At 52.7% G+C, this 114,429-nt stretch carries 94 protein-coding genes and 1 pseudogene; 45 read left to right on the top strand and 50 right to left on the bottom strand.

All coding sequences use genetic code 11. The annotated features are described in order from the left end of the window. A partial coding sequence (gene kup, locus AC1DUO_RS09870; RefSeq protein WP_477987175.1) for a low affinity potassium transporter Kup occupies positions 1-1,824 on the top strand: 1,824 nt, incomplete at its 5' end. Between the two features lie 51 nt (positions 1,825-1,875). On the opposite strand, the gene AC1DUO_RS09865 is transcribed toward kup, so the two are convergent. Next, entirely contained in the window at positions 1,876-2,634 is a 759-nt protein-coding gene (locus AC1DUO_RS09865; RefSeq protein WP_013578191.1) for a hypothetical protein, read from the bottom strand. Between the two features lie 154 nt (positions 2,635-2,788). On the opposite strand from AC1DUO_RS09865, the gene AC1DUO_RS09860 reads away from it, so the two are divergent. Beyond that, positions 2,789-3,676: a serine hydrolase domain-containing protein gene (locus AC1DUO_RS09860; protein ID WP_013578192.1), complete on the top strand. Its 888-nt coding sequence runs from the start codon at positions 2,789-2,791 to the stop codon at positions 3,674-3,676. 13 nt (positions 3,677-3,689) lie between these two features. Here the strand turns inward: AC1DUO_RS09860 and AC1DUO_RS09855 are convergent, their stop codons facing one another. Further along, positions 3,690-4,085, bottom strand: a complete 396-nt coding sequence (locus tag AC1DUO_RS09855) for a VOC family protein (protein ID WP_013578193.1) — start codon at positions 4,083-4,085, stop codon at positions 3,690-3,692. Between the two features lie 138 nt (positions 4,086-4,223). Between AC1DUO_RS09855 and AC1DUO_RS09850 the strand changes: the two genes are divergently transcribed. The 3 genes from AC1DUO_RS09850 to AC1DUO_RS09840 all read left to right on the top strand — a co-directional run bounded on the left by AC1DUO_RS09850 (position 4,224) and on the right by AC1DUO_RS09840 (position 7,411). Further along, positions 4,224-5,222, top strand: a complete 999-nt coding sequence (locus AC1DUO_RS09850; protein ID WP_119262299.1) for an ROK family protein — start codon at positions 4,224-4,226, stop codon at positions 5,220-5,222. Positions 5,223-5,309: 87 nt separating this feature from the next. Continuing rightward, entirely contained in the window at positions 5,310-6,482 is a 1,173-nt protein-coding gene (locus AC1DUO_RS09845; protein ID WP_119262298.1) for an MFS transporter, read from the top strand. Positions 6,483-6,598: 116 nt separating this feature from the next. Then, entirely contained in the window at positions 6,599-7,411 is an 813-nt protein-coding gene (locus AC1DUO_RS09840) for a Cof-type HAD-IIB family hydrolase (protein WP_037032902.1), read from the top strand. A gap of 78 nt (positions 7,412-7,489) precedes the next feature. Here AC1DUO_RS09840 and AC1DUO_RS09835 read toward each other — a convergent pair whose 3' ends face one another. The 3 genes from AC1DUO_RS09835 to mntR form a co-directional block, all read right to left on the bottom strand. Next, entirely contained in the window at positions 7,490-8,029 is a 540-nt protein-coding gene (locus AC1DUO_RS09835) for a glycine zipper family protein (protein WP_119262297.1), read from the bottom strand. Between the two features lie 14 nt (positions 8,030-8,043). Next, positions 8,044-8,391: a hypothetical protein gene (locus AC1DUO_RS09830; protein WP_013578198.1), complete on the bottom strand. Its 348-nt coding sequence runs from the start codon at positions 8,389-8,391 to the stop codon at positions 8,044-8,046. A 259-nt stretch (positions 8,392-8,650) separates the two neighbouring features. Then, on the bottom strand, positions 8,651-9,094 hold the full coding sequence (gene mntR / locus AC1DUO_RS09825) for a manganese-binding transcriptional regulator MntR (RefSeq protein WP_013578199.1): 444 nt from the start codon (positions 9,092-9,094) through the stop codon (positions 8,651-8,653). 187 nt (positions 9,095-9,281) lie between these two features. Here mntR and AC1DUO_RS09820 point away from each other — a divergent pair, with 187 nt between their 5' ends. The 5 genes from AC1DUO_RS09820 (at position 9,282) to AC1DUO_RS09800 (ending at position 13,020) form a co-directional block, all read left to right on the top strand. Then, positions 9,282-10,223: a metal ABC transporter substrate-binding protein gene (locus AC1DUO_RS09820; RefSeq protein WP_112151390.1), complete on the top strand. Its 942-nt coding sequence runs from the start codon at positions 9,282-9,284 to the stop codon at positions 10,221-10,223. After that, a complete protein-coding gene (locus tag AC1DUO_RS09815; protein ID WP_037032910.1) occupies positions 10,220-10,999 on the top strand; it encodes an ATP-binding cassette domain-containing protein in 780 nt (259 codons plus the stop codon). Before AC1DUO_RS09820 ends, AC1DUO_RS09815 begins: the two co-directional genes overlap by 4 nt. Continuing rightward, positions 10,996-11,850, top strand: a complete 855-nt coding sequence (locus AC1DUO_RS09810; protein WP_013578202.1) for a metal ABC transporter permease — start codon at positions 10,996-10,998, stop codon at positions 11,848-11,850. The genes AC1DUO_RS09815 and AC1DUO_RS09810 overlap by 4 nt, the downstream gene beginning before the upstream one ends. Continuing rightward, complete coding sequence (locus AC1DUO_RS09805) at positions 11,847-12,701, top strand: metal ABC transporter permease (protein WP_119262296.1); 855 nt, start codon at positions 11,847-11,849, stop codon at positions 12,699-12,701. The genes AC1DUO_RS09810 and AC1DUO_RS09805 overlap by 4 nt, the downstream gene beginning before the upstream one ends. Before the next feature lie 139 nt (positions 12,702-12,840). Next, positions 12,841-13,020, top strand: coding sequence for a hypothetical protein (locus AC1DUO_RS09800; RefSeq protein WP_013578204.1), 180 nt, complete (start codon positions 12,841-12,843; stop codon positions 13,018-13,020). A gap of 166 nt (positions 13,021-13,186) precedes the next feature. Here the strand turns inward: AC1DUO_RS09800 and mtr are convergent, their stop codons facing one another. From mtr to AC1DUO_RS09765, 7 genes are all read right to left on the bottom strand, one after another. Further along, entirely contained in the window at positions 13,187-14,431 is a 1,245-nt protein-coding gene (gene mtr / locus AC1DUO_RS09795; RefSeq protein WP_013578205.1) for a tryptophan permease, read from the bottom strand. A 943-nt stretch (positions 14,432-15,374) separates the two neighbouring features. Then, complete coding sequence (locus AC1DUO_RS09790; protein WP_014416696.1) at positions 15,375-16,109, bottom strand: pirin family protein; 735 nt, start codon at positions 16,107-16,109, stop codon at positions 15,375-15,377. A 70-nt stretch (positions 16,110-16,179) separates the two neighbouring features. Beyond that, positions 16,180-17,913 (bottom strand): ABC-F family ATP-binding cassette domain-containing protein, encoded by a 1,734-nt coding sequence (locus AC1DUO_RS09785; RefSeq protein ID WP_014416697.1) that lies wholly within the window; start codon positions 17,911-17,913, stop codon positions 16,180-16,182. A 351-nt stretch (positions 17,914-18,264) separates the two neighbouring features. Next, positions 18,265-19,503 (bottom strand): MFS transporter, encoded by a 1,239-nt coding sequence (locus AC1DUO_RS09780; RefSeq protein WP_013578276.1) that lies wholly within the window; start codon positions 19,501-19,503, stop codon positions 18,265-18,267. A 138-nt stretch (positions 19,504-19,641) separates the two neighbouring features. After that, complete coding sequence (locus AC1DUO_RS09775) at positions 19,642-20,565, bottom strand: alpha/beta fold hydrolase (protein ID WP_013578277.1); 924 nt, start codon at positions 20,563-20,565, stop codon at positions 19,642-19,644. 60 nt (positions 20,566-20,625) lie between these two features. Continuing rightward, positions 20,626-21,228, bottom strand: a complete 603-nt coding sequence (locus AC1DUO_RS09770; protein WP_223509562.1) for a TetR/AcrR family transcriptional regulator — start codon at positions 21,226-21,228, stop codon at positions 20,626-20,628. Between the two features lie 88 nt (positions 21,229-21,316). After that, positions 21,317-21,994: an SDR family oxidoreductase gene (locus tag AC1DUO_RS09765; protein ID WP_013578279.1), complete on the bottom strand. Its 678-nt coding sequence runs from the start codon at positions 21,992-21,994 to the stop codon at positions 21,317-21,319. 1,555 nt (positions 21,995-23,549) lie between these two features. Between AC1DUO_RS09765 and AC1DUO_RS09760 the strand changes: the two genes are divergently transcribed. Beyond that, positions 23,550-24,323: a DUF3750 domain-containing protein gene (locus tag AC1DUO_RS09760; RefSeq protein ID WP_013578282.1), complete on the top strand. Its 774-nt coding sequence runs from the start codon at positions 23,550-23,552 to the stop codon at positions 24,321-24,323. 46 nt (positions 24,324-24,369) lie between these two features. On the opposite strand, the gene AC1DUO_RS09755 is transcribed toward AC1DUO_RS09760, so the two are convergent. Beyond that, positions 24,370-26,055, bottom strand: a complete 1,686-nt coding sequence (locus AC1DUO_RS09755; protein WP_014416698.1) for an NAD-dependent malic enzyme — start codon at positions 26,053-26,055, stop codon at positions 24,370-24,372. A 495-nt stretch (positions 26,056-26,550) separates the two neighbouring features. Between AC1DUO_RS09755 and AC1DUO_RS09750 the strand changes: the two genes are divergently transcribed. Beyond that, positions 26,551-27,495, top strand: a complete 945-nt coding sequence (locus tag AC1DUO_RS09750; protein WP_013578284.1) for an AEC family transporter — start codon at positions 26,551-26,553, stop codon at positions 27,493-27,495. A 76-nt stretch (positions 27,496-27,571) separates the two neighbouring features. Here the strand turns inward: AC1DUO_RS09750 and fumA are convergent, their stop codons facing one another. After that, positions 27,572-29,218 carry a class I fumarate hydratase FumA gene (fumA, locus tag AC1DUO_RS09745; RefSeq protein ID WP_013578285.1) on the bottom strand — a complete coding sequence of 549 codons (1,647 nt, stop codon included), beginning with the start codon at positions 29,216-29,218 and terminating at the stop codon, positions 27,572-27,574. A gap of 190 nt (positions 29,219-29,408) precedes the next feature. Continuing rightward, on the bottom strand, positions 29,409-30,920 hold the full coding sequence (locus AC1DUO_RS09740) for an anion permease (RefSeq protein WP_013578286.1): 1,512 nt from the start codon (positions 30,918-30,920) through the stop codon (positions 29,409-29,411). Between the two features lie 748 nt (positions 30,921-31,668). Here AC1DUO_RS09740 and AC1DUO_RS09735 point away from each other — a divergent pair. Together AC1DUO_RS09735 and AC1DUO_RS09730 are read left to right on the top strand one after the other, a co-directional pair. Continuing rightward, complete coding sequence (locus tag AC1DUO_RS09735) at positions 31,669-34,446, top strand: flavocytochrome c (protein WP_013578287.1); 2,778 nt, start codon at positions 31,669-31,671, stop codon at positions 34,444-34,446. Between the two features lie 24 nt (positions 34,447-34,470). After that, positions 34,471-35,433: an FAD:protein FMN transferase gene (locus AC1DUO_RS09730; RefSeq protein WP_119262295.1), complete on the top strand. Its 963-nt coding sequence runs from the start codon at positions 34,471-34,473 to the stop codon at positions 35,431-35,433. Here the strand turns inward: AC1DUO_RS09730 and dcuR are convergent. From dcuR to AC1DUO_RS09715, 3 genes are all read right to left on the bottom strand, one after another. Next, a complete protein-coding gene (gene dcuR, locus AC1DUO_RS09725) occupies positions 35,427-36,146 on the bottom strand; it encodes a two-component system response regulator DcuR (protein WP_014416701.1) in 720 nt (239 codons plus the stop codon). The two genes, AC1DUO_RS09730 and dcuR, sit on opposite strands and share 7 nt — an antisense overlap. Further along, a complete protein-coding gene (locus AC1DUO_RS09720; protein ID WP_037032932.1) occupies positions 36,143-37,762 on the bottom strand; it encodes a sensor histidine kinase in 1,620 nt (539 codons plus the stop codon). Before AC1DUO_RS09720 ends, dcuR begins: the two co-directional genes overlap by 4 nt. 239 nt (positions 37,763-38,001) lie before the next feature. Continuing rightward, entirely contained in the window at positions 38,002-38,319 is a 318-nt protein-coding gene (locus AC1DUO_RS09715; RefSeq protein WP_013578291.1) for an RcnB family protein, read from the bottom strand. Positions 38,320-38,648: 329 nt separating this feature from the next. Here AC1DUO_RS09715 and AC1DUO_RS09710 point away from each other — a divergent pair, with 329 nt between their 5' ends. Beyond that, on the top strand, positions 38,649-39,554 hold the full coding sequence (locus AC1DUO_RS09710) for an SDR family oxidoreductase (protein ID WP_119262294.1): 906 nt from the start codon (positions 38,649-38,651) through the stop codon (positions 39,552-39,554). A gap of 314 nt (positions 39,555-39,868) precedes the next feature. Beyond that, a complete protein-coding gene (locus tag AC1DUO_RS09705; protein WP_013578293.1) occupies positions 39,869-40,090 on the top strand; it encodes a hypothetical protein in 222 nt (73 codons plus the stop codon). 205 nt (positions 40,091-40,295) lie between these two features. Here the strand turns inward: AC1DUO_RS09705 and AC1DUO_RS09700 are convergent, their stop codons facing one another. Further along, positions 40,296-41,204 (bottom strand): MurR/RpiR family transcriptional regulator, encoded by a 909-nt coding sequence (locus AC1DUO_RS09700; protein ID WP_013578295.1) that lies wholly within the window; start codon positions 41,202-41,204, stop codon positions 40,296-40,298. Between the two features lie 343 nt (positions 41,205-41,547). Here AC1DUO_RS09700 and AC1DUO_RS09695 point away from each other — a divergent pair, with 343 nt between their 5' ends. The 3 genes from AC1DUO_RS09695 (at position 41,548) to AC1DUO_RS09685 (ending at position 46,623) form a co-directional block, all read left to right on the top strand. Then, a complete protein-coding gene (locus AC1DUO_RS09695; RefSeq protein WP_119262293.1) occupies positions 41,548-43,677 on the top strand; it encodes a TonB-dependent siderophore receptor in 2,130 nt (709 codons plus the stop codon). A gap of 37 nt (positions 43,678-43,714) precedes the next feature. After that, a complete protein-coding gene (locus AC1DUO_RS09690; RefSeq protein WP_119262292.1) occupies positions 43,715-44,806 on the top strand; it encodes an ABC transporter substrate-binding protein in 1,092 nt (363 codons plus the stop codon). Between the two features lie 263 nt (positions 44,807-45,069). Further along, positions 45,070-46,623, top strand: coding sequence for a peptide MFS transporter (locus AC1DUO_RS09685; RefSeq protein ID WP_013578298.1), 1,554 nt, complete (start codon positions 45,070-45,072; stop codon positions 46,621-46,623). Between the two features lie 71 nt (positions 46,624-46,694). On the opposite strand, the gene arsC is transcribed toward AC1DUO_RS09685, so the two are convergent. Genes arsC through AC1DUO_RS09670 form a run of 3 tightly spaced genes read right to left on the bottom strand, consistent with a single transcriptional unit; the run spans position 46,695 to position 48,832 of the window. Then, positions 46,695-47,126 (bottom strand): glutaredoxin-dependent arsenate reductase, encoded by a 432-nt coding sequence (gene arsC, locus AC1DUO_RS09680; protein ID WP_037032937.1) that lies wholly within the window; start codon positions 47,124-47,126, stop codon positions 46,695-46,697. A 51-nt stretch (positions 47,127-47,177) separates the two neighbouring features. Then, complete coding sequence (locus AC1DUO_RS09675; protein ID WP_119262291.1) at positions 47,178-48,467, bottom strand: arsenic transporter; 1,290 nt, start codon at positions 48,465-48,467, stop codon at positions 47,178-47,180. Positions 48,468-48,511: 44 nt separating this feature from the next. Continuing rightward, the gene (locus AC1DUO_RS09670; protein WP_013578301.1) at positions 48,512-48,832 is read right to left on the bottom strand and encodes a metalloregulator ArsR/SmtB family transcription factor; all 321 of its coding nucleotides are present in this window, start codon (positions 48,830-48,832) and stop codon (positions 48,512-48,514) included. A 279-nt stretch (positions 48,833-49,111) separates the two neighbouring features. On the opposite strand from AC1DUO_RS09670, the gene AC1DUO_RS09665 reads away from it, so the two are divergent. Next, complete coding sequence (locus AC1DUO_RS09665; protein WP_477987176.1) at positions 49,112-50,446, top strand: glycoside hydrolase family 10-like protein; 1,335 nt, start codon at positions 49,112-49,114, stop codon at positions 50,444-50,446. Positions 50,447-50,514: 68 nt separating this feature from the next. Here AC1DUO_RS09665 and fhuE read toward each other — a convergent pair whose 3' ends face one another. Together fhuE and AC1DUO_RS09655 are read right to left on the bottom strand one after the other, a co-directional pair. Continuing rightward, positions 50,515-52,725, bottom strand: coding sequence for a ferric-rhodotorulic acid/ferric-coprogen receptor FhuE (gene fhuE, locus AC1DUO_RS09660; protein ID WP_477987158.1), 2,211 nt, complete (start codon positions 52,723-52,725; stop codon positions 50,515-50,517). 221 nt (positions 52,726-52,946) lie between these two features. Next, complete coding sequence (locus tag AC1DUO_RS09655; RefSeq protein WP_119262290.1) at positions 52,947-54,341, bottom strand: M24 family metallopeptidase; 1,395 nt, start codon at positions 54,339-54,341, stop codon at positions 52,947-52,949. Between the two features lie 134 nt (positions 54,342-54,475). Between AC1DUO_RS09655 and AC1DUO_RS09650 the strand changes: the two genes are divergently transcribed. Beyond that, positions 54,476-55,108 carry a helix-turn-helix domain-containing protein gene (locus tag AC1DUO_RS09650; RefSeq protein ID WP_013577710.1) on the top strand — a complete coding sequence of 211 codons (633 nt, stop codon included), beginning with the start codon at positions 54,476-54,478 and terminating at the stop codon, positions 55,106-55,108. Positions 55,109-55,160: 52 nt separating this feature from the next. On the opposite strand, the gene AC1DUO_RS09645 is transcribed toward AC1DUO_RS09650, so the two are convergent. After that, positions 55,161-55,556, bottom strand: a complete 396-nt coding sequence (locus AC1DUO_RS09645) for a YebG family protein (protein WP_013577711.1) — start codon at positions 55,554-55,556, stop codon at positions 55,161-55,163. Positions 55,557-55,749: 193 nt separating this feature from the next. On the opposite strand from AC1DUO_RS09645, the gene AC1DUO_RS09640 reads away from it, so the two are divergent. Continuing rightward, the gene (locus tag AC1DUO_RS09640) at positions 55,750-56,214 is read left to right on the top strand and encodes a GNAT family N-acetyltransferase (protein ID WP_013577712.1); all 465 of its coding nucleotides are present in this window, start codon (positions 55,750-55,752) and stop codon (positions 56,212-56,214) included. A gap of 115 nt (positions 56,215-56,329) precedes the next feature. On the opposite strand, the gene AC1DUO_RS09635 is transcribed toward AC1DUO_RS09640, so the two are convergent. Beyond that, positions 56,330-57,205, bottom strand: a complete 876-nt coding sequence (locus AC1DUO_RS09635) for a LysR family transcriptional regulator (RefSeq protein WP_119262289.1) — start codon at positions 57,203-57,205, stop codon at positions 56,330-56,332. Between the two features lie 114 nt (positions 57,206-57,319). Here AC1DUO_RS09635 and AC1DUO_RS09630 point away from each other — a divergent pair, with 114 nt between their 5' ends. Continuing rightward, complete coding sequence (locus tag AC1DUO_RS09630; RefSeq protein WP_014416479.1) at positions 57,320-58,309, top strand: nitrilase family protein; 990 nt, start codon at positions 57,320-57,322, stop codon at positions 58,307-58,309. A 43-nt stretch (positions 58,310-58,352) separates the two neighbouring features. On the opposite strand, the gene AC1DUO_RS09625 is transcribed toward AC1DUO_RS09630, so the two are convergent. Then, positions 58,353-58,751, bottom strand: coding sequence for a YybH family protein (locus tag AC1DUO_RS09625; protein ID WP_013577715.1), 399 nt, complete (start codon positions 58,749-58,751; stop codon positions 58,353-58,355). Positions 58,752-58,754: 3 nt separating this feature from the next. Further along, positions 58,755-59,480 (bottom strand): sulfite exporter TauE/SafE family protein, encoded by a 726-nt coding sequence (locus AC1DUO_RS09620; RefSeq protein WP_013577716.1) that lies wholly within the window; start codon positions 59,478-59,480, stop codon positions 58,755-58,757. A gap of 107 nt (positions 59,481-59,587) precedes the next feature. Between AC1DUO_RS09620 and AC1DUO_RS09615 the strand changes: the two genes are divergently transcribed. Next, entirely contained in the window at positions 59,588-60,478 is an 891-nt protein-coding gene (locus AC1DUO_RS09615) for a LysR substrate-binding domain-containing protein (protein ID WP_013577717.1), read from the top strand. On the opposite strand, the gene AC1DUO_RS09610 is transcribed toward AC1DUO_RS09615, so the two are convergent. The 11 genes from AC1DUO_RS09610 to AC1DUO_RS09560 all read right to left on the bottom strand — a co-directional run bounded on the left by AC1DUO_RS09610 (position 60,469) and on the right by AC1DUO_RS09560 (position 76,288). After that, on the bottom strand, positions 60,469-62,139 hold the full coding sequence (locus AC1DUO_RS09610; protein ID WP_013577718.1) for an alpha,alpha-trehalase: 1,671 nt from the start codon (positions 62,137-62,139) through the stop codon (positions 60,469-60,471). The genes AC1DUO_RS09615 and AC1DUO_RS09610 overlap by 10 nt on opposite strands. Before the next feature lie 27 nt (positions 62,140-62,166). Continuing rightward, a complete protein-coding gene (gene otsA / locus AC1DUO_RS09605; RefSeq protein WP_112197996.1) occupies positions 62,167-63,573 on the bottom strand; it encodes an alpha,alpha-trehalose-phosphate synthase in 1,407 nt (468 codons plus the stop codon). After that, a complete protein-coding gene (otsB, locus tag AC1DUO_RS09600) occupies positions 63,570-64,364 on the bottom strand; it encodes a trehalose-phosphatase (protein WP_013577720.1) in 795 nt (264 codons plus the stop codon). The genes otsA and otsB overlap by 4 nt, the downstream gene beginning before the upstream one ends. 181 nt (positions 64,365-64,545) lie before the next feature. After that, positions 64,546-64,911, bottom strand: coding sequence for a DUF2493 domain-containing protein (locus tag AC1DUO_RS09595; RefSeq protein ID WP_013577721.1), 366 nt, complete (start codon positions 64,909-64,911; stop codon positions 64,546-64,548). A 31-nt stretch (positions 64,912-64,942) separates the two neighbouring features. Beyond that, complete coding sequence (locus AC1DUO_RS09590) at positions 64,943-66,616, bottom strand: Na/Pi cotransporter family protein (protein WP_121019916.1); 1,674 nt, start codon at positions 66,614-66,616, stop codon at positions 64,943-64,945. 121 nt (positions 66,617-66,737) lie between these two features. Next, positions 66,738-69,452, bottom strand: a complete 2,715-nt coding sequence (gene mgtA, locus AC1DUO_RS09585) for a magnesium-translocating P-type ATPase (RefSeq protein ID WP_119262287.1) — start codon at positions 69,450-69,452, stop codon at positions 66,738-66,740. A 308-nt stretch (positions 69,453-69,760) separates the two neighbouring features. Continuing rightward, positions 69,761-70,006 (bottom strand): hypothetical protein, encoded by a 246-nt coding sequence (locus AC1DUO_RS09580; RefSeq protein WP_014416483.1) that lies wholly within the window; start codon positions 70,004-70,006, stop codon positions 69,761-69,763. A 345-nt stretch (positions 70,007-70,351) separates the two neighbouring features. Next, positions 70,352-71,032 (bottom strand): oligogalacturonate-specific porin KdgM family protein, encoded by a 681-nt coding sequence (locus AC1DUO_RS09575; RefSeq protein WP_013577725.1) that lies wholly within the window; start codon positions 71,030-71,032, stop codon positions 70,352-70,354. A 68-nt stretch (positions 71,033-71,100) separates the two neighbouring features. Next, on the bottom strand, positions 71,101-73,269 hold the full coding sequence (locus AC1DUO_RS09570; RefSeq protein WP_477987149.1) for a right-handed parallel beta-helix repeat-containing protein: 2,169 nt from the start codon (positions 73,267-73,269) through the stop codon (positions 71,101-71,103). Between the two features lie 86 nt (positions 73,270-73,355). Beyond that, on the bottom strand, positions 73,356-74,921 hold the full coding sequence (locus AC1DUO_RS09565; protein ID WP_014416485.1) for an MFS transporter: 1,566 nt from the start codon (positions 74,919-74,921) through the stop codon (positions 73,356-73,358). Positions 74,922-75,307: 386 nt separating this feature from the next. Beyond that, complete coding sequence (locus AC1DUO_RS09560; protein WP_477987147.1) at positions 75,308-76,288, bottom strand: VirK/YbjX family protein; 981 nt, start codon at positions 76,286-76,288, stop codon at positions 75,308-75,310. Between the two features lie 296 nt (positions 76,289-76,584). Between AC1DUO_RS09560 and phoC the strand changes: the two genes are divergently transcribed. The 4 genes from phoC to AC1DUO_RS09540 all read left to right on the top strand — a co-directional run bounded on the left by phoC (position 76,585) and on the right by AC1DUO_RS09540 (position 78,808). Continuing rightward, complete coding sequence (gene phoC / locus AC1DUO_RS09555) at positions 76,585-77,322, top strand: acid phosphatase PhoC (RefSeq protein ID WP_013577729.1); 738 nt, start codon at positions 76,585-76,587, stop codon at positions 77,320-77,322. A 168-nt stretch (positions 77,323-77,490) separates the two neighbouring features. Continuing rightward, positions 77,491-77,982 (top strand): Hcp family type VI secretion system effector, encoded by a 492-nt coding sequence (locus AC1DUO_RS09550; RefSeq protein ID WP_112197991.1) that lies wholly within the window; start codon positions 77,491-77,493, stop codon positions 77,980-77,982. A gap of 12 nt (positions 77,983-77,994) precedes the next feature. Further along, on the top strand, positions 77,995-78,519 hold the full coding sequence (locus AC1DUO_RS09545; protein ID WP_013577731.1) for a DUF2778 domain-containing protein: 525 nt from the start codon (positions 77,995-77,997) through the stop codon (positions 78,517-78,519). Beyond that, positions 78,497-78,808, top strand: a complete 312-nt coding sequence (locus AC1DUO_RS09540) for a hypothetical protein (RefSeq protein WP_013577732.1) — start codon at positions 78,497-78,499, stop codon at positions 78,806-78,808. Before AC1DUO_RS09545 ends, AC1DUO_RS09540 begins: the two co-directional genes overlap by 23 nt. 51 nt (positions 78,809-78,859) lie before the next feature. On the opposite strand, the gene AC1DUO_RS09535 is transcribed toward AC1DUO_RS09540, so the two are convergent. After that, positions 78,860-79,942 (bottom strand): oxidoreductase, encoded by a 1,083-nt coding sequence (locus AC1DUO_RS09535; protein WP_013577733.1) that lies wholly within the window; start codon positions 79,940-79,942, stop codon positions 78,860-78,862. A gap of 221 nt (positions 79,943-80,163) precedes the next feature. Here AC1DUO_RS09535 and AC1DUO_RS09530 point away from each other — a divergent pair, with 221 nt between their 5' ends. Together AC1DUO_RS09530 and AC1DUO_RS09525 are read left to right on the top strand one after the other, a co-directional pair. Next, the gene (locus AC1DUO_RS09530) at positions 80,164-81,231 is read left to right on the top strand and encodes a sugar ABC transporter substrate-binding protein (protein ID WP_112151368.1); all 1,068 of its coding nucleotides are present in this window, start codon (positions 80,164-80,166) and stop codon (positions 81,229-81,231) included. Between the two features lie 9 nt (positions 81,232-81,240). Then, complete coding sequence (locus AC1DUO_RS09525) at positions 81,241-82,488, top strand: LVIVD repeat-containing protein (RefSeq protein WP_477987143.1); 1,248 nt, start codon at positions 81,241-81,243, stop codon at positions 82,486-82,488. 20 nt (positions 82,489-82,508) lie between these two features. Here the strand turns inward: AC1DUO_RS09525 and AC1DUO_RS09520 are convergent, their stop codons facing one another. Continuing rightward, positions 82,509-83,432: a DMT family transporter gene (locus AC1DUO_RS09520; RefSeq protein WP_013577736.1), complete on the bottom strand. Its 924-nt coding sequence runs from the start codon at positions 83,430-83,432 to the stop codon at positions 82,509-82,511. A 140-nt stretch (positions 83,433-83,572) separates the two neighbouring features. Between AC1DUO_RS09520 and AC1DUO_RS09515 the strand changes: the two genes are divergently transcribed. The 8 genes from AC1DUO_RS09515 to fbaB all read left to right on the top strand — a co-directional run bounded on the left by AC1DUO_RS09515 (position 83,573) and on the right by fbaB (position 95,614). After that, on the top strand, positions 83,573-84,295 hold the full coding sequence (locus tag AC1DUO_RS09515; RefSeq protein ID WP_013577737.1) for a 2-phosphosulfolactate phosphatase: 723 nt from the start codon (positions 83,573-83,575) through the stop codon (positions 84,293-84,295). A 129-nt stretch (positions 84,296-84,424) separates the two neighbouring features. Then, the gene (locus tag AC1DUO_RS09510) at positions 84,425-85,870 is read left to right on the top strand and encodes a DHA2 family efflux MFS transporter permease subunit (protein ID WP_013577738.1); all 1,446 of its coding nucleotides are present in this window, start codon (positions 84,425-84,427) and stop codon (positions 85,868-85,870) included. A 50-nt stretch (positions 85,871-85,920) separates the two neighbouring features. Then, positions 85,921-86,811 carry a dihydrodipicolinate synthase family protein gene (locus AC1DUO_RS09505; RefSeq protein WP_014416491.1) on the top strand — a complete coding sequence of 297 codons (891 nt, stop codon included), beginning with the start codon at positions 85,921-85,923 and terminating at the stop codon, positions 86,809-86,811. A 243-nt stretch (positions 86,812-87,054) separates the two neighbouring features. After that, the gene (locus AC1DUO_RS09500) at positions 87,055-87,462 is read left to right on the top strand and encodes a hypothetical protein (RefSeq protein ID WP_013577740.1); all 408 of its coding nucleotides are present in this window, start codon (positions 87,055-87,057) and stop codon (positions 87,460-87,462) included. Positions 87,463-87,672: 210 nt separating this feature from the next. Continuing rightward, a complete protein-coding gene (locus AC1DUO_RS09495; protein ID WP_119262283.1) occupies positions 87,673-89,022 on the top strand; it encodes an SrfA family protein in 1,350 nt (449 codons plus the stop codon). Positions 89,023-89,026: 4 nt separating this feature from the next. Further along, positions 89,027-91,999 (top strand): virulence factor SrfB, encoded by a 2,973-nt coding sequence (locus AC1DUO_RS09490; protein ID WP_477987139.1) that lies wholly within the window; start codon positions 89,027-89,029, stop codon positions 91,997-91,999. Further along, positions 91,996-94,371 (top strand): virulence factor SrfC family protein, encoded by a 2,376-nt coding sequence (locus tag AC1DUO_RS09485; RefSeq protein WP_121019920.1) that lies wholly within the window; start codon positions 91,996-91,998, stop codon positions 94,369-94,371. Before AC1DUO_RS09490 ends, AC1DUO_RS09485 begins: the two co-directional genes overlap by 4 nt. Before the next feature lie 193 nt (positions 94,372-94,564). Beyond that, positions 94,565-95,614 (top strand): class I fructose-bisphosphate aldolase, encoded by a 1,050-nt coding sequence (fbaB, locus tag AC1DUO_RS09480; RefSeq protein ID WP_119262281.1) that lies wholly within the window; start codon positions 94,565-94,567, stop codon positions 95,612-95,614. A 64-nt stretch (positions 95,615-95,678) separates the two neighbouring features. Here fbaB and AC1DUO_RS09475 read toward each other — a convergent pair whose 3' ends face one another. After that, positions 95,679-96,359, bottom strand: a complete 681-nt coding sequence (locus AC1DUO_RS09475; protein WP_119262280.1) for a type 1 glutamine amidotransferase domain-containing protein — start codon at positions 96,357-96,359, stop codon at positions 95,679-95,681. Between the two features lie 113 nt (positions 96,360-96,472). Next, a complete protein-coding gene (locus AC1DUO_RS09470; protein ID WP_014416492.1) occupies positions 96,473-97,084 on the bottom strand; it encodes a TetR/AcrR family transcriptional regulator in 612 nt (203 codons plus the stop codon). 201 nt (positions 97,085-97,285) lie between these two features. Between AC1DUO_RS09470 and AC1DUO_RS09465 the strand changes: the two genes are divergently transcribed. The 3 genes from AC1DUO_RS09465 to AC1DUO_RS09455 are packed head-to-tail and all read left to right on the top strand — an operon-like array spanning position 97,286 to position 100,920. Next, positions 97,286-98,971, top strand: a complete 1,686-nt coding sequence (locus tag AC1DUO_RS09465; protein ID WP_013577747.1) for an Hsp70 family protein — start codon at positions 97,286-97,288, stop codon at positions 98,969-98,971. Between the two features lie 4 nt (positions 98,972-98,975). Beyond that, entirely contained in the window at positions 98,976-99,548 is a 573-nt protein-coding gene (locus tag AC1DUO_RS09460; RefSeq protein ID WP_119262279.1) for a J domain-containing protein, read from the top strand. A gap of 28 nt (positions 99,549-99,576) precedes the next feature. Beyond that, a complete protein-coding gene (locus AC1DUO_RS09455; protein ID WP_240433058.1) occupies positions 99,577-100,920 on the top strand; it encodes a hypothetical protein in 1,344 nt (447 codons plus the stop codon). Between the two features lie 32 nt (positions 100,921-100,952). Here the strand turns inward: AC1DUO_RS09455 and amyA are convergent, their stop codons facing one another. Both amyA and proP read right to left on the bottom strand, forming a co-directional pair. After that, on the bottom strand, positions 100,953-102,434 hold the full coding sequence (amyA, locus tag AC1DUO_RS09450) for an alpha-amylase (RefSeq protein ID WP_112151358.1): 1,482 nt from the start codon (positions 102,432-102,434) through the stop codon (positions 100,953-100,955). Positions 102,435-102,556: 122 nt separating this feature from the next. Continuing rightward, positions 102,557-104,059, bottom strand: a complete 1,503-nt coding sequence (gene proP / locus AC1DUO_RS09445; RefSeq protein ID WP_013577751.1) for a glycine betaine/L-proline transporter ProP — start codon at positions 104,057-104,059, stop codon at positions 102,557-102,559. 292 nt (positions 104,060-104,351) lie between these two features. On the opposite strand from proP, the gene AC1DUO_RS09440 reads away from it, so the two are divergent. Continuing rightward, the gene (locus AC1DUO_RS09440; RefSeq protein ID WP_013577752.1) at positions 104,352-105,533 is read left to right on the top strand and encodes an oligogalacturonate lyase family protein; all 1,182 of its coding nucleotides are present in this window, start codon (positions 104,352-104,354) and stop codon (positions 105,531-105,533) included. Between the two features lie 3 nt (positions 105,534-105,536). After that, complete coding sequence (locus tag AC1DUO_RS09435; protein WP_013577753.1) at positions 105,537-105,857, top strand: cupin domain-containing protein; 321 nt, start codon at positions 105,537-105,539, stop codon at positions 105,855-105,857. A gap of 68 nt (positions 105,858-105,925) precedes the next feature. Here AC1DUO_RS09435 and AC1DUO_RS09430 read toward each other — a convergent pair whose 3' ends face one another. From AC1DUO_RS09430 to AC1DUO_RS09420, 3 genes are all read right to left on the bottom strand, one after another. After that, entirely contained in the window at positions 105,926-106,564 is a 639-nt protein-coding gene (locus AC1DUO_RS09430) for an RpiB/LacA/LacB family sugar-phosphate isomerase (RefSeq protein WP_013577754.1), read from the bottom strand. 68 nt (positions 106,565-106,632) lie between these two features. Next, on the bottom strand, positions 106,633-107,394 hold the full coding sequence (gene kduD, locus AC1DUO_RS09425; RefSeq protein ID WP_013577755.1) for a 2-dehydro-3-deoxy-D-gluconate 5-dehydrogenase KduD: 762 nt from the start codon (positions 107,392-107,394) through the stop codon (positions 106,633-106,635). Positions 107,395-107,790: 396 nt separating this feature from the next. Beyond that, positions 107,791-108,147 carry a helix-turn-helix domain-containing protein gene (locus AC1DUO_RS09420; RefSeq protein WP_013577757.1) on the bottom strand — a complete coding sequence of 119 codons (357 nt, stop codon included), beginning with the start codon at positions 108,145-108,147 and terminating at the stop codon, positions 107,791-107,793. Between the two features lie 443 nt (positions 108,148-108,590). Here AC1DUO_RS09420 and AC1DUO_RS09415 point away from each other — a divergent pair, with 443 nt between their 5' ends. Then, positions 108,591-109,727, top strand: a complete 1,137-nt coding sequence (locus AC1DUO_RS09415; RefSeq protein ID WP_238321260.1) for an efflux RND transporter periplasmic adaptor subunit — start codon at positions 108,591-108,593, stop codon at positions 109,725-109,727. 16 nt (positions 109,728-109,743) lie between these two features. After that, positions 109,744-112,896 carry an efflux RND transporter permease subunit gene (locus AC1DUO_RS09410; protein ID WP_013577759.1) on the top strand — a complete coding sequence of 1,051 codons (3,153 nt, stop codon included), beginning with the start codon at positions 109,744-109,746 and terminating at the stop codon, positions 112,894-112,896. A gap of 103 nt (positions 112,897-112,999) precedes the next feature. Here AC1DUO_RS09410 and AC1DUO_RS09405 read toward each other — a convergent pair whose 3' ends face one another. Both AC1DUO_RS09405 and AC1DUO_RS09400 read right to left on the bottom strand, forming a co-directional pair. Continuing rightward, positions 113,000-113,485 (bottom strand): RrF2 family transcriptional regulator, encoded by a 486-nt coding sequence (locus AC1DUO_RS09405; protein ID WP_013577760.1) that lies wholly within the window; start codon positions 113,483-113,485, stop codon positions 113,000-113,002. 211 nt (positions 113,486-113,696) lie between these two features. After that, positions 113,697-114,221: pseudogene (locus tag AC1DUO_RS09400) on the bottom strand (porin); the annotation flags it as partial. Between the last annotated feature and the right edge of the window lie 208 nt (positions 114,222-114,429).

The raw sequence follows: 114,429 nt of genomic DNA, 5'->3' as shown, positions 1-114,429 counted from the left end.
ATCGGTGTTGTCTATGGCGACATCGGTACCAGCCCGTTGTATACCCTGCGTGAATGCCTGACCGGACAGGCGGGCATCGCCGTGACGCAAAGCGCGCTGTTCGGCTTTCTGTCATTGATTTTCTGGCTTCTCATGCTGGTCGTTTCCGTTAAATACATCAGTTTCGTCATGCGGGCTGATAACGACGGGGAGGGCGGCATTCTCACTCTGATGGCGCTGGCTATCCGCAATCTGAATCCGCGCTGGATCCCGTTCATTATGTTTATCGGCCTGGTCGGCGGCAGCTTCTTCTATGGTGACGGCGTTATCACGCCTGCCATCTCGGTGCTTTCGGCGATTGAAGGGCTGGAAATTATCGAGCCATCGCTCGACCGCTTTATCATTCCGTTTTCTATTGCTGTTCTGACGCTGCTGTTTTTTATTCAGAAGAACGGCACCGGTAGCGTGGGGAAAATTTTCGCCCCGGTGATGGTGGTATGGTTTATCACGATTGGCGCGCTGGGCATCGGCGGCATCGTGCGTAATCCTGACGTATTACAGGCGCTCAACCCTTACTGGGCGGTGCATTTCTTTGTGGAATTCAAAACCGTGTCGTTTTTCGCACTCGGTATGGTGGTACTTTCAGTCACCGGTGGCGAAGCGCTATATGCAGATATGGGGCATTTTGGTAAGAAACCCATCCGCATCGCCTGGTTTGTGCTGGTCGGGCCTTCGCTGGTGATGAATTATTTCGGGCAGGGCGCGTTGTTACTCAGCCAGCCTGCGGCCATTAAGAATCCGTTTTTCCTGCTGGCACCTGACTGGGCGCTGGTTCCGCTGCTGGTGCTGGCCACGCTGGCGACCGTCATTGCTTCGCAGGCGGTAATTTCCGGCGTGTTCTCTCTGACGCGTCAGGCCGTGCGTATGGGCTATTTGCCGCCGATGCGCATTATTTACACCTCCGATGTGGAGTCGGGGCAAATCTACATTCCGGTCGTCAACTGGCTGCTGTATTTTGCCGTGCTGATTGCGATCGTCAGCTTCAAACATTCCAGTAATCTGGCCTCGGCGTACGGTATTGTGGTCACCGGTACGATGGTGATCACGTCTGTACTGATCGGCATTGTGATGATTAAAAACTGGGGATGGAAAAGCTGGGCTGGCGGCCTGGTGATCACGGCCATGTTGCTGATTGATGTACCGTTGTTTGCGGCCAACCTGAGCAAAATTTTCTCGGGCGGCTGGTTGCCAGTGGCAATCGGGCTGACCATTCTGGTGATCATGCTGACCTGGAAAACGGAACGTTCGCGGTTGCTGCGCCGCTTGCGTCAGGATCCGGAAGCGCTGGAGGCTCTGATTACCTCGCTTGAAAAAGCGCCGCCACAACGGGTGCCGGGAACGGCCGTGGTGATGTCGCGCGGGCAATATGAAGTGCCGCTGGTGTTGTTGCATAACCTTAAGCACAACAAGATCTTGCATGAGCGCGTGGTGTTACTGACTATCGTCACCGAGGATGTGCCGTATGTGCATAACGTACAGCGGGTGATTATCGAACAGCTTTCACCGGCATTCTGGCGGGTTATCGCCCGTTATGGCTGGCGGGAAAAGCCGAATGTGACGGATATCCTTTATCGTTGCGGGCTGGAAGGGCTGCAAAGCAACATGAATGAAACCTCATTTTTTATGTCGCGCGACACCTTTATTCTCGGCGAGCCGCGCCCGTGGTACCTGAAGGCACGCGGAAAACTATTCCAGGTGTTGCAGCGAAATTCTCTGCGTGCGCCGGAACATTATCATATTCCACCAAACCGGGTGATTGAGCTGGGTGCGGTGGTGAAATTCTGAGGAAGGCCACAGGTCACCGCCGGTGCATCAGGCACCGGCGGTAAAGGCGGATTAAGTTTGCGGAGCGGAGGAGGTTAAATCTGTGATAACAGACGCTGCTGAATCCTGCGTTGCTTGTGATGCTGGCGACTGAGTGGCGGGTGTCAGTTCGGTGATGTTCGGCGTCTGCGTCCCCTGCGTGGTTACCGGTGTTGCAGTTTGCGTTTGCGGAGTCGTTACCGGCGCGGCAGGTGTTACAGTCTGCGTTTGCTGGGTCGTTACCGGCGCGGCAGGTGTGGCAGTCTGCGTTTGCTGGGTCGTTACCGGCGCGGCAGGCGCTACAGTTTGCGTCTGTTCAGCTGCGGCAGGATCTTCAATTTGTGCTGGCATGCTCGGAATGCTCGGAACGGGTTCTGCCGGAATTGATTCTGACTTCGGTTTCGGAACCGGCGTTGATGCGCGAACAAGGAATGTCGGTTTGAGGTTCGCAACCGAATAGGTTACATGACTGATCACATCGCGCGAAGTGGCCACTTCGACAGGGGATATGGTCACGCGGCCAACAAGTGAACGGGCATAGCCGCCGACTTTATGTTTGCCCTCCGGAAGTTGTAATTCCATACTCTCGCCAATCCCCAGCGCACCGGCATCTTTACCATCAATGGTCACATACAGCCTGGTGCCGTCGTCGGTTTTGGTCGGGACGTGCGTTACGGTCACCCGCGTGGAGCCAAAATCGAAAGCCGGTGCCTGGTCGGCGGTTTTCGATTTTGCGCATCCTGTCAGGGCTAAAACGGCTGCTACGGCAGCCAGGGTGAAACGATAACTCATAGTGCGACGTCTTCCTTTAAGGGATTTTTGTGATCTGCGTACCAATATACCCGATCTCCGGTGAGAGATGAATGCGCATTCCGGGAACTCAGAGCAGTCTGTTATCAGCTATTCTTCGGCCTTGCCCGTTTTCTTTCATGCGATGAGGTTAGTCATGCATCAATTCCATTCTTATTGTATTTCAGCCTCAGGGGAAGAAAGGGGGCAAGGGGATTTCGAGGCTCGTTTTCCTTACTGGAGTTTCACCAAAACCACGATAGCGATTTGCGCGCTGAAGCTCAGTGAACGTGGCGTTTTGCAGCCCGACAGCCGCATTGACGGCGCGGCTTATACACTGCGGCAACTGCTCAACCACACCGCCGGATTGCCGGATTACGGCTCGCTGAAAATCTATCACGACGCTGTCGCTGCCGGTGAGCAACCCTGGGAGCGCCAAAAATTACTCAATGCCGCCTTAGCCAAAGGCATGCTGTTTGCACCCGGTGAAGGCTGGTCCTATTCCAATGTCGGCTACATGCTGGCACGCGAGCAGATTGAAGCCGCGTCTGGACAGAGTTTTGCGCAACTGGTGGCAGACATCATCACCACACCGCTCGGGCTCACCAGCATTTCTCTTGCCACCACGCGCGAAGAGTTCGCGCAACTTCACTGTGAAGCCGCCGGAAAGTACGATCCGGGCTGGGTGTATCACGGTTGTCTGGCAGGCAATGTGCGGGACGCCGCCAGACTGTTGCACGGTTTATTCACCGGCAAACTCCTCAGCCCGGCGTCGCTGGCTGACATGCGGGTGACATACCCGCTCGGCGGTGCCCTTGAAGGGCGACCGTGGACCGAATGCGGTTACGCGCTCGGGCTGATGAGCGGCGCAATGGGAAAAGCCGGCTGCTCGGCAGGTCACTCAGGCGGCGGTCCGTCGTGCGTGAATGCGGTCTATCACTTCCCTGATCTCAGCGAACCCGTGACCGGAGCCTGCTTTACTAACGGATATCACGAAGGGGAAGCCGAGACTGAACTCGGCAGACTTGTGCAAAACGTCGAATAATGCGGAAAGGGGTTCAGACCTGCGGTTCATGACAACAAATACACAGTTTATTGCCATCGGCGTCGCGGAAATACGCGCCGTAATAATCCGCATGATAATGCGGACGTAATCCCGGCTGGCCTTCGTCCCTTGCGCCATTGGCGATAGCGTATTCATAGATCCGATCAACCGTGTGACGTGTTTTTGCCAGCAATGCCACCATCTGGCCGTTACCGGCGCTGGCGGTATCGCCATCAAGAGGTTTACCTATCAAAAATAACGGGCGCGGTGCATCAGGTGCCATCCACGCCGCCCAGGGTTTTTCATCGTCACAAAACTTCAGGATATGCCCCAGTTCAGCCATCACCGTGGCATAAAATTTGTAAGCGCGCTCAAAGTCGTTAACGCCGATACAGATGTGTGAAATCATGGGTGCCTCCATTGAAACTGAACACTTTTTATAGCCGGTCATGGCATTGCGTGCAGACTTTTGTCGTCAGACAACCGGAGCATTATTCCACTTTGTGCTAAATTAGCCCTCATTCTTACCCGTATTCCCCGAGGCAACATGTTCACTCCGCTCAACCGTACCACCCGTGAAATGAAGATCAACAATGTTGTGCTGGTCACTAATGCATTGAAATCACTGGGGTCGGCAACAAAAGCAGATTTAGCGGTTGCTACCGGGCTGAGCATTGCGACGTGTGGTGCGGTGCTTAATGAACTGAGTTTGCGCCATGAGGTACTGGCGCTGGAACTGGAAGTTTCTCGTGGCGGGCGTCCGGCGCAGCGCTATGCATATAACCCGGACTTCTTCTCCGTACTGAGTTTGTATGCACAAGGCAGTGACGCGGCGGCGCAGATTATCTGGTCGGTGAATTCAGCCACGGGTGAAAGCCTGGCTCAGGGCGAAGTTCGTTTTTTGCCGCTGATGCTGGCAACGTTTTATCAGCAGATTGAATCGCTGCTGGCAAATTACCCGAATATTAAAGCGCTGGGCGTTGGATTGCCGGGTGTGGTGGTGAAAGGCACCGTCGCGACCTGCGATATCACGGTGTTTGCCGGTGTTGCCATCGAACAACAACTGCGTGACCGTTTTGGCCTGTACGTGCAAGTCGATAACGACATGAACTATACCGCCTGGGGTTTTTACCGCAGCAGTTGTGCCGGCGTCACTGCGCCGGTTGCCTATGTATTTAAGCCGGATGTCCCTTGTCTCGGATGCGGGATGGTGATTAACGGACAGGTATTACAGGGCGCAAGCCAGTTTGCCGGTGAAGTTTCCAACCTGCCGTTTGAGCATCTGAACACGCTGCCGGTGGCGGAGGAGATGGCAAAAGTGATTGTCTCGCTGACGGCGATTATCAACCCGGTCACCATTGCACTCTCCGGCCCTAAAATCAGCGAAGCGCTGATCCCGCAACTGACGGCACTCTGCCAGCAGTATATTCCCGCGCAACATATGCCTGAACTGACTTACCGCCCCTCCATGCGTAAGGATTATCTGCAAGGCATCACCGAACTGACCCTGCATAATTACAATCTGCACGTCGCTTTCGGCGAGTAATCCGTATTGACTTTTTTTTGTCCTCACCTCTATACTCGCCACTTATTAAAAGTCTTTTAATAATTGATTTTCTGCCGGGGGAACCTGATGTCACTGTCATCTGAAATGGTAAGTGTAAACGCGCATGCCGGAAGTCCTGCCCGACGTGTCGCCACGCGGGCTATATTTTTTGTTACCGGCATGGCGATGGGGTTGTGGGCGGCGCTGGTGCCTTACGCGCAGTTGCGTACGCATTCCGAAGCGGGTGATCTCGGATTACTGTTGCTGTGCCTGGGCGCGGGGTCACTGTTGTCGATGCTGGGTTCCGGTCGGATTATTGGCCGGTTCGGTTGCCGGGCGGTGATTGTGGCCGCCGTGGTGTTGTATTGCCTGATGTTGCCGTTGCTGGCGGTGTTCAGTGATATCGGGTTGCTGGCGCTGAGTCTGTTTATTTTCGGCATGGGAATTGGTCTGGCTGATGTTGCGGTCAATGTGCAGGGAACGCTGGTCGAACAGGCAGCGGATAAACCGCTGATGTCTGGCTTTCATTGCCTGTGGAGCGTCGGCGGTATTGCCGGGGCCGGTGGCGGCGCGTTACTGCTCAGTGCCGGTATTTCCCCGCTCGGCAGCACGTTTTTTGCCGTGGCGCTGGTTGTCATCGTGACTGCCTGGTCTTTCCGCGGCATGTTACCGTTTGGCGCGCATGAGGAAGACGGGGCTGAGGGCAAACCTAAAGCGAGGCCGAATTTTCGCCTCGCGCTGATGGCCGTGATGGCGATGATCTGTTTTATGGCTGAAGGTGCGGTGCTCGACTGGGGTGGCGTATTTCTGACTCGTGAGCGCGGGCTGGCGCTGGAACATGCAGGCTGGGGCTTTGCGGTGTTTGCTGTCGCAATGTCGCTGATGCGCCTGACCGGCGATGCCATTGTCAGCGCGCTGGGACGCAAAAGAATTCTGGTGGTGGGCGGTGTGCTGGGGATCGCCGGTTACCTGATGGTGGTGCTGTTACCGGGCTGGATCCTGCCGTTATGCGGGTTTGCGCTGGTCGGTATCGGTGCGGCCAATATCGTACCAGTACTGATTACCCTCGCAGGCCAGGAGAAAGTGATGCCGGTGAATATGTCTGTGGCGATGGTTGCCACACTTGGGTATCTCGGTGTGCTCGGTGGCCCGGCAGTCATTGGCTTTATCGCCCATTTATCCAGTTTATATGTGGCATTTTCGGCGGTAGCTGCCGCGTTTCTTATCATCACGTTTGGCGCATACAAACTGAAGTATTGATTGTTTTCAAAGATCAAGGTTTTATAACTGAGTAGCAAATTTGCCCGCTGGCACCTCAACCCCGTCAGCCTTCTTTTACTGTTAATGATAAAAATCCGACCCTGCAAGGAGCTGTGATGGCCGTAAAACTTATTGCCGTAGACATGGATGGAACCTTTCTGAACCCGCAACATGAATACAATAAAATCCGTTTTCGCGAGCAATATCAGCAACTGCTGGCGCGCGATATCAAATTTGTGGTGGCCAGCGGTAATCAGTATTACCAGCTTAAATCTTTCTTCGATGACATCGATGAACAGATTGCCTATGTGGCGGAAGGTGGGGGTTATGTCGTCGACAAAAAAGAAGAAGTTTATTGCGGCAAACTCGAACCTGAACAGGTCGCTGACGTACTGCACTGGATCAGCCGGACACCGGGCATTAACACCATCGTTTGCGGCAGAAAGGGCGCGTATGTACTGAACGGCACCGATGAAGCCTTTATCAGCCGGATGCGTCGTTACTATCACCGCCTGAGCAAAGTGAGCGATTATGCCGAAATCAACGACACGATTTTCAAATTCGCGCTTAGCTATAGGGAGGATGACGTCTATCCGCTTATGGGCGAAATTACCCGCCATCTGGGCAATATTGTTGCGCCGGTTACCAGCGGGCACGGTTCGGTTGATCTGATCATCAGCGGAAATCACAAAGCCTGCGGCCTGCAAAAAATCCAGAAAATCTACGGTATCCGGGATGAGGAAGTGCTGGCCTTCGGTGATAGCGGAAATGATCTCGAAATGCTCAGCTATTGCGGATTTGGTTTTGCGATGGAAAACGCCTCGGCAGCAGCCAAAGCTGCCGCAAAATACACGGCACCATCAAACAGCGATGAGGGTGTGCTGAACATTATCGATGATGTGCTTAATGACCGTGCGCCGTTTGCCTGAACGACGAAAGACTGAAAAAAAGTGAACTGAAACAAAAGGCTGCCAGAGAACGGGCAGCCTTTTTAATTGTGCAAAAACTTAAGGTACGTAGTCCGGAGGAACATCGTTGTTTCCCGGCGGGGCCGGATAGTAGTCCGGTGGCACCTCTGACTGTGCCTGAGGTTGCGCACTGTAACCATAGCTGGCATCGACCGGCACTTTATTGCCTTTGGCATACATGCACTGGGTGTAGACGGTATCGTATTGATTCTGCAAATTACCGCTGCTGGCACCTGCGCCGTTACTGCCCATCGCGCTGCCAATCAACAAACCACTGCCTGCGCCAACCAGCGCGCCCGCTCCGGCCTGATGAGACGCCGCGCCTAGCAGCGCACCCGCCGCTGCACCTACAACGGTGCCTGCCGCGGCGGTATTGACTGCGTTATTGTTGGCTGTTTGTGCGCCGCCGTTAACACTGTTGTAGGCGTCATTCCGGCAGGCCATTTCATCCATACGGAATTGCTGATAATCCTTACCGGTGCCGGGTAACACCATCACATCGGGCCGGGTGGGAGGAGAAACGCAGCCGGAAAGCGCTGCAGTCAGGGCGATAACCGCCAGCGGAGTGAACCTGTTCATGAAATTATCGCCTGTTAACGCGGTGCGGAATCACCTACAACCACCTTCATCCAGCCGCGCGGACAGCGCTGCACATGCGGATAGTAGCCCGCAGGATTCTGGCAGTAATAGGCATAGTCAGGAGTTTTCTCAACATATGTCTGCGGTTGTGCTGGTGTAACGTAGACCACCGGCGGCGGCCCGTAATACACCGGAGGCGGTGGTGGTCCCCAGGGGATGCCGACGATAATGCGCGGTCCACCGTATCCACCGTGATAGTAGCCGTGACCATAATAACCATGCCCGTAATAGCCATAGGCAAACGATGCAAAGCTGGCAGACATCAGCACGCCAGCGGTCAGCATCAACAACAACCTTTTCATAACAACCTCGACGCGCAATGATCGGATACAGGGAATGGCTTAAATGCCACCATTCCTGAGCGTAACGATACGCCCAAGTGTGGGAAAAGGTTGGCGGGAGATCAGGGTGAATCTGACAAGGTAACGCCAGCAATTGTGAGCAAAAAATTCACGGGAAAAGATTACTTTACGAACATCGGAGAGGGCGTGGGAATATCGGGGAAAACCGCCCGGTTCTGTTAAAAAACCAACCCGGYGGCGGATGAGATGCGGCGTTAAATCAGGATTTTTTCTCTGCCGTAAAGCGTCTGAACGCTTCAAGCGTTTCATCGCTGACGTGATGCTCAACACCTTCTGCATCGAGGCGCGCGGTTTCGGGGCTGATCCCAAGGGCAATAAAGAACGCTTCTACGACGTTATGACGCTCGCGGTTTTCCGCTGCCAGCCGCTCACCTTCAGGCGTAAGGAAGGTTCCGCGATAGGGTAACTGATGAACCAGCCCGGCATTGGCCAGTCGTTTGAGCGTTTTTGCGACGGTAGGCTGAGAAACCCCCAGCCGCGCGGCCAAATCGACCTGACGCGCTTCGCCAAATTCGTGGATTAAGTCTGAAATCAGCTCAACGTAATCGTCCATTAATTCCCGGCGATGTGCCTCGCGCACCTGTAAAAAACCCTGAGCGTGTTCTTCCACATCCAGTAATGGATTTATTTTTTTTTCTTTCACTACGCCTGCCTCTTTCTTGCTCAACGGTTTTTACCGTTGCCGCGTACACCACGGCAACTCACGCATTGTAAACCAAGTACACACATCTACCAATTTCTGAAAACTTTGCCTTGGCTATGGAGTATAGCCTGTGCTATACCTGAATAATAAACCGCCGGTTAATGCGCAGAGTGACAGGAGAGATTTGATGGAAAAAGGACAAAGCATTTTAAAATTATTCAGCTATTCGCCGTTTCGTTTGCGACTGATGCTGGTCGGGATGATCGTGGCGCTGATCACCGGAAACGCGCAGGCGGCCGAAAAAGACAAAAAGAAGTTTAAAGTCGTCACCACTTTCACAGTGATCCAGGATATCGCGCAGAACGTTGCCGGTGATGCGGCGACGGTAGAATCCATCACCAAACCCGGCGCAGAAATTCATGATTACCAGCCGACGCCGCGTGACATCGTGAAAACCCAGTCGGCGGATCTCATTTTGTGGAACGGTTTTAACCTTGAACGCTGGTTTGGTCGTTTTTTTGCCAACATCAGGAATGTGCCTTCTGCGACAGTGACGGACGGCATCGCGCCTCTGCCTATTCAGGAAGGACCGTATGTCGGCAATCCAAACCCTCATGCCTGGATGTCCGCGAAAAATGCGCTGGTTTACGTCGAAAATATCCGCGCCGCGCTGGTGAAATATGACCCTGAAAACGCCGCCGTTTATGACCGCAATGCTAAAAATTATGCCGAAAAAATCAGCCTGCTCGATGCGCCGTTGCGTGAGCGTCTGGCGAAAATCCCGGAAGGACAGCGCTGGCTGGTGACCAGCGAAGGCGCGTTCAGTTATCTGGCGAAAGATTATGGATTGAAAGAAGCCTACCTGTGGCCGATCAATGCTGAAGAACAGGGTACGCCGCAGCAGGTGAAAAAAATCATCGATCTGGTGCGTCAGCAAAATATCCCGGTGGTATTCAGCGAAAGCACAATCTCGGACAAACCGGCGAAGCAGGTCAGTAAAGAGACGGGCGCGAAATATGGCGGCGTGTTGTATGTCGATTCACTGTCTGCCGCTGACGGGCCGGTGCCGACTTACATTGATTTGCTGAAAGTCACGGTGAGTACCATCGCAGAAGGGTTCGGACAATGAGTGACACCAGGCTGCATCTCAAGGTTGATGATATTTCGGTGACCTACAACAACGGGCATACCGCGATTGAGAATGCCTCGTTCACGCTGCACGGCGGCTCGATTTGCGCACTGCTGGGCGTGAACGGCAGCGGTAAATCCACGCTGTTTAAAACCATTATGGGGATTATCCGTCCGACGCACGGGCGGGTGACACTTGATGGCCTCAATGTCGCCAAAGCACTGAAACAAAATCTGATCGCGTATGTGCCGCAGTCGGAAGAGGTGGACTGGAATTTCCCGGTGCTGGTGCGGGATGTGGTGATGATGGGGCGCTATGGCAAAATGTCGTTTCTGCGCATTCCCTCACAGGAAGATAAAAAACAAGTTGCTTCCGCGCTGGCGCGTGTTGGGCTGACGGAGCTGGCCCACCGCCAGATTGGAGAGCTTTCCGGCGGTCAGAAAAAACGCGTTTTCCTGGCGCGTGCGCTGGCACAACAAGGGCGGGTGATGTTGCTTGATGAGCCGTTTACCGGCGTGGATATCAAAACTGAAAACGCCATTATCGAATTGCTGCGACAACTGCGCGAGGAAGGACATCTGATTCTGGTGTCGACGCACAACATCGCCAGCGTGCCCGATTTTTGTGATCGCGTGGTGCTGATTAACCGCACGGTGATGGCTTCCGGTCCGCTGGAAACTACCTTTACCCATCAGAATCTTGAAAATACCTTTGGCGGTGCGCTGCGTAATATCGGCTATCTGGTGCCACAAGAACCGGTGAGGCGGGCGGTATGACCGAACTGTTGCTGGAGCCGTTTCAGTACAACTATATGGTGAAAGCCATCTGGGTGAGTGCGGGGGTCGGTGCTGTGTGTGCATTTTTATCGGCGTATCTGATGCTCAAAGGCTGGTCACTGATGGGCGATGCGTTGTCGCATTCGGTAGTGCCCGGTGTCGCGGGCGCTTACGCGCTGGGCTTTCCCTACGCGATCGGCGCATTCGGGACCGGTATTCTGGCCGCACTTTGCATGACACTGTTGCGTCACTTCACCAAACTGCGGGAAGACGCGATTATCGGTTTTGTGTTCTCCACGTTCTTTGCCCTTGGCCTGTTACTGGTGTCGCTTAACCCGACATCCGTTAACGTGCAGTCGATTCTGTTCGGCAATATTTTAGGGATTGATGACGCCGATATTTTACAGGTACAAATTATTGTCGGCGTTTCGCTGCTGGTGCTGTGTCTTATCTGGCGTGACCTGCTGGCGGTATTTTTCGACGAAGCGCATGCGGTTTCGGTCGGCCTTTCGCCGCTGTGGCTGAAAGTGATTTTCTTCACTATTTTCAGCGCGTGCAGCGTAGCGGCGTTACAAACTGTCGGCGCAATTTTAGTGATCGCAATGGTCATCACACCCGGCGCAACGGCCTATCTGCTGTCAGACCGTTTTTCACATCTGCTCATTATTTCTGTGATCATCGGTGCAGTGACCAGTGCAGCGGGGGCATGGCTGAGTTATTTCCTCGATGGTGCAACCGGCGGGGTGATTGTTTGTCTGCAAACCACCGTCTTCCTGCTGGCGTTCTTGTTCGCGCCGAAACATGGCTGGCTGGTGAATCATTTCCGCATTAAAAACCGGAGCCGCGCATGATGTCCTGGTTTGATGTGCTGATGGAGCCGCTGAGCTTCGATTTTATGCAACGTGCTCTGCTGACCGCTGCGGCCACCAGTATCGTCTGCGCAATGTTTTCCTGTTTTCTGGTACTCAAAGGCTGGTCGCTGATGGGGGACGCCATTTCTCATGCGGTCCTTCCGGGCGTAGTGCTGGCCTATCTGGCAGGAATTCCGCTGGTGATTGGCGCGTTCGGTTCCGGCCTGTTTTGCGCGGTCGCGACGGGTTTCATCAAAGAACATTGCCGGGTGAAAGAAGATTCGGTAATGGGGATCGTCTTCTCCGGTATGTTTGCCGGTGGTCTGGTGCTGTTCTCGCGGGTGAATACCGAGCAGCATCTCAGCCACATTTTGTTTGGTAACGTGCTGGGTGTGACCGACAGTGAAATGTTGCAAACCCTGATTATCGCCGCTGTCGTGACGATGGCGATTATCCTCAAATTTAAAGACCTGATGCTGTTTTGTTTTGATCCTGTACAGGCGAAAGTCATCGGGCTGCCGGTACGTTTTTATCACTATGCGTTGTTGTGTATGCTGGCACTGACCATTGTCGCAGCGTTACAGGCTGTCGGTGTGGTGCTGGTGGTGGCGATGCTGATTACGCCGGGCATTACGGCGTTTCTGCTGTGTAAGACGTTGACGAAGATGCTGGTGGTCTCCGTGACAACGTCACTTTTTGCGGCCATCTCAGGCACTTTTATCAGCTTCTATATTGATGCTGCGACTGGGCCGACAATCGTTCTGGTGCAGGCGGCCATTTTCCTGCTGGCGCTGACGGCGAATTTACTGCGCAAATCGATTAAGCCGCGTCAGGCCGCACCGAATACTTAGTACCGGCGCGTCAGGACGCCGTATTCCCTTTTTGAGCGATTCTGATGACGCCGCTGGCTACCTGCCGCATAAAAGCCTACCATCGATCAGCAACACACGGGTTTATTGAAGTTCAATGAAGTAAGAGTTAAGGATTGTTATGAGCGAAGTTGCAAGTTCCATCAGTGTTGGCGATAGCTTTACTGTCAAGAACGGCTCAACCCATGAAGTCACTGGCTTTGTGAAGAAAGGCGAAAGAATTTACCCGACGATCAAAACTGATCACGGCGATTCGAACTTCACCTTCATCAAAGAAATTGTTTCAGTGAATAAAGCGTAACGTTAACGACCTTCTCTATGATCGCGGCCTGTTTGTATTAAGCAAAGAGCAGGCTGCGTGATGTGATTGCCTTCAGAAATCCTTCCTGCCTCACCTCTGTCTTTGCTATACCCTATGTCTTTTGATGCACCAGCCCTGTCCGACGGACAAAACGGGTGGAAATCATTTAACGATATACCGGCAGTAAATTTATGCTCGACAGAATGTGCACTACCGCATTCAGTACGCCAAACAACAGCACCAGCACAATCATTTTATTGCCGCCCCATACACGGTAGAGCGGGCTGCCGAAGCGCTGGCGTGATGCCCGTGCCATCAGTGCCGGAACAATCACCGCCCAGACCGTGGCGGCGAGACCTGCAAAACCAATCGCGTAAATAAAACCATCCGGGTAGATCACACCACCAATGATTGGCGGCACAAAAGTGATCAGTGCGGTTTTAAATCGACCGGTACGGCTGTCGTCGAATTTGAAAAGGTCAGCCAGATAGTCGAATAACCCGAGCGTCACGCCCAGGAATGAACAGGCCACGGCGAAGTTGGAGAAAATGGTCAGCAACAAATCCAGCCCCGCACTGTTGAGGATCTGACTCAGCGATTGCACCAGCACATCAATATTGCCACCACGTTCGGCGATGCCAATAAACGCCGTGCGTGGAATGTTACCCATCGTGCCCAGCATCCAGATGACATACAGCCCGAGCGCCATAAGGGTACCCAGCAACAGGCATCTTTTGATGATCTGCGGGTTCTTGCCGTAATATTTCATCAGGCTCGGTACGTTACCGTGATAGCCAAACGAGGCGAGACAAAACGGCAGCGTCGCCAGCACATACGGTGTGTAACTCGGGTTCAACTCCACGCTGTTAAGCAAGTTTACCGGTTTGATGTGCCACAGTAAGCTGCCAAATGTCAGGAAGAAGGCGATGATTTTGGCACCCAGCACAATTGCGGTCATGCGACTCACGGCGCGGGTGCTGAGCCAGACAATAAACGCAACTGCCAGTGCGGTCAGCAGGCCGCCGAGGCGGGGAGAAAAGCTCACTGCCATTTCGCGCAGCGTATGTTGAATAACCGAACCGCTGGCAGAAATATAAGCATAAGTCAGGATATACAGCACGAACGCGATGGTCATGCCATTCAGCCGGTTCCAGTTTTTCCCCAGCAAATCGCCGGTGACGGTATTAAAACTCGACCCTACAGGATAGTTAAGATTCGCTTCGAGGATCATCAGGCCGGAGTGCAGCATACAGAACCAGGTAAAAATCAATGCGGCAACTGACCAGAAAAACCAGGCTCCGGACATCACCACCGGCAAAGAAAACATCCCTGCACCGATGATAGTTCCACCGATAATCATTGCGCCACCCAATACAGAATGCTGCGGAGCGGTCACGGAAAGCGTCGCCATAGTGCGGATCCTCGCGTGGCTTTTATCACGATTCGTTAAGTGAATTGCTGTAAAAGATTTGATATGAAAATTGTCCGAAAATCGCGCGTTTATGCTGCGGTCAGGGCCATGAGCGCAGCAATATAGTGGATTTAAGCACTGATGTACACTGTTGAACTAGCTTGCTGGTACAAAAGTAGTTGTTATCACGTTCAGCGGGGCGGGGAGGCAGGAGATGTGCACGCAGGATTATTTTTATTCGACTTTTTGGTTACTTGCCTTATCAATATCTTTGGTATAGGTCACAGATTTCATTATGTTTTCTAATATGGCATAGATTAAAAAACCTGTTCGTAAATACAGGGTTGACACACGATTTATAACGAGTAGATTAGAACTCAGCACCAGAGAGAAATGGGATGAAAATTTTATTTCGCGGTGCATTTAGCAGGTTGATAAACTTGCAAGTAATGAGATGCGATAAAGGCCACGAAGTATTTTAGTTTGGGTGATTCAACACCGGATTGTCATTTAAAATCCGTGAGATGATGCTTTAAGGCCATGCAGTAAAGCTGTAAAATCGCATGATGTGGAAGAAAACGCGATGATGTAACGCCTTGTTAGTCAGAGTAATGTTCGCGATTTGGGTACGTTAAGTCTGAAATCGAGAATATCGCGACGAGAGTAAGGTCACGCATCAAAGAGTATATATCGCGAGGGTGATGTACTCATTTATCCCGACTGAAAACCGGTATAAGTGAAATTAACAGGATACCGATGTTATTCCACAAAATTATAGGAGGATAGCGTTACCTGGCTTCAAAATATATCCTGTGAAAATATGTGCATCTTTAGAAGTTGTAATATGTAATTAAGTTGATGAATGTTAAATATTAATTTGGTAGTACCTTAAAAGCCCCGGTTTAACAACTGGGGCTTTTATATTTTAACTGCCAGATTTTAATTACTTTCCGCTAATCGCCCCTTCCAGAATGGCTTCCGCACCCAGACAAACGAGGAAACACACCAGGGTGGTTTCTTTTTTTGCCGAGGCGGCAGGCAATGCACTTTCCTCATCACTGATCGCATCACCTTTTGACAGGCTGACGTCCGCAATGCTGATTTCGCCATCCATGACATACAACCACTGTGCAAATCCCGGATGTGCCGGAATTTCCGTGGTGGTATTTTCATCCATGCGGATGTCATAAACATATACTGCCTGACGAATTTCCAATGGGGATTCAATCCCTTCCGGCGCGGCCAGCAGCGTCCATTCGTTTTGCTTTACGCCGTCCGGACGTTCCATGAACTGCACACGACTCTCGAGGTTTGCTTTGCGCGGACGAATGAAAATCTGCAACATTTCGGCGGGCACCAGCGGCGTGGATTCTTCATGCCAGAAGCTTTCTCCGGCATTCATCATCATCAGCTTTTTCGGTGAGAGCGATATCCGATGACCGGCAGAATCTTCGTGCACCATCGAACCGCGCCACATATAGCTGAAGATTTCATCGTTGTTATGCTCATGCATTTTCACCAGCGTACCCAGTTCCAGGTTGGCATGATCGATAACACTGAGCGGTCCGAATGCATCATCGCTATTTTCGGGCAGAATTTTCCCGGGGCGCATGCGGCGGATACGGAACGGGCCGTATTCGAAGGTGGTTTTAGGCTCAGCACGTAAAACGTTAAACATAATTTCTCCGGCAGGAACAGCAATGCGTTGTGTAAGTAAAAATCAATATACTGTTTCTTAACATATGTCTTTAAAGCAGATCCAGCAACGCATTCAGTTCATCAATCTTTTGTTGCCACTGGCGTTGCAGTTCCGGTTTCTGATGCTTTGGTTTGCGCGCCAGGTCGTCTTCCAGCTTGTTTTCCAGCGCCATCAGTGTCGCCAGCAAGCGTTCCTCTTCAGTTTCCTGAATCACCACGCTTTCCAGCCTCACGTCCGACACCGGCGCGTCGGCAGGAGGAACCGCGCCTGCCAGAATCGCATACACCGGCGTGGGGGAATGCCATTCTTCCAGACGCTGCTGGTCTATCAGCCAGAAACGGTTGCAGCTTTGCTCGATCAGCGTCCTGTCATGGGAAACCATCAGCACTGCGCCGCTGAAGGTTTTCAGCGTTTCCGCCAGCTCCTCTTTACCTTCCAGATCCAGATGGTTGGTCGGCTCATCAAGTAACAAAAGGGAATAGTTCGCCAGCGTCAGGCCGATAAACAGCAGCCGTGAACGTTCGCCACCGCTGAGCGTGCTCACTTTTTGCTGATGACGGATATACGGAAATCCCGCGCCAATCAGCGCCATTTTTCGCTGTTCTTCGGTCAGCGGCGCGAAATGCGCCAGGGCATCAGAAAGCGAATCGTTATCCTGCAATTGATGTTGGTTCTGATCGTAATAACCCATTCGCACGCGCGGGTGGAAAATCACGCCTTTGACCGTCGTTTCCGGGCAGATAAACGCCTGCCACAAACTGTGCAGAAGGGATGATTTACCGCAACCGTTACGCCCGACCAGCGCGATACGATCGCCGCTCTTCACCCGCATTTCATCAAGGGTGAACAGCACCGGGGCATCAGGCGCCGGTCGCACCTGTAAATCAGCCAGCGCCAGCACGCGATCCGCCGCCAGCGCTTCGCCGTTCAGGCGAAGTTTCCACTGATTGCCTGCGGTGACGTCAGTTTGATCTTCCTTCATGCGCACCACGTGTTTTTCCATTTGCTTGGCCTTGCGCGCCAGTCCCTCATTGTCGTAAACGCTGCCCCAGACGGCCAGCCGTTTGGCGCTCAGTGTCACGCGGTCAATTTCCTTTTGCTCCGCTTTACGACGCAGTGCGTCGGCAATGTCTTTTTCTTCCAGCGCCTGACGTGCCTGGGTACAAGGCAGGCGGATAAATTGCAGCGTTTTATCGCGCAGGATCCAGGTTGAGTTGGTTACGCTGTCCAGCAGACTGCGGTCATGGGAAACCAGCACAAAGCTGCCCGCCCAGTTTTTCAGAAACTGCTCCAGCCACAGTAATGTCGGCAGATCCAGATGATTGCTTGGCTCATCGAGCAGCAGTAAATCCGGCTGGTGGATCAGCGCCCGCGCCAGCAGCAGACGGGTATGCTGGCCGCCACTGAGCGTACCCGCCGTCAGTTCCCAGGCATTTTCATCAAAACCCAGGTCCGAAAGCAGCACCTGCGCCTGCCAGGGTTCGGGCTGATGAAGGCTGCCGGGCAGATGACCGAGCACCGATTCCAGCAGGGTACAATCATTGAGTTCTGCGGGAAGATGCTGTTCAACGCGCGCCATCAGGCATTGATTCGCCAGTGTCACGGTGCCGGAGGAGGCCGCCAGTTCACCGCTGAGGATTTTCAGCAAGGTGCTTTTGCCGCAGCCGTTATGGCCGATGAGACCAATGCGGTCGCCTTTTTTCAGGCCGAAGGAAATCTCAGCCAGTAACGGGCCGAAGGCGTTATCGAAAGATAAAGATTGTGCGGATAATAAAGTCGTCATGAATGCTTACTCAGGTTTTCAGGCACAAAGATGCCTGTCGTCAGAAAAGCCGACGATAACCGGTAAGCCGGAGGGAAGTTCTCAGGTTGTCAGTTAGCTTCGCTCAAGCAGGTTATCGCGGCACGGTGCCGGAAATGCCTGAGCAGTGACGATCGCTAAGGACGAGTGAAATTAAAAAAACTTCACGGGTCAGCATGGCAATCCTCCTTATATAACGTTGGTGAATGAATGAGCTGATTATATTGGGGATTATTGAATTATTCCAGTCAGAGCAACTCGTTAAAACGCATAACGCCATCCCAGCCGTCCACTCATGAGAGGGACGGCGCTGATTTGCGTGTCGTGATGCGATTAAGCTTCAACGACTTCATTTTCCAGCTTCTGCCTTTTTCGCAGGCCGGGGAACCAGGTCATCCACAATCCGACCACGATCAGCGTGCCGACACCGCCGATGGCTGCGGCGGGAACTGCGCCAACCCAGGCGGCCAGCAGACCGGATTCAAATTCACCGAGCTGATTCGAGGTGTTTATGAAGATGGAGTTCACGGCGCTGACACGACCGCGCATGTCATCCGGTGTATCAAGCTGTACCAGCGCACCGCGGATCACCATGCTGATCATATCGAAACCGCCGAGAGCAAACAGCGCCAGCATCGATAACCAGAGCGAAGTGGAAAACGCGAAAACCAGTGTGGCGGCACCGAAACCGGCGACGGCGGCGAACATGATTTTTCCGACATTACGGTTGAGTGCGCGGTGGCTCAGCCAGAACCCGACGATCAGACCGCCGACCGCCGGTGCGCCACGTAGCAAGCCTAATCCCCACGGACCGGTATGCAGAATGTCGTGAGCGAAAATGGGTAACAGGGCGGTTGCGCCACCGAGTAAAACCGCGAACAAGTCGAGCGAAATCACGCCCAGCACGTCCGGGCGGGCGCGGATAAAACCAATGCCTGCGAACAGCGTTTTGAAGGTTGCCGGTACACGATGCGGCTGTGCCTGTTCATAGCGTAAACGGCTGACCATTACGATAGATAACAGATACAGACAGGCGCACACGGCGTATGCCACACCCGCGCCCGCGACATACAGAAAGCCACCCAGCGCCGGGCCAACCATCGACGCGGCCTGTCCGGAAACGCTGGTGGCGGCCATTGCGCGGGCCAGCAAATTCGGTGGCACCAGCGCGGGCAACATCGACTGTAATGAAGGGGCTTCCATCGCTTTGGCAGTCGAAATCACGAAAATCAGTCCGAGCACGACCACTTCATTGACGTGATGTGTCAGCGTCAGATAAGCCAGCGAGCCAATCGCCACCCATTCGGCGATTTGCCCGAGCAGCACCACGCGGCGGCGGTCAAACTGATCGGCAACGTGGCCTGCCACCAGCGCAAGCGCGACGGAAGGTAAAAACTGCACCAACCCGATCAGCCCGAGATCAAACGCCCGGCCGGTGATCGAATAAATCTGCCAGCTCACCACGATGGAAAGCATCTGGAAACCAAAGCTGGACGCTGCACGGGCGATCCAGAAAGCGACAAACGAGCGGTGCCGTAACAGTGAGTCTGAATTACCGGAAGCAGCAGACATGACAAATCCCTGAAAAATGAAAGATGCCGTGTCTGTGGTTTTTGAAAACTCGTTAGCCCGGCAATTATTGTGAATACAAATTATTAACAAACAATCCGAGTTCTATGTTTATCATAAAAAGTTCAGCAAATCTTCATCTCACATTGTGAAGAAACTATGCAGGTGACGGGCTAAGACTTCCGGTTGTTCCTCCGGAATGAAATGGCCGCTGTGAGGGATGATGATGCCGGTGACATTTTCAGCGAAAGCGCGCAGGGGAACGGCCATGTCCGGGATCGAACCCTGATCGGCGCTGACCGCCAGTACCGGCATTTTTAATTTTCCGGCACGATTAAGTGTGCGGTTCTGTTCCGCAGATTCAGTAACCGAACGATAATACGCCAGCCCGGCGCGCAGGCCGCCGCTTTTGAGGAACACCCGCAGATACTCGCTGATATCGTCATCTGTGAAGGCATCCGGCGCAGCGGTTTTCCGGCGCAAAAACCAGTCGAGATAGACACGTTCGTTACCGGCGATCAGCGCTTCAGGCAAATCAGGCAATGTGTGGAAGGCAAAATGCCAGGTTTTCCACGATTTGTCCGGTGTGACCGGCAGCACGTCCGGCAAGGTGATTCCGGGGATCCCCGCATCCAGCAGCGCCAGGTGTTGTACTTCCTCGCCATACATCGCCGCGCAGGGATAAGCGACCCACGCGCCGACGTCATGCGCTGCCAGCGAGTAACGCTTATGCCCGAGAAGCTGCATTAACCCGTGGATTTTCTGCGCCAGACTTTGTGTGTCGTAACCGGTCTGCGGGCGGTCCGAATCACCCTGACCGGGCAGGTCTGGTGCCACCAGCCAGAAATCCTGTGCCAGCGCGTTCATCACATTACGCCATGCGTACCAGGTTTGCGGAAAACCCGCCAGCAACAGCAAGACTTTGCCTTGCGGATTACCGCCGCTGACGTAATGCATCCTCACGCCTTCGACCGTGGCGTAGCGATGGGTAAAACCGCAAAGGGTGGGGTCAGCCACTGCAAAGGGTTCGGCAGTAACAACAACAGAAGGGGTCATCTCGTTCATAGCCAATCTCCGTTATAGTCATATTTAGGAAATAATCATTTCCTAAATGAGAAAAAATTTTTAATCGAGAATTTTAAGCGCCAGTTCCAGCGTGGTTTCGCTGGCGTGATTGTTTTCGACTTTACCGGCGACACGCATGCCCAAAACAATCCATAACATCAGGGATGACGCGGCCTGCGCATCGATATCCGGGGTGACAGAACCGTCTTGCTGGCCCTGTTCAATGAGGGAGGTCAGGAACAATTTATTGCGCATAATAGCCTGACGCACCAGTGCGGCGAGTTCCTCATCCAGCGTGAGTAATTCGACGGTGCTGCCGACGACCAGACACCCGCGGCGGCCTTCAATTTCATGAGAAGAACGCAGATAAAAACGCAGCACTTCGGCAATGCGTTCGCGGCCGGTGGAGATGCGTTCAATTTGCTGGCGTAACTGGGTATTTCGCCGTGAGGTGTAACGTTCAAATACGTTGAGAAACAGGGTCCTTTTATCGCTGAAGGCTTTGTAAATACTGCCTGCAGTAAGGTTCATGGCCTGACTCAGATCGCTGATGGACGCCGCATGAAAGCCTTTTTCGCGAAATACCGTCATGGCGTTATCCAGTGCAAGTTCAGTATCGAATTCACGCGGACGACCGCGATCCTTCGGTGAAGGGAATGCCATAAAAAATGCCACCATTAGGAAATGTTTATTTCCTAATGGTGGCATTAACACAAAAACTGATCAAGCCCTTTGTCAGCTCACTTCATATTTACCAGCGCAGTTCACGGCCTGAATATTCAACAAAGTGATGGCCACCTTTGCCGCGCCAGGCTTCGAACTGATCAACGATGCCGGTGGCGCTTTCGGCCACGGTCAGCGTGGCATTTTCACCGCCCATATCGGTCTGTACCCAGCCCGGATGCACGGAAAGCAGCGTCAGTTCTTGTTTTTCAATCTGTGCCTGCAACCCGCGGGTCAGCATATTCAGCGCAGCTTTACTGGCGGAATAAAGCGGATAAGTTGCCACGTCATTCTCATTGAGACTCGACAGCTCAGAGGTCATCAGCGCCAGCACACCGGTACGGTGGTTCAGGAAAGGCAGTAATTCACTGGCGCAACGCACAGGGGAAATGGCGTTAGTCAAAAATAGCTGAATAATTTCTTCGTCGCTGGCCTGATCAATATCCTGATGATCCGGACCAAATACGCCTGCATTCACAAAAATCAGATCAAAATGGCTTTCGGACAGCGCGTCTTTCACCGCTTCCCGCGCTTCGGATTTATTGATGTCCAGTTTTACCCATTCAACAGCCGCCGGTGTTTTGGCCGGAACGGCATCACGTGTTGTGGCGGTGACCTGCCAGCCGCGTTTTGCGAGTACATCCACCACACCCAAACCGATACCGCGTGATGCGCCGATGATCAATGCTTTCTTAGAGTCAGTCATATTCATCCTTTTATAATCAAAGCGTTAACGTCAATTTGTTGTTTTCATTTAATGCGCGAAATCTCTTCAGTGTTACGGGCAGTATGAGTCAGCAAGGCGGCTGCAACAATGGGCTGGAGTCTGATTTTGGCCGCCGGACTGATAGATAACCGGGACGCGCCGTCGGAGCGCCTGATGATGGACGGGGACTTTATGGACTGCTGAAAGGCGGCTTCAATCACCTGTGAGCCCAGTGACTATGGCGCGATTGTGGTTGAAGGCGTGGTAACGTTCATTGTTAACGATGCTGGCAACCAGGTGTTTGATGACACACTGTGCATCATAAAAAGATGCCCGCGACAGGCGGGCAATAAACATCAGTTTTGAAATTTGATCGGGTAGAACCAAATAAGCATAGCGGAGTAATAATTATCCAATCAAAAGGATAACAGCCCATAAATAGCTGTGTTCGCTGCATGAGGTCAGTATTGGGACGCAAAAAAGCCCTCGCGAACGAAGGCCAGTGAATCATCACTAAATATTTAGTTTTGGAACGAGAGCGATGCTCCCGAAAACATACTAGTCTCTTCCGGGAATTTGGCTTAATGAAATGGGTTTAGTAATTAAAGAAAATTCACTGCCGTTTTGAGCAATTCAGATGAGAATGGGATGAAATTCATGTCCTGCGCAAACTTTATCCAATTATTTCAGTTATTATGTTAAATCTGATGTTCAGGTTTACTGTTTACTGGAGTAACTATGCAAGGTAAAAATTCGGCTTTTGGAGAAGGGTGCAGGATGGTAGGCGAATGCTGCTTAATGTTTGCTCAGGCGGGTGAAGACTTTAGCGCGGGACGCATAGTCTTATGCCTTAAGCGCGCGCAGGACGAGGCTATAGACACAAATGGCAGACCCAACATTGCTTTACAGCTCGCGATACGACGGCTTCAGGGCTGGTAACGTTAAACATAAAATAACCGCCTGGTGACGGTGCTTTTTCAAATTCTCAAACGAGATACAGCCCTTCTTAACTGAATTGCAGGTGCATCTGAAGTAATAGAGACCTGTCTGTAAAAAACGCCTCACATTTATTGATGTTCTTTCAGCCGCCAGGCATTGCAGCTCCGCTAACAAAGAACCACACCATAAAACCAACAGCACCTGCCAGTACAATGATTGGCGRTATGAATTTCATTTTCATCTTATCGTTACTCTAATTAGTCAAATTTCCCGACATGGGCGCGCTTCATACCTTAATAAACTCAACCTCGAGGCTGATTGAAATCGCCCATAAGGAAGAGTGCCGTACCATCCTGTACCCGGGAAAAAAGATAATGATAGTTTGGGTGCCAGGAGTGGCATTGCACTTTACAGATCAGGCTTACATCAGTCATCCGCATTTTTCCATATATTTTGCAACATCGCATGATTCACGTTTCTATCCCCTGGCATTCCCCCAATCCCAATCGGCTATTTGCAGCAAATTTTGTGATTTACAACAGACTTTCACGTTGCCAGCCTCTCGGTGAATGAGTACCGTTGTTCTTTTGAACGGACCGGCAAAGGTGAATAAAGCATGATCGCCATAAAATGGGTAAGTCTCGGGTTTGTTCTGGTTTTACTGCTGTCTTTCGGATACAGCTACGCGAAAGCGACACAAACACGGACAGAACCTGCAGGCCAGAGCTGGTCAACGGCACGACGGACTTCAGCCGGTATTGCGCCGGATCCTGCCAGACTGAAAAGTATCGCTATTATCCAGATTTATGCTGCACCGACTTATGGCTGGCGCGGGCTGGTGGCGGTGCATCCGTGGATAATTTACAAACGTGAAGGGGAAACAGAGTTCACCCGTTATGACGTGATCAGCTGGGGCAGCACCAACGTAGTACGCCGCGATTATGCTATTCCAGATGGGTATTGGTTTGGCTCGCAGCCCCGTATACTGGTTGATCACCGCGGCGCGCAGGCGCAGATTATGATCCCCAAAATAGAAGCAGCGATCAAAAGTTACCCGTATCCGCATACCTATCACGCGTGGCCGGGGCCAAACAGCAATACGTTTATCGCCCACATCGGCCGTGAAGTGCCGGATCTGCAGCTTGATCTTCCTTCCAATGCGATCGGCAAAGATTACCGCGGCATTACCAATCCGATCGGTTTACCGCCATCCGGGCGCGGCGTGCAGGTTTCTTTGCTGGGACTGCTGGGCGTGACGCTGGGTGTGGAAGAGGGCATTGAAGTCAATGTGCTGGGGCTGAACCTGGGCATTGATGTGAAGAATCCGGCGTTGCGTTTGCCGTTTGTCGGGCGGGTAGGCTTTGATAATCCGGGGAAAGCGGAGCTTTAACGATGTCAGTGCGCAACAGGCCGGTACGAGGTACCGGCCATACACATCAGAACGACGAATGTTTATAAGACCGGTATTCCGGTTTCCAGAATTCGCTGGTGAGACGACTCTGTAACTCATCTTCTGAAACTTCCGGTGCCACGCCTTCCCGTTGCGCGACGCGCGCCACTTCGGCGGCAATGATTTTAGACACATGCTGAATATCGGCAATAGCCGGTAATAATGACCCTTTTCCGGTGGTCGCCAGCGGAGAAAGGCTGGCCAGCGCCTGACTGGCAGCCAGCAACATGCTATCGGTCACGCGGCGCGCTCCCGACGCCAGAATGCCTAACCCCAGCCCGGGGAAAATATACGCGTTGTTACATTGCGGGATCGGGTACGTGTGATCCTGATAATGTACCGGTGCGAACGGGCTGCCTGTCGCCATCAGCGCGGCACCTTCGGTCCAGGCGATCACGTCCTGAGGACGGGCTTCTGCACGGGAAGTCGGGTTCGAGAGTGGCATGATGATCGGATGATGGCAGTTGTGATGCATCTCACGGATGATCTCTTCGGTAAACAGCCCCGGTTGCCCGGAAACGCCAATCAGAATGGTTGGTTTGGAATGATGCACCACGTCCTGCAACGAGATATTCTGGTTGTCCACATTCCAGTGGCTGATTTTGTTTTTACTTGTCACCAGTTTACGCTGGAAATCGAGCAAATTCGGCATGTCATCTGTCAGCAGGCCAAACCGATCCACCATAAAGACCTGACTGCGCGCTTCGTCTTCGGAAGCACCTTCTGCCACCATTTGCGCGATGATTTTCTCCGCGATACCGCAACCGGCAGAACCTGCGCCGAGGAAGGTGACCCGCTGGTCGCGTAGCCGGGTGCCTGCGGCATGACTGGCGGCAATCAGACAGCCCAGCGTGACCGCCGCGGTGCCCTGAATATCATCATTGAAACAGCACAACTCCTCGCGGTAGCGCTCCAGAAGTGGCATAGCATTAGTTTGCGCGAAGTCTTCGAACTGAAGCAGGACATCCGGCCAGCGGGTTTTTACCGCCTGAATGAACATATCCATGAATTCATTGTATTCGCCGTCGGTAATGCGCGGGTGGCGCCAGCCCATGTACAGCGGATCGTCGAGGCGCTGGGCGTTATTCGTCCCGACATCAAGCATGATCGGCAGCGTGTTGGCCGGGTTGATTCCACCGCAGGCGGTATAAAGCGAAAGCTTGCCGATAGGAATGCCCATGCCGCCAATCCCCTGATCACCGAGTCCCAGAATGCGTTCGCCGTCGGTGACAACGATCACCCGGATGTCATTTTTGGAGAAGTTTTGCAGCATTTCATCGATATGCTCGCGATCAGGATAAGAGATGAACAGGCCACGGGCACGGCGGTATATATCGGAGAAGTGTTCACAGGCCTCGCCGACCGTCGGGGTGTAGATAATCGGCAGCATTTCTTCCAGATGTGAATTCACCAGGTTGTAGAAAAGGGTTTCGTTGGTGTCCTGAATATTGCGCAGGTAGACATGCTTGGAGATATCACGTTTGAAATCAGAGAATTGAGAATAAGCGCGGTCAGTCTGTTCGTTGATAGTTTCAACCTGATTGGGCAGCAGTCCGTTAAGATTGAGCGCCAGACGTTCATCGCGGCTGAAGGCCGAGCCTTTATTGAGCAGCGGGTTTTCGAGTAATAATGAACCTGTGTAGTGGGTGTAGAGCGGGCGTTTTTTTAACATCATTAAGCCTTAGAACATTTGAACTCAGTTAATTTCCGGTACGTTATTTCCCGTTGCCGGATCCCTCACAGTAAAATCCTATAACCGGTCGAATTAGTGTATGAACTACCAAAATAAAACCAATGGCCATAGCAGCCTGAATAAGATGATTGTTTATTATTTGTTTTTTATAACACGACACAGGCACTGATTCCGGTTACTTAAATTACAAAAACGTTTTAATACTTTTTTAGTGATGAGTTCTGCATAATGTTTTTGAATGTTTCCGGATGGTTCAAGTTGAGTAAATACATTATATGATATTTAAGTGAAATTAATGGTTTAATTATAACTCATTGTATTTGATGTGATTTGTTATTAAGTAATTATTGTTATTATTGCCATAAAGGCAGATGTGACACGGGTCACAATGATGTCTGGTTTTAAATAATATAACTAACCGCCATTTTGTTCCTTCAATTATCTCATCAACAATAATAAAGAAAAGGTCATATTATGCCGACATTACTCTTATCCTCATTATTTCCTTTAGTGTTTATTATGGTACTAGGCTGGCTGAGCGGAAAACTGGGTTATATGAAACGTGACGATGCTACGGTATTAGCCACGGTAGTGATCCGTTTCGCGCTGCCATTACATCTTTTTATCGGTGCATTACATACTGATCCGGCCAAGATTCAGAATTTATCGTTTATGGCAGTGTTGGTGATTGGCCTGATGGGCTCTTATTTGTTGACGTTGTGCATCTCGCGCTGGTTTTTCCGCCATGACATCAAAACCAGCGCCATTCAGTCGCTGGTTTGCGCGTTCCCGGATATGGCTTACTTTGGCGCGCCTGTACTGGCGGTGCTTATCGGGCCGGAAGGTTTTCTGGGGGTGCTGGTCGGTAATCTTATCACCAGCGTGCTGATGATCCCGCTGACGATTGTGTTGATCCGCATGGGTGACAAAAACAGCGATTTGGCTCAACAGGGCAGCCTCGGCAAGATGATCCTGAATAATCTGTTCAAAGCCGTACGCAATCCGATTGTCTGGATCCCGGTGCTGGGTGTGGCGATGAGTCTGGCTGGCATTAAAATTCCGGAACTGTTGTCCTCGTCGGTGGAAATGATGGGTAAAACCGCAGGCGGGATTTCTCTGTTCGCGCTGGGTCTGTTGTTCTTCGGCGAGCGCCCGACGCTGAATATTCATACGGTCACTAACATCGGCATGAAAAATCTGATCCAGCCCGCGATTATGGCCGCTGCCGGTCTGGCATTTGGGCTGAGCCATACGCTGATGCAGCAGGTGGTGATCATCGGCGCAACGCCTTCCGCCATTGCTGCAGGTATGTTCGCCGTGCGCAGCGACACCTATGTGGAATCTGCGTCTTCCTCAATACTCATCGGCACTGCACTGGGCATAGTGACAGAAGGTCTCGTGATTTACATGATGTCGTAAATGCGCTGATTTGCGACATGTTACCCATAAAAAAGGCCCGCCATTTCTGGCAGGCCTTTTGTCTTTCAGCAGGCGTTTATTTCACACACTTCGCGCAGGTATTTGCATGAATTTGCTGGAAGAAATCGTTGCCTTTGTCATCCACCAGAATGAATGCCGGGAAGTTTTCGACTTCGATTTTCCAGATGGCTTCCATTCCTAATTCAGGATATTCCACGCATTCCAGGCTCTTGATGCTTTGCTGCGCCAGCACCGCTGCCGGGCCACCGATGCTGCCGAGATAGAAACCGCCGTGTTTATGGCAGGCGTCGGTCACCTGCTGGCTGCGGTTACCTTTGGCCAGCATGATCATGCTGCCGCCGTTGGATTGCAGAAGATCCACGTAAGAATCCATGCGTCCTGCGGTGGTCGGGCCGAGAGAACCAGAAGCGTATCCTTCCGGGGTTTTCGCCGGGCCTGCGTAGTAGATCGGGTGATCTTTGATGTATTGCGGCAAGCCTTCGCCGTTATCCAGACGCTCTTTCAGTTTGGCGTGTGCGATGTCACGGCCAACGATAATCGTACCGCTCAGGGAAAGACGGGTAGATACCGGATATTCAGAAAGTTGCGCCAGGATTTCAGGCATCGGACGATTCAGGTCAACTTTCACCACCCCCGCTTCGCCTTGCTCACGCAGGGCCTCAGGGATGTACTGGCCCGGATTGTCTTCCAGTTTTTCGATCCAGATACCGTCACGATTGATTTTGGCTTTGATATTACGGTCTGCGGAGCAGGAAACGCCCATCCCGACCGGACAGGATGCACCGTGACGCGGCAGACGTACTACGCGGATATCGTGGGCAAAGTATTTGCCACCGAACTGCGCGCCGAGACCAAGATTGTTGGCTTCCACCAGCAGTTCCTGTTCCAGATTGACGTCGCGGAATGCCTGACCGTGTTCGTTACCTTCCGTTGGCAGACCGTCATAGTAATGGGTGGACGCCAGTTTTACGGTTTTCAGCGTTGCTTCAGCAGACGTACCGCCAATCACGAACGCGATATGGTAAGGCGGACAGGCTGCCGTGCCCAGCGTGCGCATTTTCTCAACCAGGTAATCTTTCAGCTTCGCCGGGGTAATCAGCGCTTTGGTTTCCTGATACAGGTAGGTTTTGTTGGCCGAACCGCCGCCTTTGGCGATGCACAGGAATTTGTACTCGTCACCATCGACACTGTAGAGGTCGATTTGTGCAGGCAGATTGGTGCCGGTGTTTACCTCTTTGTACATATCCAGTGCGGCATTCTGGGAATAGCGCAGGTTATCCTCGATGAAGGTGTTATACACACCCTGAGACAGGCTGGCTTCGTCGCCGCCGCCGGTCCAGACTCGCTGCCCTTTTTTACCCATGATGATTGCGGTGCCGGTGTCCTGACAGGTCGGCAGAATGCCTTTGGCCGCAATTTCAGAATTACGCAGGAATTGCAGCGCAACGTATTTGTCGTTTTCGCTGGATTCCGGGTCATGAAGAATGGAAGCCACTTGTTGCTGATGCGCCGGGCGCAGCATGAAAGAGGCATCGTGGAACGCCTGTTGCGCCAGAAGCGTTAACGCCTGCGGTTCCACTTTTAACACTTCTTCGCCGTCGAAGGTGCTGACGGAGACATGTTCTTTGGTCAGCAGATAATATTCGGTGTCATCTTTGGAAACGGGGAAGGGATTTTGATAATAGAACGGTTTGTTCGACATTGTTTTCTCACTTTTTCCGTTTTTGTCGCCACGGGTGGGACTGTTGATGCGGTATAGCAGGGGTGTTCGGGGCGACGTTTATATTCGTTCTGTATGTTGCCAGCCAAATACACAGGCTGGCAACGGGGTTTATATGTTTTCTTTCAGTAAATGCTCTGTTAATGCTTTGTGGGTGATTTTATCGCCACAATCAGAACATCATCATCATCCACGGATAACCGATGACCAGTAAGGCAATCAGGAAGATGGCTCCGAAGATAGTGCCGAGACGCCAGTAATCTTTGGTTGGCAGATAACCGCTGCCGTAATAAATCGGGCTTGGGCCGGTACCGTAAGGTGTGATGATCCCCATAACACCCAGAGACGTCACCATCAGCAAACAGAATACCTGCATGTTAATGCCAGGGATTGCCGCGCCGATGGTCAGCATAGCCGGTAACAGGGCGGTGGTGTGCGCCGTGGTGCTGGCGAAAAGGTAATGCAGCAGGTAGAACGCCAGCAGCAGGGCAATTGTCGCCGCGCCCGGGGAGATACCGCCCATCAGTGCTGCGCCTTCTTTACCCAGCCAGGCGATGAAACCGGTGCGGGATAAGCCGTCAGCCAGTGCTACCAGCGTGGCGAACCAGGCGAAGGTATTCCAGGCCGGTTTGTTGCTGGTGATGTCGTTCCAGTTCAGAACGCCGGTCCACAGCATCAGTACTACGACCAGCAAAGCAGCCATGGCCGGTTCGATAAAGCTCGCAGCGAAAATCCACATCGCCAGCGCGCAGCAGACGAACACCAGCAGCAGGATTTCGTGACGGGACATTCTGCCCAGTTTTGCCAGCTCAGCGGTTGCCCAGCGCGGCACTTCGTCATTGATTTTCACTTCCGGCGGGTAGAACCAGTACGCCAGCAGCGGCATAGTCAACAGAAGCAGCAGACCGACAGGCAGGAAGGCGATGAACCAGGTGCCCCACGAAATGTTGATACCGGTTACGCTGTTCACGATACCCAGCGCCAGCAGGTTAGGCGCCAGTGCAGAGAGAAACATCGAACTGGTGATACAGGCTGCGGTGATCGCCACCCACATCAGGTAAGAACCGATTTTACGTGCGCTCGGGTCGTTCGGTTTTGAGCCATACAACGGCGGCAGGTTAGCAATGATCGGGTAGATCGTGCCGCCGCTGCGCGCGGTGTTGGACGGTGTGAAGGGTGCCAGTAACAGATCAGCAAAGGTGATGGCATAACCGAGCGTCAGGCTGCGGCGGCCAAGATATTTCACCAGAATCAGCGCCAGACGGCGGCCGAACTGGGTTTTATCGTAGCCGGCGGCAAACATGAACGCGCCGAAGATTAACCATACCGTGGAGTTGCCAAAACCACTGACCGCCCATTTGAAGGACTGTGCTGCGGTTTTGAATTTAGGATCCGCCAGTTCAGCCGGGCTGAAAAGCAACCACTGGCTGAAAAGGGCGATGACCACCACACCGGTTAAGCCGATAACGGCCCCCGGCAATGGCTCGAAGATCAGACCGATAATGACGCCCACAAAGATGGCGAAGAAGTGCCAGGCATGAGGTTCCAGACCGGCAGGTACAGGAACGAGCAGCAACAGCACGGACACCAGCACGGGAAGTACCATAAAGATCCAGCGATTTTTTTTGCCGGATTCGGCTTTTTTCGCTGGTTCTTTCACCGCAGTTTTTGATATTTCGCTCATAATATTTATCTTAGGTAGTTAGGAATATTGTGATGATGCATAGGTAAGATGTCGTTTGGTTTTTTTAGTTACTTAATCTTTTTTTTAATTATTCAATAGTGGCATGTTAATTGCCTCGTTATTGTTATTTTTGTTAAGTGCTTACTATTCCCCGTAAGAGGGAGGAAATGTTTATATAATGCGTTTTCCCTATTTTTAACTGTTGATCTTGATCAACAAAATACGGTGCTGAATTCTTTTTTAAATCGGATGAAACCGTTATGCAGAGCCTGCCTGATTAATTAAAGGGCAATTTGTGACGGGGGTATCTTTCGGGGTAACGGAAAGCAAAAAATGGAGTAGGGCAAAATGAGARTCATTCACAGCCACACTCCCTCATCAGGCGATCTGCCACCTCTTGCCAGCGGGCGGGTTCCGTGATCTGCCGAAGGGAAAAGCCCGGAGGATGTAATAATCATCTCATCAGTTAAATACAAATAAGATTGTAGTTTGCATTAATGTGATTATTTAATTTAATAGTTAACATAATTTTAATATAACAGGTGTTAAGTTAATAGATAAATAGTTAATTAACTAATGTAATAAGTTTTGGAAGTAAAAATAAACTTATATTAATAGCATGACATCGGCATTGAAATAAAAACAACGAATAATAAATCAATACTCCACTGCGCTTATCTAAAATAGCTCAAATAGCGCGCCGATAACGAATTCAGAATTTAAAACCTTAAAGTTTGGAGTAATTATTATGAGCACCAACCACCTGTTATTAAGTCCGTTCACTCTGCCCAATGGTACTGAGTTGAAAAACCGCATTCTGATGGCGCCAATGACCACCTGCACCGGCTTTTACGACGGCACCGTCACCAGCGAGCTGGTTGAATATTACCGCGCCCGTGCCGGCAGCATCGGCACCGTGATTGTTGAATGCTGTTTTGTCGATGATAAAGGTCTGGCATTCCCCGGCGCTATCGGTATCGATAACGACAGCAAAATCGACGGTCTGGCAAAAATCGCCGCAGCCGTGAAATCTCAGGGCTCAAAAGCCCTTTTGCAGATTTATCACGGTGGCCGCATGAGCGAGCCAAAACTGATTGGTGGCCAGCAGCCGGTTGCGCCAAGCGCACTGGCGGCACCACGTGACGGTGCAGCCACACCGGTGGCACTGACGGCAGATGAAGTTGACGGCATGATCACCAAATTCGGTGAAGGCGTGCGTCGTGCGATTGAAGCCGGTTTTGACGGCGTGGAAATCCACGGCGCGAACACCTATCTGATCCAGCAATTCTTCTCGCCGAATTCCAACCAGCGTGACGACAAATGGGGCGGCAGCCGCGAAAACCGCGCCCGCTTCCCGCTGGCTGTTCTCGATATCACCCATGAGATGGCGAAGAAATACGCCGATTCTTCTTTCATCATCGGTTATCGTTTCTCACCAGAAGAGCTGGAAGAACCGGGGATCCGTTTTGCCGACACAATGTATCTGCTGGAACAGCTTGCTGCCCGCGGGCTGGATTACCTGCATTTCTCCCTCGGTTACTCGCTGCGTCCTTCCATTGTTGATACCACTGATCCGACGCCACTGATCGACAAATATGTCGCGATGCGTTCCGACACACTGGCCAAAATTCCGGTGATGGGCGTGGGCGGTATCGTGAATAAATCCGATGCGGAAATGGCGCTTGAACACGGCTATGACATGATCGCCATCGGTAAAGCCTGCATCGCTTATCCGGACTGGACTGACCGTATCGCAGCCGATCAGAAACTCGACCTGTTTATTGACAGCACACAACGCGAAGCCCTGACCATTCCTGAACCGCTGTGGCGTTTCTCGCTGGTGGACGCGATGATCCGCGACATGAGCATGACCTCGAAGAAATTCAAAGCCGGTGTGTTCCGGGAAAAAGTGCAGGATCCTGCGCATGAACTGGCCGTTAACGTCAGTCTGGAAACCGACCGCATTACGGATATCGCGCTGGAAGCGGGCGCGGACACGGATGTGGAATTCACCACCAGCTTTGAAATTATCCGCAGCCGTATTCTCGACGCTAACAGCCCGCACGTCGATGCGGTGACCGGCGCAACCGAGCAAAGTGAAGCGGTGAAAAAAGCCGTCTCCAAAGCCATCGCCAAATCCTGCAAAGCGCAGTTGCTGGAAGAGGGCGGCAGCCTGAATGAACCACAAAACTACGACGTTGTGGTCGTCGGCAGCGGCGGTGCCGGTCTGGCGGCAGCGATTCAGGCCTGTGACGAAGGGGCGAAAGTCCTGATCGTCGAGAAAATGTCGACCATCGGCGGTAACACCATTAAAGCGTCGGTCGGTATGAACGCCGCGGAAACCCGTTATCAGCGCCTGAAAGGTATCGAAGACAGCAAAGAGCTGTTCTATCAGGAAACCCTGAAAGGCGGTCAGTTCAAAAACAATACTGTGCTGCTGAAAGAGTTCATCGAACGTGCGCCGCAGGCGGTGGAATGGCTGGCCGATCACCATATTGAACTGAGCGATATCACCATTACCGGCGGGATGAGCATCGACCGCACACACCGTCCGGCGGACCGCAGTGCAGTGGGCGGCTTCCTGATCAGCGGTCTGGTGAAGAATCTTAACAAACGTAATATCGACGTGATGCTCGATACGTCGGTCACTGAAATCCGTTATGCCGATGGTGCGGTACAGGGCGTGCAGTTGCTCAATGACGACAATGAAGTGCTGATGATTAATGCCAAAAGCGTGATCGTCGCCACCGGTGGTTTCAGCGCCAACCGCGAAATGGTGGTGAAATATCGCCCTGAACTGGACGGTTTCGTGACCACCAACCACAAAGGCGCCACCGGTAGCGGCATCGCCATTCTGCAGAATATTGGCGCAGGCACGGTGGATATGGGCGAAATTCAGATCCACCCTACGGTTGAACAAACCACGTCTTATCTGATTTCGGAGGCCATTCGTGGCGGTGGGGCGATTCTGGTCAGTCAGGCGGGAAAACGCTTCTTCAACGAAATGGAAACCCGCGACAAAGTATCGGCGAACATCATCGCGTTGCCGGAGAAATTTGCTTACGTGGTGTTTGACGAGCAGGTGCGCCTGAACAATAAAGCGGCTGATGAATACATTGCGAAAGGGTTTGTTATCAGCGGCAGTTCACCACGTGATCTGGCGGCGAAACTGGAAATGAACTCCGATGCCTTCCTGGCAACGCTGGAAAGTTACAACGTCGCCGTGGATAAACAGCACGACACGGAGTTTGGCCGTAAAACTGCGCTGCGCCACCCGATCAATCAGGGGCCGTTCTATGCTATCCGTATCGCACCCGGCGTGCATCACACCATGGGTGGCGTAACCATCAACACCGAAACCTGCGTGCTGGACGCGCAGCAACAGGTGCTCGGCGGCGCATTTGCGGCGGGTGAAGTGGTTGGCGGTATCCACGGCGGCAACCGTATCGGCGGTAATGCCGTTGCAGATATCATTATCTTCGGTATCCTTGCAGGGCAAAACGCCGCGAAATTCGCGATGCGGTAACCGTTTATCACGCAGGGTATTACAATGACGCCAGACGATCGTGTTTATGCTTATTCCGCTGTTTTGATGGGTTCGCCCATTCTTCTCAAGCTGTTTGAACATAACGAAAGTCTGGCGTCTGGCGTTTTCAGGCTGATCAAATTGCAGGAAAACACCTTCACGGTGAACCGCGCGCACTCCGATATTATGGCGATTAACCATGCCGCAGGACGTGACCCTGTCACCGTCAGCGAACCGGTCTATGCATTAATCCGCCGTGCGAAAGCCATCAGTTGCCTGCCGGACAGCCATTTTAATTTCACCATCGGCCCGCTGGTCAAGCGCTGGAAAATCGGCTTCAACGGTCACACCATCCCGGCTGCACAGGATATCAAGACATTGCTGGCGCTGACCGTTCCTGAAGACGTGATCCTTGATGAACAAACCCGTTCGGTGTTTCTGCAAAAAGCCGGCATGGAAATCGACCTCGGGGCGATTGCCAAAGGTTATATCGCCGATGTTGTGCGGGATTACCTGCGGGAACAACAGGTTGAGAACGCATTAATCAATCTGGGCGGTAACGTACAAACGCTGGGTTCCGGTGCGGAAGGGGCATGGGCGATTGGGCTGAAAAAACCGTTTTCGGACCCGGACGCGCTGATCGGTGTGATCAACGTCATCGGCAAATCGGTGGTGACGTCCGGTATTTACGAGCGTTATTTCGAACTGGACGGGCACTGTTATCATCATATCCTTGACCCGAAAACCGGTTATCCGCTGGATAACGAACTGCTCAGCGTGACCATTGTTTCTGAGGATTCAATAGACGGGGATATCTGGACAACGTTGCTGTACGGGATGGGCGTGGAGAAGAGTCTGGCATATATGTCGCAGATTCCGCACATCGAGGCGATTTTCGTCACCCGCGACGGGCGGATTATCTTGTCATCTCAGCGGCAGTTTACCTTCATGCCACTGGATGACCGTTATCGTCTGGTGACTTACTGACAGTACTGCTTCAGCAACGAGTAGTGATCGGCCTGCAGACGGTAACGATATACCGGCCGGCCCGTGACGCCGTAATGAATGCTGGTGAACAAAATGTTCATCTGTGCCAGCCAGATCAGGTATTTACGACAAGACACCCGCGAAATATTCACGGACGTTGCCAGTTCATCCGTGGAAAATTCCATTGTCGGATGGGCATCAATCCACTGACACAATGTGCGTAATGTCTGCAGCGTTAAGCCTTTCGGCAACTTTTTGGTGTCCGCCGCCGCAGTATTGTTGCCGTGGATCAGCCGGTCAACGTCTGACTGTTCGTAATACTGCTGATTATCCATCAGTGTTTTCTTCTGCTGCCAGCCGGTCAGTGCTTCCTCAAAACGGGAAAACTGGAACGGTTTGATCAGATAATCCACCACGCCATAATTAAGCGATTTTTTGATGGTTTCTGCATCTGCAGCCGAAGAAATGACAATGACGTCGACAGGCCGTCGGGCGTTACGCAGTTCAGGCAGCAAATCCAGCCCGTTATCCTGCTGCATATAGACGTCGAGCAAAATCAGGTCGATAGACAGTTCTGAATTCAGTACCAGATCTTTCGCCTGTTGCAGCGTCGACGCGGTGCCGCAGCACGCGAAGCCGTCAATCTGGCCGACATAACATCGGTTCAGCTCTGCCACCATGGCATCATCATCAACTATCAGTACATTGATCAAGAATTTGTCCTCTCGGCATCCCAGGGAAGTTGTACAAAAAATTGAGTGTAAACATCAGGTTCCGATTCTACAGTAATCGTTCCGCCGAGGCTTTCCACTTGCTGTTTAGCAAGAAAAAGTCCCATGCCCCGCTGATCGCCTTTCGACGACACACCCTTTTCGAATATTGCGTCAATATTTTCCGGCTGAATGCCCGGCCCGTCATCACTGACGATGCAGGCCAGCGAACCATTCTGATAGTGCAGCAAGACGCTGACTTCACCATCAGGCTGATCGCCAAGCGCATCCAGCGCATTTTCAATCAGATTGCCCAGCACGGTAATCAGTGCTGCCACCTGATCTTCATTATTATTATCCGGCAGCAGACTGTCATCGCTGAGCGTTAACAGATGCCGGGTGTCCGATGCGCGGTTCATCTTGCTGAGCAGGAAACCGGCAATCACCGGAGACTTTATTTTCAGCAACAGTGAACCGATTTCCGCCTGATAGTTATTGGCCGTTTTGAGAATGTAATCCTCAAGCTGAGCATAACTTTTCATGTGCAGTAATCCGAGGATCACATGCAGTTTGTTCATGAATTCATGCGAACGTTCACGCAACGAATCTGCATAGTTTACCATTCCGCTCAGGCGCTGCATTAACTGGCTGACTTCGGTTTTATCCCTGAATGTACATATCGCGCCAATGATGACGCCGTTGTTGCGTACCGGTACGGTGTTGCTCAGCAGCAAACGCCCCTTGAAGTTGATTTCTTCGTCACGGCGCGGCACGCCGGTATTGAGCACATCGCGAAGGTTGGCGATAAGTGGCAGGGAATCGGCGTCCGGCGTTACGTCGATGGCGGTTTCACGGAAAGTCTGCCGCGCCGTCTGGTTGATCAGCGTGACATGCGCCTGATCGTCGACGGCTATCACCCCTTCTTTGATCGACTGCAACATCGCCTGACGTTGTTCAAACAGCGTCGAAATTTCATAAGGTTCCAGCCCGAACAAAATACGTTTGAGCAATTTCACCAGACAGTAAGTGCCCAGCGCGCCGACCATCAGGCCGAAAAGCACCGTCCACAAAATACTCCAGCGGCTTTTATTGATTTGCTCAGTGACTTTGACCAGCGAAATCCCGATGGCAACCACACCGATTTGCTTATGGTGGTCATCATAGACCGGCGTGAATACGCGCAGCGCTTTGTCGAGCGTACCTTTGTTGATGGAGACATTTTCGTTGCCGAGCAGCGCCGGATTAATGTCATCGCCGATAAAATGATGACTGATCACATCCGCATTCGGATGCGAATAACGGATGCCATCCATATTGGTGACCACAATAAAGAGCAGGTCATTACGTTTTTGCACTGCGCTGGCGATGGGCTGAATTATATTACTGTCAGGAGGCAGCAGCAGAGCACGTTTTGTTTCGGGCAAATCTGCCATGGTTCTGGCGACGGCCAGGGCCTTTTCTTTCACACCATCGCGGGTGGTGTCGCTCACCTGAACAAAATAGAGCATATGGACAACCAGCAAAACAGACGCAATCACGGCGCTTATCATCAGGCTGACTGACGTGCTGAGTTTCATGGGGTGCTTGCGCACGGAATGGCGTTGCTGCGAGTCGCTCATGGGAGCCCCGGAGAGAATAGAGCCAAATGCTCATTGATAATTTTGATGGTTCGCGTTGTTCATCCGGTGGTATGGCGTAGAACTCTGCGTGAACCATCCCTGTTCACGCATAATGATATGTTTATTTGCTTGATACTTCCGCTATTTATTACTTTCGAAAGTGCGATTTACGGTGCGGGAACCTCAATAAAAAAGGCCCGAATCTCTTCAGGCCTTATCTTTGCAATCCTGATGACAGATTACTGGAAGTAAATATCGCCGTTTTCGGCTTTGAGGATCTTCCCGTCGGTGTCGGTGATCAGCGCGTAGCTGCCGCCGATGTAAGTCCAGTGGCTGCCCGCATCGGGTGCAGGCAGGTGACGTTCCTGCCAGCCGACGATTTCATAGGGTTTGGTGCGGTACAGCGCAGGCACCTGATCGCCGATGGAATACAATTTGGAATCATCGTAGAACGATTTGATTTCATGTGAGTTTGACGCGGCAAATGCCGTGTTAGCCAGAGGTAACAACGATGAAACAACCAGGGCTGATAACATAACAATTTTAGAATGACGCATAGATTATCCCGTTAAAACCATCAACTTAATGCCTGCCTCGGTGATATGCCGCCAGTCCGTTGTATGAGCAGTAAAGCCGAAGCCTGTGCTTTTTCTGTAGGGCAGGATAATAACGAGAAAGTGAGCGCAGGCTGGGAGGTTTTTTTGTGTCGAAATGCAAATGGCGCAACAGCCACCCCGGACATGATGACATTTAAGGCTGTGCCGTTGCTGATATGACTTCAGAACCGTCCGATGATTTCAACCAGCCTGTCTGTATGTTCTATGGTTAAGGTTCATTCATTTTCTACATGCGTTTTGTAGATTCATTTTAAAAATAAGGAGTGTTTATGAACAACAAAACAATCCCGATCTCCCTGAATGAACCTCACGTTGATGCGTATCCGACGCCGCCGTTTGAGCATCAGAAGCAGCCGTTTCCGGGGCTGGCCAGCATAATGCACCCTGTCCCCGATCATGGCGAAAAAACCTACAAAGGCAGTGCCCGGCTGGAAGGGCGTAAAGCGCTGATCACTGGCGGTGACTCCGGCATTGGTCGTGCGGTGGCGATTGCCTTCGCCCGCGAAGGTGCGCAGGTCGCCATTAATTATCTGCCGGACGAAGAGCCCGATGCCAAAGAAGTGGTCGATCTGTTATGGGCCGAAGGGCGGAAAGTGATCGCCATTCCGGGCGATATCCGTGACGAGAAATTCTGCCAGCAACTGGTGAAAGAAGCCGAAGAGAAACTCGGCGGGCTGGATCTGCTGGTCAATAACGCCGGTCGTCAGCAGTTCTGTGATTCGATTAAGGATCTGACCACTGAAGCGTTTGACGCCACGTTCAAAACTAACGTGTATGCGATGTTCTGGATAACCAAAGCGGCGCTGGAATTCATTCCTCGCGGCGGTTCGATCATTAATACCACCTCCGTGCAGGCGTTTTTACCGAGCGATAACTTGCTCGATTATTCATCAACCAAAGCCTCGATCATGGCCTTCACCAAAGGGCTGGCTAAACAGCTCGCGGAGGATGGCATCCGCGTGAACGGCGTTGCACCGGGGCCATACTGGACGCCGTTGCAGATTTCAGGCGGTCAGCCGCAGGAAAAAATCGAGTCGTTTGGTGAGCAGGCTCCTCTGAAGCGTCCGGGGCAACCTGCGGAAATCGCCGCGATATACGTGACGCTGGCCTCAAATGACAACAGCTATTCCTCAGGACAAATCTGGTGTTCTGATGGGGGAACCGGCACGGTATAAGCCGCCTTCAGTACCGCCAAAGCCCGTCATTGACGGGCTTTTTTATTCAGGCATGTTCCCGCGCATTGGTACGTCATAAATAATTACGTTGCTAATTAATTCGGCATAACCCGTCATCTTTACTCATCTTTTACAGGTACCAGATAACCACTGCTTTTATTCTTCGTGTCTGTGTGATTGCCCGCGCTTTGCATGCGGGCTTTTTTTTGCCTTAAAATGCTTTGATAGATATCGATTTCATAATAAGCAATCAGATTATTCCAATTATGCTATATTTGAAGGAATCATTTTCTTTTTTGTGCAGAGTGCATCACATGCCGGATATCAAAATTGTTTGCGAGCAATGCGGGGCAGATCGTTTCATCGCCGCAGTGAACTCGCCCCTGGCAGAGACCGTACATTCTCTGATTTGTGCCGTTTGCCAACACCCGGTGCGGGTGGAAGAAGTTGTTATCTTCAGGGACGGTATGTATATCAGTGGTTCCTATGACACTTTCCTGACCGAACCTGGCAAATTGCATAATTTTATTCTCTGAATATTCAGCGTCCGTTTTGCCTTACTGGCAATAAACATTGAAGCGCAAACAGACAAAGATATCACCATGATTAATGCCAGCCCGCCCAGTTGTCCCCGGCCCATGCCTGCTCCTGCAAATAACGACGAGATAAACAGCAGGACTGGTGTCCGGTGTTTCCCCGTTACCATTTTTAGTGCCAGTTCAGTATCACAGGTCGTCTGGCCTACACGCCGTCCTGCAACTTTCTGATTTTATTCGCGGATTTCAGAGACTGATTGAGATCCTGAATGCGCTTCATGGTTTTCAGGGTCCGCGATGCGGTAGCCGAGGCAAGGGATAAAATCAGCATTTCCAGACAGACCAGTACCGTGCCATGGAGCGGCATGCGGCCATTTTCACCACCGCGCGGAACATTGATGACAATATCAGCTTGCTTTGCAAAAAAAGAATCACTGGCGTTGGTCAGTAAAATGAGAGGGATATTCAGACGCTTTGCTTCCTGTATTGCCGTTCTGCCCTCACGATGAGCACTTTTCTGCGCCATCATGATCAGGACATCGCCGCGTTGCAGGTTTATGAGCTGTTCCGCCAGCGCAATGCCTGAGCGGTTAAGTGATACTGCCGGAATGCCAATCCGGCTAAAAAGCCGTGTGCTGTAGTCCGCTAAAATGCCTGAAGCGTTCAGACCAAACACCGCCACCTGGCGCGCATTAATCAGCAGCGCGATAGCTTCAGAAATGGCCTGCCGGTTAGCGGGCTCCGCCAGCGTATCGCAGGCACGTTTATGCCCGTCGAGAACGAAGTTGATACCCGAATTGATATCGCTGGCCAGTTCGCTGACCGTCGTGCTCATCTTCTCTTCCGAGTTCACCGCCGTACCAAACCAGGCTTCCAGCGTCTTTTTCATGTCGCGTAATCCGGCGAAACCGAGTGCCTGAACGGCGCGTACTACAGTGGCATCCGAAACTTCTGTCGCGGCTGCAATATCCATTGCCGTGGCTTCCAGCGCCGATTCACGGTTGTTGTGGATATAAGACACCACCGCCTGCAAGCCGGGAGACAGTGAGGGCGCCCGGGCGCGGTAGCGTTCACCGAAAACATCAATACGTCTTTTTACCGGAATGGCAGCCATGTAATTTTACCGATCCTTTTAGTTTTGAAAGGCTTACCGGTGAATGCAAAGCATTCACACTGTGGGTTTATTTTAACAATGTAGCGTTTTTAGCAGCAAAAATATTCAAATTCTTCTGTGCTGAACCGGAACCCTATGCGGCTGAAACGTCGGGTTTCAATAAAAATTATTTAAAAACAGTTTGTTAAGTTCTGCTGAAAGCAAGATGCCTGCCGTAAAGTCATGATTTCTTCCTGTAGCAAAATTCTGAAACATATCATTTACTACTACATATCTGCATGTTGGAATGATTATCAATTGCATTACGGGGAAGTGCGTTATATTTAACACCGGGTTGATTGAAATGAATAATAAAAAACTGTTTGATTTTAAAAGAAAAGGCCATCCGGCGATTCTTGCTGCTATTTATGGCGTTGCGATGCTGGCGCCTGTTACAGGGTATTCAGCCACAGACAGCGACACGCTGACCATCACCGGAAATGAGGCGAATGATCAGGGATACAGCGCAGGCACCAGTTCTGTTGCCAGTAAAACGCCCACACCGCGTCTTAACGAGGCACAATCGGTCAGCGTCGTGACCCGACAACAACTTGACGATTATCAGGCCACAAGTCTTTCTGATGCGATGCGTTTTGTCAGCGGTGTCAGTGAGGGGAATACACTCGCGGGCACGGAAGATGGATTTGTCCGGCGTGGTTTTGGTTCCAACTCTGATGGTTCCATTTATCGCGACGGCGTCCGCAGCAGTCAGGGTCTCAATTTTGATGCCACCACCGAGCGGGTTGAAGTGCTGAAAGGTTCCGCGTCATTACTCTACGGGATCCAAAACCCCGGGGGTGTCATCAACCTGGTCAGTAAAAAACCGCAGTATGACTGGCACACCAAAGTCAGCGGACGTTACGCCAGTGAAGGTGGCGGAGCAGGGACAGTGGATGTCACCGGCCCGCTGGGTAATGGTTTTGCTTTTCGCATGATTGCGGAAAAACAGGATCAGGATTACTGGCGTAATTTTGGCAGTGATAAACACACCCTGATTTCGCCTTCGCTGCAGTGGTACGGCGAAAAGGCCAGTTTCCTGATCAGCTATTCTGATTACCGCTACGACATTCCATACGATCGCGGAACCGCTTTTATTAACGGCAAACCGATCGATATCGGCTATAAGGACCGGCTGGATGACAAGTCAAACCGCGCCTGGGGTCATAATAAAACGCTGAACGCCCATTATGACTGGCAGTTCAGCGATGACTGGAGCACCCGCCTGACGCTGGGATGGAACCAGCGCCGCTACAATAATGACGAAGTCAGGGTGACAGCGGTTAACGCGACAACCGGCGCCGTGACGCGCAGGGCGGATGCCAATCGCGGTTTTAATCACAAGACCAAATATGTTTCCTGGGATCTGCTGGGTTCACAGGACATTCTGGGTATGAATCATGATCTTGTGCTGGGCACTGATTATGAGATGAACCAGACTTATCGTGCGCATCAATACCAGGGCAAAGCCAACAGCAGCTTCAACTTTATGGATCCGCAATACGACATTCTCTCCCCGGTCGCCGACAGCACGACTGAGAATACGGCTAACGGCAATAACCTGAACCGGATACACAGTCGTTCGGTGTATGCCAAAGACAGCATTTCACTGACACCGGACTGGATTGCGGTGCTTGGCGGCCGTTATCAACATTATGAGCAGCGAGCCTCAAAAGGTTTTGACCCCGTCGTTCAGACGCTTGATTCCGAAGGGAATAAGTTTTTACCTCAGGCCGGTCTGATTTATAAAGTCACGCCAGAGGTGTCTCTTTACAGCAGCGTCAGCAAATCCTTTACACCCTCAACGGATGTAGACGATGACGGCAACGTAGGAAAACCTGAACAAGGCACTACCTGGGAAGTGGGCAGTAAATGGCAGATTACGCCACGCATGTTTGCCAGCGTGGCGCTGTACCGTATCGATGAGCGGGACATGTCACTGAGCATTAACGGCGAAACACGCGCCATTGATAAAGCACGCTCCAGCGGGGCGGAATTTGAGCTGAATGGTGAGATCCTTCCTGACTGGGAAGTCAGTGCCAATTACAGCTATGACAAAGCCGAAATTGTGGATGATGGTGAAAACTCTGCGAATAACGGCAACCGTTTGCAGAATGCGCCGCGCCATTCGGGCGCGCTCTATCTGAGCCATAATCTGGTGATTAACGGCCTGCCGGGTGATTTCCGTGTCGGCGGCGGGGCGCGTTATGTCGGCACCCGTGCGGGAGACCCGGAGAACAGTTTCACGTTACCTGATTATGTTGTGGCTGACAGTTTTGTTGCGTGGAACAACCGTCTGTTCGGGGAGAAGACGCAGCTGAAACTCAACCTGAATAACCTGTTCAACAAACATTATTACACGTCCAGCGGCGGTAACCTGCGCGTGCGCGAAGGTGAAACCCGTAATCTTATGGTGCAGGCAAGTGTTGAATTCTGATCTGCGGTTGACTCCGCGAGCGCGTAGATATTCTGTTATGACTGTGCTGTTTATGTTGTTGCTGACGGGCTTTGGCGTACAGGCCCGCACAGTGATCGATATCGACGGTAATCATGTGGACATTCCCGATAATCCGCAACGTATCGTGCTGGGCGAAAGCCGGATGCTTTATACGCTGGCCCTTCTGGAAACGGGTGATCCTGTCAGACGGATTGTCGGCTGGCCACTCGATCTGAAGAAGTATGACAGCCAGACCTGGGACATTTTTGCGCAGCGTTTTCCGCATATATTGACGATTCCGTCGCTGGGGTTGGGGGGAACAAATGATATGAACCCTGAAAAGGTGCTGGCGCTGAAACCAGATCTGGTGATCCTGCCCAGCCTTGCGCGCTATGACGATGCCGATTTGCGTCTTAAAGAAATGCTCAACGCTGCGCATATCCCGATAGTGAAAATCGATCTTCGTGTCCATCTGCTGAAAAATACTACGCGCAGTGTGAGTATTCTGGGCGAGGTGCTTAACCAGACTGCACGCGCCCAGGCATTTAATCACTTTTACGATACTCATATGCAGGTTATCCATGATCGTCTGGCCGCTTATTCCGGCCACAAACCGACGGTGCTGCTTCAGTTACATCTTGGACGTCGCAATGAATGTTGCGTGACTGCCGTGAAAGGCAGTCTTGGTGAACTGCTGAATTTTGCCGGAGGGGATAATATCGCCAGCAAAACGGTGCAGGGTGTCTTTGGCCAGCTGAATGAAGAAACGGTTATCATGGCGCAACCTGAGGTTTATTTCGCCACGGGTGCAGGTTCTCCTGATGATCAGAATGATTTGAAACTGGGGCCCGCCATATCACCGGAAATGGCACAACAAAGTCTGCGGGAACTGACTGCCAGGCAGAATGGATTGCGTGAACTTAAAGCGTTGCATAACGGCCGCACCGGGATGATATGGCATAATTTCTACCTCAGCCCGTGGCATGTTGCCGCGACCGAGTTCATGGCAAAAACCCTTTATCCTGATGTGTTTGCGGATATCGAACCTGAGCAGACATTAAAACAGATCTTTCATGACTACCTGCCAATCCCCTATACCGGCACATATTTTGCCAACGGCAACCGGTGAAGGGGCGTTGTTCTGAATGCATATTTTATCCTGAGGGGCTTTTTTCTTCGTAAATTCACCTGCCATGTCCGGTTTTCTGCCGCTATAAAATCTGTAAAAGTGGACATTAGTCGACTTTTCCTCTAAAACTTCTGCGGTTAATGCCAGACAATACCGGTATTCGGCAATCAAATAATAAGCGCTGAATGCTTAAGAGCGGCTGCAAGACAGCCGCCGGGCAAGGGTATTCACAACGATTACGACAGACTTTCTCTGGAGAATTTATGCATTCCTCTGTTAATAAAAACGAAAGCCGGACCTTCTTCGGCCATCCTTATCCGCTCGGCTCATTGTTCTTCACTGAAATGTGGGAGCGGTTCTCGTTTTATGGCATCCGTCCTTTACTGATCCTGTTTATGGCGGCGACGGTTTACGACGGCGGTATGGGGCTTGCGCGTGAAAACGCATCAGCTATCGTCGGTATATTTGCTGGCTGTATGTATCTGGCGGCGCTGCCGGGCGGCTGGCTGGCAGATAACTGGCTCGGGCAGCAGAGGGCGGTCTGGTACGGATCGATTCTGATTGCGCTCGGCCACCTGTCGATTGCGCTTTCCGCTTTCATGGGCGACAGCCTGTTCTTTATCGGCCTGATGTTTATTGTTCTCGGCTCCGGCCTGTTCAAAACGTGCATCTCGGTCATGGTGGGCACGCTGTATAAAAAAGGTGATGCGCGTCGTGATGGCGGTTTCTCACTGTTTTATATGGGCATTAACATGGGGTCGTTTATCGCGCCGCTGATTTCCGGCTGGCTGATAAAAACGCATGGCTGGCATTGGGGCTTTGGTATCGGGGGGATCGGTATGCTGGTGGCGCTGATTATCTTCCGTCTGTACGCCGTGCCGGCCATGAAACGTTACGACAGCGAAGTGGGACTGGATTCCACCTGGAACAGTCCGGTTGCTAAGAAAAACGGTGTAGGTGTCTGGCTGCTGGCGCTGGCCGCCGGTGTGGCAATCATCGTTGCGCTGATCTCGCAGGGCGTGATCGTCATTAACCCGGTTGCCGTCGCCAGCGTGCTGGTGTATGTGATTGCGGCGTCCGTTGCGCTCTATTTTATCTATCTGTTCCTGTTTGCCGGACTGAACCGGAAAGAGCGCGCCCGACTGCTGGTGTGCTTTATTTTGCTGGTCTCGGCTGCTTTCTTCTGGTCTGCGTTTGAGCAGAAACCGACCTCGTTCAACCTGTTCGCCAACGACTACACCAACCGCATGATCGGTGATTTTGAAATTCCTGCCGTCTGGTTCCAGTCCATCAATGCGTTGTTTATCATCCTGCTGGCACCGGTATTCAGCTGGGCATGGCCGTTGCTGGCGCGTAAAAACGTGCGCCCGAGCAGCATCACCAAGTTCATCATCGGCATTTTATGCGCGGCGGCGGGCTTCGGGATCATGATGATGGCTGCCCAGAACGTGCTGAACAGCGGCGGGGCAGGTGTATCGCCATTATGGCTGGTGGGCAGCATTCTGATGCTGACGCTCGGTGAGCTGTGCCTGAGTCCGATTGGTCTGGCGACCATGACGCTGCTGGCGCCGGAAAGAATGCGCGGTCAGATGATGGGCCTGTGGTTCTGTGCCAGTGCGCTGGGGAATCTGGCGGCCGGTTTGATTGGCGGACACGTAAAAGCCGATCAGCTGGATATGCTGCCTGACCTGTTCGCCCGTTGCTCCATTGCGTTGCTGATCTGCGCTGCGGTGCTGTTCGTCCTGATCATTCCGGTTCGCAGAATGCTGGAAAACGCCCAGTCTAAGACAGAACAAAAACCGGTATCACATGCCTGATGGCGGGTAAGGTGTTTGTCGAATACCGCTAAGAATCAATAAGGCCGGTCTGATGACCGGCCTTATTTTTTTTAGATTTTCGTTATACGTTTGCCGTTTTCATCAATAACTGCTTCACCGTCTTCCTTGGTGAACGCGCCACGTTGCGCATCAGGCAAGATTGCTAATACCTCCTCAGAAGGGCGGCATAACCGGGTGCCCAGCGGCGTGACAACCACCGGCCGGTTGATCAGAATCGGGTACTGCAACATGAAGTCGATCAGTTGATCGTCGCTGAAATGATTGTCTGCCAGTTTTAATTGCTCATACGGCTCGACATTTTTGCGTAACAAGGCCCGCACGGGAATACCCATATCCGCAATCAGTTTTACCAGTTCTTCACGGGCCGGTGGGGTTTCAAGATAAAAAATCACGGTTGGCTCAGCGCCGCTGTTGCGGATCAGCTCAAGGGTATTGCGCGATGTACCACAGGCCGGGTTGTGATAAATAGTGATATTGCTCATCAGGAGGTTCTCTTTTTCAATCTTAGTGTGAGGTCAGGCGTTAAACATCCGTTACAGCGCCACAGACAACCGCAGCGCTAAAGCTGCCAGCGTGACAAACAGCACAGGCAGAGTCATGACAATACCCACCCGGAAGTAATATCCCCAGGTAATCGTCATATTCTTCTGTGACAACACATGCAACCATAACAGTGTTGCCAGGCTGCCAATCGGGGTGATTTTTGGCCCCAGATCGCTGCCGATCACGTTGGCATAAATCATCGCCTCTTTAATGACTCCCGTGGCTGTGCTGCCATCAATCGACAGCGCCCCGATCAGCACGGTCGGCATATTGTTCATGATGGAAGAGAGGAAGGCGGTGATAAAGCCGGTTCCCAGCGTAGAGGCCCATAAACCCTGTTCTGCCAGCTGATTCAGCACGGCAGACAGGGCGTGCGTCAGCCCGGCATTACGTAAACCATAAACCACCAGATACATACCCAGCGAGAAAATGACGATTTGCCACGGCGCGCCGCGCAGCACTTTGCCGGTATTAATGATGTGACCTTTCCTGGCGATAATATAAAGGATCAGTGCGCCGACAGCGGCGACCAGGCTGACCGGTACGCCGAGGGGTTCAAGACCAAAGAAACCCGCCAGCAGAAGGATCAGAACCAGCCAGCCTGCTTTGAAGGTGCTGGCATCGCGGACAGCCTCAGCAGGCTGTTTCAGCAGAGAAATATCGTAAACCGGCGGGATGTCTTTGCGGAAAAACAGGTGCAGCATGACCAGTGTTGTCGCAATGGCTGCCAGATTAACCGGGCCCATGACGGACGCATATTCCGTGAATCCCAGGTTGAAGAAATCAGCCGAGACAATATTCACCAGATTTGAGACGATCAGCGGCAGGCTGGCAACATCCGCGATAAACCCGGCTGCCATGACAAAGGCTAATGTCGCGCCGCGACTGAAACCCAGAGCCAGCAGCATCGCCATGACAATCGGCGTCAGAATCAGTGCGGCACCATCATTGGCGAACAGGGCAGCGACCACCGCGCCCAGTAAAATAATCCAGGTAAATAACAGACGCCCGCGTCCGTTTCCCCAGCGTGCAACATGCAGTGCCGCCCACTCGAAGAAACCCGATTCATCCAGCAGCAGGCTGATAATGATAACGGCAATAAAAGTGGCCGTTGCGTTCCAGACTATTTGCCAGACAACCGGAATATCACCCGGGTGAACGACACCCGTCAGTAATGCCAGACCCGCACCCAGCATGGCGCTCCAGCCAATGCCCAGCCCGCGGGGCTGCCAGATAACCAGAATCAGGGTGAGTAAAAAAATAGTACCTGCCAGCAACATGATCGACTCCCTACATATTTTTTATAGTGAATGTGTTTATGGTTTTAACATGAAACCGGTGACTTATTATTCAGCTTGCGGCGTATGTTTTCGCGGTCACAGTTCCATGCAGAATCGATAATCGCCGCTGACCATGCAGGCATTTGTGGTGAGAGGCGGTAATGTACCCATTTTCCTTCCCGGCGGTCTGTGACCAGTCCGGCTTCACGTAACAGCGCGATGTGACGGGAGATCTTGGGTTGTGATTCCGCTGTTGCGGCACAGATATCGCAAACGCAAAGTTCTCCTGATTCCCTGAGAAGCATCACAATAGTCGAGCGCGTTTCGTCGGCAAGCAGTTTAAAAAGCTGCGCAGGCTGTAACATATTGAGTCCCGTTGTGGATTAGTAAAACATATGCTAATCCATATATGATGGCTTTCAAAGCACAGATTTCAGAAATGAACTCAGGGAAATATGGCGCCTGCTTTAGGTGCGCATAATCATGATTATGTTAAATATAATATCAGATTCCAGAAATCGGAATCCTGGCAGGTTTGCAGATTGCGCTGACGTCAGCGCTAAGTGCATGAGTGATTGACTTTAATTTCAATAATAAGAAAATGTTTCTTTTCGCGCGACGACCAGACATCACCGGAGTTTATCATCGCTTTTTCCCGTCATTTTCCTTGCGTCACCGCCGTCAAAAACCCTGGTGCCGTTGTGGCTTTTGCGCTGTTACTGGTGGCTGGCTGTGCCTCGACACCGCCAAAATCACTGGTGACGCCGCTGCCGCCAGTGGCGAAGCACCCTCTTCCTGGTCAACCTGTGCAGAGTCATGAACCCGTGCGCGGCGTCTGGCTGGCGACCGTTTCCCGCCTCGACTGGCCACCGGTTAATTCGGTGAATGCTGGCAGTGCGTCTTTGCGCATCAGCCAGCAGCAGCAAGCGCTGACTGCCAAGCTGGATAAGCTTAAAAGTCTGGGCATCAATACGGTTTTCTTCCAGGTAAAACCTGACGGTACTGCGTTCTGGCCTTCAAAAATTTTGCCGTGGTCAGATATGCTGACGGGTAAAATTGGTCAGGATCCGGGTTATGACCCGTTGCAGTTTATGCTCGATGAAGCGCACAAGCGCGGGATGAAAGTCCATGCGTGGTTTAACCCTTACCGTGTGTCTGTGAACACCAAACCTTCGACTGTGGCGGAACTGAATCAGACATTGCCACTGCACCCTGCCAGCGTGTTTGTGCTGCACCGCGACTGGATCCGAACCTCCGGGGATCGTTTCGTGGTGGACCCTGGTATTCCTGAGGCGCGCGACTGGATCACCAGCATCGTGGCGGAAGTGGTGGCGCGTTATCCTGTCGATGGTGTGCAGTTTGATGACTATTTTTATTCCGAATCACCGGGTTCCTCGCTGGATGACAGCCTGACGTTCCGGAAGTACGGTCAGGGTTACGCTTCTAAAGCCGACTGGCGGCGTCACAATACCCAGATGCTGATTGAGCAGGTTTCACGCACCATAAAACAGCTGAAACCAGGCGTGGAATTTGGCGTCAGTCCGGCGGGTGTCTGGCGTAACGTGTCGCATGATCCGGCAGGTTCACAAACTTCCGGCGCAGCGGCTTACGATGAAGCCTATGCGGATACCCGCCTGTGGGTGCAACAAGGTTTGCTCGATTATATTGCACCGCAACTGTACTGGCCATTCTCCCGCAAGGCGGCGCGTTATGACGTGCTGGCAAACTGGTGGGCAAATGTGGTCAAGCCCACACATACGCGGCTCTACATTGGTGTGGCGTTGTACAAAGTGGGTGAACCGTCCAAAAATGAACCGGACTGGATGGTCAGCGGCGGCGTGCCGGAGCTGAAGAAACAGCTCGATATGAATGAATCCGTACCGCAAATTAACGGCACGATTTTGTTCCGCGAAAACTACCTCAACCAGCCGCAGACGCTGGACGCGGTCCGTTACCTGAAAAGCCGCTGGGGAAGCTGAAATAAGACAGTAAGGCACCGCCTGAACACGCAGGCGGTGCCTTTTTTATTGCGCGTTAAACCTTCATATCAGAACGTGTAATTTGCGCTGACCGAGACATTGCGCGGTTCACCGTAAACGGCGTAATCGCTGAGCCACGAGTAGTACGTGCGGTCAAACAGGTTGTTGATGTTGGCCTGCACGGACAGCTGTTTTGTCACCTGATAACGCGTGAACAGGTCCACCAGCGCGGTGCTGCCCTGCGATACACGATGCGTTTCGCCGTCCGGCCCGGTGGCATCCTGGAAGGTGCGGTTCTGCCAGTTTACACCGCCGCCGGCGGTCAGATCCGGCATCATCGGTAGCTGGTAGCGGCTGAACAATTTCAGCTGGGTCTGCGGCATATTGCTGTTGAGACGGCTGCCGGTTTCGTCTTTCGCGACATAACGCGTCGCACCAAAGGTCATTTGCAGGTTGTCGGTCACCGCGCCGTTGATCTCAAACTCAGCGCCTTTGCTGACGGTGCCGCTGACCGAGACATACGCCTGCTCGCTGGAGCCGTTAACGTAATTGCTGCCATCTTCCTGTGCCACGTTATCCTGTTCGATACGGAATACTGCCATTGTGGCGGTCAGACGACCGTCCATCCACGCGGATTTAAGCCCGGTTTCGTAATTTTTCCCGGTGGTTGGGGACAGATAATGGCCGTTAATATCGCGGTCAGTCTGCGGCTGGAAGATGGACGTATAACTGGCGTATGCCGACCAGGTGTCGTTGATGTCATACACCAGACCGCCGTATGGCGTGATGTTGTTCTTGCTCATGCTGCCGCTGCTGCCATTGGTGCTCCATTGGGTATAACGTGCGCCAACGATCAGCGAAAGCGGATCCGCCAGTGAGAAGCGGGTGGCAAAATAACCGGCTTTCTGGCGGATGACATCGTCCGCATTCAGATACCAGTCTCCCCACTCCGGCTCGCTGACATTGCCGTTCCAGCTGTTGCCAAAACTGCCAATTGTGTCGCTGTCGAGAGAACCGTCTGCGCTGTAAGTCTGGTTGTGCTGGCGGCTGTAACTGACGCCAGCCACCATCTGGTGCTGACGGCCAAACAGTTCAAACGGCCCGGTGGCGTAAGTGTCGAGGGAATCCACTTTGCGCGTGCCACGGTCTTTACTGCCAAAACCGCTGAGACCAGTGCCCGTCGTGTGATCCGGGAAATCCATCAGATACAGCAATTTATCATTAAACGTTTGCTCGCCATGTGTGCCGTTTACACGGAATGTCCAGCCGTTATCAAAGTCATGTTTAACGTTGGCGAACACTTTACGCGACTGAATAGCATAATTCGTCCAGTCGGCGGAAGTGTTGGTACTGCGGTCATAATGCGTGCGCGAGCCGTCTGTGTACCAGGTTGGCAGGCCGCCCCAGGTCGGGTTGCCGGTGTTATTTTCCTGATAATCGTAACCGAGCGACACGGTGGTGTTATCGGTCACATCGGCATCCACCACGCCGTAGAAGAATTTTTTACGCTTGTGATAGCGATCCAGCCAGCTGTCCTGATCCTGATAACCGGCTACCACGCGCCCGCGCACCGAACCTTCCTGATTCAGCGGGCCGGAAGCATCGAGCACGTAACGCTGTTTGTTCCAGCTTCCGTAACTGGCGCTGATATCGCCGGTGAATTCTTTGCTGTCGGCGTGTTTACGCACCATGTTGACAGAGGCGGCCGGATTGCCCGCCCCGGTCATCAGGCCTGTGGCGCCACGCACCACTTCGATGCGGTCATAAATCGCGGTGTCTTCGGCGGCATCACCAAAGTTCCAGGTGTCGCTGACGGACGTTGGAATGTCGTCGTAAGTGTAATTATTGATGTAAAAACCGCGGGAGAAATAGGATACGCGTTCGCTGTCGATGACTTCCGTCGAGATGCCGGTGGTGTTATTCAGCACGTCCCCCACCGACTGGAGGTTCTGATCCTGCATGCGCTGTTTGGTGATCACACTGACCGACTGCGGAATATCGCGCGGCGTCAGGTTCATTTTGGTGCCCGCAGTGGTGGTTTTGACCGCGTAATCCTGCCCGTCGCTGGCAGCGGCGGTCGCCGAACCTTCAATCACCATATCCTGCTGCGAGCCGGATGCGGCGGTATTCGCGGTGCCTGTCGTCCCACTGCCGGTTTCAGCGGCCTGCGCCGGATTCACCAGAACAAAAATCGCCAGCGCCAGTGTGGAAACCGTAAATGTTTTTCTTACCTTTAACGCACCCTGCTGCACGTCATATACCCTGCCATTCAAAGACATAACACATTCCCATAGCAATTTTTTTAAGGGCGAGTCTGTTTCTATTTATTGTTTTAACCAGAACAGCTCGAAATGAGAATGTGAATAGTAATTATTAACATTAACCCTGTCGCGCAGAGGATTCATCTTAATAAGTAACAAATTATGAATGCAAAAAAATTCAGAGGAAAATAAGAACCCGGCGAAGAACTTCACCGGGTTTAATGATGAGGCAAATTGCTTTACGTCCGCACCAAAGCCCGCGACTTATCCAGCAGGAAAGGCCGCAGGTAACCGACAGTATTGGAAAGCAGAATCACGTCCTCGGAAAGGCGAATACTCAGCACGTCCGTCAGGTATTTTTTACGGGTGACCATACGCTGCCAGACCTCCGGGAACTGCGTTTCCAGCTCTTTTCGCAGTGATTCATCTGCCAGCCCTACCGTATCTTCGATGCTGCTGCCACCATAGCCGGGTAATGACGGAATAATATCAATCTGAAACAACATGCCACTTTCAAACGGGATCACTGAGCCACCGTATACCGGAGAACACAACCACTCCTCATCTGCAACCAGATGGCCGGGATTGAGATGCCAGTGATAGATGCTCTGTGGCAGCGTTTGCTCAACAAGCTGATAAAGCTCGCCGCCGGTCAGCCCGATGCGCAGTGCTTCAAGCCAGGTTACTACCGTGTGGTAATAGGGTATCGCGAGCCGCTGCAACCAGTCCGAAACCTCTTCCGGTAATTCATTTTCCGCCGCCACCACATACGCCGCACGGCTGGTGAGGCCTCCTTTGTATCCGGCGGTGAGCGAAAACTTATCGCCATGCCGGATAGTTTTGTCGGAAGGATACAGATTCGCATGGGCGAAACGCTCGCCCGTCGCGGCAATCATAATCACGTTCCCGTGCTGGCCTTCTCCTGCCAGTAACTGACCGATTTCTTTTTCTGATTTGCCGGGTGCAATCGTATCCAGCGCCGCAAGCACCTGAGTGGAGGCCAGGTTGGCGCCGTATTCATAAAACGCCACTTCATTAGCGGTATTAATCCGCCGCGCACCATTTTCTGGCGAGGTAAACAGACCGGTGGCGTTGACCACATCTCCAGCCACGCCCGCGGCCTTTCGGACTGCGTCGAGGACAAACGCGGGCACATCAAAGGTGGTTTTATCCGTGACAGGGTCACATCTGAACAGTTTCCAGCCTGCAATGCCAACGTGCTGCGCGTCAGCAATACCGGCAGATTTAAGCAAATCGTGCAGCGGCTGATGATGTTTCATCGGCTGGTTGGGCAGGGAAAACACCGGCGCATGCAGGCAGCGACCCGCGTTGCGCGCATGGGGAACCAGTTTCAGATTTTCATTCCCCATAACATAAGTCAGTTCACCGGTCGCGCGCACCACCAGCAAGGCTTCTTCAAAGCGCGGGATAAAACCCGCAAGATATTCGAAATTGCCGCCGTGTTCTTTGTCGGCATAAATCACCAGGCTGTCGAGCTGATGCTGTTGCATCGCGTGAAGGATATGACGCAGGCGTGACGCCATGGTTTCATCGGATAATACCGGGGTGGGAATGTGAGGGTAAGTCGCGGGAGCCGGGAGGGTTTTCAGTGAATACTCATGTTCAGCTTTCATTGCGTGTCCTTTTGCATGGCGGGGGAAAGAGGATTATGCCCCAAACGGCCTCTTAAGGCCGCATTCACCGGACAGGGAACTCTGCTAAATTTAAGGTAATTCCCTGCTGTTGCTGCCTGACGAGGTTAATAACGATGGTTACCGAGAGTGATAAGGGCAAAGACCTCAGTCAGGCTACCGCTGAGCTATTTGCCGAACTTATTCCCTATCTCCAGTTCCGTACTGTCCCCGCGGGCTCGCGCTTCCATCTGTATGAGAGGGGGGAATTTTATTGTTATTTCATTCGCAAAGGCTGGTTTAAAACCTTTCATAACGACGAACCTGTGCTGATAGGCACGTTGTCAGTGCCGGGCATCATTGGTATTGGCGGTGCGGTGCCCTCAGAGGCCAGAATGTTTATTCAGGCGCAGGATGAATCTGAGATTGCCGTCTCCACCGTGGCGGAGATGCATGCCCTGATTGATCGTCTGGAGTTGTGGGAGCCAATGGCAAAGCACTTTTTCAGGATGACCAACAATCTCTATGTCAAAAGCACAATGCTGACGGCACCAACATCCTATGAAATTCTGCGCCACCAGCTCATGGAACTCATGAAAGAACCGCCGGAAATACGCGAAAATATTCCTGCTGCCCATTACATTCAGCTTAAGACGCACCTTTCACGCAGCACGATCATGAAAGTGCTTTCACAATTGAAACAGGGGGGATATGTGAGGCTCCACAACGGTATTCTGAAAGAAGTGATCCGTTTGCCACTGAAATACTGAGCGTGGTATCAGGGGGGAAGAAAGCGTGCCGTTACGCACGCTGTTCTCTCAGTTACGCGGCTTTTACCGCACGGACTTTTTTGGCAGTGGCAGGTTTTTCGGCAACATTTTCTTCGGCAGCATTTTCTTCAGCAGCCACGTTTTCTGCGACCACTTCTTCTGCTTCTGCTTCTGCTGGCGTTTCAGCAGCGGGCTGGTGTGCGATTTCTGCTTCCGGCAATTTGCTGGTGCGCAGAATATGCTGGACGGTGTCTTTCTGCTCGGCGAGGTGAAGTGCAATGTTTTCCGCCAGTGCTTCATCCATCCCGATATTGCTCTGTAACAGCCATTCAGTAAAAGCATCCGCCATGTCCAGCATCTTGTCGTAAGCGTCTGCTTCTTTCTTATTGGCAAAAGTCATTTTCTCTTCACCTTTTCTGACCACAACAAATTTTGTTTCAACAGCCATGATTCGCTCCTTATACTGTAATTATATACAGCATACCAATAATCAGTGCAGGATACATCATCCGGCCTGATTTTTATAGTGCGGCGCGTCAAAGGCCGGGCACATACCCTGGCAACTATAACGCGGGTGAATTTCTCAGCGTGAGCCGGTAAGGTAGAAAACGACCTGTTTTCAACGAACTTGTGAGGTTCCCGTGACAAACCTGAAAGCTGTATGCAACTGGACCAAAGACACTTATCTGATCACTACCGATTTTCAAAAACTGGATATTCCGGCAATTCACGCCTACCTGACCCGGTCAAGTTGGGCGCCGGGCATTGACGAACAGACGGTGCGCGCTGGCGCAGAAAACAGCCTGAACTTCGGGTTGTTCGACGACGGAAAACAGATCGGTTACGCCCGCTTTATCACGGACTACGCCACCTTTGCTTACCTGTGTGATGTCTATGTGCTGGAAGATTATCAGGGGAAAAATCTGGGCGCATGGCTGATCGAATGTGTGCAGTCGCATCCGGTCACAGCAAAACTTCGCCGGATGGCACTCTTTACTTCTACCGCGCCGTGGTTGTATCAAAAGTTTGGTTACACACCGGTTAACGAACCTGACTACACCTGGGTCATCACCCGGCCAGGAATTTACCTGAACAAAGACGGGTAGTTCAGGCTTTCCTGAACGCACGGCTGGAAACAGAAACTGAATTCTGGTCAGGGTCTTTCGCATTGGTGAACTCATCGCCGTCGGCCTGATGGCGCGGGCCACATTCCGGACCGTTCTATATACAGGCAGCGGCTTTGAGATTTTCAGTCACCATCCGCACAAAGTTATCGCGAATGACATCTTCATTCCGGGCGTCCCATGCAATCCCCACCTGCCAGCGCGTCGCAGGGCCGGTGAGCGGAAGTATTTTCAGCTCCGGCGGCGCAATATGCACGACGCTTTCGGGTAGCAACGCCACGCCGATCCCGGCCGCTACCAGTGCGACAATAGTCTGGATATCCTCCGCCAGTTGAACCGATGAAACATGAAACAGATTCTCCTGTAAAAAACGGTCTGTCTGCGCATTCAGCCCCCCCGCCCGCTCAGTATACAAACGCAGTAACGGACGGTTCCTGAGCCTTTCACTCATATCCTCGCCGTTATCTTCAGACACCACCAGCACCAGTTTATCCTCAAACAGCGCGTGGTAACTGAGCGGTGCAGGCGGCGGGACACGCACAAAACCAATGTGCAGTTCCCCGCGTTGCAGCATGTCGTATTGCTGCGCGGAAGGCAGATCTTCCAGCGTGATATCCACGCCGGGATATGCTGCGCGGAATTTCGCAATACATTGTGGCGCCAGGATGAAACTCGACAGGCCGAATCCGGCAGCCAGCAGCCCTTCTCCCCCCTTTTCAACCTGGCTGGCATGTTGCATAAACGCGGCCATTTGTCGCAATACTTTCTCCGCTTCCGGCAAAAGCCGCTGGCCTGCGGCTGTCAGCGCACTGCCTTGTCGTCCGCGGGCAAAAAGCGCCACGTTCAGCGTCGATTCCAGCAGATTGATCTGTTTGGTGAGTGCCGGTTGTGAAACGGAAAGCGCCTGCGCTGCCTGCGCATAATTCCCTTTTTCAGCCAGTGTGACAAAAGCCCTGAGCAAACGTGTGTTCACTTTATATATTCCATTGGGTTATCAGATTTGGAAATCATTTCATTATAAAGTTATCAGTCGCATTGCTCTAATACCAGCGTCAACCGAAATCCCTGAAGACGTATGGAGAAGATCATGTCGGACCCCAAAACACTCAAAGCAGCGGTCATTCAATTTCAGCATCAGGCGGGTAACAAAAAATATAACCTGTTAATTATGGAGCGTTTTATCGAAAAAGCGGCTATTGAAGGCGTCAATATTTTGGCCTTTCCGGAAATGTGTATCACCGGTTACTGGCACGTGCCCAAACTCGATGCTGCTGGCGTTCAGGCACTGGCGGAGCCAGCCGACACCGGCCCCTCTGTTGCGCTGATCCGCTCGCTGGCCGTGAAACATCAGATGCTGATTGGCGCCGGATTTATCGAACGTGCCGCTGACGGGCGTCTGTATAATGCCTACGCCGCCTGCATGCCTGACGGTTCGTTACACATCCACCGCAAAATGCACGCCTTTGAGCATGAGGCTTTCAGTTGCGGCGACAGTTATACCGTGTTCGGGACCCCCTGGGGCGTGAAGGTCGGGATCCTCATCTGCTGGGACAACAATCTGGTGGAAAATGCCCGTGCCACCGCCCTGCTGGGTGCAGATATTTTACTGGCACCGCATCAGACCGGCGGCACACATTCACGCAGCCCGCACGGCATGAAACCGATACCGCTGGCATTGTGGCAGCAGCGTGCTGAACGCAAAGAAGAGATTACCGCAGCGTTTAAAGGTCCCAGCGGCCGGGAATGGCTGATGCGCTGGTTGCCCTCACGCGCTCACGATAACGGCATGTTTATTTTGTTCAGTAACGGCGTCGGTGCCGATGATGATGAAGTACGCACCGGTAACGCGATGATCCTCGACCCTTATGGCCGGATCGTCGATGAAACCTGGGTTGCTGCGGATGCGATGGTCAGCGCGGATCTGGATTTATCGCTGATCCCGATGAGTACCGGCAGGCGCTGGATGGCAGGCCGCAGACCCGATTTGTATCATATTCTGACTGAATATCAGGGCTATGAGCGGGATGCAATGACTGCACGTTTTTCTGAGGAATTACCGGGGCTCCCAAAACGCTAAATCACCGTGGATTGATGAAGCGAAAAAGGCTCCTTGCGGAGCCTTATTCCTGATCCAACAGCGATGTGCCATATGAATTATCGATGGTACACAGCCAGCGACCGTCCGGTTCATGGCGGAAAACATAGGTGGCACGGCGGGTAGTGGTCACCTTTCCGCCCTGTCCGTCGGGAAAATGCAGCACCGTTTCCATGATCACCAGCGCATCCTCTGCCCCTTCAATCACCTGCATTTCGCCCTGTTCTACCACCAGCTGATCCTGAAAATAATCCGAGATGGCGATAAAGGCTTTGCGGATGTCGGTTTTGCCGCGGGCAATCATGCCCGGTTTAATTACCAGCGCCGCCTCTTCGGCATAATGCGCCATCAGTGCGTCAAAATCCCTGACGGATATGGCTTTGTCACAGGCTTCGATAACCTGGCGGATCGGGTGTGTACTCATCCGTTAATGTCCTTTTGCTGAGTTCCAGAGTAAAGAGATACCCGCCAGAAATAACATGATGTCGATCAGGCGGTTGAAGGATGTCTCTGACATCTTAATAACAAATTTTTTGCCAATAAGCATCCCTGTCGTCAGTGCGCCACCCACCAGCAAGCCGCTCAAAAACACCGGCCACGGCATTGCACCAATCACGCTGAACGCTGAGGCTTTGGCGAAATAAATCGCGAACGAGGCGGCAGCCTCGGTGGACAGCAGCGCGCCTTTCACCAGCCCGTACCCGGCGAAAACCGGAATGGTCAGCGGGCCGGTTGAAAATACCACACCGGTCAGAAACCCTGTCAGCGCGCCTGCCATCGCCAGTTGCGCACTGCTGAGGGTAAAAGCCCGGCAACGGGCGTAATGACGCAAAGGGATCAGCAACAAGAAGAACGCGCCGATACACATATTCGACAGCGTGGCGGGCATTTCCCACAGGGTATTTGCGCCGAGAACGGCGGCGGGAATGCCGGGCATGGCGTACAGCAAAAATGCCCGAATGTTGATGTCTTTGCGCCAGAGAAGCACGCGGGAGATATTGCCGACAATAGCGGCAATCGCCATCACCGGAATCGCAGTTTTCGGGCCGAAAGTATACGTCAGCGCCGGCAACAGCATGATGGAACCGCCGGTGCCGACAACGCCGCTGATCACACCCGCCAGTATGCCCGTCAGAGCAATCACCACATACATCACGTCACATTTCCTTTTCTCAGGGGGAATGCGGGCGATGATAGCGTTTAGGAAATGGCGTAACCCGTGATAAAAAGTCACATAATCGTGATTAAAAAGGAACGACCATGCATGCCCTTCCCCCGATAACGGCCCTCCGCGCCTTTCTTGTCGCCTGTCATGCCGGGAGTTTTACCGCCGCAGCGCAGGAGTTATGCATTACGCACGGCGCGGTAAGCCGCCATATTCAGGGGGTGGAAAAGTGGTTTGGGGTGAATTTATTTCGTAAAGAAGGCCAGCGGCGGGTGCCGACACCTTATGCGCTGACGCTGGCACGCGAGCTGGGCAGTGCGTTCGATACCCTGTCGGATATCGCCCTGCGCTACGGTAATGGCGGGCGGAATAACGTGTTCAATGTCAGCGTGCCAACCACCATGAGCCTGAAATGGCTGCTGCCTCGCCTTGATGATTTTTATACGCAATTTCCTGAGGCAAACCTGCAAATCTCTACGGCCAATACCGAGCAGTTACACATTGTGGGGCATTACGATTTGCTGATCCGTCGTGAAACCGGTGCCACGGAATATTCCGCGATCCCTTTTCTGGCTGATACCCATTGCCTGATGGCCGCCCCGGCGCTGCTCAAACGCTTTCCGCTGGAGACGCCGGAGGACGTGCTGAAATGTCCGCGCATTGAAACCCTCACCCGTCCCGGACACTGGAATTTATGGCTGGCGGCGGCAGGGCTGGAGAAACCGCCGGTCAGCGGCTTTCGCCGTTACGATCATTTTCACGTTTCGTTGCATGCGATGCTGGAAGGAATTGGCGTCGGGCTGGGGCCGGTCAGTACGTTGTCGGCGGAAATCCGTCGCGGGAATCTGATACCGCTGTTCCCGCAGATTACCGTCGCGCCCTGCCATTACCACGCCCTGACGCCAGTGGGCGTGCAGAAAACCCTGCTCCACCAGGCGTTTGAACGCTGGCTGGTGGCCCAGGGTGAATGCGGCAATCAGTCGTAATTCTCACCATATAAACCAATCAACCGCCGCACGACGCCGTTGGTCCAGCCGAAACCGTCCTGCAGCGGATATTCCCCGCCGCCGCCTTCGCGGGATGTGTCGCCTGAAATGTGGTATTTCTCAATCAGTTTATGGTGTTGCTGATAATACTGATTCACGGTTTTCAGCCAGTTACGGGCAATTTCATCGCCCAGCACATCATTGCCGTATTGCTTAAAGCCCTGAATCGCCATCCATTGCAGTGGTGCCCAGCCGTTGGGTTTATCCCATTGTTGACCGGTTTCATATTCTGTCGCCATGATGCCGCCGGGTGTGAGTAAGCGGGTACGCACTGCGTCTGACAGACGTTCGGCCTGATAATGGCTGGCAAGTCCGACATACAAAGGCACCACGCTGGCGGCGGAAAACAGCGCCATTTGCTGACGGTGCCAGTCGTAATCACGGAAACAACCTTCGTTGTCATCCCACAGATAACAGTTGATGGCCTCGCGGCGTGTTTCGGCTTTCCGGCGGAATAACGTTTCGGTGACTTTATCCCCTTTCAGTCCGGAAATATTGGCAATGGTACTTTCCAGCTTGTGCAGAAACGCATTCAGATCCACCGGGATAAATTGCGTGGTGCGGATGCTGGCGAGACGATGCCCGTCACGCAACCAGCGCGACGAATAATCCCAGCCGGATTCCGCGCCAGCACGCAAATCGCGGTAAACCTCATTTGCCGGGCGGCTCGAAAGTTTCGCGGTTTCGACATCTTCGCGCCACGATTCATCGCGCGGTGTGTCCCTGTCATCCCAGTAACGGTTGAGCAGCGTGCCATCCGGCAGGCAAACCACATGCCGGTAAGCCTGATTCGGCGCCAGAGAATCCGCGCCGTCCATCCAGAACTCATATTCCATTTTCAGATGGTCAAGGTAACGCCGCGCACCGCGCACGCCGTCTTCCTCGAACAGTTCGACCATCAGCGCAAACACCGGTGGCTGGGAACGGCTGAGATAATACGTGCGGTTGCCGTTAGGAATATGGCCGTACATCTCGATAATCCAGGCGAAATTATCCGCCATGGTGCGCAACAGATCATTACGGCCACTTTCCGCCAGCCCTAACATCGAAAAGTAAGAATCCCAGTAATAGGTTTCACTGAAACGCCCGCCCGGCACCACATAGGCCTGGGGCAACGGCATCAGTGACGACCAGGGCACGTGGTCTTCCGGCTGGCGCGTGAGCACCGGCCACAGTTTGTCGATGTGCTCTTTCAGCGAATCGCCGGGGTCGGAGACGTATTCATCATCACGATGTTCCGGCAGCCAGAAATGCGCGTCCACAAATCGTTTCAGGTTGAAGCCCGGATGGTTTTTTATCCGCCGATAACGCAGCAATATGTCCAGCGGATCCATTTTCGGCGGGCAGTCGGGAAAGGTTTTGCTGTCCTCGAAAAGCCCTGAAGATTGCACACTGGTAAACAATTCCAGATAACGGTCGGCAGGCGTTAAGGCATCAGAAGGCGGCAAACCTTCGATCATCCCCGGCTCCGGTTCCGCATCCATCATCCGGTCAAGGATCAGTTCAATGGGCTCGAGCTCGCTCAGACGCGTCTCTTCGCTATCAGCGTTTTCGCTGTCAAACAGCGCGTTTTCATTCGTCTGGTAATTCGCATTTTGCATATGCAGCAAGCCTCTTGCTTAGAAAGTTTATGCGACAGCGTTGTTTTTTTCTCCCTGTGGCGAAATGGCGTATAAATCGCGCAAATAGGTTTCGCCCCAGTTCGCAATATCATTTTTACGCAGCACCGCCATCATGTCGTTATAACGCTCAAGCCGTTCTTCCAGCGGCATGGTCAGCGCTTTATCCAGCGCCGCCGCCACGTCATCACGGTCATAAGGGTTGACGATCAGCGCCGACGTTAGTTCATTCGCCGCACCGGCAAATTGTGACAAAACAAGAACGCCGGGATCTTGCGGATCCTGCGCGGCGACATATTCTTTCGCCACCAGATTCATACCATCACGCAGTGGCGTTACCAGCCCGACATCCGTCAGACGGAATAATTTCATCAGCAGGCTGCGCTGGAAATGCTGGTTGAGGTAAAACAGCGGCGTCTGGTTGATGCCACCGTATTTACCGTTGATGCGCCCCACCTCGGTTTCCAGCTGATGACGAAGTTCCTGATAAGCCTGCACGTCGCCGCGTGATGTCGGAGCGATTTGCGAATAGCGCACTTTACCGCGATGCTGCGGGAATTTTTCCAGCAATGCCTCAAAGGCCAGAAAACGTTCCGGCAGCCCTTTGGTGTAATCGAGACGCTCGCAGGAAATGATGTTTTTCGCTTCGCGAAGTTCACGTTCCATCGCCGCCATTTTCGGTGGCAGCGGGCCTTCGGCCATTTCCTTTATGCTTTCCGGCGCAATGCTGATCGGGTATACGCCAGTGGCAAAGGTTTTGCCAAATGCCTGATGCTGATGCGCGTCGCAATCTTCAATATCGGTCAGTGCCTTGAGATTATCCAGAAATGCCAGGCGGTCCCCTTCGGTCTGGAAGCCCAGTAAATCATACTCACACATCATCTTGAGCAATTCATCGTGCGTCGGCACCGCATTAAAAATTTCCGGGGTCGGGAACGGAATATGCAGGAAGAAACCTATGCGGTTTTTTACGCCGAGTTTGCGCAGCGCAGCGGCAAACGGCAGTAAATGATAATCGTGGATCCACAAGATATCGTCTGCTTTGATCAGCGGCTGCAATCTTTTCGCCAGCATGTCATTGACCCGGCAGTAACCGTCCCAGGCTTCACGCTGGAAATCCACCAGATCAATACGATAATGAAGTGCTGGCCAAAGTACGGCATTGGAAAACTGACAGTAATACAGATCGTAATCGTTTTGATTAAGCGGAACCGAAGCGTAAGTAATGCCGTCATCTTCCATCAGATTCAGGTCATCCTCTTCTTCGCCCGATATTTCACTTATCTCACCATTCCAGCCAAACCAGAGGCCTGATGTATTTTTCAGCGCATCCAGAATGCCCACGGCCAGTCCACCGGCGGATTTGGAACCGTCAGGAATGGCAATTCGGTTAGAGACAACCACCAGGCGACTCATAATTCAGACTCCTTGTTAAATGTTAATGTGTGACGTTGTAACGCCTCGATCCAACGGTAAACATCGCGAACGGTTTTGACGCGATAATGCGCCAGACTTGAACCTTCGCCGACTTTCACCGTGATCCCCTGCATGGCGTTAACCACTTCGAACCCTTTTTCATCGGTCAGGTCATCGCCGACGAATACCGGAATACGCCCGGAAAATGGCGTCTGTTGCATAAACGTATAAATCGCTGCACCTTTATCTTTTCCGCGGGGTTTAATCTCGAGAACGCATTTACCCGGCTGAAGAACAAGCTCAGGGAATTTTGCCACCACGGATTCAGCCAGTGCTAATACCTGCTGCTGATGCAGCATCGCCTGACGATAATGCAAAGCAAAAGCCATGCCTTTGGTTTCGAGCAAGGTACCCGGCAGTGCGGCCATGCCCGCTTCGAGGGTCTGTTGCACCTCCTGCGCCACATCATCGGGTAAGGTGACACGGTGCAGAGTGCCATTACCGTCGCGCATTTCAGCCCCATGAACACCCGCAGCAGGGAGAACCAGCGGGCTGACCAACTGATCAAGTTGTTCCACCGGACGCCCCGACACCAGCGCCAGCGCGCCGGAAGAGGCCGCAAACAGCGTTTGCAGATGATCACGAACTTCAGCGGGGATGGTGACGGCATCCGGTTCAGCGCGGATTTCAGCAAGTGTGCCATCGACATCGAAAAAGAAGGCGTATTGGCGACTGTCCAATACAGGGAGAAGCGGTGTTTCGGTTGTATTTTCCTGAATTTCTGCAGTCAAAGTGACTCTCCTTTTAATGAGTTACAGCTCAACGCGTCATTGCGTTGAAAACCTCTGAAATGAATTATCAATAGGTAAATATAGCTCTGAACAGGAGAGTTGCAGCGATTATCAGATTAATCCAGACCGCGTCAGGCGGGCATTTCCGGCAAAAAATCCCTGCCGGCTGCCCGTCCGGGGGTTAAGAACCGGGGCCGGTTTCTGCCGCATTGACTATCACACTGATGCCGGAATGCTGCGCCAGTTTTATGCAATCCTGCGTGTCCTCTCCGCCGGAAAAAGCCAGCACCACATCCGGCTGGCTGTCTTTCATCATAAAGAGATTGCGGCGTATTTCGGCGTATTTACCGTGCAGTGACCAGTTAGCGGGATAACGGACAATGTGCACATCGGCGGTGCGTGCCCAGCGTTCGATCATCGCGCCCAGCGACTGATGTCCGCCGTGGATCAGCACGCTTATCGGGTGTGATTGCGAAAACGCATCCAGTGCCCGTTGTACCCTGTTGATATCTGCATAAAAGCGCCCCGCGCAAATCAGTACCCTCATGTTCTATCCTTCTGTTTTTATCATTTTGTTTTTACTTCCGGGTGTCCGTGGCGTCATCGCTCAGGCGATCAATCACCGGATACGCCACCGCAGCGATATGATGATGAACGCGCCGGTAATCACGCAGCACACGCTGGAAAATATCGCCGGATTCCGCCCAGGCATTTTTATCATCACGCAGATTTTTGAAATGCTCGCGGCTTGCCCTGGCTTCAATCTGGCGGATCACCTCTTTGCGCGAAACCAGCTGATGCGCGGCTGAGAGATCTTCACCCAGGAATGCGGTGACCGCCAGGCGCTGGCTGTTCAGGATCTCCGTGTGCAGCAAACCCATGTTGTGCAGTTCAACGTCGCTGAAAGGTACATTGCGGCGGGCACGGCGTGTCGCCAGCTCGGTGAGGCTGGTGGAAAGAATGTCTCCGGCGTGCTCAATGTTAATCACAAACATCAGGATTTCCTGCGCGCGGTCGGCATCGCTGTCACTCAGCCCTTCCTGTCCTAAATCCGCCAGATAGGCGCGGATTGCCGCACTCAGACCGTCAAGCGAATGATCTAACCGGCGGATTTCAGCCGCAGACTGATTATCTGCAGTCTTGAATAACGTCCGCAGCCGTTCGAGCATCAGGTTAAGCATGTCGGCCAGCCGCAGGGATTCACGCACTGAATTGGAAAGCCCGATATAAGCCACATCAAGCCCGGTTTCGTCGAGATACACCGGCATTTCTGCATCAGCGGCAGGTTGTTCCTCCGGGAAAACCCTTTCCAGCACACGGGCCAGCGGGCCGGTCAGCCCGATAAATACCCCGGCCAGCACGGCGCTGAACGCGGTGTGAAACCACACAACAAGTTGCGGCGTGGTCAGCGCAAGACCCGCGGCAACATGGCTGAGCAGCGGCATCAGGGCCAGCGCGAAAACACAGCCCGCGCCGCGCACCAGCAGATTACCCAGCGGCAGACGGCGCGCCACCGCCGAACCGGCGTTCAGCACCGGCGGCAGTGCGCCACCGATATTGGCACCCAGCACCAGCACCATGGCGGTCACCGGCGTCATCACGCCCGTGGCGGCGAGTGAGGCAATCAGCAAAATCACTGCCACGCTGGAATGACACACCAGCGTGAGAATGATGGCCACCATCAGGGCAATCAGCGTATCGCCTTCTAATCCCTGCATCACAGCGCTGAATACTTCCGTGTTTTCGATGTGTCCGAGTATGGCACTCAGCAGGCTGAGTGCCAGCAACATCAGTCCGAGGCCGATCAGCGCGCAGCCTGCACTTTCAAACCCGGAATGGTCGCGCATTTTGAACACGACAAAACCGCTCAGTATCAGCAACGGTATGGCGATCGCGGTGTTGAAACTCATCAGTTGCACCACCAGGGTGGAACCGACATTTGCGCCGAGCATGACCGCCAGCGCGGGCGCCAGGCTGAGCGTGCCCGCGGCGGTAAAAGAGGTGGCCATCAGGCTGACTGCGGTGCTGCTTTGCAGCAAACCGGTAATACCGATCCCGGCGAGCAACGCCATCCAGCGGCTGGACAGATGATGGCCCATCCAGTGGCGTAACGGTGTGCCGAAGCCACGTTGCAGCGCGGTCGAAATCATGTGAGATCCCCACAGCAGCAGCGCAATAGCGCCTGCCAGATTGACCAGCAGCGTAGTGCCGGATTGGGAGGTCATGGTTGTTACAGTGTGGGTCATAGACATAGCGGCTCCCCTTTTTCAGGGTTGTCATTGTTATTCGTTACAGCGGTTAACGCGCATCACAGCGGGTGCAGGTGCCGTCATCGCGACGGCACCCGGTTTCTGCGTATAACAGTTCAGCAGATCAGAACCACTGTTTGAAACGGCGGATATAAATCGTTTTCATACCTTGTGCCACGCAGCAGTAAGCCAGCAGCGTACCGGCCAGCCACGGGAAGTATTCCCACGGCAGCGCCTGCAATCCGACAATCGGTCCGAGCGGAGAGAACGGCACGTAGATACCGACCGCCATGACCAGACCGGTCATCAGCATCACCGGCCAGGCGGCAGTGCTCTGAATGAACGGGATCTTCCGGGTGCGCAGCATATGCACCACCAGTGTTTGTGACAGCAGCCCTTCCACAAACCAGCCAGACTGGAACAGCGTCTGCATCGATTCACTGTTGGCGCTGAACACAAACCACATCAGCGCAAAGGTGGTCATATCGAAAATCGATGAGGTCGGGCCAATCCATACCATAAAGCGGCCGATGTTTTTTGCGTCCCACTTACGCGGTTTTTTCAGGAACTCCTTGTCGATTTTGTCCCACGGCAGAGCCAGCTGTGAGATGTCATACATCAGGTTTTGCAGCAGCAAATGAATCGCCAGCATCGGCAGGAACGGAATAAACGCACTGGCGACCAGCACAGAGAACACGTTGCCGAAGTTAGAACTGGCCGTCATATTGAGGTATTTCATGATATTGCCGAAAGTCTCGCGCCCTTTCAGCACGCCCTCTTCCAGCACCATCAGGCTTTTTTCCAGCAGGATAATATCGGCTGACTCTTTGGCGATATCGGTGCCGCTGTCGACGGAAATGCCGACATCAGCATCCCGCAGCGCAGGCGCGTCGTTGATCCCGTCGCCCAAAAATCCGACAGTGTGGCCGTTGGCCTGCAACGCTTTCAGCACGCGGGATTTTTGCAGCGGCGTCAGCTTGGCAAACACCGTGCGTTCTTCCACCAGCTGGCGCAGTGAGGCATCATCGAGGCGTTCAACCTGCGAGCCGAGTAACGGTTCACCCGGCTCCAGACCGACCTGACGGCAGATACGGCTGGTCACGATGGCGTTATCGCCGGTCAGCACTTTCACCGTCACACCGATATCACGCAGTGCGGCAATCGCCGGACCCGCAGATTCTTTCGGCGGATCAAGGAAGGTCAGGAATCCGCTGATGATCAGATCATGCTCATCGTCAGTGCCATACTGTTTTTTGACGTCGGCTTTCAGGATCGTCCTGGTCGCCACCACCAGCACACGGAAGCCATCCTGGTTGTAGTCGTTGGCCATCGCCAGTAACGCGTCACGACGTGAAGGATTCAGTGCCACCACTTTGCCGTTTTCATGCATATGGGTGGAAATACTGAGCATTTCTTCCACCGCGCCTTTGCACACCAGCAGGTGATTCTCCAGCGGATCCTTCACCACGATCGACAGGCGACGACGGATAAAATCGAACGGCATTTCATCGACCTTGCGGTAGCCCTGCGGCCTGACGAAGCCCGGTGTGTTTTCGGAGAAGTAAATCACCGCCTGATCCATCAGGTTTTTGATGCCGCTCTGATGAAAACTGTTCAGCCACGCCAGTTGCAGCACGGAATCATTGTTCTGACCGTGCGTATCGATGTGGTGCTCAAGAATGATTTTATCTTGCGTCAGCGTGCCGGTTTTGTCCGTACACAGCACGTCCATGGCGCCAAGGTTCTGGATAGCGTTCAGGCGTTTTACGACCACTTTGCGCTTCGCCATTGCCACTGCGCCTTTCGCCAGATTGGCGCTGACGATCATTGGCAGCATTTCCGGCGTCAGACCCACGGCTACCGCCACCGCGAACAGCAGCGCGTCCCACCATTCACCTTTAGTAATGCCGTTGAGCAGGAACACCACCGGCACCATTACCAGCATGAAACGGATCAGCAACCCGCTGACGCTGTTCACGCCGCGATCAAAGGCCGTTTGAGCGCGGGTACCGACAATGGCTTTGGCAAGCGATCCGAAATACGTCCGTGCGCCGGTCGCCACGACCACCGCCTGCGCGGTGCCACTGACCACGTTGGTGCCCATGAAACAGATGTTGGGAATATCCAGCAGGTTTTCGTTTTCCTCATTGAGGGCGCTGGCCGATTTAGGGGCGACATCGCCCATCGTGTCGTACTTTTCGACCGGCAACGCTTCACCGGTCAGCACTGCCTGACTGATAAATAAGTCACGGGATTCGATCAGCCGCACATCGGCCGGGATCATATCCCCGGCGTAAAGCTGCACGATGTCACCGACCACCAACTGACGCATCGGGATTTCACACAGTTTGCCCTGCCTGCCCGGCATGTCGCGGCGCAATACGGTGGCAGTGGTGCGAACCATGGCTTTCAGCGCTTCGGCGGATTTTGCCGAACGGTATTCCTGCCAGAAACGCACCAGCCCGCTGAGGCCGACCATCGCGCAAATGATGTAAACCGACACCAGATCCGTTTCTTCTCCGGCGCGCAGCGGCAGCCAGTAATCGGTAAAGAAGCTGATTATCGCCAGCACGGTGAGCACATAAATAAACGGGTTGTTGAATGCTTTGATTAACTGAACCAGCGCGTGAGGTGGCCTGTCGTGTGCCACTTCGTTGTAGCCTTCTTTCTCCAGTCGTTTCGCCGCTTCCCCATGCGTGAGGCCCGCGCGGCTGGCATTAACATTAATCAGCGTCACGTCAATGCCGTTTTTGGCTTCCTGAGCGGCGCGCATGGAGAGCGCCTGTTTCTTTCTTTCTGCTGTTTTTCTTTCGAGTGTATTGTTGTTTTGTACAGTCATGGTGGTGCTCCTGTCACCGGATAACGTGCAGGGGAATAATGTCGCCTGTTATTTCAGGCAGTAAAAACCCTTCACGTTATTTCAGTGATCGGTATTAAATTCATATCGCGCAGAATTCCCCGCCGTTTATTATCCTTTAATTAAAAAGGGCCTAAACAGAGTGAAACCGATAGTGTGTCTTTTATTGACGCGTAACTTTTCTGTGTTTTTTATTACGCGAAGAATTTCTATTTCGCGGATAATAAAAAGACAGTGCCGTCAGGCATCAGTCAGGACGATGTTCAGCGCAGCGTAATGCCGGGACTGAATCAGATGAGGGATAACCGACTTTGGGGTTCTTCGCTGTCAGAAACGATGCAACGTTGCTCCAGTTGACCGGTGACAGGGCTGACACGCCATGTGGTGATGCGTGCGTTCACCCTGCTGATTTTAGAAGAAAAAATGGATGGAGAGTCTTTCTTATGCGCAGCCAGCGTCCGGTCGCGGGACGGGCGTACACGCAAAATGGATGTCAGGGTTTTGACATCAGAAAAAAGGGTAGATTTGAACTTCATAACACACCTCGGGACCGTGACATTCAGGTTGAGGTGAGATTACACCAGAGCATCAGGCTCTGGTGAGGCGCACCCAAACGGTGAAATGATCACAATCGATTTTATGTTTACTGTTCCGGTGCGCTATTTCAGCGTCATCCGGCAAGTTACTGGTTACAGTGTCCATTAGTCTCTTATGTAAAGTTAATAAAGGCCGCTACTTCCGGCTCGTGCAATTTACCCATGCGCCCTATTATTGTCAACCCGCAAAAACTGCTTAATATGTTTCGTTTATATTTCAGTGAGGAAATAGCCGGACAGCATGCGCTGACCGGCTGACAGACGTCACACCGTAATGTGATAACGTCAGAAATTATATTGGATCCCCAGGCGTAAACGGGTTTGCCTTTCGTCGGTGGTTTTCCTGACCGAAACATCACCGATCTCGGCATAAGGCGTCCATTGCTTGTTAATATTATACGCGACCTTTAAATCCTGCTCATAATCCCATTTGTCGTTGTCATACAGGATCTGATCGCTGTGTTTATAAATATAGTTATATTCAAATCGCCAGTCTGCCAGACGGTAACCCAGCCATATTTCGCCGCGATTGGTTTTACGGTCTTCGGTATTTTCTTTGGTATAACGGGTATATTCATAACGATAACGGGCATTGAAATAAATGCCGCTGTCAAAGGTATATCCCGCAGTTAAAAATGGTTTGTAGATACTGCTGTCAGAGCTGGACTCCAGCGTGAATCCCGGCTGGACGAACACTTCTGGCGTCACTTTAACCTGATAGCTGATGGTGCTTTCTGTACCATTATCTACCAGATTATTAAAGGGTTTATTCTCATTGTCGCCGCCGGATTTCCATTTGGCCTCCAGCGAGAAACCGAACCCGTTGGCGAAGCGGTGGGAGACCAGCGCCCTGTCTTTATGTTGTTTACTGTCATCGAGCCATTCGTGGCGAAGGTCAATTGTGACGGCCTGACTGCTGGCGCTGGCCAGCAGTAAACCGCAGATCATCAGTCTGCTATTTTTCATTTTTATAAGTCCCAGAGATATTGAGTAGTATTGTTTTATATAAAGTATTGACTGTTAATAACGCCGCTTTATTTGTTTTTCAAAAAGTCAGCGTAATTAAATCCGCCGTCTGAAAGACGGGTAATCGGATCCGGCAACCGCAGAGAAATATAATCTCCCGGTTTAATTTCCTGATGCTTTGTATTCACCGTTTTGTGGTCAGCGTAAAAATAATTACTGTTATCCACATTACCGGTCACGGCATCGTCATACTTTCCTGCGGTGGTGCGCAGCGAAATGTTGTCCTTAAAAGTGCCCTGCTTGTCAGCCGTGGTGTATGGCGAAGGCCGGAACAGGAAGTTGAAGCGTTTGTTATCGACTGCGCGGTTGTCTTCGATAACCAGCGCACCCGGATTGAAGTTGTCGGTAAAGCCGTCCATGCCGTTGCCTACCGCGACGTTGTGACGCACCACATGGCTGACCGGTAATCCTTCACCACCCAGTTTGAAGCCATTGCTGCCGTTGTTCACTGACAGGCTGTGCTCAATGGTCACACTGCCGTTCGGGCCGTCTTCGATTTTGTTGAACAGGTCGAAACCATCGTCAATGTTGTCGTGGGAATAACAGTTCACCAGCCGGTTACCCTCGCCCACGCGCATTTTGACGGCAAATCCGTCGGCGTTCTTGCGCCCCGGATCCTGATTTCCCCAGGATTCAGCATTGCTGATGAGATTATGGCTGGCCCATAATGCCCGCCCGATGCCGTCCGGCGATGCCACCCAGATGCCGGTATCATCGGCGTGATGCGCCTTAACGCGGTCGATATGGTTATAGCTTCCGGCAATATGAAAGCTTTTTTGCGTAACGGTAATGCCCTGAATATTCCAGTAGCTGGCATTGAGTGTCAGGCCGTTAAACACTACGTTGTCGCCCTGGGAACGCAGGGTTTTCCGGTTTTTTTCGGTGCCGCTGGCGGTTGCCGGGATCACGCTTTCCGGATAATCACCCTCTTTCAGCCACAGCGTGCCGCCCGGTGCTAAAAGATTAACGGCACTGTTAAAATCCAGCGGATGTTCAGCCGAGCCGTCATTACCTGCCGCGCCAGCCGGTGAAACATACAACTGGTCAGGATTGCTGACCAGCGCCATACTCACCGCAAATTCCTGCGTCACCGGTTTGCCGTCTGCCGGTGTGTAGGTTATTTTCAGCGCTGTCACCGGTTGTTCAGCATGAAACGCAACGGCGACCACTTCACCACCGCGTACCGCTTTTTGCGGCAACAGCGGTTTGCCATTCTGAACAACCTGCACCTGTCCGTCACCGTTAGTACGTAACTGGAACACGCTGTCGCGGCGGGTAATGACCGGCGATGACATCACCTCAATACGCGCATTAAGTGACGGTGTCACATACGGCGCAGAGGGCTGAGTATGCGCTTCGCTGAGTGTCAGCTTTGCGTGATCTACCGTCATTTTGGCATTGCGTGAGGCGAAAAAACCGACGTAATACCCGGTTTTATCCAGTTGTGTCACGCTGTCCGCGCGCTGCACGGATTTGCTTACCCACTGATCACTGCCTTGTGGCGCATAGGCGACGGTAAAACCGTTGTCCGTGCGGGTCAGTCGCAGCGAAAAACGGGCTGGCGTACTCAGCGGATGATAGCTTTCACGTACCATGCTGATGCCTGTATTTCCCCAGGGTTGCTGTACGCCCTGACGGGCAATCATCGCCAGCACCGGCGGTTTATCGCCGATGGCCATGACGCTGTTCATCACCATATTTGATGCTGCCGGTAACTCCTCAATGCCCGGTTTGGTCACCGGCTCACGCGGATTGCCCAGAATATCGCGTACCAGTAATCCGGCCCCTTCCTGCCCGGCGGGTTTCGCACCATTTTCCGGCCCGAACTGGTTGAGTGTGATCTCCGCTTCAAGCTGGAAATTCACCTCCGCCGGTAAGCGTGTATAGAAATAAGTTAAGCCGTCGTGACTGTTACCGACTTTGCCGCCACGGCTTTCGAGTGTGAACGGCGTGCTGAGCACGGTGCCCGCCGCCGGAACTGCTTTGCCATCTGCCAGTAAGGTTTCGTTCATGCCGATTTTCTCCGGCAGAACGTTGGTGGCGAAATTGACGTCGGTTGACTGACCAAATGTGATGCTGCGCCAGACCAGTTTGCCGGTATCCGGCAATGCAGCGGCCAGGCTTTGTACGCTCATTCCGAGGGACAGCGCGACAATGACAAATTTTGATGCCCACATAATCGTTCTTATCCTAAAAACGTGAGGGGTCACTGGCCGGTGACCCGGCCAGTCGGAAAAGTGGAAAAATAGAGTTAAATCAGGTGTTAAGGTTGTTGTGTGGTACTCACCATCGGTTTGGGTTCGGTGACCTCAACGGCAGGCGTATCGAAAATTTTGCGGCAGACGACGCTGTTACCCCAGCACTGTTCATACGGATAACCAATCAGTTCTTCCATCACCGCCCGTACTTCCGGCTGAACCTGGCTAATCTGCCCGCCCGCTTTGATACGTGCTACTTCGCCCAGCACCACAAGGTGAGTTTTGCGGTTCAGTTTCATCTGATTACTGAACACGATAGCCATCAGCGCCAGCGCAATAACACCGATACAGAACACCAGCGCAATCGCCATCACCGCACTTTCAGGCTGGGTATGAGATTTAGACTGGAAGCCGTAGAAGCTCAAAATGGCACCCATCACGAAAACAATCACCGAGCGCATCAGTTTGCCGGAGAAGGTCATCGCACCGGCGTAAATCCCCTCGCGGCGACGACCGGTGAAGGCTTCGTCAATGTCCGCCAGGAAGGTATAAACCGTCCACGGAATGTAATACACGCCGCCGGTACCGATACCGAAGATGACCGTGATAGTCAGCATGGCCGCTGTGGCATATTGCTGCGGCAGATGCAGGACGTGCAGCAGGCTGTAGCAAATGACCGAGAAAATCACGATGCCCAGCGCCAGAATGTAAGGCTTGCTGAACCCGTGCCTGACGCAGATGCCGATAAATATCGCGGTAGAGAACAGTTGCAGCATCGAGTTCAGGCTGCTCAGGCCGGCAACCATCGTCGGATCATATTGCAGCACGAAAATGATGAAGTAGGTGAAAACGGAAGCAAACAGCCATTCTGCCCCGAAGCCACACAGATACATGCCCAGATGCTTACGGAACACACGCAGGTGGAATGTCGATTTCATGTCGCGAACCAGCGTCAGCATGGTTTTGCCGAGGGTCATTTTCTTCTCATCGACCGGCGTGGTTTCTTCTACCGGGCGTTCCCAGGAAGAGAGATACAACATACCCAGGGCGATAAACAAGATCACGCCATACGTCAGTGCGGTGTAGAAAAACGGCTGCGCGGAGTCTTTGCCGTAGATCAGAATGAACTGGCCCGGAATGAACGCGGCGAGGAAGTTCGCTACTTTGCCGAAAATCGCTTTATAGCCGGTCAGTTTTGAACGGGCGGAGAAATCGGTAGTCATTTCGGTCGCGAGCGTTTCATACGGCACCATCACCGAGGTGTAAATCAGCTCGAACATCACGTAAGTCGAGAGGTAATACCAGAATCCGAAGCCTTCAACCCACAGCAACGGATAGAACATCATCAGTGGCACGCCGAGTAAAATGAAGAAACGGCGGCGGCCAAAACGTTTGCCGAGGCGTGTTTTACCAAAGTTATCCGAGAGATAACCCATCAGCGGGTTACTGATGGCATCGATGATGCTGGCGACGGAGAAGATCGCCGATGCCTGTAGCAGCGTCAGGCCACAAAATGTGGTGTAGAAGTACAGCAGCCAGATCCCGGCAATCGCCAGTGCACCGCTGCCCAACAGATTTCCGCCGCCATACGCCAGCTGATGTTTAAATAAAATAGGTTTTTCTGCGTTCATAGGTTATCCGCCCAGAGAGATATTTATAAAATGAACCGGTGTTTTGTTTTTATAGAGATGACGTTTTATATAGGCGGGATGAATGAATAGATGTGAATAACATCACATTTAAAACAGCAGGGGGCGGCTGGCGATAAGATTTTGCGATACGTGTAACATTCCTCACCATCAAAAATACACAATTCACGAGATGGTTCAGATCGTATTAGTTTTAAATCGAATGATTAACTGACTATTGCTCTACAAAACCGCCACTTAACCCATGCGGGAATTTTACATCCGTATCAGAATTTTCGTTGAAGGTCAGGCATAAGCGTTGGGGGGACTGAACAAAAGGCCGTTCCCTGGCCCCTGATACAGCGGGTGATTTACGGGTAAATCTGAGGTCAGGCGTTCAGTAAAGACGCTGTGCTCTCATGCAATTCATCAAGCAAGGTATAACGCTTGCGGTATTCGGAACGTTTCTTGCTGGCAATCTCTTCCATCGGTTTGCGCGGCAGTTCCAGTGGTACGTGATATAAGGCTGAAGACGCGGGCGTGGCGCTGATGGAATCCCAGAATTCGTTATAACTGGCGACAAATACGTTTTTCTTGCGGTGACGGTAGCGCAGGCTGCGGAACACATGGCCGGTATCGCTGACCGCAAGAATGCGCTGTACGCCGGTTTCGGCCGCGACACGTTGCAGGCTTTCCAGCAGCAGGCGTTTCGGGAACAACCCGTAACAGGATTTGGTCGCCTGTTTAATCACTTCATGTGGCGTTGAGCGATGTGCCCCCTGGAAGCCGCCGATAATCAGTGTCCTCCCTTGCGGACGTTTCACAATGCTAAACGTCAGCGCCGCAAGCAGCGTGTCCTCCATATAAAGGAACATGTTGGCCTCGCCTTCGCGCTCAGATTTGCCGATGGAACCCAGCACCACCTGGAAAGCTTCACCGTCTTTGCCGGTGAACCGGGTGATGGTGTTGCCGGTTGCGCTCAGAAAAGTATTGCGCAGGCGGACGTTTTCCAGGTTTTTGACGAATGTATAGTGATCAACCAGTGCATCAGCACGTCCGGCAGAATGTAAACCGAGGTGCAGATACGGCTTATGAATTYTACTCGGCAATTTGGTCTGTACGGTGAAAGCTTCCTGCCAGACCGGCTCAGCAGCCATCTTATTCAACACCTTCAGGGTATCGAGCGGATGCAGTAAGGTGCGCACGGCGTATTTGACCCGGAACATCCGGTCGCGCCACAGGGTGTCCGGCACGCACGTTCCGCTCAGAAGATCGACAAACAGGCTGAATCCGCTGGTTTTTTTAATGGTGTGTTCAACGGGATACGCTTCGCTGAGTGATTCGGTTTCATTGAGAGGGATGTGTTCCATGATCTATTTCCGATGCCTGAAATAATCACGGTATCACCCAATTTTTAAACCTCTTTACAACGTGGTTTTAAAGAGAAGCGAGGTTGTCGGAATAAGTGCGGGCCGTTTAGCTGCCGTTTATCCGGGGTGACTGAAAGCAGTCTCACTGCCTGATATCTATTGATATGCGTGATGAGTTTCTCGTTTTCGGACATCATACAAACGCTATTGCACAGAATTTGGTTAACTTAGAAATGTTGGGAAATGTTACGAAAATGAATTCGTGATGATCATTCAGCAGTTGTAAGGAAACTTTGATGAAAATTATTACTACTTTTTGCCTCGCCAGTCTTTTCACTGTCAATGCGTTTGCCCTGACCGGCAACGATGCGACCACCAAACCAGACCTCTACTACTTAAAAAACGATCAGGCGATTAACAGTCTGGCGCTGCTTCCGCCACCACCCGCAGTGGGCAGTATTGCTTTTTTGAACGATCAGGCCATGTATGAACAGGGTCGTCTGCTGCGCTCAACTGAACGTGGCAAACTGGCGGCAGAAGATGCCAACCTGAGTGCGGGTGGTGTCGCGAACGCCTTCTCCGGTGCCTTTGGTTCGCCAATCACCGCCAAAGACACCCCGGAACTGCACAAACTGCTGACCAATATGATTGAAGATGCAGGTGATCTGGCGACGCGTTCCGCCAAAGAAAAGTACATGCGCATTCGTCCGTTTGCCTTCTACGGCGTGCCGACCTGTAACACCACCGAGCAGGATAAACTGTCGAAAAACGGTTCGTATCCTTCCGGCCACACCTCAATTGGCTGGGCCACCGCGCTGGTGCTGACCGAAATTAACCCGCAGCGCCAGGACCAAATCCTGCAACGCGGTTTCGATTTAGGTCAGAGCCGGGTAATTTGCGGCTACCACTGGCAAAGTGATGTCGATGCCGCGCGCATCGTCGGTTCCGCAGTAGTGGCAACCCTGCATACCAACTCTGCTTTCCAGCAACAGTTGCAAAAAGCCAAAGAAGAGTTTGCGAAGCAGCATCCGTAAATATTGCTGGCCTCCCCGGCCTGATCTTCGTAAAAGCCGGGGAGTCTGTAATGCCACATCTCTCATTGATACTAAATTTCTGAAAATTGCTTTTTTGCAACGGTCACTAATTGTTAACTCCCCTTCGCAGGCATAACGTCATTCCTCATTTTAAAAAGGAGTTTCATTATGGCTAGCCCCGCATATCTCTGGCTATACGATGCAAATGGCGCACTACTTTATGGCAGTTCTGAGGTTTTAAGCCGTGAAGGCGCGATCGAGATTCAAAGCTTCACGCATGGTCTTTCCGTACCCTTCGATGGCAATACCGGTCGGCTGACATCTACCCGTGTTCATCAAACCATGGGACTTGTAAAAGAGTTCGATAAATCTACTCCCTACCTCTACCGTGCCGTCGCCACCAGCGAAAAGCTGCAAAAGGCGGTGATTAAATGGTATCGCATTAATGCGGCTGGTATGGAGGAAGAGTTTTTGAATATGACAATGGAAGGCGTGCGTATACTTAACATCAATCCACATATGCACAATTTCAAACAAGCTGACGGACAGGCCAGTATGCCCACGGAGTCCATTGGCCTTGGGTATCAGAAAATTACATGGTTGTACCTCGACGGACATATCAGTTTTACCGATCAGTGGAACTCCAGCATTTACGCATAAACGGAGACAGGGATGATTTCATGCAGAGTGGATTTTAATCGCCTTTATGAGAGTGGAAAAATTGCAAAACTTTATTGTGCTGGGGTTGGGATCTTTCCTGTATTTTCAGGCTTATTCCCGCACACAAACAGAATAGGTTGTGGAGGTAATGAGAATGGGCCAATTCCGACGGGTAAATACTGGATTGTTGACCGCCCCAGAGGGGGAGTGAGGTCGAGATTAAAGGAGTACGAAAAGCATATTCGCACGGGTAATGATTACTCATCTTGGTTTGCCCTGTATCGACAAGATGGCTTGATTGATGATTCAACTTATATCGGTGAGACCTTGCGCAGAAGTTTCCGTTTGCATCCATTGCGACCGGATGGTACCGGCGTATCAGATGGGTGTTTAACATTCATGTATCATGCCGATTTTGACAAGCTCAGAAGCGCGTTGTTGAATTCGCACACTAGAGACATCCCAATCATACATCTGAAGGCATATGGAGAAATCGAAGTTACGGGGGATATGAATGCGCCATGCCTTATTCTGTAAGATAGCGGTGCGGCTGGCGCTTTTTATTTTTATAGATTACTACCTGCTGTCGCCCTTCCCCGGCTGGCTGATTGATTATGAATACATCAAATCGATAGCCATCGCGGATTATTTTGATCAACTGATGAAACCAGATTACGGAGCCCCCCCATGGCCTGGATTGCAGGATGATATTTTTGTCGTGTTGCTCTCCGTCACAGGATTAATTCCAACCTTGTTGATAATGGTTATGATTGAGGCAATTGTGAAGGCAGGCATTAAGGTCGTTAAACGTAAAAATATAAAGTAAACCCGGCTGATGCCGGGTTTTTCTGTTCAGGGAATTAAAGACCCCGATACCTTATTTATTCTCAACAAACTCAAATGCCAGACGCAGTTGTTCGGCGTTGGGGTTTCCCGGCAACAGATGAATGGATTCTCCGGGCTGGAGCGTGCGCTCAATCAGTCGGGAAAGCTGTTTCTCATCATGAATATCCACCTGCAACTGCGCCAGACTGACCGGCAGATCCAGCACTTTGTACAGCGCGGTTAACTGCTGCACCACTTCCGGTTGATTGAGCAGCGCGCTTTGCACCAGAATGCCGTAAGCGACTTTGGTGCCGTGCAGGAAGGCGTCAGTTTGGGGCAGCGCGGTCAGGCCGTTATGCACCGAATGCGCCGCTGCGATACGCGTATACCGGTCGCCCAGCCCGCCCACTAATCCGCCGCCCGCAATAATGGCGTCGAGCACATTGAGGAATGGCTGCGTCAGTTGATTATCGTCCTGCGCCTGTAATGCCGCTTCGCTTTCGTTGAGCAACACATCCCGAATGGTCAGCGCGGTATTCAGGCCGAGCTGCACGGTTAAGGGCAGTTTTTCCGGCTGCGGGCTGAGTACCACCGCTTCGTACCATTTCGCCAGCGTATCGCCGATCCCGGCCAGCAGATATTCCTTCGGTGCGCGCAGAATAATGCGCGGTTCGACCAGCACCAGATGGTTGGCGTCGTTGAATATTTCGTAACGCAGCGCCTGCCCTTCGTCGTTATACCACACAGACAATGGCGTCCAGGCCGCACAGGTCGCGGCAATGGTCGGAATGGCCACTACCGGCAATCCCAGACGACGCGCCACCACTTTGGCGGTATCCAGCACCGCACCGCCGCCGATGCCGATCACCACCTGCCGGTCATTGCCGCCGATATGCGCAATGCGCTGTACTTCAGTTTCGCTGCAATGTGCCGCGAACAACACACGCTTCGCCTGCGGGGCAGTAAACGCTTGCGGCAGGAAATCTTGCGCAGCCACTAGTGCACGCTCGCCGTAAATCCACAGCGCGTTATCCAGTTGTTGCGGCGTATAAAACTGCGCCAGCCGGTCGATGGCACCGGGGGAAGAAAAGTAGTTGGCAGGGCCGGTAACCACACGGATATCTGTATCACTCATGGGGAAATCCTTAATTTAGAAGCTGTTAACATCCTACGCCCGGACATCCGGATGGCTAATAATCTTTGGCATTAACTTATGCCTTTTCGTTCGTTGCCAAGTGTTACCCGGTCATGAAAACTCGGACAATCAATTCATTAACCCACTATAAAAGCCTGCACAAAGGGCTCGCGTGAATTGTCCTCCCGTTAAATGATGATTAACCACACAGGGTAATAAACATGAAACTGTTCTCCGCGTCGTTACTGGCGTTAAGTTTGCTCTCCGTTTTTCCATCTTTCGCCGCAGATACTGCACCGGTGCCGAAAGCCATTGCCGATCATAAAGGGCCGGTCCGCATAGCGGTGATCCGCAATCTGGGCTCAGATGACAACACCACGCAGTTTGTGTCCGGCGCCATTCAGGAAGGCCGCAAACTGGGCTTTCAGGTGAGTACTTTCCTCAGTAACGGCGATGACGCGAAATTCCAGGATTTCGTCAATCAGGCCATCAGCCAGAAATACGACGGTATTATTTTGTCGCAGGGGCGTGACCCGTATTCCACCGATTTGCTGAAACGTATTACCGCCAGCGGCATTGCGGTATCCGTGTTCGATACGGCGGTGAACGGCGATATTCCCGGCGTGACGGTCACGCAACAGGATGACGCCTCGCTCACCGATCTTTCCGTCGGGCAACTGGTAAAAGATTTCAACGGTAAAGCCAATATCGTCAAACTGTGGGTGGCCGGTTTCCCGCCGATGGAACGTCGTCAGGATGCCTATAAAAAAGTATTAGCCGCCCATCCTGGCATTCATGAGCTGGAATCGGTCGGCGCCGTGTCGTCGGATGTTCAGGGCGATACCGCCAATAAAATCGGCGCGCTGCTGGCGAAATACCCGAAAGGAAAAATCGACGCGATCTGGGGCACCTGGGATGCCTTCAGTCAGGGGGCGTATAAAGCCTTGCAGGAGAATGGCCGCACTGAAATCAAACTCTACAGCATCGATATTTCCAATCAGGATATCGGTCTGATGCGTGCGGCCAACAGCCCGTGGAAACTCAGCGTGGCGGTGGATCCGAAACTGATCGGCGCGATCAACCTGCGTCTGGTCGCTAACAAAATTGCCGGTGAAAAAACGCCAGAGACTTATGAATTCAAAGCCTCGGCTATCCCGCAGGCGTTGCTGACAAGCAACCCTGATGCCGTGAACGTCGCATCGCTGGCGAAAGTGATTCCGGGCTGGGGCAAATCTGATGATTTCATCGCGCCGTGGTTCGCAACCCTTGAAGCGCAGCACAAAAAATAAGGCCGGACTATGACAACGCAATCTCTCCCGACCCCGGAATACAGTCGTAATATGCGACTGATCGGCCACAGCGATCAGGGCGGAAAACCTGACGGCGTACAGGTAATGGTCCATCGTGGCTACGCGTATATCGGCCACATGGTGTCGCAGGGTTTCTCCATTGTGGATGTGCGTGATGCCAAAAATCCGCGCCCTGCCGGTTTTGTGGCGGCACCGCCGGGCACCTGGAATGTGCATCTGCAGGCGCATGACGATTTGCTGCTGGTGATCAACGCCCGCGATTTGTTCGCGGATGTCCGCTTCGCCGATGAAAAAGTCTATTACACCCGCTCCGTCAGCGAGACGGTTCAGGGTACGCAGCAGCGTGGCTGGAGCGCCGGTGTGCGTATCTTTGATATTTCGGTGCCCGATCAACCAAAAGAAATCAGCTTTCTCGCGCTGGAAGGTATCGGCGTGCATCGCATCTGGTATGTCGGCGGGCGCTGGGCGTACGTTTCAGCCCTGATTGATGGCTACAGCGATTATATTTTCCTGACGATTGATCTGGCCGACCCGCGCAATCCGCAGGTCGCCGGACGCTGGTGGCTGCCGGGGATGCATACCGCAGGCGGTGAAACGCCGGACTGGCCGGAAGGTAAACGTTATGCGCTGCACCATGCCATTATCAGCGGGGATACGGCATATGCCAGCTGGCGTGACGGCGGCCTGACGTTGCTGGATATCAAAGACCGCAGCGCGCCACAACTGATTTCTCACCGCAACTGGAGTCCGCCATTTGGCGGCGGCACGCATACCGCGCTGCCGTTGCCGGACCGGGATTTGCTGGTCGTGCTCGACGAGGCAGTGCTGGATAATCAGGAAGATGGCGAGAAGCTGATCTGGCTGTTTGACGTGCGCGAGCCGTCGAATCCGGTGAGTATTTCGACCTTTCCGCAGCCGGAGGAACGGGATTACGTCAGCAAAGGGGCGCATTTCGGGCCGCACAATTTGCATGAAAACCGGCCGGGCAGCTTTATCAGTTCAACGCTGATTTTCGCGACTTACCAGAATGCGGGTGTACGTGCGTACGACATCAGCAATCCGTACCAGCCGAAAGAAACCGGTGCGCTGGTGCCCGCTGCGCCCGTTACCATGATGGATAAACGTCCTGRCAGGCCGCAGGTGATTCAGTCCTGCGACGTGTTTGTCGATGCGCAGGGAATTATCTACAGCACCGACTATAACGGCGGATTATCCATTATCGAATATCTCGGCTGATCCCTTGCCCGCGCCTGAACTTATCGGGTTCCGGGTGCGGGCGTTTTTGTTTTTCCTGCCACWGACTTGCCCGGACTGAGGACCAGCCACACCGCCACGCAAATCAGAATGCCGCCCGCAAAAAAACCTTCTGACAGCGTTTCATTCAGCAGCAGATAACCCCACAGAATACCGAACGGCGGGATCAGAAATGTCACGGTCATGCTGCGCAGCGGGCCGATATCGGCTATCAGGCGGAAATACAGAATGTACGCCCATGCCGTACAGATAAACCCGACGGCCAGCACACAGAGCCAGACCAGCGGTTGCGCCCAGGTCACCGGCGCTTCGGTAGCCGAGGTATAAAGGAAAAAGGGCAACAGGAACAGTGTCGCGCCGAGCTGGCTACCGGTCGCCACCAGTTTGGGATCCAACCCGCCGCGTTCGCTGATCCAGCGTCGTGTCAGGAAACCAGCCACTGCATAACAGCCGGTTGCCACCAGGCAGGCAATGACGCCCGCCAGTAATTGCGGCACCGATTCCGCGCTGCCGGTGGTGGTGAGCAAGGTAATGCCGAACAGGCCGGTGAGTACACCGAGCGCTTTTTTCAGCGTCACGGTTTCATGAAAGAATAAACCGCCGAGCACGACACCCATCAGCGGCGTAGTGGCGTTGAGAATGGCGGAATAACCGGCGGGTAACCAACGTGCTGCCAGACAATACATCAGAAAAGGCAAACCGGAGTTGATCACCCCGAGCAGCAGCGAGCGGCCAAATTTATGCTGATAATCACGCGGCGTTCTCAGTACCGCAAGGATCACGACCAGTCCGACAAATCCGAACAGTACGCGAAGAAACGCCGTATTGATGGCACCGAACGCCGGAGCCGCCACGCGCATAAACAGAAAACTGCCACCCCAGATCGCCGCCAGCAGTAGCAATCGGCAATAATCCCCACTTTTCATTCACATCCCCTATTGAACATTGTCTGATGTCTTGTTTTATTGATGCAGGCGAATAACTAAAACGTGTTAATCAGTGTAGTGAATGTTCCGCCCGAAAAACCCTCTTTTTCTTGCTTTGTAATTCTGATGAAGGCGCTGTAATGACTGATTTCTCACAAGCTGATTTTGACGTGCGTCTGGAATGGGGCGCGCAGGCGGTGGAGCATCTGGCGGCAGATGCCGATTGCATCGTGATTATTGATGTCATGTCGTTTTCTACCTGCGTGAGTATCGCCACCGCGCGCGGTGGAACGGTGTTTCCGTATCCGTGGAAGGATGCCAGCGCGCAGCAATATGCCGCTGAGCGGAATGCGCAGTGCGCGCAATTTGACCGGCGTTTTCAGGGGCCGGGGTTCACCCTTTCGCCCTGCTCTCTGCAGGAAATGGTTAGCGGAACGCGGCTGGTATTGCCTTCGCCGAACGGATCGGCGCTGACCTTTCAAGCCAAAACACACAATGCGGCGATTTTCACCGCCTGCTTGCGCAATCTCACCGCCACGGCGCGTGCCTGTGAAAAGTATCCACGCATTCTGGTGATCCCCGCCGGTGAAAAATGGCCGGACAATAGTCTTCGCCCGGGGCTTGAAGATCTGGTCGCTGCGGGGGGATTGATTTCACGGCTGCGCAATCGTCAGTTGTCAGCAGAAGCCCGCGCGGCGCAGGCGGTTTATCAAAACCTGACGCTTGCAGAACTTGCAGATTGCGGCTCAGCACGCGAACTCACCCGACGCGGTTTTGCTGCTGATGTTGCGCTGTGTCTGCAGGAAGATGTCAGTGATTTCGCTTGTCAGTTGCAGGATGATTTTTTCACGTCGGCCGACTAAGCGTAAAAATCGCTCTTTTTGATCTTCATTTGATCTATAACCCGTATAAAGGTGTGTGATAGGTTTAATACTTATCATCTATCTTTTGCTGCAGCGTGTAGCGAGTGGGTTTTTCCGGGACAGAACACAATGAGCCACAGTAAACCGGATGCGTCAGAACATCCGCAGGGAGATTCCGCAGTTAATACCGGGATCTCCGTTATTGCTTTATTGGTTGCCGCTGCTTTCTTCATGGAGTTTATCGACGGTACGGTGATAGCCACCGCACTGCCGCAAATGGCGATTTCTTTCGGGGTATCTGCTGTTGATCTGAATGCCGGGATGAGCGCCTATATGCTCACGCTGGCGGTATTGATCCCCGCCAGCGGCTGGGCGGCGGAGCGTTTTGGTGCCCGCAACGTGTTCACGTTTGCGCTCGGCGTTTTCACGCTGGCCTCACTGTTTTGTGCAATGGCCTCCAGCGTCAGTGAATTTATCATTCTGCGTATTATTCAGGGGATCGGCGGCGCGTTGATGGTGCCGGTCGGGCGTCTGACGGTGTTGAAAACGACGCCGAAGCCGCAGCTGATTAAAGCTATTGCCACCCTGACCTGGCCTGCGCTGGTCGCGCCAATCCTCGGGCCACCGCTCGGCGGGTTTATCACCCATTACGCCTCGTGGCACTGGATTTTCTATATCAATGTGCCGCTCGGGATTATCGCGATGATGCTGGCATGGCGTCTGTTTCCGCAGGAACCTTCCGCGGAGCCGAAGCATTTCGACAAACCGGGGTTTGTACTGACCGGTCTGGCGATGCTTTCGCTGGTGACCGGTCTGGAGCTGATCAGTCAGGACCACATTTTATGGACCGCCGCCATACTGTTGCTGGTGACGGGAGTGGTGCTTTCGGTGCTGGCTATCCGGCATCTTTACCGCGACCCCGAACCGATGGTTCATCTCGGGGCGATAGTCATTCCGACGTTTCGTATCAGTATGGGAGGCGGTTCTCTGTTTCGCGTGACCATCAGCGCCGTGCCGTTCCTGCTGCCGCTGATGTTGCAGGTCGGATTTGGCATGGATCCCTTCCATGCCGGCTTGCTGGTGCTGGCGGTATTTGCCGGTAATCTGGCGATGAAACCGGCCACTACGCCGCTGATCCGTCGTTTCGGTTTTCGCCCGGTGCTGGTGGTTAACGGTCTGCTGAGCGTTTTCTCGCTGTTGTTCTGCGCGTTTCTGACGCCTGACACGCCTGACTGGCTGGTGATGGTATTGCTGTTTCTCGGCGGCCTGAGCCGTTCGATGCAGTTCACCGGCATCAGCACGCTGGCGTTTTCCGACGTGCCTGCGAAACAAATGGCCGATGCCAATACCCTGTTCAGCACGGTGTTGCAACTGTCTGTCGGGCTTGGGATCACCGTCGGCGCGCTTGGTACCCGTCTTGGTGAACAACTGGTTGATGCGCTGGACTGGGCGTCTGTGCCCGGCATGAGTTTCAAAATCTCCTTCGTGGTTATTGCTGTGCTGACGCTGATCGGCTGGCTGGATATGTTGCGCCTGAAACCGGATGCCGGTTCCTCCGTTTCGGGCAAAAAGTGAATCGCTGCTCTATGATGAGTCGTGTTAATTAACCCTTACGGGAGAACCCGATGTTCACAGGATTAAGTGCTTTTCCTCTTACGCCGCTGACTGAAAAAGGTATTGATGAGAAATCTTTTGTCAGGCTGATGGAACGGCTGGTCAGTGCGGGTGTGGACTCCATTGGTGCGCTCGGCTCGACGGGCAGTTATGCCTATCTGAAGCACAGTGAACGCGACCGCGTTGCGCGGCTGGCAGTAGAACACGCCAACGGCATTCCGGTGATGGTCAGTATCGGCTCGGTGCGGACTTCCGATGTATTGCATCTTGCAGAAGATGCCCAGCGGGCAGGCGTCAGCGCCGTGTTGCTGGCACCGGTGTCGTATCAGAAACTGACGCAAGATGAAGTGTTTACGCTGTATGAAACCGTCAGCCGACATCTTTCCGTGCCGTTGTGTGTTTACGACAATCCGGCCACCACGCATTTCGATTTCACCGATGAGCTTTACGGACGTATCGCGCAGTTGCCGCATGTGGGCAGTATCAAAATTCCCGGACTTTCAGCGGATCCGCTCGTCACGCGTAAACGGCTTGACCAACTCCGTCGACTTGTCCCTTCTCATGTGACACTTGGCGCGGCGGGCGATCTGGCGGCCGCCACGGTGCTGACGCAAGGCGGCGATGTCTGGTACTCCGTCATTGCCGGATTGTTCCCGGAAATTCCGCTGGCGATCACCCGCGCGGCGCAAAAAGGCGATGCGCAGACTGCGCAGGCACTGTCTGCTCAGTTAGAGCCACTCTGGGAACTATTCCGCCAGCACGGCAGCCTGCGCGTTGTGGCCGCCGCAGCGGAAATTCTTGGCCTGGTATCGGCCCCTTGTCTGCCGTTACCGCTTCAGTCGTTGTCGGCCGATGCCCGTCAGCATCTTACTTCCGTGCTTGATACCTTATTTCAGCACTGAAAAACTGCCTGAAACAGGGTGGATTATTAATTAAGTTCCTTTCTAAATCTAATGACATTCACAGCGTGAATGTCATTATCTTACAGCGTGTTACCCTGCCGTTTTATCCTTGCGTCATATCACTTTTTTCTGATTTTAAGGGGTCGGAATAAATCGCTTTCTATTATTATGCGTCGCGGCTGAAAGGCTATTTTCCGCCGCGCGGAGAGGTTTGTTTTTAACTGAAAGTCAAAAGGAATGATAATGCCATATGGTGATAATGGTCAGGGACTCTTTCGCAGAGGGCAGCTTGAGCAACAAATAATCAGAACCACCAAGTTCTCGATTTACGCGCAGGCGGTGTATTGCGTTAACAGAATGCTGCGCGAGGCCAATGTCGGTATTTCGGAGCAGGCGTACCAAAGCATCTCACGCAATATTACTGCGGTGACAAACGGACGCCTTTACGAAACATCGGCTTCACTTTCAGAAGCCCGGGTATTTGCACGTGATACTGCGGGGGCGATAAAAGCCGGTGATTTTAAATCGGCGGCGATCACAGCCAGTGGCGCTGCGATCAACGCCATTGGCGGGCCGCTGTTTTTTGGTCATTATGACCGTAACAAACTGATGGCGATAGAACGCCATCTGTACGATAACTTCCACCTGTAATTTTCTGACGACCACATGGGGGCTGACAGTGCGTTTTGCCCCCCGTACGGGTTTCCCCTCTTTTGCCTCGCGCTCCACGCCACAAACAGCCACCCTTTTTATCGCTTATTCACCCGTTTGATTTCGCTTAAATCGCCTAAAGTGGCAGCATCATGAACCTTTTCTGCCTGCGCGCTGGCGCGGAGCAAAACACATAAAGGCTATTCAGGCGTGGCAAAATCATTTTTACGCAGTGGCAGTCTCAATGACATCCTTGCACTGGGCGAAAACGGGCTACCGGTTTACGCATCAGCCCTGCAATTACGCGAAACCTTACGTCTGCGTAAACAACCGGTGATTGCCGACTGTCTGGCGATCCCGCAGCTTAATGAGGCCGGTGACCGCCTCGACTGGTATTCCCCCCGTGAAGGTAAAGTCGTTTCCTGGGCCGCTGCCACAGATGCCGCGCGCGCATCGGCTTTGCGCCAGCTCGAGAACTGTCTCGACACCGTGTCGCAAATCAGCAAAGCGGCAAAATCTTCTGAGAAACCCGCCACTCAGTTTTTTGGCTCGTTACTGGAAAAAGCCTTCCGTTTTCCGGATCAAAACCATGTGTATCTGGTCGGAGGGCAGCCTGTACTGACCTTCTGGGGCTTCCTGAGCCTCGACAGCGTCAGTAATCCTGATCCTTTTGCGGCGCTGCGCAACACGCTGACCGCCGATGAACCCCTGCCAGCGCTGTCACTGGCAGCAGAAAAAATTAAAGCGCCGGAACCGGTCATTGAAAAGCCGGAACCTGTGCGGGTAATTAAAACCATTGAAGCCCGCGCGGCTGAACAGGAAGTTACGGCGCCGGAACCGGTTGCGACCCCGCGCCGTAAAAAATCTCCGCTGATCTGGGCACTGCCGGTCGCGGCGCTGGTCGTCGCCGGTTCTGCCGCAGGCTGGTTATATTCCCGTACGCCTGCGCCAAAAGTTGAAACCGCGAAGGCCGAAGCGCCGAAACCTGCTGCGACAACGGAACCGGCGGTGATTGCCCCGCCACTGGTGGCTGAAGAAGTGAAATCCCCCGAAGTGAAGACGCCGGAACCGACACCGTTACCGGTCGCACCGGCCGCTGTGGTGGTGCCTTCTCCGGAGCCCGTCGCGGAAGTGGAAAAAACACCGGTCGCTGCTGTACCGGCTGTGCCTGTCAGCAAAAATGCCTTAGTGATGCCACCTGATGCGGTAAAAATCGGCTCGACCAAATTTCTCAACGGTAACTGGAATGTGGTGGTGGATATCAAAGATCCGGTTACCGGTAAACCGCCGGTGTTGCGTTATCAGTTTAAACAGGGTCAGGGTACGGTGAAAATTACCTACGGCGCGGGCGTGACCTGCCGCACGGTGGCAAATGCCGGTCTGATGCAATCAGGAAATCTGGTGATTAACAGCCGTTACCGGGCGAAATGCAGCGACGGCTCCCGTTATCAGATGCCGGAAATCAGTTGTACTCAGGGCGCGACTGGCGCTGCCGTGTGTCAGGGTCGTTATACCGGCGACACGGTTTACCCAATGACCATTAAGCGTGAAGGTAAATAACAGCATGCTGGCAACCCTTACAGATTTTAAACAAAAGATTACCCTGATCCGCGACAGCGGCATCCAGTTCCTCGACTTCGCGCTGAAGCCGGTGTGGGATGACGGACTGCCTGCCAAATTTGTGCGCAAGAGCGCCAACGGCCCGTTATTGCGCCTCGACTATAACCCGCAAAATGGTCGTCACTTTTTACCGGGAGTGGATGGCGGTGCGCCGGAAGTGGTGCGTCCTGAATTCAGTTTCCCGCTGGAACAGTCGCTGAAACTGCTTGACCAGATCTGGCTGCCGTTGCCGTTCCTGCGCTTTAATCCGCCGCGCACCTTTATGGCCGGTCCCGACAACTGGGCGCGGGTGCAAATCCGTGAACTGGATACCCCGGAAGCGGATGGCAGCACGCACCGCGTCGTGATTGCCTTTGATACCCGCGTAGTGGAAGGCGATGACGAACAAACCCAGCTCGCACCGACACCGGATGACGTCAAAAACGGCATCAGCTTTGCGCTGGCATGGCATAACGAAGAACTGCCCGATTTCCTCGATCAGACCTGGGTGGACGGCTGGTTACGTGAAGTGTTCACCGAGCAGTCCGCTATCCGCGAGGAACGTGAAGCGCGCAATATTAAAGTCGCCCTGCGTGAATTCGAATATCAGGCACATTATCTGAATCTGCTGGAAATGCTCGGCAGCCAGCTTGGTATCCCTGAACTGAAAATTAATGGCGCGACGTTGCAGGAACCGGCGATTAACGTCGATCTGATTCTGGATGTGGGTAACTCGCACACCTGCGGCATTCTGGTGGAAGACCATGCAGGCGAAACCGATGGCCTGAAGCAAACCTGCGAACTGCAACTGCGCGACCTCTCTCAGCCGCATTTTCTCTATAACGAACTGTTCGAGAGCCGGGTGGAGTTCGCCCAGGCTCGCTTTGGTAAACCGAATTTCTCTGTCGAAAGCGGCCGTGATGACGCCTTTATCTGGCCGTCAATTTTACGCGCCGGTCGGGAAGCCAGTCGTCTGGCACTGTTGCGCGAAGGAACGGAAGGATCGACCGGGATTTCCAGCCCGCGCCGTTATTTGTGGGATGAAGACAGTTATACGCCGGGCTGGCGTTTCAGCCAGGGCGGTCACGGTGCGATTACCGAGCCGGTCGCTGCAGCCATGCCGCTGACATTTCTGATCAATGACGACGGTCAGCCGCTGTCTGATCTGCCTGCGGAAGATCGCCTGCCGGTGTTCTCCGCCCATTACAGCCGCAGCTCGGTGATGACGCTGATGCTGTCGGAACTGCTGGCGCAGGCGCTGATGCAAATTAACAGCCCGGCGCAGCGCACCCGTATGCTGCGATCTTCCGCACCGCGCCAGTTACGCAATATTATTCTGACCCTGCCCTCGGCGATGCCGAAACCGGAGCGTGAAATTTTCCGCCGCCGTATGCAGGAAGCCATCGGGCTGGTGTGGAAATCCATGGGCTGGCATCCCTCTGACGACGCGTTTAAAAACCAGAACGACAAAGCCAAAAGCAGCGTGCCGGTGCCGGATGTGCAGATGGAATGGGACGAAGCAACCTGCGGCCAAATGGTGTATCTCTACAACGAAACGCAGGTGAATTTTGGCGGTCATACCGGCGAGTTTTTTGCCAGCATGGCGCGTCCTGACCGCGAACTGGCCGACGATGAACCGGTGGGCAAAACCCTCCGTATCGCCTCGATTGACATCGGCGGCGGGACGACCGATCTGGCCATCACGCAATACTGGCTCGATGACGGGATGGGGAATAATGTCAAAATCACTCCGCGTTTACTGTTCCGCGAAGGCTTTAAAGTGGCGGGCGACGATATTCTGCTGGATGTCATTCAGCTCTATATTTTACCTGCGTTACATGCGGCGCTGAAGAAAGCCGGACTGGCTAACCCGGACAGCCTGATGACGCGCCTGTTTGGTAGCGAGGGGCGCATGGACGGGCATGCCACCTTGCGTCAGCAAAGTACGCTGCAAATTTTTATCCCGCTGGCGCGGTCAGTGCTGGAAGTTTACGAACGCTTTGATCCGCTGGATACCCACGCAGAAATTGATGCGCCATTCGGTGAATTGCTGGAACAGACACCGACGCTGAAAGTGCTGGATTATCTGCATACCGAAATCCAGCGCGTTCTGCCTGCCGGTTCGGCGGTATTTGATCTTCTTCAGGTACCGCTGGTACTGAAACTCAGCAAACTGCACAGTGAGTTTTTATCCAACCGCATGAGCATTACGCAGAACCTGCGTTCGCTGTGTGAAGTGGTGTCGTTGCATGACTGCGATGTGTTGCTGCTGACCGGTCGTCCTTCGCGTTTCCCCGGCATTCAGGCGTTGTTCCGCCATCTGCAACCGCTGCCGATCAACCGTATGCTGTCACTCGATGGTTATCACACCAGCGGCTGGTATCCGTTTAACAAACTCGGGCGCATCGACAACCCGAAATCCACAGCAGCCGTCGGCGCAATGCTGTGTCTGCTGGCGCTGGATTTACGTCTGCCGGGCTTCTATTTCAAAGCCGGTGATTTCCAGCCGTATTCGACCGTGCGCTATCTCGGTATGCTCGACGGCAATCAGGTGCTGACTGAAGATAACGTTTGTTACGGTGATATCGATCTTGATGCCCATGATTACAAACTCGATAGTGCGGCCAGTTTCCGCATTCGCGGTGCCATTTGTCTGGGCTTCCGCCAGCTGGAAAATGACCGCTGGCCGGCCTCGCCGCTGTATACCCTGTCCATCGCGKAACCTGAACTGGCGCGTAAAGTGGCGGGTGACAGTGTGCTGCGGGTGAAACTGGCGGTGAAAAAAGGGGAAGATCATCCGACGCCGGAATTTTTTGATATTGCCAGCGCGGTGCTGGATAACGGCACCAAAGTGCCTCCTCATCACCTGCGCCTGCGGCTAAATACACTGGGCGAGAGCCATTACTGGATCGACAGTGGGAGCGTATTCGTCTCATGACAACAAGCACGACAGAAACAAACGCCGGTCTGACCACCAATGTTTTGCAGCGTCAGTTTGCGGCGGTATCTGACACCATCGGCGAGGCGCTGGGCTGGGTCGACGCCACACGCGCTGAAGCTCCGCGTCTTGATCTGGAAGCCGACCGGCTGAATTTGCAGTTAACACGCTGTCGCGAGAAAGCACAGCGCCTGGCACAGGCCTGTGAACTGCCGCCAGCACTGGGTTTTTACGGGCATTCTCAGGCCGGGAAATCGTACCTGATTTGTTCGCTGGCGGCCGGTAACTACGGGCGACTGGAGACTCGTCTCGGGGGTGTCACGCTCGATTATCTGACCCAGATTAACCCCGGTAACCGTGTGGCGCGTTTCGCCACCCGTTTTACCCGTCAGGCAGACGTCAGGGATCGCGCATTTCCGGTTCGTGTGCTGCTGCTCAATGAAGCCGATCTTGCCCGCATCGTTATCCGCGCTTTCCAGCCGGACAGTTATTACCCCGTGGCGGACACACAGCAAATCACCGAGCACCTCAGTAAACTGATGATGCACCGTCAGCCGGAGCCGGTAGACGGCTTTACCAGCGAACAGATTATGGGATTATGGGATTCCATGATTCGCCTCGATCCCCGCCGTTTCCGTCATCTGAATGCACATTACTGGCCAGTGGCGGTGAAGCTCGCGCCTTATCTGAACATCGACGATCGCGCACGTCTGTTCTCTCTGTTATGGGGCAACGACCCTGCGCTGACTGCAGCGTATCGCCACTATGCCCACACGCTGCAACACCTCAGCGGTGCAGAAAGCCTGCTGGCACCGTTGAGCATTCTGGTTGATGACGCCATGCAACCGGCAGACGGTATTTTCAGTCAGTCGCCCGGCTGGGATATTCAGATCCCGGTTTGCCCGCAATGGGGAGATGAAAGCGCGCCATCTGTGACGTTGTCACTAGCTGAGCTGACCATGCTTGCCTCTGAAGTGCAAATACCCCTGCTTTCCCCACCACGTGAAGTCCTGTTCGAGCAGATCGATTTACTGGATCTGCCGGGTTATGGCGCGCTGACTGATGAAAGCGGTGAGGATGAACATTCCGATCTGTTCCGCGCAAAAATTTCTTATCTGCCGGAGCGTTATACCGACCGGCATGAAATGAACATGCTGATGGTTTGCACGGCGGCTGACGTGCGTGATGACGTGGTTGCCGTGGGCCGCACGCTGGAATACTGGGTCAAAGAAATGCACGGCGAAAACACGCAGGTGCGTGACCGCCGCAAACCGGGACTGGTGTGGGTATTCACGCCGTTCGATCGCCGCGTGAGCGGATCGGCACATTTCGACGAGGCCGTTCAGCGTCATGTGGGCAATCCAGGTGATGCCTGGGGCGCGCTGCTGGCGATGGATGATCGCGGTCTGCAACGTATGGCAGATTATCTGGCGGCTGAAATTCGTCCGGAAATCAGGCTGAACCGTCTGAGCGAAATACGTGACGAGCTGCGTCGTGAACTGGCGGATAACCTGCTCGGACGCTGGTATCAGGCGGGCGACAAAGCCGATCCGGCACAAAAACAACGCACAGTTCAGACCGTTATTAAAGCGCTGCAAACCCGCACGGGTGTTCACGGCGAGCTGCTGGAAAAACTGCTGCCCGGCCGCGACGAACTGCACCGTATTTATCACGAACATGCCGGTAAGCAGGCCGAAACGGGCGAGCAGGATGAATCTGGCGTGGAAAGTTTTGGTATTGGTATTGATATCGATTTATTCGCTGAGCAGCAGGACGTGCAGGTCTGGCAGGAAAAACCGGACGACGGCACGGCGTTTGCGCGCCAGGTACAGCGTTACTGGATTAACCATCTGCGCAGCCTGCCGGAAAACGAACCGCTGATCGCCCTGCTTGGCGTGGCTAAGCCAACAGTCGAGTTGCTGATGGAAGAGTTGATCACCGCCAGTTTCCGTCTGAACATGGGCGATGCGCTGGTACGTTCACTCAGTGGTACGTTATCTGCGGGGACGCGTGAACATGAGCATCATGCGGATCGTCAGGTTTCACGTGCCCTGACGGTGCTCGGTGATTTTGTTGCCTGGCTGGGCTTTGAGAAGCAAGCAGAAGCCGGACGCCCGGAAAGCCGTATCAATAAGGGCAATAAGATTTTTGCCAAGCCGAAGAAAAGCGTTGCAAGCTGGAAGTCATCCCGCCGCCTGACAAAACTTTCTGCCACGCCGACCAATTCCACGGCGTTTTACATTTACGACTGGCTGGTCGGTTTGCAGGAAAGCATCATGCGCAACGCCGGTTACGCGGCGGGCGGGGAAATCCCTGCGCAGCGGCGGGAAAGTCTGGAGCGATTACTCAATACACTGAAAGCCAACAACTAATATCAAAAACCGGAACCGCACAATGCTGTTCCGGTTTTTTTTTACAGCGAGTGTCTGCGCGTTGCTGACGTCAAACAGAGACATAACCGCAGCATGAGTCACACAAACCCGGCGTAATCCGTCTATACCTAGTGGGGTAAGAAAATATCATTCACCGCTTTGTGCCCCGCACAGAGCAGAAACGGAGTCCATTATGACTGATATCACTAAGTTGTTAGGCAAAGAAGCCGATTCACTTCTTCAGCATCAATGTTCCACCATCACCTCAGACCAGCTATACCTGCCGGGCGCCGATTTTGTTGACCGTGTGATGATCGACAATAACCGTTCGCCGCGCGTACTGGCTGCGATGCAAAACTTGTATAACACCGGACGGTTAGCCGGTACCGGTTATCTGTCGATTCTGCCGGTCGATCAGGGTGTTGAACACTCTGCGGGCGCCTCGTTTGCCGCGAACCCGTTGTATTTCGATCCTAAAAATATTGTTGAACTGGCGATCGAGGCAGGCTGTAACTGCGTAGCGTCAACTTACGGCGTACTGGCTTCCGTTTCACGCCGCTACGCCCATAAAATTCCGTTCCTGGTCAAACTCAATCACAACGAAACCCTGAGTTATCCGACACAATATGACCAGACACTGTATGCCAGTGTGGAACAGGCGTTTAATCTCGGTGCGCAGGCTGTGGGCGCGACCATTTATTTTGGCTCAGAAGAGTCACGTCGCCAGATAGAAGAAATTTCAGCCGCTTTCGAGCGGGCGCATGAACTGGGCATGGTGACAGTGTTGTGGGCATATTTGCGTAATCCGGCGTTTGTGAAAGACGGCAAAGATTACCATTCCAGCGCCGACTTAACCGGCCAGGCAAACCATCTTGCAGCGACCATCGGCGCAGACATTGTGAAACAGAAAATGGCAGAAAATAATGGTGGCTACAAAGCGGTTAAATTCGGTTATACCGATGAACGCGTCTATTCCAAACTGACGACCGAGCACCCGATTGATCTGGTGCGTTATCAGCTGGCGAACTGTTACATGGGGCGGGCCGGATTGATTAATTCCGGCGGTGCCGCAGGTGAAAATGATATTCAGGAATCCGTGCGTACAGCGGTCATCAATAAACGCGCTGGCGGGATGGGACTGATTCTGGGGCGTAAAGCCTTCAAGAAATCAATGAAAGAAGGCGTGGGTTTGATTAATGCCGTTCAGGATGTGTACCTGGATACGAAAGTGACGATTGCCTGATCCTGATTTTGCACAATAAAAAAGGCCGGAAGATTGCCCTTCCGGCCATGTTTACTTGTTTCGATTATTTGCTCAGTTGCTGAACTAACAATTCTGCCGCTTCTGCGGAAGAACCCGGATTCTGCCCGGTGATCAGCAGACCATCCTGCACTACGTAAGAACCCCAGTCAGCGCCTTTCGAATACATACCACCCAGTGCTTTCAGTTCATCTTCCACCAGGAAAGGCACTACGTCGGTCAGCTCAACCGCTGCTTCTTCGCTGTTGGTGAAACCGGTGACTTTTTTGCCCTGTACCAGCGGATTACCTTGTGCATCTTTCACATGACGCAGCACGCCAGGCGCATGACACACCAGCGCAACGTGTTTACCCGCAGCCTGGAATGACTGGATCAGCTCAATGGAGGTTGTATCTTCCGCCAGATCCCACAACGGGCCATGACCGCCCGGATAAAAGACTGCATCAAAATCAGCCTGAGAAATGCTGTCCAGACGCACGGTGGAGGCCAGTTGAGCCCTCGCCTGTTCATCGGCTTCAAAGCGGTGGGTTTGCTGCGTCTGGAAATCCGGTTCGTTACTTTTCGGATCCAGCGGTGGCTGGCCGCCAGCCGGGGACGCCAGCACAATTTCTGCGCCTGCATCTTTAAAAGCGTAATACGGTGCTGCCAGCTCTTCCAGCCAGAAACCCGTTTTACGGCCCGTGTTGCCCAGTTTGTCGTGCGAAGTCAGAACCATCAGAATTTTCATGTTGTTTATCCAGGTAGTTGAAGCAGTTGAGATACTTATATAGTAGACCAGTCGTCTTGTAATCACTTTCAAAAAAACACCTCAACGTGAGGTGTCATTTGTTACGCATCAGCTTACTGCGGCTGATGGATAATCTGTTGTGTCATCGTCATGGCGGCGTCAAAAGGTTGCGTATTACGTAAAATTTTCACCATCACACTTGACCCGAGCCACAACTGATACAGCCCTTGTGCGGCAATCAGCGGCGCATCATTGACGGCCATCGATCCTTCTTTAATTCCCGTTTCAATCGCCCGGGCAATGCGACTGATAATGCCGGAAGTGCCATCATTCAGCGCCTGACGCATCGGTTCAGAAAGATCCGCCACTTCGGCACCCAGTTTCACGGCGAGGCATTTACCCTGACAGTCGTAAAATGACTGACTCTCCTGCCATTGCTGCCAGTAATTCATCAGACGCTGCGCCATCGTCAGCCCCGGCTGGGCCAGGGTAACATCCATCGCAGACAGGTAATCCTGAAAATAGCTTTTCAGCAGTTCCTCACCAAATGCATCTTTCGACGTGAAGTAGTAATAAAACGACCCCTTCGGTACGGACGCGGTGGTCAGAATTTCATTCAGGCCGACTGCCGAGAAACCTTTCTTCGCCATGAGGGACTGCCCCACAGCAAGAATGTGTTTACGCTGGTCAGTTTTGCCTGTGTCAGATGCTTTTGTCGTGTTCATGGGCTGACAATACATTGAATTAGACCAGTCGTCTAGTGGTTAAGAAAAAAATTGATGTCCACTGTTCCTCAGTGCCGGTAAATGTCGGTTTTTCGTCAGGAATTAAATCCGGCAATCTACAAAATCTCCTCAACTTTCTGTAAATTTGGCCGATGAAAGTTCTTTCGGTTATATACAGTTTACGCTTCTGGGGTGATACGGATGTTGATAGGAATAGATTTAGGCACTTCAAACTGCGCAGTTGCCATCTGGCAAGACGGTCAGTCCGTTCTGGTTCCTAACGTCTATGGAAAAAATCTGACACCCTCAGTGATCGGTCTCGATGATAACGGTCATGTCCTGGTCGGGGCGCCTGCACAGGCGCGGTTATTTACCCACCCTGACCTCACCCTTTCCAGTTTTAAACGTTTCATGGGCACGGAGCATCAGTTCCGGCTTGGACATCAAAACTTTCGCGCGGAAGAGCTCTCCGCCCTTCTGCTGCGCAGTCTGAAAGCGGATGTTGAGCAACATTGTGGCTGTGAGGTGAAGCGCGCCATTATCACCGTTCCTGCTTATTTTAATGATATTCAGCGCAAGGCCGTGAAGGCTGCCGGTGAACTGGCGGGACTGCATGTTGAACGTCTGCTCAATGAACCGACGGCGGCGTCACTGGCCTACGGGCTGGTGAATCAGCAGGAGCAGAAATTCCTGGTGTTCGATCTGGGGGGCGGCACGTTTGACGTTTCAATTATCGATATGTTCGAAGGCGTGATTGAAGTGCGGGCCAGCAGCGGCGACGTATTCCTCGGTGGCGATGATTTTACCCGCAGTCTTGCCGGCTGGATGCTGGCGCAGTATCCGGAGCTGGATAAAGACGATAACGCCCTTTTCGGTCAGTTGATTACGCTGGCGGAAAAAGCGAAATGCCAGCTGACCACGCAAGACAGCACGCCACTCAGATACCAGTGGAATGACAGATCGCTGAACTGGACGCTGACCACTGAAATTCTGGCGCAATGCTGTGAAAGTACGCTGGAGCGGATGAAAAAACCGGTGATTCAGGCGCTGCGCGATGCCAGGTTCTCCGCCGATGAAGTGGATCATGTGGTGCTGGTGGGCGGTGCAACGCGAATGCCACTGGTGCGTCAGGCGGTGGCCCGTCTGTTCGGGCGCTTCCCACGCAGTGAGTTACAACCGGACGAAGCCGTGGCGCTCGGTGCCGGTATTCAGGCCGGACTGGTCTTGCAGGATCAGGCGCTCGATGACATCGTGCTGACCGATGTGATGCCGTTTACGCTCGGCATCGGAATTTCCCGCCCTAAAGGCGACGGCTACGAAGACGGTCATTTTCTGCCGCTGATTGAGCGAAACAGCTTTGTACCGGTGAGTCGCGTGGAAACGATTGTCACGATCTCCGATCAGCAAAAGTACCTGAATCTGTCCATTTATCAGGGTGAAGCACGGCGGGTCGCCGACAATATACTGCTCGGATCGCTGGCCGTTGATGTGCCTCCGCGCCCGGCAGGTGAAATGAGCGCCGAGGTGCGTTTCACTTACACGCTCGACGGCATTCTGGAAGTGGAATGTAAAATCACCAGCACCGGACAGGTGGAAAAACTGGTGATTGAGAAAGCGCCGGGCAGCCTGACACCTGCGCAAATTACCGCAAGTCTGCTGAAACTGGAAAACATCAAACAGCATCCCCGTGAGCAACTGGTAAACCGCCAGCTGGTGGCAGAAGCCAATGCGTATTATGAACAAAGCCTTGGCGACCAGCGGCAGTTTATCGCTGCTCAGCTGTATCGCTTTGAACATGTGCTCGACACGCAGGATGCCCGGCAGATTGCGGCAGCGCGTAAGGAATTTGAGGCGCTGCTGGTGCATCTGCGCAGTGAGTGGGAATAGCCCGATGGCGATCTGGTCAGTTTTGGGGATAGAAGCCACGCAGGACATCAGCGCGATCAAGCGGGCCTATGCACGGCAGCTCAAAAACACGCGACCCGATCAGGATCCCGAAGCGTATCAGCGTCTGCGGGAAGCGTTTGAATCAGCCCGGCGCGGCGATTATGTGTGGAATGCCAGTGACGCTGTCACTTATTCATCTCCCCTTTTGCCGATGACTGATGACGCATTAATCAGCCGGACGCAGGTCCACCATCTGGTATCCGATACCGTCAGCCTGCTGCTGGAAAATGAACAGGCTGGCGTGGCGTTGCTGAAAGTTTGTCTGTCAGAAGAATTGCTGCAAAATCTTCARTTGCGCGAAATGTTTAGTCAGCAGCTGGCGTGGGACCTGGCGGAGCGTGAAGGACTGACCCGCCCGGTGCTGGTGAACGTTGCCGCGCTGATGGGATGGGAAATTGACCATTATCAGCCCGTCGGGATTTCGCTTTGTCAGCTTGATGCGTTGCATCAGCAAATTGAAAATACTGCCGGAAGTCGTTGCCGGGATGATTCCGGTACACGCTGGGGTGAAGACTGATGTTTCTTTTGAATTCAGGATTAATGACGTGGGCGATGGAATGAGCAGCCAGGGAATTTGGTCAGTTTTAGGCATTGAGCCGACTCAGGATCTCAGCGTGATTAAACGGGCTTATGCCCGACAACTGAAAAATACCCGTCCGGACCAGGACCCTGAAGGGTATCAACGTCTGCGTGAAGCCTTTGATGCGGCGAAAAATCAGGGGAATGACGCGACAATCAGTGACGTTGTCACAATGCATAAGCCATCTGCTGAGGTTGTCCCACAGACCTTTTTGCAAAAACCTGCTCCGTTTAACCCCGTCAATGAGATCAGGCAGGAAACCTATCGTGATACTGCGCTACGGCGAAAAATCATTTCACAGGCAACTGAAATTACTGATGAAATGATGGACGATGAAACTGCCGGCCTTAAGCGTCTGGATGTTTTTCTCAAGAGCAATGTGCTGCAAAACCTTGAACTGCACGAATTGTTCAGTCAGGAACTGGCAGCGCAATTAAGTGATCGTGAAGGGTTATATTCCGCACTTCTGATCAAGGTCTCCGACATTATGGGCTGGGATGTCGACCATTATCAGCCCGGTGGCATCTCACCTTACAGGCTGGCGGCCCTGCAACGTCAGGTTGAGATGACTGGTGCGAAACGTTACTGGTCGGTGATGGTACGTGCATATCAGGATTCAACACTGAATCGGTTGCGCTTGCGGTTACTCACGGTTGAAGGTGCAACCGTGCCCTGGTGGGCAAAGCTGGTACCCGATTTTATGACATCACTGAGCAATAAACTCAGAGAGATCAGAATGTATCATCCTGCGTTATTACCCTATTTAAATTCTGTGCTGCTGAAAACCCTGTCTGAAACCCGGGTAGCGCTAAGTTGGGGAACTGTTTTCCTGAACGGCTTCTGGCTTTTGCTGATCATGTTGGCGACGCGTGAGCATCCAGAGCCGTGGCGCTCGCGTATCTTACTCATCGCGATTATCGGGTTGTATATTCACGGTTACCATTATCTGGAGCGAAAGTTGCGTTATCGCCCGCGTATGTTATGCGCGACAGAATGTGTGTTGTCGGTGCTCTCGACCGCGATTATGGTGAAAATAATGCTGGGCTTCTTCACGATGTTTAAGCCTGACGCAGGAAATATGGTTATGGCATTCACCAATTATGGTGTACTCAGTGCCAGCAGTTTTTGCGTGCTCTGGATGATGGCACCAAAACACTGGAAATGGTACGGCGTGCCGTTAAACGCGATTATCATATTGGCGATGCTGCCGCGGCAGTTGATGGGAAAAAGTGCCGGAATCGTCAGAGCTGTAGCGTTTATCGCATTACTGGGGGGGTATTCCCTGCTGATTGCTTTCGGCTTCCGTTAAGGTTGCGGGTGGTTAATCCACCCGCTGTTGTTTTACTCTGCCAGAGTCCAGACACTGACGCTTCCGGCAGCGCAGTAAAATTGCGCGCTGCCTTGCTCGTCGGTTGTAATGATATCCTCGCGGTTTTCCAGCACGTCCCGCCATTTTTTACCGGCGAAGTTGTCGCCCAGATCAATCGTTTTCTCACCTGCTTCGCCGTTGGACATCACCACCACGCAGCCCGGGTGTTCTGCGGTGCCGCTGCGTGAAAACGCAATGCAGTTCGGGTGATCGAAATAATCGGTTTGTGCCCCCCATGCGTAGCGCTGACGGGCTCTGATCAGCGCTTCCAGTGGCACAATCGCAGGCAGTTCAATCGTGTAATTGTTACCGTCGTCCCCTTCATCCTCGTAACTTGCGCCGAATAAATCCGGATAAAATACGATCGGCACGCCCTGTTCCCGCAACAGGATTAACGCGTAGGCCAGCGGTTTGAACCACGGCTCAACCGGTGCTTCAAGAGACTGTAACGGCTGCGTGTCGTGATTGGCCACCAGGGTCACGGCATGCTCCGCATCGGCGGCAACCAGGGTGTTATCAAAAATGGTGGTCAGGTCAAAATCCGCTCCCTGCTTCGAAGCATGGTGGAAATTCAGCTGTAACGGCGCATCGAACAGCATGGTTTTGCCTTCCACCTGATGGATGTAATTTTGCAGCGTCTGGACATCGAATGACCAGTATTCCGCGACCAGATACATCGGCTGTTCGGCTTCCGCCTGAATATGGTCAATCCATTCTTTATAGAACCAGGCCGGAATATGTTTCACTGCATCAAGACGGAAACCGGTACAGTTCGTTTGTTCCATGATCCAGCGGCCCCAGTATTTGAGTTCCTCGCTGACCGCGTTATTGCGAAAATCGACGTTGGCTCCCATCAGATAATCGTAATTGCCAAACTCGTCGTCGACCTGATCGTTCCAGCCGCCGCCGGTGTAGTCGTTAACGATTTTGAAAATGCCCTGTTCATCCGGGTTTTCAATATGGTCGACACCGCTGAAGCAGTGAAAATCCCAGATAAATTTCGAATACCGGCCCTCACGGGCGGCAAAAATGAAACGTGTCCACGCTTCCGCTTCAATGATGTCATCACTGATTTCTTCACGGTTATCAATGTTAACGCGGTTAACCTGCACGCGTTCTTTCTCATCCGCCCCCATTTTATGATTGAGCACCACGTCAAGAATGACGCCCAGCTTATGCTGTTTCAGTGCGCCGATGGCCGCAAGTAATCCCTCTTTGTCGCCATATTTGGTGGCTCGGGAGCCTTTCTGTTCAAACTCGCCCAGATCAAACAAATCATAAGTGTCATAGCCAACCGAATATCCCCCTGATTCGCCTTTATAGGCGGGCGGGAGCCAGGCAGCGGTAATGCCAATCTCAGCCAGCCAGGCCGCTTTTTCGGCCACCTCCGGCCAGAGCTTCCCCCCATCCGGGTAATACCAGTGAAAGAACTGAAACAACGTAGGATTCTGCATACAGACTTTCCATTCAGATGACCAGGAAATGAAGTATGGAGCAGGAACGAAAAAAATGCGGTAAAAGGCAAAAAAAAGCCGGTCAGCAAAGTGACCGGCTATGGGCATGTTGGAAAACGGAATCAGTTGATATCAGGATGCTGAGCAATCAGATTTTTTCTTTTTGCTTCAAGTTCAACAATCTGCGCATCAATATCTTCAATTTTCTGTTCGATGTTATCGTGATGTTCCTGGAGGATTTCACGCGCTTCCGCACGGTCTGAGGCCGCCGGTGTGGCGCCTTTCAGCGGACGGTTGGCGGTTTCTTTCATAAAGATACCGGTCACCAGACCAATCATCGCCACCACCATCAGGTAATACGCGGGCATGTACAGGTTATTGGTTGTTTCTACCAGCCACGCCGCGATCGTGGGCGTCAGACCCGCAATCAGTACTGAAATGTTGAAAGCAATCGCCAGCGCGCTGTAACGGATATGCGTCGGGAACATTGCCGGTAACGTTGACGCCATCACACCGATGAAGCAGTTCAGTAGCACCGCGAGGATCAGCAGACCTAAGAARATCAGGCCTATCACATCACTGTTAATCAGAATGAAGCACGGGATAGCCAGAATGAACAGGCCGATGCTGCCGATGATCACGAAAGGCTTACGGCCAAAGCGGTCGCTCAGCATCCCCATGAATGGCTGTACAAACAGCATACCGACCATGATGGCGATGATGATCAGCACACCGTGATCTTCAGAGTAATGCAGGCTGTGGGACAGATAGCTCGGCATGTAGGTCAGCAGCATGTAGTAGGTGACGTTTGTGGCAATCACCATGCCGACACAGATAATCAGAGGCCGCCATTGCTTGGTCAGGATTTCACGGAACGAGACTCTTGGCGGTTCAGCGATGTCTTTGCGTGCATCACTGTCGATTTTATCCACGTGCTGCTGGAATGTCGGGGTTTCTTCCAGCGCATGACGCAGATAAATACCGATCAGGCCCAGCGGCGCAGCGATGAAGAACGGAATACGCCAGCCCCATTCGAGGAAGTTCGCCTCACCCACAATGCTGGAAATCAATACCACGACGCCCGCACCGAGAATAAAACCGGCGATGGAACCGAAATCCAGCCAGCTACCGAGGAAGCCGCGTTTCCTGTCAGGAGAATATTCCGCAACGAAAATCGCTGCACCGGTATATTCGCCACCCACCGAGAAACCCTGCGCTAATTTTGCCAGTAACAGCAAAATGGGCGCCCAGATACCGATGGAGTTATAACCGGGTATCAGCCCGATACAGAAGGTGCTGACGGACATGATGATGATGGTGACGGAAAGGACTTTCTGGCGACCAAATTTGTCGCCAAGCGCACCGAAGAACAGGCCGCCCAGAGGCCTGACAAGGAACGGTACGGAAAAGGTTGCCAGGGCGGCAATCATTTGAATACCCGGGTCTGCACCCGGGAAAAACACCTGCCCTAAAGCAAAGGCCACAAATCCATACACACCGAAATCAAACCATTCCATCGCATTGCCCAGTGCTGCGGCGGTAATGGCTTTTTTCAGTTTGGTGTCGTCAATGATAGTAATGTCATTGATTTGCATAGGTTTCACACGTTTTTTTCTTAATCTCATCTTTTACATCCCTTTTCTAAAATACTCCACCGTGTAAGCGTGAGATATTTTGTTCGTACTCTTTAATCATCCAGAGTATCAATAGCATTTGAGTAAGCTATATCATTATAGGATGGTTTTACGCTGTGGCAAAAGCCAACCGTTTTGTGATCAGCTTTGCACTTTTGTTTTCACCCGACGCCGTTTTATCTCACTAAGTGGTAATGTGTTTTCAAATTAATGAAACTGCATTTTAATTAATGAAAGGGAAGCCAGAACACCGGCTGATTTCAAACTACTTGTGGGGTGAATCATGGCAAAAGGTTCTCAGATTCAATTTAATTTCCATACCGTTCAGGACCCTCAGACCGGTGCGCGGGTAACCCGTTTAACGCCGCCCGATGTGTTGTGTCATCGCAATTATTTCTATCAAAAATGCTTTACCCGTGATGGCAATAAACTGTTGTTTGCCGGTGAGTTTGACGGCAACCGCAACTATTACCTGCTGGATTTGAAAACACAGAATGCGGTGCAACTGACGGAAGGCAAAGGCGATAATACTTTTGGCGGTTTCCTCTCTCCGGACGATCAGTATCTTTACTACGTCAAAAATGAACGTAGCCTGCAGCGCGTAAAACTGGCTGATTTTAGTGAGCACACCGTGTATCAGGTGCCGGAAGAATGGGTTGGCTACGGCACCTGGGTGGCCAACAGCGAATGCACCCGTCTGGTGGGTATCGAGATCAGTCGTGAGGACTGGACGCCCCTGTCAGACTGGAAAATCTTCCAGGCGTTTTATCACAGCAATCCGCACTGCCGTCTGTTGCGCGTCGATTTACTCAGCGGGAAATCCCGTGTGATCCACGAGAAAAACGAATGGCTCGGACACCCGATTTATCGCCCGTTTGATGACAACACCGTCGCTTTCTGCCACGAAGGCCCTCACGATCTGGTTGATGCACGCATGTGGCTGGTGAATGAAGACGGCAGCAATGTGCGTAAAGTGAAAGAGCATGCGCCAGGCGAAAGCTGCACACATGAATTCTGGGTACCGGACGGTTCTGCGCTGATGTATGTGTCTTATCTGAAAGGCCAGCATGACCGCCACATCCGCCGGTTCGATCCGCAAACTGGTGAAGATGTCTGTCTGATGACTATGCCGGCCTGTTCGCATCTGATGAGCAACGAGAATGGTACGCTGCTGGTCGGTGACGGTTCCGGTACGCCGGTAGATGTGAAAGATACTGCCAGCCATACGATTGAAAACGATCCGTGGTTGTATATTTTCGATGCCAAAACCCGTCAGCATGCTCCTCTGGCCGCGCATAACAGTTCATGGCAAGTGCTTGATGGCGACCGGCAGGTGACGCATCCGCACCCATCTTTCTCGCCCGATGACCGTCACGTGCTTTTCACCACCGATTACGAAGGCTTACCGGCACTGTATCTGGCGGAAATCCCGGATGCCCTCCTCAGTTCATTACGCAAGGACTAACCGATGTTTACGTTTAAAAAAGATATTCCCTTACAGGATCTGGGTGACGGTGTGAGCCGTCGCGTTCTGGCGCATGACGGCACCATGATGGCCGTTGAAGTGTATTTTGAAGAAGGCGCCATTGGACCGATGCATAACCACGTGCATGAACAGCTGACATATGTGTTGTCCGGTCGCTTTAAATTCACGATCGGTGAAGAAACCCGTGAAGTAAGCGCAGGCGATACGCTGTATAAAAAACCGTACATCATGCACGGCTGCGTCTGTCTGGAAAAAGGTGTGTTGCTCGACACGTTCACGCCGCAACGACAAGATTTTTTATAATTCTTTCTGATCATAAAAAAACCGGTGCCATGAGCACCGGTTTTTTTGACCCCACAGAAAACAAAATCTTATGCGAGGATTTCACGCACAAAGGTTTCGATCTCTTTGTTCTGGCAGTTTTCAAAGAAACATTTCTGGAAACGTTCGCCGGTGACAGCGGTTTTTACCAGTTCAGGATCGATAGCACGCAGCGTATCCAGATAGTTTTCTTTTACCACTGCGGCTTTCACCTGATTCAGAATACCGGCGTTGCGCACCTGAGGTTCTTTGCGGTCAGCCGGATAGCCTTCTCCTTTCACACCGGTAAAGGCCTTTTCAAAGATGAAACGCACGTTCAGCTCAGCGCCCCAGCCGAAGCCTTTAGCGAATGGCAGTGATAAGGCGTTGCCGTTGTTGATTTGCGCGAACAGGAAGGCATCCGCCGGATCAATGCAATAACCGCAGTTAACGCCCGGGTGAATGTTCAGAGACATCAGTGCGCCCTGACCGGTGCCGCAGCCTGCAACGACAAAATCCACAGCTTTAGAATTGAGCAGAATACTGGCCATGATGCCCAGATGGATGTATGTCAGGTGGTGATCCTGTTCGTCAGACATGCCCACGTTGTAGACCGGATACTCTTTTTCCGATGCCACGGCGTTGAGTTCTTTCAGGATGATCGCGTTTTTAGCGGCCTGACTGTTTTCCATCATCAATGCAATTTTCATGAGATTTCCTCTTTGGGCAGCGGTGTGATCCGCTGCTGTCGGTGAATATTTGTCAGTAATTAGCGTGATTAACGCGCCAGCCAGCCGCCGTCAACGGCAATCGTGTAGCCATTGATATAGTCGGAAGCCGGTGAAGACAGGAACACAACCGGCCCCATCAGATCAGATGGCAAGCCCCAGCGGCCAGCAGGAATACGCCCCAGAATCTCTTCGCTGCGTGCTTCATCGGCACGAAGTTGCTGAGTGTTGTTGGTCGCCATATAACCCGGTGCAATCGCGTTCACGTTGATGTTGTGTTTCGCCCATTCATTGGCCAGCAGACGAGTCACACCCATGACGGCGCTTTTCGATGCGGTATAAGAAGGCACGCGGATACCGCCCTGATAGGAAAGCATCGACGCGATATTAATGATTTTGCCGCCGGTGCCCTGAGCAATAAATTGCTTCGCGACAGCCTGTGACATGAAGAACACGGATTTGATGTTCAGATTCATCACATCATCCCAATTCTTTTCGCTGAACTCGATGGCATCTTCACGGCGGATGATCCCGGCGTTATTGACCAGAATATCCAGATGTCCCATTTCTGCGACAGCGCGTTCGAGCAGTGCCGGAATGACTTTCGTGTCGCTCAGATCAGCCGTCAGGCTCAGGAAACGGCGGCCTGTTGCGCCAACGCGTTCGATAGTTTCTGTGGGCTCGACAATGTTGATCCCAACAATGTCACAACCGGCTTCGGCGAGGCCGATTGCCATACCCTGACCTAAACCGGTATCGCAACCGGTCACTACCGCGACTTTTCCCTGAAGCGAGAAATTATCCAGAATCATGATGGTTCCTTTATGCATAAAACGGAGGCGAATACGCTTTTCCGCAGGATTATTGGTTGTCGGGCTGTGCCCGGCGCCGAAATGATAAAAGGAGTTTAGCGATAAAACTCCCGCAACTCAAGAAATTGAAACGTCATTTCAATTTATGTGAACTTTGATGTCGTTTTTTGTTGGGTTGATCACGTCCTGACGCAGGGGGTCGTGCAAATGCCAGAAACTGAACGCTATAAACAGGAAAAATGCGCAGCAAAGCGCCTGATGAAATTAATCATCCGGAGGAATTCTGGAGAGGAAAGGGAAGTTTATGAGGGAGAGAAAAATTCACTGCCCGGCAGGGAAGCCGGGCCAGCGGTACACGCTCACCAGGTAAGCGGAGAGCTTAAGCAGAGGCAACCGTTAGTGCAGGCAGCCCTGACATTCCGTTGCCAGATTCAGACCACGACGCCAGTCGCCCGGAGTCTGACCAAACTGGCGTTTGAAACTGCGGGTGAAAGATTGCTGTGAGTCGAAGCCCAGAGAAATCGCAACGCTGACAATAGGTTCGCCACTACTGGCCAGCATATCGGCAGATTTCTTCAGTTTTTTCTCACGAATGTATTCACCCATCGGCAAGCCGGTGTGCTCTTTAAACATACGCTGCAGATACCAGCGGGAATACCCTGCCCGTTTGGCAACAGTTTTAATATCCAGACGTTCTTCCAGATTGTGATCGATCCACTCGATCAGGTCGTGAATGAAATCCTCGGTTCTCATGGCAAGTCTCCTGCTTCTTTTTTGTTTGCGCCCCCCGAGGGCGACTCGTCTTTTAATACGTTGACCCAGTTTTCGATTAAATGCAAGTTTTACTATTGCATTTAATTGGCCGTTACCGGATAGTCTCTTTCCCGAAGTAAACGTTCTGTAAAATAGCACAGAAAGTGTAACAGTAATTCTTGCACTTTAGTAAGCGCATCCCTACAATCCCCTCGAATCAATTGTATCAGTATTTGATACATTATTGTGCTGATGAACGGCGCAAGTCCCAAAAAAGTCAGATCAGGCAAAGGACGTTACCCGGCGGACAGGCCGGTGTATTGCCTGGCAGTACTTACTCACTGGAAATAAAAATAATGATGAACCTGCAAAAATCACAGGTTGTTGTACGCGGCCGCTCCGGCGGTACGCCTTTGACGTTGCGCCTTTCAGGGGTTGCGCTGATGGTTGCCCTGCTCGCCGGGTGTGACAACAGCGTGGCGCAAAATGCTGCACCACCTGCTCCGCAAGTCAGCGCGGCAGATGTGTTAATCAAACCAATCAGCCAGTGGGATGCGTTTAACGGACGTGTGGAAGCGGTACAAAGTGTTCAGTTGCGCCCCCGCGTGTCCGGCTATATCGATAAAGTGAATTATCAGGAAGGTCAGGAAGTGAAAAAGGGTCAGGTGTTGTTCACCATCGACGACCGCACTTACCGCGCCGCGCAGGAACAGGCGCAGGCTGAACTGGTGCGAGCGCGCAATCAGGCCAGTCTGGCGAGAAGTGAATCCGCCCGTACGGAAGCGCTGATCGGTTCGCTGGCTGTGTCGAAAGAAGCTGCGGAGCAACGTCGTTCGGCCGCTTCGCAGGCACAGTCAGATGTGCTGGCAGCTCAGGCACAGCTGGACATGGCACAGTTGAATCTTGATTTCACCCGTGTCATCTCCCCGATTGATGGTCGCGCCAGCCGTGCGATGATCACGACCGGCAATCTGGTAACAGCGGGCGACAGTGCCAGTGTACTGACCACGGTGGTGTCACTCGACACGGTCTACGTGTATTTCGATGTCGATGAAGGGACGTTCCTGCGCTATCAGGCGCAGGCCCGCGAAGGGAAATTCAATGACAGCCCGCAAAGTCGCTTACCGGTTCATGTCGGGCTGGTGGGTGAAAACGGCTACCCGCATCAGGGCGTCGTCGATTTTACTGACAATCAGCTGAACTCCGGCACAGGCACGATCCGCATGCGTGCTCTGCTGGATAACCGCGACCGCACATTTACGCCGGGATTGTTTGCCCGCGTTCAAATGCCAGGCAGCGCACAGTTCAACGCCCTGCTGGTGGACGATAAAGCCATCCTTACCGATCAGGATCGTAAATTCGTTTATGTGGTGGATAAAGATGGCAAGGCGCAGCGACGTGATGTTGAAATTGGCCGCATATACGGCGGCTTACGCATCGTGCAGAAAGGCCTTGAAGCAGGCGATCGCGTCATCATCGATGGCGTACAAAAAGTGTTCATGCCGGGCATGCCGGTCAATGCCAAAACCGTCAGCATGGCGGCTAATACTGTCACGCCAACCGCTCCTGCCGTTCAATAAAAGAGAATCCTGACTCATGGACTTTTCCCGCTTTTTCATCGACAGGCCGATTTTTGCGGCCGTCTTGTCGATTCTGATTTTAGTCACCGGGGCGATTGCCATTCCCCTGCTGCCGGTCAGCGAATACCCGAACGTGGTACCGCCAAGCGTGCAGGTTCGCGCTGAATATCCGGGTGCTAACCCGAAAGTGATTGCTGAAACCGTGGCGACGCCGCTGGAAGAAGCGATCAACGGTGTTGAAAACATGGTGTACATGAAATCCGTGGCCGGTTCTGATGGTGTGCTGGTGACGACAGTCACTTTCCGTCCGGGAACCGATCCGGATCAGGCACAGGTTCAGGTGCAAAACCGTGTGGCCCAGGCCGAAGCCCGTCTGCCGGAAGATGTCCGCCGTCAGGGCGTGACCACGCAGAAACAATCGCCAACGTTGACGCTGGTGGTGCATCTGGTGTCACCTTCGGGTAAATATGATTCGCTGTATCTGAGCAACTACGCCACGCTGAAGGTGAAAGACGAGCTGGCACGTTTGCCGGGTGTCGGGCAGATCCAGATTTTCGGTGCAGGCGAATATGCCATGCGCGTGTGGCTGGATCCGAACAAAGTCGCGGCGCGGGGTCTGACGGCTTCTGACATTGTGAAGGCAATGCAGGAACAGAACGTACAGGTGTCTGCCGGTCAGCTGGGCGCAGAACCGATGCCGAAAGACAGTGATTATCTGCTTTCCATCAATGCGCAGGGTCGTCTGAAAGATGAAGATGAGTTCGGCAAAATCATCCTGAAAAGCGGTGATAATGGCGAAATTGTCCGTCTTCGTGATGTGGCGCGTATCGAAATGGGGTCCGGCAGTTATGCCCTGCGCGCGCAACTTAATAATAAAGATGCAGTCGGGATCGGTATCTTCCAGTCGCCTGGCGCGAATGCGATCGATTTGTCAGACGCGGTGCGAGCCAAAATGGATGAACTGGCAACCCGGTTCCCGGAAGGCATGACCTGGCGTGCGCCGTACGACCCGACGGTGTTTGTCCGTGATTCCATCAGTGCGGTGGTTCACACATTGCTGGAAGCCGTCGTGCTGGTCGTACTGGTGGTTATTCTGTTCCTGCAAACCTGGCGCGCGTCGATCATTCCTTTGCTGGCGGTACCGATATCTGTGATCGGGACATTCAGCATTCTGTATTTGCTCGGATTTTCGCTTAATACACTCAGTCTGTTCGGGCTGGTGCTGGCGATAGGGATAGTGGTCGATGATGCCATTGTGGTGGTGGAAAACGTCGAGCGAAACATCGAGGAGGGACTCGCGCCAAGGGACGCTGCGCACCAGGCGATGCGGGAAGTTTCAGGGCCGATAGTGGCTATCGCGCTGGTGCTGTGTGCGGTGTTCGTGCCGATGGCGTTTTTGTCGGGCGTGACCGGTCAGTTCTACAAGCAGTTTGCGGTGACCATCGCCATTTCAACCGTGATCTCGGCCATCAACTCACTGACGTTGTCCCCTGCTCTTGCGGCATTGCTGCTTAAATCGCACGGTGCACCGAAAGACATGCCGTCGCGGCTTATCGACCGCCTGTTCGGCTGGATTTTCCGACCGTTCAACCGGTTCTTTAATGCCAGTTCACACCGTTATCAGAATGCAGTGTCTAAAACACTTGGGCGTCGTGGCGCGGTATTTGTGGTTTACATTCTGCTGTTGTGTGCGGCGGCCTTTATGTTCAAAGCCGTGCCGGGGGGCTTTATCCCGACGCAGGATAAACTGTATCTGATCGCGGGCGTGAAAATGCCGGAAGGCGCGTCCTTATCCCGCACTGATGCGGTGATCCGCAAAATCAGCGCAATGGGGTTAAGTACTGATGGCGTAATTGATGCGGTGGCGTTCCCCGGGTTGAACGCTTTGCAGTTCACCAATACGCCGAATACCGGTACGGTGTTCTTCGCGTTGAAACCACTGAGCGAACGTACCCGTACAGCGGCGGAGATTAATGCGGAAATCAACGCCAAGATTTCGCAGATCCAGGAAGGGTTCGCCTTCTCCATTATGCCGCCGCCGATCCTCGGATTGGGTCAGGGATCAGGTTATTCTCTGTATATACAGGATCGTGCAGGGCTGGGTTACGGTGCATTGCAAACCGCGATTAACACCATGTCCGGCGCTATCATGCAAACGCCGGGAATGGGGTATCCGATTTCTTCATATCAGGCTAACGTGCCGCAGTTGGACGCGCATATTGACCGTGATAAAGCCAAGGCGCAGGGCGTATCGCTGGACGAACTGTTCAGTACGCTGCAGGTGTATCTCGGCTCGTCCTATATCAATGATTTCAACCGGTTCGGACGTACCTGGAAAGTAATGGCACAGGCCGATGGCCAGTTCCGTGACACCGTGGAAGACATTGCCAATCTGCGTACCCGTAACGATAAAGGTGAAATGGTGCCAATCGGCAGTATGCTGAATATCACCACCACTTACGGTCCCGATCCGGTGATCCGCTATAACGGCTATCCGGCAGCAGATTTAATCGGTGACGCTGATCCCCGCGTGCTTTCTTCGACGCAGGCAATGACCGAGCTGACTGCAATGTCGAAAAACCTGTTACCGAACGGCATGAATATCGAATGGACCGACCTGAGCTATCAGCAATCCACACAAGGCAATGCTGCACTGATTGTGTTCCCGATGTCCGTGTTACTGGCGTTTCTGGTGCTGGCCGCCCTGTATGAGAGCTGGACGCTGCCGCTGGCGGTAATCCTGATTGTGCCAATGACCATGCTATCGGCCCTGTTTGGCGTGTGGCTGACCGGTGGCGACAATAACGTGTTTGTACAGGTCGGACTGGTGGTGCTGATGGGACTGGCATGTAAGAACGCGATTCTGATTGTTGAGTTCGCCCGCGAGCTTGAATTGCAAGGTAAAGGGATTATCGAATCTGCGCTTGAGGCATGCCGTCTGCGTCTGCGCCCTATCGTCATGACCTCGATTGCGTTTATCGCCGGGACTATCCCGTTGATTCTGGGGCAYGGCGCGGGTGCGGAAGTGCGCGGTGTCACCGGTATTACCGTATTCTCCGGTATGCTGGGTGTGACGTTGTTCGGGTTGTTCCTGACGCCTGTTTTCTACGTCGCACTTCGCAAGCTGGTGACGCGTAAGAAAGTCGTTTTAGAAACGCAAACTGTGTAAACCGTTAAGATCAACAGAATGCAAAAAGCCGGGAGAATGATCTCCCGGCTTTTTTTTATATGCTTTATTAAGAGCGGTGCGCAGCGTCTTGCGTATCAGCGCTCTATTTCAAACAGAGCGAATCTTCTGGGTTTTGCGCCGCTAAATCTTTGGTACATTTGTATTTGCCACCGCGTTCAAACTCAGCCAGGGCATCCGCAACGGTATGACGGGCTAACACCTGAAACGACGCTTCTTCGGCTTCGCTGACAATGTTTTTGAAATAGGTGCAGGCATTGGCGCTGACCACACAGCGGGCGGGCACGTCCGGGCGCGCTGCCCACAGACGTTTATCTTCAATCACCGCGCAATAAATATCACGAAGTGTGATTTCTTCCGCCGGACGGCCAAGTGTAATCGAGCCGGTGCGACCAAGTGTGGAGACGATAATGCCATGCTGAGTCAGTGGCACCATCAGTTTGCGGATAAAACTGGAGTTGGCTTCCAGACCCGTTGCTAAAATCGCACTGGTGCAGCGCTGGCCAGCCTTTTGGGACTGAGCGATACAAAACACCATCTGCATAGCTGTCGGAAAGCGATAATCTAACATGTCATTGTCCTGAGAAACCAAGTCTTAGGTGAAGCACCGTATCACAGAGGAAATCCCCTATACGTGATCTGGTCAATAATATAACAAACACTGTTGCATTATTGAAGGCAGACACCTCTTAAACGCACAGAAAGCCACGATTTAAGGCACAAAAAAACCCATCCGGAGATGGGTTTTGGTACTCAGATTCTTTTATGAGAAGTTTCGGAGATTAGAACTGATATTGTAAGCCTACACCCACGATATCATCGGTAGAGATTTTGTTGGTTTCGTAGAAATTATCATCGTTGTCCAGCAGGTTAATTTTGTAATCAACGTAGGTGGACATATTTTTGTTGAAGTAATAACTCGCACCAACAGAAACATATTTAACCAAATCTTTATCGTTGTTATCAGAAGTATTACTGCCGTCTGCAGTCAAATCCTTACCTTTAGATTGCAGGTAAGACACTTCAGGACGTAATCCAAAATCAAACTGATATTGTGCGGTTACTTCGAAGTTCTGCGTTTTGTTTGCAACACCACTCTCACCAAACATTGTCATATTACGCGTTTCGGAATACATCGTAGCGAGATAGACATTGTTTGCGTCATATTTTGTACCCACAGTCCAGACATCAGCTTTATCCCCTCCTGCAAAATTCTCACCTGCAGAAGTCGTCTGATCGTTTGTACGGTCAGATGATGCATACGCGGCACCCACAGTGATACCCATACCGAAGTCGTATGCCCGCGAGGCTAACTTACTACATTGATTAGTATATGAATTTATGGTTTTTTAAGGGTTTCTTGAATGTTAAACGTCCCTTTCTAACATCCCGAAATAGCTGAAATTTAGATTAGTTTTGCAGAAGAGATTTTTCTCAATTATCTACTATCCTAATTTTAGCTGGCAAAAGATCAGCCAGCCTGCCAAGGCCATGAATACCTACCGACTGATAGTC

It is taken from the genome of Rahnella sp. P4_A8 (assembly GCF_056402435.1).
The sequence above is the reverse complement of the archived record's forward strand: the minus strand, read 5'-3'. Positions and strand labels throughout refer to the sequence as shown.

Coding starts and splice junctions, on each gene's coding strand:
- AC1DUO_RS09440 (WP_013577752.1), top strand. CDS start 104,352: ATGGCAAAAGGTTCTCAGATTCAATTTAATTTCCATACCGTTCAGGAC.
- AC1DUO_RS09645 (WP_013577711.1), bottom strand. CDS start 55,556: ATGGCTGTTGAAACAAAATTTGTTGTGGTCAGAAAAGGTGAAGAGAAA.
- AC1DUO_RS09830 (WP_013578198.1), bottom strand. CDS start 8,391: ATGAAAAGGTTGTTGTTGATGCTGACCGCTGGCGTGCTGATGTCTGCC.
- AC1DUO_RS09780 (WP_013578276.1), bottom strand. CDS start 19,503: ATGTCTGCTGCTTCCGGTAATTCAGACTCACTGTTACGGCACCGCTCG.
- phoC (WP_013577729.1), top strand. CDS start 76,585: ATGAAAATTATTACTACTTTTTGCCTCGCCAGTCTTTTCACTGTCAAT.
- AC1DUO_RS09845 (WP_119262298.1), top strand. CDS start 5,310: ATGTCACTGTCATCTGAAATGGTAAGTGTAAACGCGCATGCCGGAAGT.
- AC1DUO_RS09430 (WP_013577754.1), bottom strand. CDS start 106,564: ATGAAAATTGCATTGATGATGGAAAACAGTCAGGCCGCTAAAAACGCG.
- AC1DUO_RS09775 (WP_013578277.1), bottom strand. CDS start 20,565: ATGAACGAGATGACCCCTTCTGTTGTTGTTACTGCCGAACCCTTTGCA.
- AC1DUO_RS09610 (WP_013577718.1), bottom strand. CDS start 62,139: ATGCAAAATGCGAATTACCAGACGAATGAAAACGCGCTGTTTGACAGC.
- AC1DUO_RS09690 (WP_119262292.1), top strand. CDS start 43,715: ATGACTGTGCTGTTTATGTTGTTGCTGACGGGCTTTGGCGTACAGGCC.
- AC1DUO_RS09805 (WP_119262296.1), top strand. CDS start 11,847: ATGATGTCCTGGTTTGATGTGCTGATGGAGCCGCTGAGCTTCGATTTT.
- AC1DUO_RS09565 (WP_014416485.1), bottom strand. CDS start 74,921: ATGAACGCAGAAAAACCTATTTTATTTAAACATCAGCTGGCGTATGGC.
- AC1DUO_RS09580 (WP_014416483.1), bottom strand. CDS start 70,006: ATGAAGTTCAAATCTACCCTTTTTTCTGATGTCAAAACCCTGACATCC.
- AC1DUO_RS09535 (WP_013577733.1), bottom strand. CDS start 79,942: ATGAGTGATACAGATATCCGTGTGGTTACCGGCCCTGCCAACTACTTT.
- AC1DUO_RS09485 (WP_121019920.1), top strand. CDS start 91,996: ATGACAACAAGCACGACAGAAACAAACGCCGGTCTGACCACCAATGTT.
- AC1DUO_RS09800 (WP_013578204.1), top strand. CDS start 12,841: ATGAGCGAAGTTGCAAGTTCCATCAGTGTTGGCGATAGCTTTACTGTC.
- AC1DUO_RS09540 (WP_013577732.1), top strand. CDS start 78,497: ATGCGCCATGCCTTATTCTGTAAGATAGCGGTGCGGCTGGCGCTTTTT.
- AC1DUO_RS09655 (WP_119262290.1), bottom strand. CDS start 54,341: ATGAAAGCTGAACATGAGTATTCACTGAAAACCCTCCCGGCTCCCGCG.
- AC1DUO_RS09675 (WP_119262291.1), bottom strand. CDS start 48,467: ATGTTGCTGGCAGGTACTATTTTTTTACTCACCCTGATTCTGGTTATC.
- AC1DUO_RS09620 (WP_013577716.1), bottom strand. CDS start 59,480: ATGTATGTGGTGATTGCTCTGACGGGCATACTGGCGGGTGTGATCAGC.
- AC1DUO_RS09670 (WP_013578301.1), bottom strand. CDS start 48,832: ATGTTACAGCCTGCGCAGCTTTTTAAACTGCTTGCCGACGAAACGCGC.
- AC1DUO_RS09850 (WP_119262299.1), top strand. CDS start 4,224: ATGTTCACTCCGCTCAACCGTACCACCCGTGAAATGAAGATCAACAAT.
- AC1DUO_RS09860 (WP_013578192.1), top strand. CDS start 2,789: ATGCATCAATTCCATTCTTATTGTATTTCAGCCTCAGGGGAAGAAAGG.
- AC1DUO_RS09475 (WP_119262280.1), bottom strand. CDS start 96,359: ATGAAAATTCTGATGGTTCTGACTTCGCACGACAAACTGGGCAACACG.
- AC1DUO_RS09840 (WP_037032902.1), top strand. CDS start 6,599: ATGGCCGTAAAACTTATTGCCGTAGACATGGATGGAACCTTTCTGAAC.
- AC1DUO_RS09530 (WP_112151368.1), top strand. CDS start 80,164: ATGAAACTGTTCTCCGCGTCGTTACTGGCGTTAAGTTTGCTCTCCGTT.
- AC1DUO_RS09470 (WP_014416492.1), bottom strand. CDS start 97,084: ATGAACACGACAAAAGCATCTGACACAGGCAAAACTGACCAGCGTAAA.
- AC1DUO_RS09515 (WP_013577737.1), top strand. CDS start 83,573: ATGACTGATTTCTCACAAGCTGATTTTGACGTGCGTCTGGAATGGGGC.
- mgtA (WP_119262287.1), bottom strand. CDS start 69,452: ATGACTGTACAAAACAACAATACACTCGAAAGAAAAACAGCAGAAAGA.
- AC1DUO_RS09810 (WP_013578202.1), top strand. CDS start 10,996: ATGACCGAACTGTTGCTGGAGCCGTTTCAGTACAACTATATGGTGAAA.
- AC1DUO_RS09720 (WP_037032932.1), bottom strand. CDS start 37,762: ATGAGCGACTCGCAGCAACGCCATTCCGTGCGCAAGCACCCCATGAAA.
- AC1DUO_RS09500 (WP_013577740.1), top strand. CDS start 87,055: ATGCCATATGGTGATAATGGTCAGGGACTCTTTCGCAGAGGGCAGCTT.
- fhuE (WP_477987158.1), bottom strand. CDS start 52,725: ATGTCTTTGAATGGCAGGGTATATGACGTGCAGCAGGGTGCGTTAAAG.
- AC1DUO_RS09545 (WP_013577731.1), top strand. CDS start 77,995: ATGATTTCATGCAGAGTGGATTTTAATCGCCTTTATGAGAGTGGAAAA.
- fumA (WP_013578285.1), bottom strand. CDS start 29,218: ATGTCGAACAAACCGTTCTATTATCAAAATCCCTTCCCCGTTTCCAAA.
- AC1DUO_RS09740 (WP_013578286.1), bottom strand. CDS start 30,920: ATGAGCGAAATATCAAAAACTGCGGTGAAAGAACCAGCGAAAAAAGCC.
- AC1DUO_RS09435 (WP_013577753.1), top strand. CDS start 105,537: ATGTTTACGTTTAAAAAAGATATTCCCTTACAGGATCTGGGTGACGGT.
- fbaB (WP_119262281.1), top strand. CDS start 94,565: ATGACTGATATCACTAAGTTGTTAGGCAAAGAAGCCGATTCACTTCTT.
- AC1DUO_RS09510 (WP_013577738.1), top strand. CDS start 84,425: ATGAGCCACAGTAAACCGGATGCGTCAGAACATCCGCAGGGAGATTCC.
- AC1DUO_RS09615 (WP_013577717.1), top strand. CDS start 59,588: ATGCATGCCCTTCCCCCGATAACGGCCCTCCGCGCCTTTCTTGTCGCC.
- AC1DUO_RS09685 (WP_013578298.1), top strand. CDS start 45,070: ATGCATTCCTCTGTTAATAAAAACGAAAGCCGGACCTTCTTCGGCCAT.
- AC1DUO_RS09700 (WP_013578295.1), bottom strand. CDS start 41,204: ATGGCTGCCATTCCGGTAAAAAGACGTATTGATGTTTTCGGTGAACGC.
- kduD (WP_013577755.1), bottom strand. CDS start 107,394: ATGATTCTGGATAATTTCTCGCTTCAGGGAAAAGTCGCGGTAGTGACC.
- AC1DUO_RS09590 (WP_121019916.1), bottom strand. CDS start 66,616: ATGTCTATGACCCACACTGTAACAACCATGACCTCCCAATCCGGCACT.
- AC1DUO_RS09710 (WP_119262294.1), top strand. CDS start 38,649: ATGAACAACAAAACAATCCCGATCTCCCTGAATGAACCTCACGTTGAT.
- AC1DUO_RS09405 (WP_013577760.1), bottom strand. CDS start 113,485: ATGTTAGATTATCGCTTTCCGACAGCTATGCAGATGGTGTTTTGTATC.
- AC1DUO_RS09570 (WP_477987149.1), bottom strand. CDS start 73,269: ATGTGGGCATCAAAATTTGTCATTGTCGCGCTGTCCCTCGGAATGAGC.
- AC1DUO_RS09730 (WP_119262295.1), top strand. CDS start 34,471: ATGACGCCAGACGATCGTGTTTATGCTTATTCCGCTGTTTTGATGGGT.
- AC1DUO_RS09770 (WP_223509562.1), bottom strand. CDS start 21,228: ATGGCATTCCCTTCACCGAAGGATCGCGGTCGTCCGCGTGAATTCGAT.
- AC1DUO_RS09625 (WP_013577715.1), bottom strand. CDS start 58,751: ATGAGTACACACCCGATCCGCCAGGTTATCGAAGCCTGTGACAAAGCC.
- AC1DUO_RS09415 (WP_238321260.1), top strand. CDS start 108,591: ATGGTTGCCCTGCTCGCCGGGTGTGACAACAGCGTGGCGCAAAATGCT.
- AC1DUO_RS09815 (WP_037032910.1), top strand. CDS start 10,220: ATGAGTGACACCAGGCTGCATCTCAAGGTTGATGATATTTCGGTGACC.
- AC1DUO_RS09705 (WP_013578293.1), top strand. CDS start 39,869: ATGCCGGATATCAAAATTGTTTGCGAGCAATGCGGGGCAGATCGTTTC.
- mtr (WP_013578205.1), bottom strand. CDS start 14,431: ATGGCGACGCTTTCCGTGACCGCTCCGCAGCATTCTGTATTGGGTGGC.
- AC1DUO_RS09575 (WP_013577725.1), bottom strand. CDS start 71,032: ATGAAAAATAGCAGACTGATGATCTGCGGTTTACTGCTGGCCAGCGCC.
- AC1DUO_RS09465 (WP_013577747.1), top strand. CDS start 97,286: ATGTTGATAGGAATAGATTTAGGCACTTCAAACTGCGCAGTTGCCATC.
- AC1DUO_RS09760 (WP_013578282.1), top strand. CDS start 23,550: ATGATCGCCATAAAATGGGTAAGTCTCGGGTTTGTTCTGGTTTTACTG.
- AC1DUO_RS09765 (WP_013578279.1), bottom strand. CDS start 21,994: ATGACTGACTCTAAGAAAGCATTGATCATCGGCGCATCACGCGGTATC.
- AC1DUO_RS09715 (WP_013578291.1), bottom strand. CDS start 38,319: ATGCGTCATTCTAAAATTGTTATGTTATCAGCCCTGGTTGTTTCATCG.
- AC1DUO_RS09865 (WP_013578191.1), bottom strand. CDS start 2,634: ATGAGTTATCGTTTCACCCTGGCTGCCGTAGCAGCCGTTTTAGCCCTG.
- AC1DUO_RS09855 (WP_013578193.1), bottom strand. CDS start 4,085: ATGATTTCACACATCTGTATCGGCGTTAACGACTTTGAGCGCGCTTAC.
- AC1DUO_RS09790 (WP_014416696.1), bottom strand. CDS start 16,109: ATGTTTAACGTTTTACGTGCTGAGCCTAAAACCACCTTCGAATACGGC.
- AC1DUO_RS09650 (WP_013577710.1), top strand. CDS start 54,476: ATGGTTACCGAGAGTGATAAGGGCAAAGACCTCAGTCAGGCTACCGCT.
- AC1DUO_RS09630 (WP_014416479.1), top strand. CDS start 57,320: ATGTCGGACCCCAAAACACTCAAAGCAGCGGTCATTCAATTTCAGCAT.
- AC1DUO_RS09735 (WP_013578287.1), top strand. CDS start 31,669: ATGAGCACCAACCACCTGTTATTAAGTCCGTTCACTCTGCCCAATGGT.
- AC1DUO_RS09835 (WP_119262297.1), bottom strand. CDS start 8,029: ATGAACAGGTTCACTCCGCTGGCGGTTATCGCCCTGACTGCAGCGCTT.
- AC1DUO_RS09755 (WP_014416698.1), bottom strand. CDS start 26,055: ATGTTAAAAAAACGCCCGCTCTACACCCACTACACAGGTTCATTATTA.
- AC1DUO_RS09785 (WP_014416697.1), bottom strand. CDS start 17,913: ATGACGACTTTATTATCCGCACAATCTTTATCTTTCGATAACGCCTTC.
- amyA (WP_112151358.1), bottom strand. CDS start 102,434: ATGCAGAATCCTACGTTGTTTCAGTTCTTTCACTGGTATTACCCGGAT.
- AC1DUO_RS09750 (WP_013578284.1), top strand. CDS start 26,551: ATGCCGACATTACTCTTATCCTCATTATTTCCTTTAGTGTTTATTATG.
- AC1DUO_RS09505 (WP_014416491.1), top strand. CDS start 85,921: ATGTTCACAGGATTAAGTGCTTTTCCTCTTACGCCGCTGACTGAAAAA.
- otsA (WP_112197996.1), bottom strand. CDS start 63,573: ATGAGTCGCCTGGTGGTTGTCTCTAACCGAATTGCCATTCCTGACGGT.
- AC1DUO_RS09820 (WP_112151390.1), top strand. CDS start 9,282: ATGGAAAAAGGACAAAGCATTTTAAAATTATTCAGCTATTCGCCGTTT.
- AC1DUO_RS09595 (WP_013577721.1), bottom strand. CDS start 64,911: ATGAGGGTACTGATTTGCGCGGGGCGCTTTTATGCAGATATCAACAGG.
- AC1DUO_RS09695 (WP_119262293.1), top strand. CDS start 41,548: ATGAATAATAAAAAACTGTTTGATTTTAAAAGAAAAGGCCATCCGGCG.
- arsC (WP_037032937.1), bottom strand. CDS start 47,126: ATGAGCAATATCACTATTTATCACAACCCGGCCTGTGGTACATCGCGC.
- AC1DUO_RS09550 (WP_112197991.1), top strand. CDS start 77,491: ATGGCTAGCCCCGCATATCTCTGGCTATACGATGCAAATGGCGCACTA.
- AC1DUO_RS09420 (WP_013577757.1), bottom strand. CDS start 108,147: ATGAGAACCGAGGATTTCATTCACGACCTGATCGAGTGGATCGATCAC.